Source organism: Streptomyces sp. NPDC048297 (assembly GCF_043201585.1).
GTDB lineage: Bacteria > Actinomycetota > Actinomycetes > Streptomycetales > Streptomycetaceae > Streptomyces.
The window spans coordinates 57,002-140,808 of record NZ_JBICZA010000013.1 but is presented as its reverse complement, the minus strand read 5'-3'; the positions used below and the strand labels follow the sequence as shown (position 1 = coordinate 140,808).

Annotated in this window: 72 protein-coding genes, 2 tRNA genes and 2 pseudogenes (1 of these 76 cut by a window edge); 47 read left to right on the top strand and 29 right to left on the bottom strand. The window is 71.5% G+C overall.

Translation table 11 applies throughout. The annotated features are described in order from the left end of the window. Nucleotides 1-422: 422 nt before the first annotated feature. Complete coding sequence (locus ACGFYV_RS16960; RefSeq protein ID WP_393879148.1) at nt 423-1,643, top strand: MFS transporter; 1,221 nt, start codon at nt 423-425, stop codon at nt 1,641-1,643. A gap of 40 nt (nt 1,644-1,683) precedes the next feature. Here the strand turns inward: ACGFYV_RS16960 and ACGFYV_RS16955 are convergent, their stop codons facing one another. The 5 genes from ACGFYV_RS16955 to ACGFYV_RS16935 all read right to left on the bottom strand — a co-directional run bounded on the left by ACGFYV_RS16955 (nt 1,684) and on the right by ACGFYV_RS16935 (nt 10,758). Further along, nucleotides 1,684-3,513, bottom strand: coding sequence for a glycoside hydrolase family 3 protein (locus ACGFYV_RS16955; RefSeq protein WP_393879147.1), 1,830 nt, complete (start codon nt 3,511-3,513; stop codon nt 1,684-1,686). A gap of 230 nt (nt 3,514-3,743) precedes the next feature. Beyond that, nucleotides 3,744-5,177, bottom strand: coding sequence for a S28 family serine protease (locus ACGFYV_RS16950; protein WP_393879146.1), 1,434 nt, complete (start codon nt 5,175-5,177; stop codon nt 3,744-3,746). Nucleotides 5,178-5,297: 120 nt separating this feature from the next. Then, nucleotides 5,298-5,690, bottom strand: a complete 393-nt coding sequence (locus ACGFYV_RS16945; protein ID WP_393879145.1) for a hypothetical protein — start codon at nt 5,688-5,690, stop codon at nt 5,298-5,300. 157 nt (nt 5,691-5,847) lie between these two features. Continuing rightward, complete coding sequence (locus ACGFYV_RS16940; RefSeq protein ID WP_393879144.1) at nt 5,848-9,588, bottom strand: ABC transporter ATP-binding protein; 3,741 nt, start codon at nt 9,586-9,588, stop codon at nt 5,848-5,850. Nucleotides 9,589-9,834: 246 nt separating this feature from the next. Further along, on the bottom strand, nt 9,835-10,758 hold the full coding sequence (locus tag ACGFYV_RS16935) for a serine hydrolase (RefSeq protein WP_393879143.1): 924 nt from the start codon (nt 10,756-10,758) through the stop codon (nt 9,835-9,837). An 89-nt stretch (nt 10,759-10,847) separates the two neighbouring features. Here ACGFYV_RS16935 and ACGFYV_RS16930 point away from each other — a divergent pair, with 89 nt between their 5' ends. After that, nucleotides 10,848-11,219 carry a hypothetical protein gene (locus tag ACGFYV_RS16930; RefSeq protein ID WP_393879142.1) on the top strand — a complete coding sequence of 124 codons (372 nt, stop codon included), beginning with the start codon at nt 10,848-10,850 and terminating at the stop codon, nt 11,217-11,219. A gap of 61 nt (nt 11,220-11,280) precedes the next feature. On the opposite strand, the pseudogene ACGFYV_RS16925 reads toward ACGFYV_RS16930, so the two are convergent. Together ACGFYV_RS16925 and ACGFYV_RS16920 are read right to left on the bottom strand one after the other, a co-directional pair. After that, nucleotides 11,281-12,327, bottom strand: a pseudogene (locus ACGFYV_RS16925) (RNA-guided endonuclease InsQ/TnpB family protein); the annotation flags it as partial. 60 nt (nt 12,328-12,387) lie between these two features. Further along, the gene (locus tag ACGFYV_RS16920) at nt 12,388-12,603 is read right to left on the bottom strand and encodes a helix-turn-helix domain-containing protein (RefSeq protein WP_393879141.1); all 216 of its coding nucleotides are present in this window, start codon (nt 12,601-12,603) and stop codon (nt 12,388-12,390) included. A 28-nt stretch (nt 12,604-12,631) separates the two neighbouring features. Between ACGFYV_RS16920 and ACGFYV_RS16915 the strand changes: the two genes are divergently transcribed. Next, on the top strand, nt 12,632-12,781 hold the full coding sequence (locus ACGFYV_RS16915) for an Arc family DNA-binding protein (protein ID WP_393879140.1): 150 nt from the start codon (nt 12,632-12,634) through the stop codon (nt 12,779-12,781). 166 nt (nt 12,782-12,947) lie between these two features. Here ACGFYV_RS16915 and ACGFYV_RS16910 read toward each other — a convergent pair whose 3' ends face one another. The 3 genes from ACGFYV_RS16910 to ACGFYV_RS16900 all read right to left on the bottom strand — a co-directional run bounded on the left by ACGFYV_RS16910 (nt 12,948) and on the right by ACGFYV_RS16900 (nt 17,186). Further along, nucleotides 12,948-14,639 carry a thiamine pyrophosphate-binding protein gene (locus tag ACGFYV_RS16910; protein ID WP_393879139.1) on the bottom strand — a complete coding sequence of 564 codons (1,692 nt, stop codon included), beginning with the start codon at nt 14,637-14,639 and terminating at the stop codon, nt 12,948-12,950. A gap of 61 nt (nt 14,640-14,700) precedes the next feature. After that, a complete protein-coding gene (gene speB / locus ACGFYV_RS16905) occupies nt 14,701-15,669 on the bottom strand; it encodes an agmatinase (RefSeq protein ID WP_393879138.1) in 969 nt (322 codons plus the stop codon). Nucleotides 15,670-15,725: 56 nt separating this feature from the next. Next, complete coding sequence (locus tag ACGFYV_RS16900) at nt 15,726-17,186, bottom strand: sodium:solute symporter (protein WP_393879137.1); 1,461 nt, start codon at nt 17,184-17,186, stop codon at nt 15,726-15,728. A 203-nt stretch (nt 17,187-17,389) separates the two neighbouring features. On the opposite strand from ACGFYV_RS16900, the gene ACGFYV_RS16895 reads away from it, so the two are divergent. The 3 genes from ACGFYV_RS16895 to ACGFYV_RS16885 all read left to right on the top strand — a co-directional run bounded on the left by ACGFYV_RS16895 (nt 17,390) and on the right by ACGFYV_RS16885 (nt 20,506). Beyond that, nucleotides 17,390-19,342, top strand: a complete 1,953-nt coding sequence (locus ACGFYV_RS16895) for a helix-turn-helix domain-containing protein (RefSeq protein ID WP_393879136.1) — start codon at nt 17,390-17,392, stop codon at nt 19,340-19,342. Nucleotides 19,343-19,408: 66 nt separating this feature from the next. After that, entirely contained in the window at nt 19,409-20,197 is a 789-nt protein-coding gene (locus tag ACGFYV_RS16890) for a phosphatase (protein WP_393879135.1), read from the top strand. A 75-nt stretch (nt 20,198-20,272) separates the two neighbouring features. After that, nucleotides 20,273-20,506, top strand: a complete 234-nt coding sequence (locus ACGFYV_RS16885) for a hypothetical protein (protein WP_393879134.1) — start codon at nt 20,273-20,275, stop codon at nt 20,504-20,506. 499 nt (nt 20,507-21,005) lie between these two features. On the opposite strand, the gene ACGFYV_RS16880 is transcribed toward ACGFYV_RS16885, so the two are convergent. The 3 genes from ACGFYV_RS16880 to ACGFYV_RS16870 form a co-directional block, all read right to left on the bottom strand. Beyond that, nucleotides 21,006-21,881 carry an acyl-CoA thioesterase gene (locus ACGFYV_RS16880; protein WP_393879133.1) on the bottom strand — a complete coding sequence of 292 codons (876 nt, stop codon included), beginning with the start codon at nt 21,879-21,881 and terminating at the stop codon, nt 21,006-21,008. 31 nt (nt 21,882-21,912) lie between these two features. Then, nucleotides 21,913-23,070, bottom strand: a complete 1,158-nt coding sequence (locus ACGFYV_RS16875; protein WP_393879132.1) for an acyl-CoA dehydrogenase family protein — start codon at nt 23,068-23,070, stop codon at nt 21,913-21,915. 244 nt (nt 23,071-23,314) lie between these two features. Further along, a complete protein-coding gene (locus tag ACGFYV_RS16870; protein ID WP_393879131.1) occupies nt 23,315-23,914 on the bottom strand; it encodes a TetR/AcrR family transcriptional regulator in 600 nt (199 codons plus the stop codon). 108 nt (nt 23,915-24,022) lie between these two features. Between ACGFYV_RS16870 and ACGFYV_RS16865 the strand changes: the two genes are divergently transcribed. From ACGFYV_RS16865 to ACGFYV_RS16845, 5 genes are all read left to right on the top strand, one after another. Next, nucleotides 24,023-25,639 carry a carboxyl transferase domain-containing protein gene (locus ACGFYV_RS16865; RefSeq protein ID WP_393879130.1) on the top strand — a complete coding sequence of 539 codons (1,617 nt, stop codon included), beginning with the start codon at nt 24,023-24,025 and terminating at the stop codon, nt 25,637-25,639. A gap of 11 nt (nt 25,640-25,650) precedes the next feature. After that, nucleotides 25,651-27,675 (top strand): acetyl-CoA carboxylase biotin carboxylase subunit, encoded by a 2,025-nt coding sequence (locus tag ACGFYV_RS16860; protein ID WP_393879129.1) that lies wholly within the window; start codon nt 25,651-25,653, stop codon nt 27,673-27,675. After that, the gene (locus ACGFYV_RS16855) at nt 27,672-28,613 is read left to right on the top strand and encodes a hydroxymethylglutaryl-CoA lyase (RefSeq protein ID WP_393879128.1); all 942 of its coding nucleotides are present in this window, start codon (nt 27,672-27,674) and stop codon (nt 28,611-28,613) included. Before ACGFYV_RS16860 ends, ACGFYV_RS16855 begins: the two co-directional genes overlap by 4 nt. 5 nt (nt 28,614-28,618) lie before the next feature. Beyond that, nucleotides 28,619-29,779 carry an acyl-CoA dehydrogenase family protein gene (locus ACGFYV_RS16850; RefSeq protein ID WP_393879127.1) on the top strand — a complete coding sequence of 387 codons (1,161 nt, stop codon included), beginning with the start codon at nt 28,619-28,621 and terminating at the stop codon, nt 29,777-29,779. Nucleotides 29,780-30,558: 779 nt separating this feature from the next. Then, nucleotides 30,559-30,930, top strand: coding sequence for a hypothetical protein (locus tag ACGFYV_RS16845; RefSeq protein ID WP_393879126.1), 372 nt, complete (start codon nt 30,559-30,561; stop codon nt 30,928-30,930). A gap of 155 nt (nt 30,931-31,085) precedes the next feature. Here ACGFYV_RS16845 and ACGFYV_RS16840 read toward each other — a convergent pair whose 3' ends face one another. Both ACGFYV_RS16840 and ACGFYV_RS16835 read right to left on the bottom strand, forming a co-directional pair. After that, entirely contained in the window at nt 31,086-31,625 is a 540-nt protein-coding gene (locus tag ACGFYV_RS16840; protein ID WP_393879125.1) for a GNAT family N-acetyltransferase, read from the bottom strand. Further along, nucleotides 31,622-32,902, bottom strand: coding sequence for an XRE family transcriptional regulator (locus tag ACGFYV_RS16835; protein ID WP_393879124.1), 1,281 nt, complete (start codon nt 32,900-32,902; stop codon nt 31,622-31,624). The genes ACGFYV_RS16840 and ACGFYV_RS16835 overlap by 4 nt, the downstream gene beginning before the upstream one ends. 227 nt (nt 32,903-33,129) lie before the next feature. On the opposite strand from ACGFYV_RS16835, the gene ACGFYV_RS16830 reads away from it, so the two are divergent. From ACGFYV_RS16830 to ACGFYV_RS16775, 12 genes are all read left to right on the top strand, one after another. Beyond that, nucleotides 33,130-33,579 carry an ATP-binding protein gene (locus ACGFYV_RS16830; RefSeq protein ID WP_393879123.1) on the top strand — a complete coding sequence of 150 codons (450 nt, stop codon included), beginning with the start codon at nt 33,130-33,132 and terminating at the stop codon, nt 33,577-33,579. Between the two features lie 172 nt (nt 33,580-33,751). Further along, nucleotides 33,752-34,768 (top strand): radical SAM protein, encoded by a 1,017-nt coding sequence (locus ACGFYV_RS16825; protein ID WP_393879122.1) that lies wholly within the window; start codon nt 33,752-33,754, stop codon nt 34,766-34,768. Continuing rightward, on the top strand, nt 34,765-35,403 hold the full coding sequence (locus tag ACGFYV_RS16820) for a dTMP kinase (RefSeq protein ID WP_393879121.1): 639 nt from the start codon (nt 34,765-34,767) through the stop codon (nt 35,401-35,403). Before ACGFYV_RS16825 ends, ACGFYV_RS16820 begins: the two co-directional genes overlap by 4 nt. Further along, nucleotides 35,396-35,893: a hypothetical protein gene (locus ACGFYV_RS16815; protein WP_393879120.1), complete on the top strand. Its 498-nt coding sequence runs from the start codon at nt 35,396-35,398 to the stop codon at nt 35,891-35,893. Before ACGFYV_RS16820 ends, ACGFYV_RS16815 begins: the two co-directional genes overlap by 8 nt. After that, nucleotides 35,890-36,738 carry an STM4013/SEN3800 family hydrolase gene (locus tag ACGFYV_RS16810; RefSeq protein WP_393879119.1) on the top strand — a complete coding sequence of 283 codons (849 nt, stop codon included), beginning with the start codon at nt 35,890-35,892 and terminating at the stop codon, nt 36,736-36,738. The genes ACGFYV_RS16815 and ACGFYV_RS16810 overlap by 4 nt, the downstream gene beginning before the upstream one ends. Continuing rightward, nucleotides 36,704-37,150: an NUDIX hydrolase gene (locus tag ACGFYV_RS16805; protein ID WP_393879118.1), complete on the top strand. Its 447-nt coding sequence runs from the start codon at nt 36,704-36,706 to the stop codon at nt 37,148-37,150. Before ACGFYV_RS16810 ends, ACGFYV_RS16805 begins: the two co-directional genes overlap by 35 nt. A gap of 177 nt (nt 37,151-37,327) precedes the next feature. Next, the gene (locus ACGFYV_RS16800; RefSeq protein ID WP_393879117.1) at nt 37,328-38,371 is read left to right on the top strand and encodes an ABC transporter substrate-binding protein; all 1,044 of its coding nucleotides are present in this window, start codon (nt 37,328-37,330) and stop codon (nt 38,369-38,371) included. A 98-nt stretch (nt 38,372-38,469) separates the two neighbouring features. Continuing rightward, the gene (locus ACGFYV_RS16795; RefSeq protein ID WP_393879116.1) at nt 38,470-39,351 is read left to right on the top strand and encodes a siderophore-interacting protein; all 882 of its coding nucleotides are present in this window, start codon (nt 38,470-38,472) and stop codon (nt 39,349-39,351) included. A 147-nt stretch (nt 39,352-39,498) separates the two neighbouring features. Further along, nucleotides 39,499-40,980 (top strand): lysine decarboxylase DesA, encoded by a 1,482-nt coding sequence (gene desA / locus ACGFYV_RS16790; protein WP_393879115.1) that lies wholly within the window; start codon nt 39,499-39,501, stop codon nt 40,978-40,980. Next, nucleotides 40,964-42,307: a lysine N(6)-hydroxylase/L-ornithine N(5)-oxygenase family protein gene (locus tag ACGFYV_RS16785; protein ID WP_393879114.1), complete on the top strand. Its 1,344-nt coding sequence runs from the start codon at nt 40,964-40,966 to the stop codon at nt 42,305-42,307. Before desA ends, ACGFYV_RS16785 begins: the two co-directional genes overlap by 17 nt. Further along, nucleotides 42,304-42,834, top strand: coding sequence for a GNAT family N-acetyltransferase (locus tag ACGFYV_RS16780; RefSeq protein ID WP_393879113.1), 531 nt, complete (start codon nt 42,304-42,306; stop codon nt 42,832-42,834). The genes ACGFYV_RS16785 and ACGFYV_RS16780 overlap by 4 nt, the downstream gene beginning before the upstream one ends. Further along, a complete protein-coding gene (locus tag ACGFYV_RS16775; protein ID WP_393879112.1) occupies nt 42,831-44,600 on the top strand; it encodes an IucA/IucC family protein in 1,770 nt (589 codons plus the stop codon). The genes ACGFYV_RS16780 and ACGFYV_RS16775 overlap by 4 nt, the downstream gene beginning before the upstream one ends. A 56-nt stretch (nt 44,601-44,656) precedes the next feature. Here ACGFYV_RS16775 and ACGFYV_RS16770 read toward each other — a convergent pair whose 3' ends face one another. Further along, on the bottom strand, nt 44,657-46,267 hold the full coding sequence (locus tag ACGFYV_RS16770; RefSeq protein ID WP_393879228.1) for a beta-N-acetylhexosaminidase: 1,611 nt from the start codon (nt 46,265-46,267) through the stop codon (nt 44,657-44,659). Nucleotides 46,268-46,337: 70 nt separating this feature from the next. Between ACGFYV_RS16770 and ACGFYV_RS16765 the strand changes: the two genes are divergently transcribed. Then, on the top strand, nt 46,338-47,231 hold the full coding sequence (locus ACGFYV_RS16765) for a DUF4429 domain-containing protein (protein ID WP_393879111.1): 894 nt from the start codon (nt 46,338-46,340) through the stop codon (nt 47,229-47,231). An 89-nt stretch (nt 47,232-47,320) separates the two neighbouring features. On the opposite strand, the gene ACGFYV_RS16760 is transcribed toward ACGFYV_RS16765, so the two are convergent. Beyond that, nucleotides 47,321-48,889, bottom strand: a complete 1,569-nt coding sequence (locus tag ACGFYV_RS16760) for a fibronectin type III domain-containing protein (protein WP_393879110.1) — start codon at nt 48,887-48,889, stop codon at nt 47,321-47,323. Nucleotides 48,890-49,054: 165 nt separating this feature from the next. Between ACGFYV_RS16760 and ACGFYV_RS16755 the strand changes: the two genes are divergently transcribed. Together ACGFYV_RS16755 and glmS are read left to right on the top strand one after the other, a co-directional pair. Next, the gene (locus ACGFYV_RS16755) at nt 49,055-49,312 is read left to right on the top strand and encodes a hypothetical protein (RefSeq protein ID WP_393879109.1); all 258 of its coding nucleotides are present in this window, start codon (nt 49,055-49,057) and stop codon (nt 49,310-49,312) included. A 26-nt stretch (nt 49,313-49,338) separates the two neighbouring features. Next, complete coding sequence (glmS, locus tag ACGFYV_RS16750) at nt 49,339-51,156, top strand: glutamine--fructose-6-phosphate transaminase (isomerizing) (protein WP_393879108.1); 1,818 nt, start codon at nt 49,339-49,341, stop codon at nt 51,154-51,156. Nucleotides 51,157-51,356: 200 nt separating this feature from the next. On the opposite strand, the gene ACGFYV_RS16745 is transcribed toward glmS, so the two are convergent. Then, the gene (locus tag ACGFYV_RS16745; RefSeq protein ID WP_393879107.1) at nt 51,357-51,917 is read right to left on the bottom strand and encodes a GPR1/FUN34/YaaH family transporter; all 561 of its coding nucleotides are present in this window, start codon (nt 51,915-51,917) and stop codon (nt 51,357-51,359) included. A 144-nt stretch (nt 51,918-52,061) separates the two neighbouring features. Then, complete coding sequence (locus ACGFYV_RS16740; protein ID WP_393879106.1) at nt 52,062-52,589, bottom strand: universal stress protein; 528 nt, start codon at nt 52,587-52,589, stop codon at nt 52,062-52,064. Nucleotides 52,590-52,906: 317 nt separating this feature from the next. Between ACGFYV_RS16740 and ACGFYV_RS16735 the strand changes: the two genes are divergently transcribed. The 4 genes from ACGFYV_RS16735 to ACGFYV_RS16720 all read left to right on the top strand — a co-directional run bounded on the left by ACGFYV_RS16735 (nt 52,907) and on the right by ACGFYV_RS16720 (nt 55,726). Next, nucleotides 52,907-53,164, top strand: a complete 258-nt coding sequence (locus ACGFYV_RS16735) for a hypothetical protein (protein ID WP_393879105.1) — start codon at nt 52,907-52,909, stop codon at nt 53,162-53,164. 379 nt (nt 53,165-53,543) lie between these two features. After that, nucleotides 53,544-54,773 (top strand): helix-turn-helix domain-containing protein, encoded by a 1,230-nt coding sequence (locus ACGFYV_RS16730; protein WP_393879104.1) that lies wholly within the window; start codon nt 53,544-53,546, stop codon nt 54,771-54,773. Nucleotides 54,774-54,879: 106 nt separating this feature from the next. Continuing rightward, complete coding sequence (orn, locus tag ACGFYV_RS16725; protein WP_393879103.1) at nt 54,880-55,482, top strand: oligoribonuclease; 603 nt, start codon at nt 54,880-54,882, stop codon at nt 55,480-55,482. Nucleotides 55,483-55,653: 171 nt separating this feature from the next. Continuing rightward, a tRNA-His gene (locus ACGFYV_RS16720) sits at nt 55,654-55,726 on the top strand. A gap of 103 nt (nt 55,727-55,829) precedes the next feature. On the opposite strand, the gene ACGFYV_RS16715 is transcribed toward ACGFYV_RS16720, so the two are convergent. Next, the gene (locus tag ACGFYV_RS16715) at nt 55,830-56,885 is read right to left on the bottom strand and encodes a LacI family DNA-binding transcriptional regulator (RefSeq protein WP_393879102.1); all 1,056 of its coding nucleotides are present in this window, start codon (nt 56,883-56,885) and stop codon (nt 55,830-55,832) included. A 294-nt stretch (nt 56,886-57,179) separates the two neighbouring features. Between ACGFYV_RS16715 and ACGFYV_RS16710 the strand changes: the two genes are divergently transcribed. The 4 genes from ACGFYV_RS16710 to ACGFYV_RS16695 all read left to right on the top strand — a co-directional run bounded on the left by ACGFYV_RS16710 (nt 57,180) and on the right by ACGFYV_RS16695 (nt 62,055). Beyond that, nucleotides 57,180-58,508, top strand: coding sequence for an ABC transporter substrate-binding protein (locus ACGFYV_RS16710; RefSeq protein WP_393879101.1), 1,329 nt, complete (start codon nt 57,180-57,182; stop codon nt 58,506-58,508). Next, nucleotides 58,505-59,530, top strand: a complete 1,026-nt coding sequence (locus ACGFYV_RS16705) for a carbohydrate ABC transporter permease (RefSeq protein WP_393879100.1) — start codon at nt 58,505-58,507, stop codon at nt 59,528-59,530. Before ACGFYV_RS16710 ends, ACGFYV_RS16705 begins: the two co-directional genes overlap by 4 nt. Then, nucleotides 59,527-60,420 (top strand): carbohydrate ABC transporter permease, encoded by an 894-nt coding sequence (locus ACGFYV_RS16700; RefSeq protein WP_393879099.1) that lies wholly within the window; start codon nt 59,527-59,529, stop codon nt 60,418-60,420. Before ACGFYV_RS16705 ends, ACGFYV_RS16700 begins: the two co-directional genes overlap by 4 nt. A gap of 213 nt (nt 60,421-60,633) precedes the next feature. Beyond that, nucleotides 60,634-62,055: a GH1 family beta-glucosidase gene (locus ACGFYV_RS16695; RefSeq protein ID WP_393879098.1), complete on the top strand. Its 1,422-nt coding sequence runs from the start codon at nt 60,634-60,636 to the stop codon at nt 62,053-62,055. 104 nt (nt 62,056-62,159) lie between these two features. On the opposite strand, the pseudogene ACGFYV_RS16690 reads toward ACGFYV_RS16695, so the two are convergent. Both ACGFYV_RS16690 and ACGFYV_RS16685 read right to left on the bottom strand, forming a co-directional pair. Beyond that, nucleotides 62,160-63,489: pseudogene (locus tag ACGFYV_RS16690) on the bottom strand (sensor histidine kinase); the annotation flags it as partial. Continuing rightward, nucleotides 63,486-64,205 (bottom strand): response regulator transcription factor, encoded by a 720-nt coding sequence (locus ACGFYV_RS16685; protein ID WP_393879097.1) that lies wholly within the window; start codon nt 64,203-64,205, stop codon nt 63,486-63,488. The gene ACGFYV_RS16685 and the pseudogene ACGFYV_RS16690, both read right to left, overlap by 4 nt. Before the next feature lie 99 nt (nt 64,206-64,304). Between ACGFYV_RS16685 and ACGFYV_RS16680 the strand changes: the two genes are divergently transcribed. Next, a complete protein-coding gene (locus tag ACGFYV_RS16680) occupies nt 64,305-64,895 on the top strand; it encodes a hypothetical protein (RefSeq protein WP_393879096.1) in 591 nt (196 codons plus the stop codon). Nucleotides 64,896-64,937: 42 nt separating this feature from the next. Here the strand turns inward: ACGFYV_RS16680 and ACGFYV_RS16675 are convergent, their stop codons facing one another. Together ACGFYV_RS16675 and ACGFYV_RS16670 are read right to left on the bottom strand one after the other, a co-directional pair. After that, nucleotides 64,938-65,807 (bottom strand): spermidine synthase, encoded by an 870-nt coding sequence (locus ACGFYV_RS16675; RefSeq protein ID WP_393879095.1) that lies wholly within the window; start codon nt 65,805-65,807, stop codon nt 64,938-64,940. 124 nt (nt 65,808-65,931) lie between these two features. Continuing rightward, a complete protein-coding gene (locus ACGFYV_RS16670; RefSeq protein WP_393879094.1) occupies nt 65,932-66,339 on the bottom strand; it encodes a hypothetical protein in 408 nt (135 codons plus the stop codon). A 264-nt stretch (nt 66,340-66,603) separates the two neighbouring features. Here ACGFYV_RS16670 and ACGFYV_RS16665 point away from each other — a divergent pair, with 264 nt between their 5' ends. Next, nucleotides 66,604-68,166, top strand: a complete 1,563-nt coding sequence (locus ACGFYV_RS16665; protein ID WP_393879093.1) for a hypothetical protein — start codon at nt 66,604-66,606, stop codon at nt 68,164-68,166. A 124-nt stretch (nt 68,167-68,290) separates the two neighbouring features. Here ACGFYV_RS16665 and ACGFYV_RS16660 read toward each other — a convergent pair whose 3' ends face one another. Next, nucleotides 68,291-68,887 carry a histidine phosphatase family protein gene (locus ACGFYV_RS16660; protein ID WP_393879092.1) on the bottom strand — a complete coding sequence of 199 codons (597 nt, stop codon included), beginning with the start codon at nt 68,885-68,887 and terminating at the stop codon, nt 68,291-68,293. Nucleotides 68,888-69,097: 210 nt separating this feature from the next. On the opposite strand from ACGFYV_RS16660, the gene ACGFYV_RS16655 reads away from it, so the two are divergent. From ACGFYV_RS16655 to ACGFYV_RS16620, 8 genes are all read left to right on the top strand, one after another. Next, nucleotides 69,098-70,051, top strand: a complete 954-nt coding sequence (locus tag ACGFYV_RS16655; protein WP_393879091.1) for a phosphatase PAP2 family protein — start codon at nt 69,098-69,100, stop codon at nt 70,049-70,051. 1 nt (nt 70,052) lies between these two features. Continuing rightward, nucleotides 70,053-71,252: a hypothetical protein gene (locus ACGFYV_RS16650; protein ID WP_393879227.1), complete on the top strand. Its 1,200-nt coding sequence runs from the start codon at nt 70,053-70,055 to the stop codon at nt 71,250-71,252. Nucleotides 71,253-71,406: 154 nt separating this feature from the next. Next, a complete protein-coding gene (locus ACGFYV_RS16645) occupies nt 71,407-73,005 on the top strand; it encodes a hypothetical protein (RefSeq protein ID WP_393879090.1) in 1,599 nt (532 codons plus the stop codon). After that, nucleotides 73,002-74,393: an AAA family ATPase gene (locus tag ACGFYV_RS16640; RefSeq protein ID WP_393879089.1), complete on the top strand. Its 1,392-nt coding sequence runs from the start codon at nt 73,002-73,004 to the stop codon at nt 74,391-74,393. Before ACGFYV_RS16645 ends, ACGFYV_RS16640 begins: the two co-directional genes overlap by 4 nt. Then, entirely contained in the window at nt 74,390-74,566 is a 177-nt protein-coding gene (locus tag ACGFYV_RS16635) for a hypothetical protein (protein ID WP_393879088.1), read from the top strand. Before ACGFYV_RS16640 ends, ACGFYV_RS16635 begins: the two co-directional genes overlap by 4 nt. A 117-nt stretch (nt 74,567-74,683) precedes the next feature. Continuing rightward, nucleotides 74,684-75,052: a hypothetical protein gene (locus tag ACGFYV_RS16630; RefSeq protein WP_393879087.1), complete on the top strand. Its 369-nt coding sequence runs from the start codon at nt 74,684-74,686 to the stop codon at nt 75,050-75,052. A 267-nt stretch (nt 75,053-75,319) separates the two neighbouring features. After that, nucleotides 75,320-75,919, top strand: a complete 600-nt coding sequence (locus tag ACGFYV_RS16625) for a bifunctional DNA primase/polymerase (RefSeq protein WP_393879086.1) — start codon at nt 75,320-75,322, stop codon at nt 75,917-75,919. Further along, nucleotides 75,910-75,983, top strand: a tRNA-Lys gene (locus tag ACGFYV_RS16620). Before ACGFYV_RS16625 ends, ACGFYV_RS16620 begins: the two co-directional genes overlap by 10 nt. A 62-nt stretch (nt 75,984-76,045) precedes the next feature. Here ACGFYV_RS16620 and ACGFYV_RS16615 read toward each other — a convergent pair. Then, nucleotides 76,046-77,260, bottom strand: coding sequence for a M6 family metalloprotease domain-containing protein (locus ACGFYV_RS16615; protein ID WP_393879226.1), 1,215 nt, complete (start codon nt 77,258-77,260; stop codon nt 76,046-76,048). Nucleotides 77,261-77,626: 366 nt separating this feature from the next. Between ACGFYV_RS16615 and ACGFYV_RS16610 the strand changes: the two genes are divergently transcribed. Next, entirely contained in the window at nt 77,627-79,438 is a 1,812-nt protein-coding gene (locus tag ACGFYV_RS16610) for a putative bifunctional diguanylate cyclase/phosphodiesterase (RefSeq protein ID WP_393879085.1), read from the top strand. Nucleotides 79,439-79,474: 36 nt separating this feature from the next. Here the strand turns inward: ACGFYV_RS16610 and ACGFYV_RS16605 are convergent, their stop codons facing one another. The 3 genes from ACGFYV_RS16605 to ACGFYV_RS16595 all read right to left on the bottom strand — a co-directional run bounded on the left by ACGFYV_RS16605 (nt 79,475) and on the right by ACGFYV_RS16595 (nt 82,333). After that, nucleotides 79,475-80,566, bottom strand: a complete 1,092-nt coding sequence (locus tag ACGFYV_RS16605; RefSeq protein WP_393879225.1) for an LLM class flavin-dependent oxidoreductase — start codon at nt 80,564-80,566, stop codon at nt 79,475-79,477. A gap of 179 nt (nt 80,567-80,745) precedes the next feature. Beyond that, complete coding sequence (locus ACGFYV_RS16600; RefSeq protein WP_393879084.1) at nt 80,746-81,477, bottom strand: decarboxylase; 732 nt, start codon at nt 81,475-81,477, stop codon at nt 80,746-80,748. A 52-nt stretch (nt 81,478-81,529) separates the two neighbouring features. After that, nucleotides 81,530-82,333 carry a decarboxylase gene (locus ACGFYV_RS16595; protein ID WP_393879083.1) on the bottom strand — a complete coding sequence of 268 codons (804 nt, stop codon included), beginning with the start codon at nt 82,331-82,333 and terminating at the stop codon, nt 81,530-81,532. Nucleotides 82,334-82,612: 279 nt separating this feature from the next. Here ACGFYV_RS16595 and ACGFYV_RS16590 point away from each other — a divergent pair, with 279 nt between their 5' ends. Then, the gene (locus tag ACGFYV_RS16590; protein ID WP_393879082.1) at nt 82,613-83,569 is read left to right on the top strand and encodes a D-2-hydroxyacid dehydrogenase; all 957 of its coding nucleotides are present in this window, start codon (nt 82,613-82,615) and stop codon (nt 83,567-83,569) included. Between the two features lie 16 nt (nt 83,570-83,585). Further along, a protein-coding gene (locus ACGFYV_RS16585; protein ID WP_393879081.1) for an amidase crosses the window boundary here: on the top strand, nt 83,586-83,807 show its beginning. It continues 1,254 nt past the right edge of the window; only the first 222 of its 1,476 coding nucleotides appear in the window; it begins with the start codon at nt 83,586-83,588; its stop codon lies beyond the right edge, outside the window.

The following is an 83,807-nucleotide window of genomic DNA, read 5'->3' as shown; positions in this document are numbered from 1 at the left end:
CCCGCGCGGTGCAGCCGCATATCGGTACAGACCCGCGCCCCGGCACGGTGCGGTTTCGGGTGCGGCGCCGTCGTGGCTGGGCGCGCCCGCGCGGCGGAGCCGCATATCGATACAGACCCGCGCCCCCTGAGGGGCGCTAGCGCGCCCCGGCACGGTGCGGTTTCGAGTGCGGCGCCGTCGTGGCTGGGCGCGCCCGCGCGGTGCAGCCGCATATCGGTACAGACCCGCGCCCCGGCACGGTGCGGTTTCGGGTGCGGCGCCGTCGTGGCTGGGCGCGCCCGCGCGGCGGGGCCGCATGTCGATACGGACCCGCGGCCCTTGAGGGGCGCTGGCGCTTATTCGCTGGCGGTGTCCCTGTGGGGCCGTTAGCCTCGCCCGGTGATTCAGCAGCTCGCAGTGCCTGGCCGTCCGCGTTCTCTGTCATGAGCCTCATCGATGTGCGGCCGCTGCGCACTTCTGCTCACTTTCGGCGGTTGCTGGTCGGGCGGACCGTGTCGGTGCTCGGTGGGTTCATGACCATGGTGACGGTCATGTACCAGGTGTGGGACATGACCCGCAGCACCGCCTGGACGGGGGCGGTGGGGCTCGCGCAGGCGTTGCCGTTGGTGGTGTTCGGGCTGTTCGCGGGGGCGTGGGCGGATCGGGCGGACCGGCGGCGGACGTATCTGGTGGCCACGGTGGGGCAGGCGGCCTGTTCGCTGTTGCTGGCCGTGCAGGGGTTCACCGGGCACGTGCCGGTGGGTGTGGTGCTCGCGCTGGTCGCCGTGCAGTCGGGCTTCGGCGCGCTCGGTGCCCCGGCGGCGGGGGTGTTCGTGCCGCGGCTGCTGCCCAAGGACCAGGTGGCGGCGGGGCTGGCCCTGAACCAGATCACCGCTCAGTCGATGATGCTGCTCGGGCCCGCGCTGGCCGGCGTGCTGCTCAGCTGGCTGGGGATCGGCGTCTGCTATCTGCTGGACGCGCTCAGCTTCGGGCTCGCGTTCTACGGCGCCTTCGGGCTGCCCGCGCTGCCGCCGGAGGGCGAGCCGTCGCGGGCCGGGCTGCACGGGGTGCTGGACGGGCTGCGCTTCCTGGCCGGGCACCGGGTGGTGCGCGGCGCGCTGGTCACCGACCTCGCGGCGACCGTGCTCTCGTTCCCGGCCAGCCTGTTCCCGCTGGTCAACGCCGAGCGGTTCGGCGGGAACCCGCGCACCCTAGGTCTGTTCCTGTCCGCCCTTGCGGTCGGCGGCATCACGGCCTCCGCGCTGTCGGGGGCGCTGACCCGGCTGGGGCGGCCCGGCACGGTGATGCTGTGCGCCTCCGGCACGTGGGGGGTGGCGCTGCTGCTGTTCGGCCTGGCGTCCGACCCCTGGACCGGTCTCGCCCTGCTGGTGGTGGCCGGGGCGGCCGACGCCCTCGCGGTCGTCTCCCGTTCCACGCTCGTGCAGACCCGTACTCCGGACGCGCTGCTCGGCCGGGTCACGGCGGCCGAGGCGATCGTCGGTCAGGCCGGCCCCAGTCTCGGCAACGTGCGCGGCGGTCTGGTCGCCGGCTGGACCTCCGGCACGGTGTCGCTCGTCACCGGCGGTCTGATGTGTGTCCTGGCGGTGGCGGCCGTGGCCGTGCGCACCCCCGAGCTACGGGAAGCGCCCGCCACGGCGCCGTAGGAGGGAGGCAGGGGTGCGCACCTCTGCCTGACCTGTCGCCTCAGTACGTCAGGCCGTGGCCGATCGGGTACAGCACCTGCGTGGGGTCGTCCGCGCGCTGGACCGGTACCGGCAGCCGGCCGTGCGGGGCGACCCGGCCGGCGATGACCCGGGCGGCGGCGCGCAGTTCGACGTCGGTCCAGGAGTAGGTCGCCAGGCAGGCCTTCACGGACGGGAGTTGGGCCACGTCGTAGGGGTTGCGCACGGCCACGGCGACCACGGGGCGGCCGGTGGCGAGCAGCTGATCCACCAGCGTGCGCTGGGAGTTGCCGGCCGTCACGTTGTACGTCGCCACGACCACCACGTCCGCGTCCTTCGCGGCCGTGACCGCCTTGGCGATGGTCGCGTCGGAGGGTGTGGTGCCGGTGGACAGCGCGTTGGCGGCGAAGCCCAGCTCGGCGAGGGCGGAGGCGAGGACGCCGGTGGGCGGTCCGGTGGTGCCGGACGGGGAGGCGGGGTCGGCGCCGACGACGAGGACCTTGGGCGTGCCGCGGCGGTCGAGCGGGAGGGTGCCGCCCTCGTTGACCAGCAGGGTCGTGGTCCGTTCGGCGATCTCGTCGGCGGTGGCGAGATGGGCCTCGGTGCCCACCAGCCGGTCGACGCCGGCCTGGGTGACGTACGGCTTGTCGAAGAGCCCGAGCCGTGCCTTCATCCGCAGGATGCGCAGGATCGACTCGTCCAGCCGCGCCTCGGTCAGCTCGCCGTCCCGCACGGCCTTGAGCACCGCGTGCCACGCCACGTCGATGGAGGGCGGGTTGAGCAGCTGGTCGACGCCGGCCTTCAGCGCGAGAACGGGCACCCGGTCGTCGCCGTACTTGGTGCGCACCCCCTCCATGCCGAGGGAGTCGGTGATGACGACGCCGTCGTAGCCGAGTTCGCCGCGCAGGATGCCGCTGAGGATCGGGGCGGAGAGGGTGGCCGGGTCACCGGAGTCGTCGAGGGCCGGGAACTGGATGTGCGCGGTCATGATCGAGTCGATGCCCGCCCCGATCGCGGCCCGGAAGGGCACCGCGTCCAGCTTCTCCCACAGCTCCCTGCTGTGCGTGATGACCGGGAAGCCGTAGTGGCTGTCGACGGCGGTGTCGCCGTGGCCCGGGAAGTGCTTGGCGGTCGCCGCGACCCTGGCGCCCTGATAGCCCTTCACCTCGGCCGCGACCAGTTCGGCCACCGCGTCCGGGTCGGCCCCGAAGGACCGTACGCCGATGACCGGGTTGGCCGGGTTGACGTTCACGTCGGCGTCGGGCGAGTAGTCCTGGTTGATGCCCATGGCGCGCAGCTCGGTGCCGGAGATCTTGCCGAGAGTGCGGGCGTCGAGCCAGGAGCCCCCGGCGCCGATCGCCATCGCGCCCGGGAACAGCGTGGCCGGTTTGCCCACCCGGCACACGATGCCGTGCTCCTGGTCGGTGGCGACGAGCAGGGGCAGGCCGCGCGGCTGTTCGAGGGACGCCTTCTGGATGCCGTTGGACAGGTCGGCGATCTGCCGCGGGTTGCGCGTGTTGTGCGCCCAGGTGAAGTAGATGATCCCGCCGACCCGGTACTTCGCGATCAGTTCGGCGGCGGTGCGGACGCCGATCTCGCTGAGGTTGGCATCGATGTCGGCCTGGTCCGGGGCGGTGGCGGAGTGGCCGTAGGCCCGCATCACGAAGAGCTGGCCGACCTTCTCCTCCAGCGTCATCCTGGCGATGAGGGCCCGCAGCCTGCTGTCGGGCACGGAGGCGTGGGCGGTGGTGGATACGGTCAGTGCGGCGGCGACGCCCGCGGTCGCGGCGAGGACGGTCCGTCTGGACGGCCGTGCGGTGTTTCCCGTGCTTCCCGTGCTGGTGTCGTGCACGTGCGCCCCTTCCAGAGGAGAACCGCTGAAGGAAACTTCCAAGGAGCCACCAATATCCGGGAAGTTTCTTTCCGTCAAGGGAATGCGCAGCACGCCACGGTGGGGCCGCCGATCGGCGTACGGGGGGGGCGGGGCGCGCCGGTGACGAGGGCCGACGGGCGACAAGTGACAGGCGGCGGACGGCAGGCGGCGGTGCCGGCCCTCGGCGTGGAGGGCCGGCACCGGGCCGGTCAGGGACGCAGGCCGGGCTCGCGCTCCGTGCCGCGGGCGTCGAGCTTCGCGTCCGTGCGGGCCAGCGGCTTCGCCGCGGACGGGTTCGCGCGGACGGCCGGGGAGGCGACGCCGGCCCATTCGAGGATCCGGGCCGTCGCCAGCGCCTTCTGATCGGCGACGAGGCCGGCCACGTTGGCGCCGTGGTTCATGCCGGGGGCGGTGAACACGTAGGAGTCACGGGCGCCGTTGCCGAGGCGGAAGCGTTCCGCGCCCCAGGGGTCGTTCTGCCCGTACACGAACAGCATGTGGTTCGCGTGCTGCCGCACCCAGGTGTCCACGTCCCGCATCGCGTCCGGCTGGAAGCGCATCGGGATCGAGCGGGGCACGTAGTTGCGCGGCGGCTGGTAGCCGTAGCGGATCAACTGCCGCTCGATGTACGGGAAGTGGATGGTGGGGGCGCCCAGCTGGGTGCCCGCCTGGTAGTAGTACGGCGTGTACGTCCCAAGGCCCTGGTCGGTGTAGAAGGAGAAGCCGGAGATGGTGTCGACCGAGTCCCAGATCGCGTCGTCGGTCGCGTTCGGCGCGTCCGCCGGGATCGTGTCGCAGTCGGACAGGCCGCTGTACTGCCAGAAGCCCCAGACGTAGTCGAGGACGACCGCCTCGTAGGCCCTGTCCAGACTGCCGACGGTGTCGAAGGTGTAGCCGTTGTCGGCCGCGTACTGGGCGTACTTCTTCTCCAGCGGTGCGCGGCGTACGAGCGCCTCGCGCTGGACGGCGTTCAGCCGGTCGCGGCACTCCTTGGTGCCGACGGTGGTGAAGAAGCGGTCGTACGCCGAATCCTCCTTGTTCACCACGTCGTTGGGGGCGACGTAGGCGACGACGCCGTCCATGTCGCGCGGGTAGAAGCGCTCGTAGTAGGTGGCGGTCATGCCGCCCTTGGAGCCGCCGGTGGCGAGCCAGTTGGCCGGGTAGAGCGGCTTCAGGGCCCCGTAGACGCGGTGCTGGTCGCTCGCGGCCTGCCAGATGTCCAGCTTGGACCAGTCGGCCGGGTCGGGGCGGGACGGGGTGAAGAAGCGGTACTCCAGGGAGACCTGGTTGCCGTCCACGATCTGGGTGGGCTCGCGGCGGGACGGGGTCGTGGAGACGTTGTAGCCGCCGGTGTAGAAGACCGTCGGGCGGCTGGTGTCCTTGTGCAGCACGGTGATCCGCTGCTGGAAGGTGCCCTTCGACGGGTGCCGGTGGTCGACGGGCTGGGTGTAGTTCAGGACGAAGTACCGGTAGCCGGGGTACGGCTTCTCCTCGATCAGGCTCATGCCCGGGATCGCGAGGATGCGGTCCTTGATGTCCGCGGGCCCTGACGGTTCGGGCTGGGCGGCGGTGGCCGCGCCCGCTGTGCTCAGCGTGCCTATGAACACCATGAGCGCCAGCAGCCATCTGAGCGCCTTGCGCATGCGCACTCTCCCCTGTGAGACGGATGTCCGCCGGAAGCTATCCGAGCAACTGCCGTCACACCAGAGGGAGTCGAGCGATTCGGAGGATCAGAGGATCAGGGGATCAGGGGCGGGCCGGGGTCAGCACAGGATCCAGCCGGAACTGACCGAGCCGGAGCCCACGGCGCCCTTCACCCACACGCAGCGGTGGCCCGCGTGGACGGTCACCGGGCCCGCGAGCTGCTGGTAGCTGCCCTTGTCGACGACCGGCCGGCTGCCGCGGGCCTGCACGCTGACGGACATGGTGCGCCTGGTGCCGGGGGTCTTGGTGACGGTGACGGCACAGACGTAGCCGTCACTCTTGTAGACGTGGACGACACCGGTGCGGAAGGGCAGGGTCCGCACCTCGTGCCCGGCGCACTCACCGCTGCCCGCCGCCTGGGCGGTGCCGGGTACGGCGAGGGCGAGGGCACCGGACGCGGCCAGCACGGCCGCACCGAGCGTCAGCCGCCGGCGTATCGCACCACTGTCCACTGTCGTCCTCCCCGCACCCCGTCGTGCCCCACCCGTGAACGTACTGATGTACGGACGCACGACCTGTGTCGGATGGTTGCACGACCGTCAGCACGACGCGTGGGGAGGGGTCCCCCGCGTCGCGCCGACCCGTCGTGCCGACCCGGCTCAGCTCAGCTCAGCGGGTCGCGCCCACCGGCTCCTCCGGCTCGGACTGCCCGACGAACGTCCGCCACAGTTCGGCGTACCGGCCGCCGAGGGCGAGGAGTTCGTCGTGGGTGCCGTCCTCGACGACCCGGCCGTGGTCCATGACCACGACCCGGTCCGCGCGGGCGGCCGTGGTCAGCCGGTGGGCCACCACCAGCGTCGTACGGCGGCCCGTCAGCCGGTCGGTGGCCTGGTTGACCTGGGCCTCGGTGGCCAGGTCGAGGGCGGCGGTGGCCTCGTCGAGCAACAGGACGTCGGGGTCGACGAGTTCGGCGCGGGCGAGCGCGATCAGCTGGCGCTGGCCGGCCGAGAGGTTGCGGCCGCGTTCGGCGACCTCGTGGAGGTAGCCGCCGTCGAGCGTCGCGATCATCTCGTGCGCGCCGACCGCCCGCGCCGCCGCCTCCACCTCGGCGTCGGTGGCGTCCGGGCGACCGTAGGCGATGGCGTCGCGGACCGTGCCCGGGAAGAGGTACGCCTCCTGCGGGACGACGCCGAGGCGGTGCCGGTACGACGTCAGGTCCAGGGTGCGCAGGTCCGCGCCGTCGGCCGTGACCCGGCCGCCGGTGGGGTCGTAGAACCGGGCCACCAGCTTGACGAGCGTCGACTTGCCGGCGCCGGTCTCGCCGACGAAGGCGACCGTCTGCCCGGCCGGTATCCGCAGGTCGACACCGGACAGCGCCTCCTCGGCCGTGTCGCCCGCGCCGTACGCGAAGCGCACGTCCTCGAAGGCGATGTCACCGCGCAGGGAGGTCACCTCGCGGGGCTCCTCGGCGGACTCGGTGGAGGTCGGTTCGCGCAGCAGTTCCTGGATGCGGCGCAGCGAGACGGTGGCCTGCTGGTAGCCGTCGAAGACCTGGGAGAGCTGCTGGACCGGGGCGAAGAACAGGTCGATGTAGAGGAGGTACGCCACCAGCGCGCCCGTGGTCAGCGTGGCCGCCTCCACCCGGTGCGCGCCCGAGACGAGGACGGACGCCGCGGCGACCGAGGACAGCAACTGGACGAACGGGAAGTAGACGGATATCAGCCACTGGCCGCGGATCCGCGCCGTGCGGTAGCTCGCGCTGCGCTCGGTGAAGCGCCGCCTGCCGTCCCTCTCGCGCCGGAACGCCTGCACGATCCGCAGCCCGGAGACCGACTCCTGGAGGTCGGCGTTGACCACCGACACCCGCTCACGGGCGAGTTCGTACGCCTTCACGCTCGCCCGGCGGAAGAAGAAGGTGGCGATGATCAGCGGGGGCAGCGTGGCGAAGACGACGAGGGCGAGCTGTACGTCGATCACCAGCAGGACGCCCATGATGCCGAAGAACGTGACGGCCGAGACGAAGGCGGTGACGAGGCCGGTCTGCAGGAAGGTGGACAGCGCGTCGACGTCGGTCGTCATCCGCGTCATGATCCGGCCGGTCAGCTCGCGCTCGTAGTAGTCGAGACCGAGCCGCTGGAGCTGGGCGAAGATCTTCAGCCGCAGCGCGTACAGGACGCGCTCCCCGGTCCGGCCGGTCATCCGGGTCTCGCCGGTCTGCGCGGCCCACTGCACGAGCACGGTGACCAGGCCCAGCAGGGACGCGGCCCACACCGCACCGAGCGCCGCCCTCGTCACGCCCTGGTCGATGCCGTGCCGGATCAGCACCGGCAGCAGCAGGCCCGCGCCCGCGTCTACGGCGACCAGCAGCAGGCTGACGAGCAGGGGCAGGCCGAAGCCGCGCAGCAGGCGGCGCAGGCCGTAGGAGTCCTCGGCGCGGACCGCGTGGGCCTCGTCGACGCCGGGGGTGTCGGTGGCCGGGGGCAGGGCGTCCACCTGGGCGAGCAGCTCGGGCGTCGCCGGGGTGCCGGCCAGCGCCGGATCCTTCGGCTCCCGGTCGCCGGTCCACAGCCGCGAGGTCACCCCGCGCTCCGCGTCGAACTCGGCGTCCAGCTCGTCGCGGACGGAGGTCTCCTCGCGCGGCCCGGCCGGCAGGGCGTGGCCCGGGGAGACCCCGCCCAGTCCGTCCGGGTCGGTGAGCAGCCGGCGGTACAGCGCCGAGCGCTCCTGGAGTTCCGCGTCGGTGCCGATGTCGGCGAGCCGGCCGCCGTCCAGGACGGCGATGCGGTCGGCGAGGTTCAGGGTGGAGCGGCGGTGGGCGATCAGGAGGGTGGTGCGGCCCGCCATGACCTGCGCCAGCGCCTCGTGGATCTCGTGCTCCACGCGGGCGTCCACGGCCGAGGTCGCGTCGTCCAGGACCAGCAGGCGCGGGTCGGTGAGCAGGGCGCGGGCGAGGGCGATGCGCTGGCGCTGGCCGCCGGAGAGGGTCAGGCCCTGCTCGCCGACCTTGGTGTCGTAGCCCGCAGGCAGCTCGGTGATGAAACGGTCCGCCTGGGCGGCGCGGGCGGCGGCCTCGATCTCCTCCTGGGTGGCGTCGGGGCGACCGTAGGCGATGTTGGCGCGGACGGTGTCCGAGAAGAGGAACGAGTCCTCGGGGACCAGTCCGATCGCGGCCCGCAGCGAGTCGAGGGTCAGCTCGCGCACGTCGTGGCCGCCGATCAGGACGGCGCCGTGCGTGACGTCGTAGAAGCGCGGCAGGAGGAGGGAGAGGGTGGACTTGCCGGAACCGGAGGAGCCGACGACGGCGAGGGTCTCGCCGGGCCGGATCTCGAAGCTGAGCCCTTCCAGGACCGGACGGGCCGGGCCGGTGCCGCTCTCGTACGCGAAGGACACGTCGTCGAACTCGACGGTCGCGGGCGCGTCGGCCGGGAGGGTCTTGGTGCCCTCCTGGAAGGTCGGCTCGATGTCGATGAGCTCAAGGACGCGCTCGCTGCTCGCGCGGGCCTGCTGGGCGACCGTGAGGACCACGGCGAGCATGCGGACGGGGCCGACCAGCTGGGCGAGGTAGGTGGAGAAGGCGACGAAGGTGCCGAGGGTGATGTGCCCGCGCACGGCGAGCCAGCCGCCGAGCGCCAGCATGGCGACCTGGCCGACGGCCGGGACCGCCTGCAGGGCCGGGGTGTACCTGCTGTTCAGGCGGATGGTCCGCAGCCGGCCCGCGAACAGCTTGCGGCCGACCGCGCGCAGCTTCCCGGTCTCCTGCTCCTCCTGCCCGAAGCCCTTGACCACGCGGACACCGCTGACGGCGCCGTCGACCACGCCGGCGACGGCGGCGGCCTGGGCCTGGGCGTACCAGGTGGCGGGGTGCAGCTTCGAGCGGCTGCGCTTGGCGATCCACCACAGCGCGGGCGCGACGGCGAGGGCGACGAGGGTCAGCGGCGGTGACAGCCACGCCATGATCACCAGGGACATCAGGAAGAGCAGCAGGTTCCCGATGGTCATCGGGAGCATGAAGAGCAGGCCCTGGATCAGCTGGAGGTCGCTGGTGGCCCGGCCGACGACCTGCCCGGTGGACAGCTCGTCCTGGCGGCGGCCGTCGAGGCGGGTGATCGTCGCGTACATCTCGGTCCGCAGGTCGTGCTGGACGTCGAGGGCGAGCCGGCCGCCGTAGTAGCGGCGGATGTAGGTGAACGCGTAGACGAGGACGGCGGCGCCTATGAGGCCGCCGGCCCAGGGGCCCATGGAGCGGGTGCGGTCGCCGATGACGTCGTCGATGATCACCTTGGTGATCAGCGGGACGAGCGCCAGCACCGCCATGCCGGCCAGGGACGAGCCGAGTGCGAGGACGACGTCCTTCGGATACCGCCAGGCGTAGCCCGCCAGCCGTCGTGCCCATCCCCGTTGCGCTGCCACTCGGGTGCCTTCCTGTCGACATGGTCTACCGGAAGACACAAACGCCGGGAGGGGCGGATTTCATCCCCCTGCAACAATCCGGGCGACATTACGGGCGATATTACGGACGGCAACCGGGCGGCAGACCGGGCGACGACCAGGGGGCGAGGGGAGTGCCCCTCGCCCCCTGGTCCCGGGCTGGTCCCGGCTGATCCCGGGCTGGTCCTGGCCGGCCCTGCCTTGATCCCCGGCCGGCCCCCGGTGTTCTCATCCCTGCGGCGGAACCGCGACGGTGGCCTCGCTGGGCCTGCTGGTCGGGGTGTAGAGGGCGGTGGCGGAGGTCGTGGGCACCAGGTCCTTGTGGATGGCCTTGGCGACGTTCTGGATGGTGGTGACGCCGTAGCTCATGGTGCTGTTGTCCTGCGTGAGCACGCTGATCATGTAGTCGTGGCCGGCGCCCTTGAAGGTGCCCAGGCTGTGCACGCGCCAGCCGTGGGTGGAGCGCTGCAGCCAGCCGTTCTTGACGTGCACGGAGACGGAGGACGGCGCGCCGGCCGGGGTGCCCCAGCGCTGCGAGCTGATGACCTGGCCCATGAGCTTGAGGATGTAGGCGCGGGAGTTGTCGCTGAGCACGCTGTTCTTGGCGGTGACGAGCTTGAGGAGCTTCTGCTCGTCGGTGACGTTCTCCTGGGTCAGGCCCCAGTAGCCGTTCGCGCCGGGGACGGTCTTCGTCATCTGGGCGGCGGACAGGAAGCCCTTGATCTTCGTCAGGCCCAGCTGCTTCCACAGGGAGGTGGTCGCGTTGTTGTCCGACTTGGTGATCATCGCCTTGGTGAGCGAGGCCTCCCGGTCGGTCAGGTACCGGTTGTGCTTCTTCGCGTCCCACAGCAGCGTGGCGAGGACGGTGACCTTGACGGTGCTGGCCGAGTCGTAGGAACTGGTGGCACGCAGGGTGCAGGTGGTGTTGGTCGAAGGGTCGTACAGGCCGATGGCGACGGTGCCCTTGCGGGTGGCGAGCGCCGCGGTGATGTCCTTCTTCAGCTTGGTGGCCAGGCCCGCCTTCGCGGACGTACAGCTCACGGCGGGCGTCGCCGCGGCGGCCGGGGTGGCGGCGGTGACGGCCGGTATGAGCACCGCGGCGCCGAGGGCGGCCGCGAGCACGCCGGCGCGGCTGGATGTACGGGGAGTCATGCCGGTGTTGACTCGCGGGCCTGACCGAAAGTTGTACGCGTGTTCCCGGAGCGGGGTTCGGGAGGGTGACCGGGGGCAGATATCGGCTCATGCCTGAGACGGGGGAAAGCGGCTACACGCGGTCGGGCCGGCTGTTCGCGGCGCTGGCGGTGCTGCACCTGCTGGTGTCGTCCGACCGGACGCTGCCGGGTCCGGACGACTTCAAGGAGAAGGACAGCGTCTCGGACCGGATCAACGTCATGAAACGGGACTTTTCCTACGACGAGTTGACCTCCGTGCGCAAGAAGGGCGGGCAGGCCTGGAAGCTCGCGTCGGAGATATTCCGCTCCGTGCCCGGCTTCCTGGACCCGGGCGCACTGCCGACGAACACCTTCAGCCCGGCACAGCTCGCGGAGCACCGGGCGGGCTACGACGCCCAGCTGGCCGAGTACCGGAAGGACTTCGCGGATCTGCTGCCGTGACCGTGTGGCCCGGCTACTCCAACGGCTCGGTGTGGTTCTGGGGGCGACGAGGGCTTCAGCTTCAGCGGGGACTACTGGGATTGACATCCTCCCCCTCTTCGGCGAGGGGGATTCCAACCCAGGTGGGCTGAGGTTCACGGGCGCTCGAACGGCCAGCGGCCGTCGTCACCCCTCCGGCACCGGCTGAGCGCCGGGGGCGGGGAATCCCGCCCTGACCTGACGCGACGTTGGCTGCTGCGTTGGTGTCCGCGTTGCAGGTGAAGCCGCAGGATACGCACTCGAACTCGGCTTGGCTCTTGCGCGAGTTCTTGTCGATCCATCCGCAGGCGCTGCATCGCAGGCTGGTGTAGGGAGCAGGGACGTCCTCCACCCGGCCAGGCGCCTTGTGCTCGGTGCGCTGCCGGAGCAGGCCCCAGCCCTGGGCGAGAATGACGCGGTTCAGTCCAGCCTTCTGGCGAACGTTCTTGCCGGGCTGCCCGGTGGTGCCCCTCGCCGAGCGGGTCATGTTCTTGATGTTCAGCTTCTCGAACCGGATCACGCGGTAGGACCGAGCGAGCATCGTGCTGGTCTTCTCACACCAGTCTTTGCACCGGTTCATCTCCCGGGCCTTGAGCCGGGCAACCTTGGCGTACTCGGCGGCCTTCTGTGCGCTGCCCTTGGATGCACGGGCTGCGCGCCGCTGGTGCTTTCGGACCTTTGCCCGTTCCTTGACCGTCAGCTGCGGGCAGTTCAGCTTCCGGCCGTCGGACAGGGCTGCGGTGGTGGCCACACCCCGGTCGATACCGATGACCTCACCCGTTGCGGGAGCAGTGAGCGGCTCGGGAATGACGGCGAACGCGATGTGCCACCGGCCATTACGGAAGGTGACCCGGAACGTCTTCGCGCTGGGCAGGTCCGGGCGGGTAAGGCGGAAACGGACCCACCCACAGGCGGGTACTTTGACCTGGGCCCACCGACGGTTGAGCTTCTGCACCACCACGGAACGGCCCATGACCTGCTTGCCCTTGCCATTCAGCTTCGGCGAGCCGTCCGCGTTGTACTCGGGTACGCGATCAGTGCCGATGACGCGGAAGCCTTCGTGCTTGTACTTCTTACGCCAGGTCGGTTCACCGAATCCCGAGGTGAAGCGGGCGTTCTTGGCCTTGGCGAAGTCCTTGAGCGCCTGCTGCTACACATCCGCGTTCCCGGCCCCGAGCCAGTCGCTCTCTTGCCGGGCCTCAGTGAGCTGACGGCGCTGCTCGGCGAAACCGGGAGCCGACGTGCGGCCGGGCTTCCAGTGCGTGTGCTGCTCGACCGCCAGGTTCCACACGTACCTCGCGTGAGCACAGTGCAGCAACATCTGCTGCCCCTGCTCGCACGTCGGGTACATACGGAAACGTGACATGCCGCCATGGTAGCGGCACAATAACGGCATGATCAAGTTCACGCTACGCATTCCCGACCACATGCACGAACGGCTGACCACTCAAGCGGAGACCGACCGACGGTCCCTCAACTCCGAGATCCTGCACCTGCTTGAGGTCGCTCTCACCACTGTGGAAGGTGGCGACGAATCGCCCTGATGACGATTTGCCTTCCCCTTTCCTGACACAGCAGGTGCCCTGGCGCGAAAGAAAGGCGGAGGGCCCCCTGACCACCACGGTCAGGGGACGTTCGGCATCGCATGTCGTGTGACGGGCTACGGACCACATACCGTCTATATGAGGCGGCAGGCAGCCGAACGAGTGATCAGCTACTACCCAGGTGCGTGGGCGCGAACATCCGCAGCAGGGCCGGGAGGACGACCACCGAGGGGCCCGGGGCGGCCAGGGCCTTCGCCAGGTCCGCTTCCAGGGTCTCGGGGGTCGCGCGGATCCCGGGGACGCCGAAGGACTCGGCGAGGGCGGCGTAGTCCGGGCGGGCCAGTTCGGTGGCCGTCGCCTGGCCGAAGGCGTCCGTCATGTACTCGCGCAGGATGCCGTAGCCGCCGTCGTCGACGATCAGCCAGGTGACGGGCAGGCCGTACTGCTTCGCCGTGGCCAGTTCCGCGATCGAGTACAGGGCGCCGCCGTCGCCGGACACCGCCAGGACCGGGCGGGCCGGGTCGGCCGCCGCCGCGCCGAGGGCCGCCGGGAAGCCGTAGCCGAGGCCGCCGGCGCCCTGGGCGGAGTGCATGGTGTTGGTGCCCTGCGGGTCGAAGGCCGACCAGGCCCAGTACGCCAGGATCGTCATGTCCCAGAAGGACGGGGAGCCGGCGGGCAGGGCCCGCCGCACGGACGCCAGCACGTCCTGTTCCAGGGTGAGTTCCTGGGCGGCGATGCGGGCGCCGACCTTCGCGAGGAGTTCGCGCACCCGGTCCGGCGCAGTCGCGTCCCTGCGCTCCTGAACCGTCTCCAGCAGGGCCTGGAGGGCGAGGCGGGCGTCCGCGTGGATGCCGAGGGCGGGGTGGTTGGACTCCAGCTTGCCGAGGTCGGCCTCGATCTGGACGACGCGGCCGCGCGGCTTGAACGTGTGGTAGTTCGAGGAGAGTTCGCCGAGGCCGGAGCCGACGACCAGGAGGACGTCCGCGTCCTCCAGGAAGTCCGTGGTGTGGCGGTCCTCCAGCCAGGACTGGAGGGACAGGGGGTGCTCCCAGGGGAAGGCACCCTTGCCGCCGAAGGTCGTCACCACGGGCGCGTCGAGCTTCTCGGCGAGCGCCAGCAGTTTCCCGGCGGCGTCGGAGCGTACGACCCCGCCGCCCGCGATGATCGCCGGGCGGGCGGCGCCGGACAGCAAGTGCGCCGCCACCGCGGTCAGTTCGGGGCGCGGGACCAGGTCGTCCGGGGTCGCGTCGACCGCCGTCACCATCGGCAGGGAGGTCTCGGCGAGCAGCACGTCCTGCGGGATCTCCACCCACACCGGGCCGTGCGGAGCCGTCAGCGCGGACTTCCAGGCCGCCGCGAGGGCGGAGGGGATCTGTGACGGGGTGCGGACGGTGTGGACCGACTTCACCACGCCCCGGAACGAGGCCGACTGGTCGGGAAGTTCGTGGAGGTAGCCGTGACGGCCGCCGCCCAGGCCCGCGGTCGGGATCTGGCTGCTGATCGCCAGCACGGGGGCCGAGGCCGACGCGGCCTCCTGGAGCGCCGCCAGGGAGGTGAGGGCTCCCGGGCCCGTCGAGAGCAGCAGCGGGGCCGCCTCGCCGGTGATCCGGCCGTACGCGTCCGCCGCGAAGCCCGCGTTGTTCTCCACCCGCAGGCCCACGTAGGTGAGGTCCGAGCGGCGCAGGGCGTCGAACATGCCCAGCGCGTGCTGGCCGGGCAGACCGAACACGGTGGTCGCGCCCAGTCCGGCCAGGGTCTCCACGACCAGGTCTCCGCCGTTGCGGCCGGCGGGGGGATTCAGCGCGGCCTCCGTCTGCGCGGGCGTCGGGCGGAGTACCTGGTCGTGGTCGTGAGTCACTGCTCTCGGTCCCCTAGGGAGAGTCGGGTGCCGGATGGCGGAGGGGGTGGGGCGGGGTGGGTCAGGCGTTGCGGGCCGCGGCGATCTGGCGGCTCATGATGGTGGTCAGTTCGTAGGCCGTGTGGGAGGCCGCCACCGAGGTGATCTCCGCGTGGTCGTACGCGGGGGCGACCTCGACGACGTCCGCCGAGACCAGGTTGCAGGAGGCCAGGCCGCGCAGGATCTCCAGCAGCTCGCGGGAGGTCATGCCGCCCGCCTCCGGGGTGCCGGTGCCGGGCGCGTGGGCCGGGTCGAGGCAGTCGATGTCGATGGAGATGTACAGCGGGCGGTCGCCGATGCGCTGGCGCAGTTGGTCGGCGACCTCGTCGGCGCCGCGGCGGTAGACGTCCGCGGAGGTGACGATGCCGAAGCCCATCTTCTCGTCGTCGGTGAGGTCCTGCTTGCCGTACAGGGGCCCGCGGGTACCGACGTGGGAGAGCGCCTCGGTGTCGAGGATGCCCTCCTCCACGGCGCGGCGGAACGGGGTGCCGTGGGTGTACTCGGCGCCGAAGTAGGTGTCCCAGGTGTCCAGGTGGGCGTCGAAGTGGAGCAGGGCGACGGGGCCGTGCTTCTTCGCGACCGAGCGCAGCAGCGGGAGCGCGATGGTGTGGTCGCCGCCCAGGGTCATCAGGCGGGCGCCGGTGCCGAGGAGTTCGTCGGCGGCCGCCTCGATGGTCTCCACGGCCTCGTTGATGTTGAACGGGTTCACGGCGATGTCGCCGCCGTCCGCGACCTGGGCGAGCGCGAAGGGGGAGGCGTCCTGCGCCGGGTTGTAGGGGCGCAGCAGCCGGGACGCCTCGCGGATGGCGTTGCCGCCGAAGCGGGCGCCCGGCCGGTACGAGACGCCGGAGTCGAACGGCACTCCGACGACGGCGACGTCGGTGGTGCCGACCTCGTCGAGCCGGGGCAGCCGGGCGAAGGTCGCGGGGCCGGCGTACCGCGGGACGCGGGAGGAGTCGACGGGGCCGCGGGGCGTCTCGTTGCCGCTCATACTTGCATGCCTTCTTTCTTACGCTCTGCCGCGTACGTACTGATTTCCGCTCGACTCTACTGGTGAGCCGGGACCTGTTCGGACACGAGTTCGGGGGACCGTCCCGCGAGGCGCTCGCGCCAGTTGGCGAGGACGGCCGCGTCGGTGGGCCTGGTGGCCAGGGAGACGACCAGGTAGGCGACGAGGGAGGCGAGCAGGCCGTAGTAGACGGGCTCGTTGGCGAGGATGCCGAAGGTCGCCATCAGGCCGATCACGGCGACGCCGCCGACGATCACGGAGGCCAGCGCGCCCTGCACGGTGCCGCGCTTCCACAGCAGGCCGCCGAGGATCGGGACGAGCAGGCCGCCGACGAGGAGGTTGTAGGCGACGGTCAGGGCCTCGACGACGTTGTTCAGCGCGATCGCGGTGGCGATCACCGCGACGCCCATCACCAGGATGAAGGCGCGGTTGCCCTTGACCTCGTCGTGCTCCTCGCCGTCACGGCGCACCGCGCCCCGCAGCCGGGACCAGATGTCGTTGTTGGCGACGGTGGCGCAGGCGATCAGGGCGCCGGAGGAGGTCGACATCACGGCGGCGAGGGCGGCGGCCAGCACCAGACCGCGCACACCGATGGGCAGTTCGTCCTTGACGATGGTGGCGAACGCGTCGTCGGCGCTGCCCAGGTTGGGGTAGAGCACCTTGGCCGCCGTGCCGATGACGGCGCCGGCGAGGGCGTACACCAGGCAGTAGGTGCCGGCGACGGTACCGCCGTGCCGGGCGACCTTGTCGCTGCGGGCGGTGAACACGCGCTGCCAGATGTCCTGGCCGATGAGCATGCCGAAGGTGTAGATCAGCACGTAGGTGAAGATCGTCTCGCCGCCGATGCCCAGCGGGTCGAAGTACGAGGTCGGCAGCTTGGCCTTCATACCGGAGAAGCCGCCCGCCTTGACCACGGCGATGGGCAGGAGCAGCAGGAGCACGCCGATCGTCTTGACGACGAACTGCACCATGTCGGTGAGCGTGATGGACCACATGCCGCCGAGCGTGGAGTACGCGACGACGATCGAGCCGCCGAGGATGATCGCGATCGTGCGGTTCATGTCGAACAGGACGTCGAAGATCGTGGCGTAGGCGATGGTCGAGGTGACCGCCAGCATGAGGGTGTACGCCCACATGACCACACCGGAGATGACGCCCGACTTGCCGCCGTAGCGCAGGTCCAGCATCTCGGAGACGGTGTAGACCTTCAGGCGCGCGATGCGGGCCGAGAAGAAGATCGACAGGGCGAGGATGCCGAGGCCGATGGTGAAGACCATCCAGGCGCCGGACAGGCCGTACTTGTAGCCGAGGCCGACACCGCCGATGGTGGACGCGCCACCGAGGACGATCGCGGCCATCGTGCCGGAGTACATGGCGGGTCCGAGGCGGCGTCCCGCCACCAGGAACTCGCTCTTGGACTTGGCGCGGCGCATGCCCCACCAGCCCATGGCCAGCATCCCGACGAGATACAGGACGATCACGGTGTAGTCGACGGCCATGTGGGGCCCTCCTTCGCGCACGGGTCGGTGGCGTGTCGTGCAGGTGAATGGGGAGTGGGGAGTGGGGACGTCGGCAGCGGATCGCGGGGACATCCGCCCGTACCCGCGGCTACCGGACTCACTTGACATTAGGTGGCCGGAAAGCGACTGCGAAGTGTACGTTCCATCCATATGGACGGGGTGGAGTGGAGGGAGTGCACATCATGTCGGATTCGATCACCCCAGCCGTCCCACCGACCCCACCCGTACCGCTGTCGGCGCTGCTGGCCCGTGAGGATCTGGCGCTGCGGCAGATCGCGGGGCCGTCGGGCCCGGACATCGTGATCCACTGGGCGCACACCACGGAGATGTCCGATCCCTACCCGTACCTGCTGGGCGGCGAGCTGCTGCTGACCGCCGGGGTGCACGTGCCGGGGGCGACGGGCCCCGCCGGGGCCGCCGGCCGCCCGAGCGGGCCCGAGGGGGGCCTGGGCAAGTACTTCGACGACTACGTCGCCCGGATCGTGGCCGCCGGCGGTGCCGCCCTCGGCTTCGGCCTGGCCCCGCTGCACGACACGGTCCCGCCCGCCCTGGTCGCCGCCTGCGAGGCGCACGCCCTGCCCCTCCTGGAGGTCCCGCCCCGGACGACCTTCTCCGGTGTGGCCCGCGCGGTCTGGCAGCTGATGGCCCAGGCCCGCCTGGCCGAGCTGCGCCGGGTCACGGAGGCCCAGCAGAGCCTGGCCTCCGCCGCCTCCCGCCCCGACCCCGTGCCCTCGGTGCTGCGCCAGCTCGCCCAGCGCCTGGGCGGGCGCGCGGTCCTCTACGGCCCCGACGGTACCGAGATCGCGGCGGCGGGCCGGGAGACGACCGAGGGGGTCCGCCGGACCCTGGCCGAACTCGCCACCGTGGTCCGGCCACCGCGACACGCCCCACCACCCCCGGACCGATCCCCGGACGACAGCCCCGGAGCCACCCCGCGCCCGGCCACCACATCCGTACCCGCGTCCCGCCCGACCACCGCGCCCGTGTCCCGTCCGACCACCGCATCCGCATCCGCGCCCGCGCCCGCGCCCCGCCCAGCCGCCACCTCCGCATCCAGCCCCGGCCCCGCCTCCGCATCTCTCCCCGGCTCTGCCACCACCTCCACACCCGCGTCCGCATCCCACCCCGCATCCGCGTCCGCCTCCCGCCCCGGCCCTGCCACCGCGTCCGCACCCGCACCCGCTTCCCGCCCCACCACCGGTTCCGCACCCGCGTCCGTCTCCCGCCCCGCCACCACCTCCCCGTCCAGCCCCGGCCCCGCCTCCGCCGGACGCCCCACCACCGCCTCCGCACCCCGCCCCGCGTCCGCCTCCCGGCCCGCGCCCACCTCCGCCACCGACACGCACGGCGACACGCATCTCGCCGCTTACGCCCTCGGTGCCGGGGAGGGGTTCGTGCTCGGGGTGGCGACGGCGCAGCGTGAGCCCGGGGATCACACGATCGCGTCCGTCGCGTCCGTGCTGCTCTCGCTGCTCACCGGCGAGCACCAGAGCGGCACCGGTGCGAACCGGTCCTCCGCGCTGGTGCGGCTGCTGCTCGGCGCGGTACCCGAGGAGGTCGCGCCGCTGCTGGGAGGCGAGGAGGAACGGTGGTTCGTGGTGCACGCACGGCCGGAGGGCCACTCGCCGGACGCGGTGGCCGCCTCCGCGCTGGGCGCGGCGCTGGGGTCACCGCTGGTCGACCTCGGCCCTGACGTCGTACGCGTGCTGGTGCCGGCCGGGCGGGAGCCCGCGGCGCAGCCCGGCTGGACGCTCGGGGTCAGCGCGCCGACGGGCCCGCAGGAGTGGGCGTCCGCCGACGCGCAGGCGGCGCGTGCGCTGACCCGCGCGCGGGCCACCCGCACCGCGCTGGTCCGGCGCGGCGCCCGGCCGGGCCTCGACGACCTGGTGCCCCGGGCGGACGCCGAGGCGCACGCGCGCGCGTTGCTCGCGCCGCTCGCCGCCGGTCCCGCCCTCGCCGACACCCTGCGCACCTGGCTGTCGCTGCACGGCAGTTGGGACCGTACGGCGGTGGCGCTGGGCGTGCACCGCAACACCGTGCGGCAGCGCATCGCCCGCTGCGCGGCCCTGCTGGACGCCGACCTGGACGACCCCGACGTACGCATGGAGCTGTGGTTCGCCCTGCGCGGACGGTGAGTGAGCCGTGTCCCAGCGTGCGATATCCCAGGGACGCGCACAGCACGCTCCCCCACAATGGGAGGCATGCCGATACCCGGGACACCCAGCCGCGCGCAGCTCGTCGACCACCTGGTGAGGACCCGTATCGCGGGGGACGTCGCCACACCCCGCGAGAACAACCTCTCCCACTACCGCAAGCTGGCCAACGGCGACCGCCACTACTGGTTCGGTCTCGAACTGGGCGAGCGCTGGTCGGACGAGCAGGACGTGCTCGCGGTCATGGCCGAACGGGTGGGTGTCGACGACGATCCCGAGTACCGCTTCGGGCAGGACAGCATCGACCCCGAGCTGACCGTGGCCGCGCTGGAGCGGCTCGCCACGCGGCTGCGCAAGGCGGCGGACGCCCAGCAGCGGGTGCTGTTCGCGACCGGTCACCCGGGCGGCCTGCTGGACGTGCACCGGGCCACGGCCGCCGCGCTGCGCGCCGCCGGCTGCGAGATCGTCGTCATCCCGGACGGACTGCGGACGGACGAGGGGTACGTCATGCAGTTCGCGGACGTCGCCGTCCTCGAACACGGGGCGACGCTGTGGCACACCCACTCCGGGGAGCCGATGCGGGCCGTCCTCACGGGACTTGAGCGCGAGGGGCGCCCGCTGCCGGATCTGGTGGTGGCCGACCACGGCTGGGCCGGCTACGCCGCACAGCACGGCGTCGACTCCGTCGGGTACGCCGACTGCAACGACCCGGCGCTGTTCCTCGCCGAGTCCGAGGGCACCCTCCAGGTCGCGGTGCCGCTCGACGACCACGTCGCGAGCCCCCGCTGCTACGACCCGATGACGGCGTACCTGCTCACGGAGGCCGGCCTGGCCTGATCTGACCCGGCGACGAGTGCGGTGTGCGGCCCCGCCCAGGGAGCCGCACACCGTTCTCAGGTTGTGGTGCGATCAGTGGCCGCCGCCACCGCCGCCACCACCGTGACCGCCGCCACCGCCGCCGCCGTGGCCACCGCCACCGCCGCCGCCGTAGCCACCGCCACCGTGACCGCCGCCACCGTAGCCGCCACCACCGTGACCGCCGCCACCGTAGCCGCCACCACCGTGACCGCCACCACCGTGACCGCCACCGCCGTGGCCGCCACCACCGCCGCCGCCGCCGTGGTCGCCATAGCTCGTGCTGTATGAGCCGTAGTCATGGGACGGGGCCGCCGAGGCGGTACCTGCTGCGCCGATCGCGGCGCCGCCGGCCAGCAGGAGGCCGCTGGCAGACAGCGCGATAAGGCGCCTCGTGCGCTGTGATCGCATGGGATTACCTTCCATCTCCATCGTCTTTCGCAGCTCCGGGAGGGGTGCGAGGTGGATGGCCGTCGCCGCGACCATAGGTGGACGAGATGCGGCGCGGTCGTGAGGTGCCACCGCAGTTCCTTGAGGGCACGACACTCGTCACCGACGCCTACAGGCCACCCGTTCGCTGGTGCGCCACCGGGTGCTGTGGCTGAGGTCCGGGCGTCCGGAACCTCGTCGGCCGAGCCGTTCGTGCGCTGCGGCTTTCACTCATAGAGCCTAGTACCCCATGCGTCACTCGCAACTTCGGGCGACCATCGGCTTGGCGGAGCAGCGCACGCGAGGGCCGTCCCGAACGGATCGGGGCGGCCCTCGCGTCTGTGTCCGGTCGATCGCGCTCTCACCGGGGAACGCGGACCACGCCCTCCTGGATGACGGAGACGGCGAGCCGCCCGTCCTGGGTGTAGATGCGGGCCTGGCCCAGGCCCCGGCCGCCGTGCGCGGACGGCGACTCCTGGTCGTAGAGCAGCCACTCGTCGGCGCGGAAGGGCCGGTGGAACCACATCGCGTGGTCCAGGGACGCCCCGTGGACGTCGCCGACGGCCCAGCCGCCGCGCCCGTGCGCGAGCAGCACGGAGTCGAGGAGGGTCATGTCGGAGACGTAGGTGGCGAGGACGACGTGCAGCAGCGGTTCGTCGACGGCTCCGTCGAGCTTGCCGTTGGTGCGGAACCACACCTGGCTGTGCGGTTCGCGCGGCTCGCCGAACTGTCCGTACGGCGGCTCCTCCACGTACCGCAGGTCGATCGCCTCGCGGGCCTCCAGGAGCCTGTCGACGACACCGGGGTCCAGGTGGCCGTAGCGGCGCAGCCGCTCCGGGGAGGTGGGCAGGGTCTCCGGGTCCGGGGCGGGCGGCATGGGCGCCTGGTGTTCGAGGCCCCCTTCGTCCACCTGGAAGGACGCCGAGAGGTGGAAGATCGGCTTGCCGTGCTGGACGGCGACCACCCGGCGGGTGGTGAAGGAACGGCCGTCCCGGATGCGGTCGACCTCGTAGACGATGGGCGCCCCGGGGTCGCCCGGCCGCAGGAAGTACGCGTGCAGGGAGTGGGCGGGCCGGTCGGCGGGGGCCGTCCGGCCGGCGGCGACCATCGCCTGCGCGGCGACCTGCCCGCCGAAGACACGGGGGACGACGGCGGAGCGGGACTGGCCGCGGAAGATGTTCTCCTCGATCTGCTCCAGGTCGAGCAGATCGAGGAGGTCCTGGAGTGCCTGGCTCATGGCGTCAGTTGTACCGGCCGGTGAGTCCGGGTCACAGCCCCATGTCCTTGGCGATGATCGTCTTCATGATCTCGCTGGTGCCGCCGTAGATGCGGTTGACGCGGTTGTCCGCGTACAGGCGGGCGATCGGGTACTCGTTCATGAAGCCGTAGCCACCGTGCAGCTGGAGGCAGCGGTCGATGACGCGGTGGGCGACCTCGGTGCAGAAAAGCTTGGCGGAGGCGGCCTCGGCGGGCGTCAGCTCACCGGCGTCGAGAGCCTCGGTCGCGCGATCCGCGACGGCCTCGGCGGCGTCGACCTCGGCCTGGCAGGCGGCCAGCTCGAACTTGGTGTTCTGGAAGGCCGCGACCGGCTTGCCGAAGACGACGCGCTGCTGGACGTACTCCTTGGCGAACCGGACGGCGGCCTTGGCCTGCGCGTAGGCGCCGAAGGCTATGCCCCAGCGCTCGGAGGCCAGGTTGTGGCCGAGGTAGGAGAAGCCCTTGTTCTCCTCACCGAGGAGGTCCTCGACGGGCACCTTGACGTCGACGAACGCCAGCTCGGCGGTGTCGGAGGTCTTCAGGCCGAGCTTGTCGAGCTTGCGGCCGACGGAGTAGCCCTCGGCCTTCGTGTCCACGACGAACAGGGAGATGCCGTGGCGGCGGTCCTCGGCGCTGGGCGCGGCGGTGCGGGCGCAGACGATCATGCGGTCGGCGTGCACACCGCCGGTGATGAAGGTCTTGGCGCCGTTGAGGACGTAGTGGGTGCCGTCCTCGGAGAGCCTGGCGGTGGTCTTCATGCCCGCGAGGTCGGAGCCGGTGCCCGGCTCGGTCATCGCGATGGCCCACATCTCCTCACCGGAGACGAACTTCGGCAGGTAGCGCTTCTTCTGCTCCTCGGTGGCGAGCAGCTTGATGTAGGGCAGGCCGAGCAGCACGTGCACGCCGGAGCCGCCGAAGGAGACGCCCGCGCGGGCCGTCTCCTCGTACAGGACGGCCTCGAACTTGTAGGAGTCGATGCCGGCGCCGCCGTACTCCTCGTCCACGCGGATGCCGAAGACGCCCAGTTCGGCGAGCTTGTAGTAGAAGTCGCGCGGGGCCTGGCCGGCGGCGAACCACTCGTCGTAGACGGGGACGACCTCGGCCTCGATGAAGGCCCGGAGGGTCTCCCGGAACGCCTCGTGATCTTCGGTGAACAGCGTGCGGCGCATGGGTACCTCCACGGACCTCGGGGCGTGTCTAAGCGCTTGCTCAGATTCGAAGATACCGATGAGTACGGGAGGCGTCCAGAGACGCAGGTCACTCCGGAAAGGCGATAGCCGGAAGGAGAGGGTAGAGGGAAAGGGGGGCGGGCGTCACGCCCTCGCCGCAGCGGACGTCATGCCTTCGCCGCAGCGGACGTCATGCCTTCACCGCAGCGGACGTCATGCCCTCGCCGCAGCGGGCGTCACGCCCTCACCGCTCCCCCGCCGCCGAGAAGGCACCCCGGGCCATCCGGTGCAGCAGGGCCGCCGTGGTCCCGCGGCCGGGCAGCGTGCCGGCGCGGCCCAGGTGCGGGGTGGAGTTGAGCAGGCCGAAGACCGAGTGGACGGCCGAGCGGGCCGCCGGCTCCGTGAGCCCCGGGTACGCCTCGCGCACCACCTCGACCCACAGCTCGACGTACTGCCGCTGGAGCTGGCGCACCAGCTTGCGGTCGCTGTCGCGCAGCCGGTCCAGCTCGCGGTCGTGGAGGGTGATCAGGGGGCGGTCGTCCAGGGCGAAGTCGATGTGACCCTCGATGAGGGAGTCCAGGACGGCCGAGGCGCCACTGCCGCCGTCGGACTCCGCGAGGCGGCGCTTGGCGCCGGTCAGCAGCTGTCCGCTGATACCGACCAGCAGCTCGGCCAGCATCGCGTCCTTGCCCGGGAAGTGCCGGTACAGGCCGGGGCCGCTGATGCCCACGGCGGCCCCTATCTCGTCGACGCCGACGCCGTGGAAGCCGCGCTCGGCGAAGAGCCGGGCAGCCTCCTTGAGGATCTGCTCACGGCGGGTGGGGGCGTCGGTTCTGGTGGCCATGCGAGTAATTCTAGACAGGGACGTTAGCGGTCGTTAACCTGTGGGAGATGGTTAACGCTCATTAACAGTACGACCACTGGGTGAACCACTGGGTGAGGGGACCGCAGGATGCAGGAGGCACCGGAGCTGACGAGCGCGGCCGAGCCCGCGTCGGAGGCCTGGCGGGCCAATGAACAAGCCCACCTCGCCCTCGTCGGGGAGCTGCGCGCCAAGCTGGCCGCCGCCGCGCTCGGCGGCGGCGAGAAGGCCCGCGCCCGGCACACCGCGCGCGGGAAGCTGCTGCCCAGGGACAGGGTGGACACCCTGCTCGACCCCGGGTCGCCGTTCCTGGAGCTGGCCCCGCTCGCGGCCGACGGGATGTACGAGGGCCAGGCGCCGGCCGCCGGCGTGATCGCCGGGATCGGCCGGGTCAGCGGGCGCGAGTGCGTGATCGTCGCCAACGACGCGACCGTCAAGGGCGGCACGTACTACCCGATGACCGTGAAGAAGCACCTGCGCGCGCAGGAGGTGGCCCTCGACAACCGGCTGCCGTGCGTCTACCTCGTGGACTCGGGCGGCGCCTTCCTGCCGATGCAGGACGAGGTCTTCCCCGACCGGGACCACTTCGGGCGGATCTTCTACAACCAGGCCCGTATGTCGGGCGCGGGGATCCCGCAGATCGCGGCCGTCCTCGGCTCGTGCACGGCGGGCGGCGCGTACGTCCCGGCGATGAGCGACGAGGCCGTGATCGTCCGCGGCCAGGGCACGATCTTCCTCGGCGGCCCGCCGCTGGTGAAGGCGGCCACCGGCGAGGTCGTCACCGCGGAGGAGCTGGGCGGCGGCGAGGTCCACTCCCGGATCTCCGGTGTCACCGACCACCTCGCCGAGGACGACGCGCACGCCCTGCGGATCGTGCGGAACATCGTCGCCACGCTCCCGGCCCGGCCGTCCCTGCCCTGGGAGGTCCGCCCCGCGGTGGAGCCGAAGGTCGACCCCTACGGGCTCTACGGCGCGGTCCCGGTCGACTCCCGTACCCCCTACGACGTGCGCGAGATCATCGCGCGCGTGGTGGACGGGTCGCGGTTCGCCGAGTTCAAGAGCGAGTTCGGGCAGACCCTGGTCACCGGCTTCGCCCGGATCCACGGCCACCCGGTCGGCATCGTCGCCAACAACGGCATCCTGTTCTCCGAGTCCGCCCAGAAGGGCGCCCACTTCATCGAGCTGTGCGACCAGCGCGGCATCCCGCTGGTGTTCCTGCAGAACATCTCGGGCTTCATGGTGGGCAAGGACTACGAGGCGGGCGGCATCGCCAAGCACGGCGCCAAGATGGTGACGGCGGTCGCCTGCACGCGCGTGCCGAAGCTGACGGTGGTGGTCGGCGGGTCGTACGGCGCGGGCAACTACTCGATGTGCGGCCGGGCGTACTCGCCGCGCTTCCTGTGGATGTGGCCCAACGCCAAGATCTCGGTCATGGGCGGCGAGCAGGCCGCCTCCGTCCTCGCGACCGTCAAGCGGGACCAGTTGGAGGCACGCGGCGAGGACTGGCCGGCCGAGGACGAGGAGTCCTTCAAGGCGCCGATCCGCGCGCAGTACGAGCACCAGGGCAACGCCTACTACGCGACCGCCCGCCTCTGGGACGACGGCGTGATCGACCCGCTGGAGACCCGTCAGGTGCTGGGACTCGCCCTGACGGCCTGCGCCAACGCGCCCCTGGGAAACCCCCAGTTCGGCGTCTTCCGGATGTGAGGAGGGGAACCGTGTTCGACACAGTGCTGGTCGCCAACCGGGGCGAGATCGCCGTACGCGTCATCCGTACGCTCCGCTCGCTGGGCGTGCGCTCGGTGGCGGTCTTCTCCGACGCCGACGCGGACGCGCGGCACGTCCGGGAGGCCGACACGGCGGTACGGATCGGCCCGGCCCCCGCGGCCGAGAGCTATCTGTCGGTGGAGCGGCTGCTGGAGGCCGCCGCCCGCACCGGCGCCCAGGCCGTCCACCCCGGCTACGGCTTCCTCGCCGAGAACGCGGGCTTCGCGCGCGCGTGCGAGGAGGCGGGGCTGGTGTTCATCGGCCCGTCGGCGGACGCGATCGCCCTCATGGGTGACAAGATCCGCGCCAAGGAGACGGTGCAGGCGGCCGGGGTGCCGGTCGTGCCGGGTTCCAGCGGCAGCGGGCTCACCGACGCCCAACTCACCGAGGCGGCACGGGAGATCGGGACCCCGGTCCTGCTCAAGCCCTCCGCCGGAGGCGGCGGCAAGGGCATGCGCCTGGTGCGGGACGTCTCCGTCCTGGAGGAGGAGATCGCGGCAGCCCGCCGCGAGGCCCGCGCCTCCTTCGGCGACGACACGCTGCTGGTGGAGCGGTGGATCGACCGGCCCCGGCACATCGAGATCCAGGTGCTGGCCGACGGCCACGGGGGCGTCGTCCACCTCGGCGAGCGCGAGTGCTCGCTGCAGCGGCGGCACCAGAAGGTCATCGAGGAGGCGCCGTCGGTCCTGCTGGACGCGCGGACGCGTGCGGCGATGGGCGAGGCGGCCGTACAGGCGGCCCGCTCGTGCGGGTACCGGGGCGCGGGCACGGTGGAGTTCATCGTGCCGGGCGGTGACCCGTCGGCGTACTACTTCATGGAGATGAACACCCGCCTCCAGGTGGAGCACCCGGTCACCGAGCTGATCACGGGCCTCGACCTGGTGGAGTGGCAACTGCGGGTCGCGGCCGGGGAGAAGCTGGGCTTCGCGCAGCAGGACGTGACGCTGACCGGGCACGCGGTCGAGGCCCGGATCTGCGCGGAGGACCCCGCACGCGGGTTCCTGCCGTCGGGCGGCACCGTGCTGCTGCTGGACGAGCCCCAGGGCGACGGTGTCCGCACCGACTCCGGGCTCAGCGCGGGCACCGAGGTCGGCAGCCTGTACGACCCGATGCTGTCCAAGGTCATCGCCTACGGCCCCGACCGCGCGACGGCGCTGCGCAGGCTCCGGGCCGCCCTCGCCGGGACCGTCACGCTGGGCGTGCAGACCAACGCGGGCTTCCTGCGCCGGCTGCTGGCCCATCCGGCGGTCGTGTCGGGCGAGATGGACACCGGGCTGGTGGAGCGGGTGGTGGACGAACTGGTCCCCACCGACGTCCCGGAGGCGGTGTACGAGGCGGCGGCGGCCGTACGACTGGACGCGCTGCGCCCGCCGGCCGGGCCGGGGTGGGTGGATCCCTTCTCGGTGCCGAACGGCTGGCGGCTGAGCGGCCGGCCGAAACCGGTGGCCTTCCCCCTCCAGGTGCCGGGACTCGACCCCGTCACCCGTGCGAGCCGGGGCGAGGCCACGGTCACCGGCGACCGGGTGTCCGTCACCCTGGACGGCGTCCGGCACTCCTTCCGCCGGTCCGGTGACTGGCTCGGACGCGACGGCGACGCCTGGCAGGTGCGCGACCACGACCCGGTGGCCGCCTCCCTCACCGGCGCGCGGCACGCGGGCGCCGACTCGCTGACCGCGCCCATGCCCGGCACGGTGACCGTGGTGAAGGTCGCCGTCGGCGACGACGTCACCGCGGGCCAGAGCCTGTTGGTGGTCGAGGCGATGAAGATGGAGCACGTCGTCTCCGCCCCGCACGCCGGCGTCGTCGCCGAACTCGACGTCACCCCGGGTACGACGGTCGCCATGGACCAGGTGCTCGCCGTGATCGCACCGCACGACGAGGAGACCGGCGGCCCGCAGGCCGACGGCGCGCCGCACGCCGAGAAAGCGGACGAGAAGGCGGACGAGAAGGCGGACGAAGGGGTGGTGGCGCAGTGAGCACCGAGGGACTGCCCATGGTCGTACCGGCCCAGGATCTGCCCTCCCGGGTGCGCATCCACGAGGTCGGGGCACGCGACGGGCTGCAGAACGAGAAGCGGACCGTGCCGACCGAGGTGAAGGCGGAGTTCATCCGCCGCCTGGCCGCCTCGGGCCTGACCACCATCGAGGCGACCAGCTTCGTGCGCCCCGACTGGGTGCCCCAGCTCGCCGACGCCGAGCAGTTGTACCCGCTGATCGGCGACCTCGACGTCGAACTCCCCGTGCTGGTGCCCAACCGGCGCGGCCTGGACCGCGCCCTCGCGCTCGGCGCCGGCCGGATCGCGGTGTTCGCCAGCGCCACCGAGTCCTTCGCGAAGGCCAACCTCAACCGCACGGTGGACGAGTCGCTCGCCGTGTTCGCACCGGTGGTGCGGCAGGCGAAGGACGCGGGCGCGCACGTGCGCGGCTACGTCTCGATGTGCTTCGGCGACCCCTGGGAGGGAGCGGTCCCGCTCCACCAGGTGGCCCGCGTCTGCACGGCCCTGCGGGACATGGGCTGCGACGAGCTGAGCCTCGGCGACACCATCGGGGTGGCCACCCCCGGCCATGTCCTCGAACTGCTCGCCCTGCTGAACGAGGAGGGTGTGCCGACGAACGAGATCGGCGTCCACTTCCACGACACCTACGGCCAGGCGCTCGCCAACACCTACGCGGCCCTGGAACACGGCGTGACGACGATCGACGCGTCCGCGGGCGGCCTCGGCGGCTGCCCGTACGCCAAGTCCGCCACCGGCAACCTCGCCACCGAAGACCTCGTATGGATGCTGCACGGCCTCGGCATCGAGACAGGGGTCGACCTCGGCCGTCTGACCGCCACGAGCGTGTGGATGGCCGCCCATCTGGACCGGCCCAGCCCGTCCCGCACCGTCCGAGCCCTGTCCCACAAGGAGCAGTGATCACGATGGACCACCGCCTCTCCCCCGAGCTGGAGGAACTCCGCCGTACGGTGGAGGAGTTCGCGCACGACGTCGTGGCGCCGAAGATCGGCGACTTCTACGAGCGGCACGAGTTCCCGTACGAGATCGTCCGCGAGATGGGCCGCATGGGCCTGTTCGGGCTGCCGTTCCCCGAGGAGTACGGCGGCATGGGCGGCGACTACCTGGCCCTCGGCCTCGCGCTGGAGGAACTGGCCCGGGTGGACTCGTCCGTGGCCATCACCCTGGAGGCGGGCGTCTCGCTCGGCGCCATGCCGATCCACCTCTTCGGCACCCAGGAGCAGAAGCGGGAGTGGCTCCCCCGCCTGTGCTCCGGCGAGATCCTGGGCGCGTTCGGCCTGACGGAGCCGGACGGCGGCAGCGACGCCGGCGCCACGCGCACCACGGCCCGCCTCGACCCCGACACCGACGAGTGGGTGATCAACGGCACGAAGTGCTTCATCACCAACTCGGGCACGGACATCACGGGCCTGGTGACGGTCACCGCGGTGACGGGCCGCAAGCCGGACGGCAAGCCGCTGATCTCCGCCATCATCGTCCCGTCGGGCACACCCGGTTTCACGGTGGCGGCGCCGTACTCGAAGGTGGGCTGGAACGCGTCGGACACGCGGGAGCTGTCCTTCCAGGACGTCCGTGTCCCCGCCGCCAACCTGCTCGGCGAGGAGGGCCGCGGCTACGCCCAGTTCCTGCGCATCCTCGACGAGGGCCGCATCGCCATCGCGGCCCTGGCGACCGGCCTGGCCCAGGGCTGCGTCGACGAGTCCGTGAAGTACGCCAGGGAACGCCACGCCTTCGGCAAGCCCATCGGTGCCAACCAGGCCATCCAGTTCAAGCTCGCCGACATGGAGATGAAGGCCCACACCTCCCGCCTCGCCTGGCGCGACGCCGCCTCCCGCCTGGTCTCCGGCGACCCCTTCAAGAAGGAGGCGGCCCTGGCCAAGCTCTACTCCTCCACCATCGCCGTCGACAACGCCCGCGACGCCACCCAGATCCACGGCGGCTACGGCTTCATGAACGAGTACCCGGTGGCCCGCATGTGGCGCGACTCCAAGATCCTCGAAATCGGCGAGGGCACGAGCGAGGTCCAGCGCATGCTGATCGCCCGCGAACTGGGCGTGGCCGGCTGAGGGCCTGACGGACTGAAGGCCTGACGGGCTGACGGGCTGACGGGCTGACGGGCTGACGGAGCCCCACCCGTGCGGGACCAGGGTGCCCAGGAAACGGTCTGACCGAACCGTTGCCTGGGCGCCCTGGCCAGTTCGTCGTTCCGACATCGCCGGCCGCTTCCCCGTGAAACCGAACTCGCCGGCGGAGACCGACGCCTGCAACCCCGCGTGCGACCGCTCACAGGGGCAGCTTCATGGATTGGGAGACGCACGCGCGGCGCTTGGCCGCCGATGTCGTCCGTCCGGAGTCCCGCTGGTACAAGCCCCTCGCCACGACACCCCGGTATCTGTTCGTCCCTCACTGGTGGGCGCGCGACGGTTCGGGGTGGGAACTGCGCGACGGGCCCGCGGACGCCGAAGTATGGATGCGGGCCGCGTACGCGGACAGGACGCTTGTCACAAGCGTGGGACCGCACCATGCCGACGACGCCGGGCCCGGCACGGTGGTCGACTCGGGACTGCCCACGTCATCCAGCACGCTGCTGCCGACGTCCCCGGCGAGTACGACCGGATCATCTTCACGGTGTCCGTGCGCCCCGTACCGGCATCCTGGCTGACCGCCCTCCGGCCCGGCGGACGCCTCGTGACCACCCTCAGCGAAACCGGGCTGACCATCACCGCCGACAAGACCGGTGACGGCGGCGCGGCGGGACGCGTGGAGTGGGTCCGGGCCGCCTTCATGGCCACCCGGACCGGCGTCGACCACCCGGCCGGTCTCGCCGACCGATTCGAGGAGATCCATGACCGGGGGGGGCGAAGAGGTGACGACGGGGCGGTACCCCGTCCTCGACGTCCGGGAGGCGTCGGACGTCTGGTCGATGCTCAGCCTCACCGTGCCGGGTGTCGAACACCGCTACGAGACGGGCCCCGACCGGCGTCGAACGGCGTGGATGGTCCACTCCGACGGCTCCTGGGCCCGCGCCGTGGGCCGCTGGACCGATCCGCCCACCGTGCACCAGGGAGGCCCCCGGCGGCTCTGGACCGAGCTGGAGCGCACCCGCAACCGGCTGAACACCGAGGGCGGACTGCCCGTCTACGGAGCCCGGGTCCGGATCGCCCCGGACGGCGCCCTCACCCTCTCCCGCGGATCCTGGTCCGTGACCGTCGCCTGAGGGCGAAGGCGTCTGTGGCGGACCCTCAGCCGGTCGCCACCGCAATCGCCGAGGCCTGTGCCTCCTGCAAGGACTCGAAGGAGGTACGCGTCCGTCTACGACGCCTACGGCAACGCCATCATCACCGCCGACACGCCCCGCTCGTGGGGCACCGGTCAATGGATGGTGCGGATCATCACCGCGAGGACCGGCGAGGCGGCTGACGGCTGGCTCTGACCGATGTCCTCGTATCCCCATGACCGGTAGAGCGCGTGGACCTTACCGTCACCGGCAGACTTGTTGACCATGAGCGTCACGTACGGCTCGTCGCGTGCGGCGAGGAGGGCGTCATGGATGCGCCGCGCGGTCCCGGTGCCTCGCCACGCGGGCCGTACCCCGATCTCCTTGAGGGCCACGGCCGGACGCTCGGTGTACTCATCCGCCGGCGGCGGGGTGGTCCGTTGCCAGTACCGATCACCGTGTTCGATGGTGTTGCCGTAGGCGTAGCCGATCGGATGACCGTCCGCGTACGCAAGAACGGCCACGAACCCCGGTTCGGCGCCGTGCCGGTCCAGTCGCTCACCGAACGCGGTCACGGCGTAGTTCGGCAGGTGGAGCAGTGGGGCGCGCACGTCGGCATAGACGTCGACCAAATCGCCGCGGACAGTCTCGAGCGCGGTGAAAGTGCGGAGTTCAATGGTGGGTGCCGAGGTCATGCGGTGATCCTCCATGCGGCGACGTGCTCGGTCCAGGTCTGCACGGTGGGGCTGCCGGGCGCGGTGGCGCGCAGAGCGGCCCCGAACTCCTGAAGCATGCGCGATACGCGGGCGTGTTGAGTAGCCGCGTCAGCGGGGACCCTCATCGCGGTGGCCGTGGCGGCGTCAACCTCACCCTGCGCGAGTTGGGCATGTGCGAGCCTGGTCGTGGCGATGGCCCGGGAGCGGACCATGTGCGGCCGCAATTCGGAAAGGCAGCGGTGAGCATGGAACTCCGCTGTCTGGTAGTCACCGAGCGACAAGTTTGCCGACAGGGCCAGGGAATCCAACTCGGCCTGGTCGTAGAACGCGAGCATCCACACCGGCCGGAAGGCCCCGGGGTCTGCACGGAACATGGCGTCTTGCGCCTGGTCGAACGCGCGGTGGGTTCCGGTCCGGTCCTGTGCCAGACCCTGGATGGCCGTCTGCCGGGCCAGCCCTAGGCTCGCGAACATGGGGTCTCGGCGCGTGATGTGCAGGTTGCGGGCAACATCGTTCGCGGCGAGCGCATCAGCGGGGCGGCCCATGTGCCGGTACATGGTTCCCGTGTGGCTCCAGATGCGGAACTTGATCGCCTGATCGCCGGACATCTCGGCAAGTGCCTGCGCCTCCCGCATGTGAGCTTTGGCGTCGCCATACCGGCGGCCGTCGATGGCCGCCCACATCGCTGAGGAGCGGAACGCCGCAGCGGCTGCGTACAGGTTGCCGCGTACGCGCTGCGTGGCGGTGCCTGCATTCTGGAGATTCAGTGCCTTGTCGGCGAGCGCCGCGGCTTGCCGCTCAAGGCTGAGTTGCCCGCCATGACGGTGGTCGCTGGCAATGATGTCGGCGAAGCGCTTCTTCAGCCGGTCGACGTCGCTCATGCCGATGCGTCGGGGTGTGGCGGTACCGGGAGCGGCGGCTGCGGTCGCGGCCGCGGCGATACCGCCGACAAGCGTGCGGCGCTTCATGGTGTCGGTGCCCTCCTGCGGTGGGGCTGATGTGGACGAAGTCCCCCGTGGCTCGAACCCTAAAGCCGTGGCAGGCAGCCCTGTGATCTCTTCAAGGGCCTTACGAGTAGCCGACTTCGGCCACTTGACCCGGCCTGCCTTCCAGTCCCGGACCGACGATCCGTCCAGGCCGCCGGTACGCCCGGTAAGACACCCAAGGGTCGTGTTCACGGCGTCCGCAAGGCTGTTGGAGCTGTGCCCGTGCTCTTTCATCCACGCCTCAAGAACGGTGTTGCGCGTGGTGTGCATGCACGCACCGTAGCGTTGCGACCCCGAGCTGTCAGGCAATCAGGGGGTCAAATCGCCCTAGGCCAGCTCATCGGACGGTGCCCGATCCCCCTAACCAGTCTGCCCGGCACAGGAGTTGTCTGGTTACCAGCCGCCCACTCGCCACGGGCTGCTGTTGACGGCCTGGCCCGCTCCTGAAGAGCCCGAGGGGCGAGCTGGGCGCCGAGACAACGACGAAGGCTTCGCCAATGACGACTTCCGGCACACCAGTTCAGGCCGCACCCATCGGCCGCCCCGGCTACAGCCGGACCTTCCCGTGCAATCCGGAGACGGCCGTGATAGGCCGCAAGCTGGTCCGCGAAGCCCTCAGTGCCTGGCACCTGGACGACCTCACCGAACCCGCCGAACTGATCATCTCGGAGCTGGTCGCGAACGCCTCCAGACATACCCCGTGCCACTCGATCCGCCTGATTGTCCAGCGGCCGGACATGGCACGGGTACGCATCGGAGTGGTGGACCGGGCGCCCTCGCGCCTGCCAGTACTCAACCCCGCTGACGCTACCGACGAGTCGGGCCGCGGCCTGCTCCTGATCGACGCACTCTCGGACTGCTGGGGCTACACCCTGCTCGGCAGCCACCCCGCGCGCGGTCCCTGGGGCAAAGAGACCTGGGCAGAGCTGAAACCAGCGGCCCTGTGATCCTCGACGGCTCGGACGAGGCACCGAATGCTCGGATCGGATGGCGACAGATCACCGCCCAGGTCTGCTACGTCCTCGCGATCACCGCCTTTGTCGTCTCGCTGCTCTGCTACTGCGGCTGATGACCGCCGTAAGCAGAGCTACGACGTACACACCACGAAAGGAGCAGGTCTTGACCGTTCCGCTCCCCAAAACCGACGTGGACTGGACCGCGCTGCGGAACTTCGCCGCCCTACGCGGACAGCTCAGGGTGTCACTGACTCCCATCTGCAACGTGAAGTGCTGGTTCTGCCACAACGAGGGCGACGTCCCGCCACCCTTCACGCATCTGAACCGCGACGCCCGGCCCCGCGCCCGTGCATTGAGCGCCGACGACTACGTAGACGTGCTGCGTGAGTTGATCGGCGCCGGTTTGAGGCGGGTGTACTTCACCGGCGGCGAACCACTGATGTCGAAACTGGCGCGACCGGTCCTCACCCGGCTTCCCGTCCGCAGCCCGGACGTGTCCTACACACTGATCACGAACGGCATGCTGGTGCGCGCCCATCAGCACTGGCTCGCCACGACCGGCCTGGACAAGGTGAAGGTCTCCCTCCACTACTTCTCGGACGACTCCTTCCGGGCCATCACACAGACCCGCTCCAGCGTCGCGGCCGTCCTGGACGGCGTCGAGGCAGCCCGCGAGATGTTCGAGCGGGTGGAGCTGAACACGCTGATCCAGCGCGAGAACGAACACGAACTGCGCGACATTCTCACCTTCGCCCTGGACCGCAGACTGCCCGTGCAGTTCATCGAGCTGGTCGGCACCGACTTCAACGTCGGCCGGAAGCCCTCGGCAGTCGGAGCCCAGGGCATCATCGACCACCTCCGCACCCTGACCAGTGACGAGGAGGTGGAGGTCTCCGGCGTCGGCCAGGGCAGGAGGATCTTCCGTATCGACGGAATCGAGATCGACGTCATCCACCGTGAACTGGGCCGCCACCACGTCGGCCAGTGCGGCACCTGCCCCTTGCGGGCCAAGTGCGTGGAAGGCTTCTGGTCCCTGCGCATGGACCACGCCGGCGGTATCCAGCCTTGTCTGCTGCGGGACGACTTACGCATGGACATCCGATCTCTGCTGGATGCTCCGGACCGGGTCCCCGCAGCCGTGGCCCAGCACGTGGCGGCCTTCACGGAAGGCACTCTGTGAATCTCCTGCGCGCTCCCTACGCACCCCTGGCAGACAGCGGACACCGAGGCCCGTTCGTGGTCCTGGAAGGCGTCTCAGGGATCGGAAAGTCGACGCTTGCCCGCCTCCTGGCGAAGCGTCTGGACTCCACCGTGATCCACACTCTCGCCGACCCGCACACTGCCTGGTCCGAGACAGCCAACCGGGAACTTCGGCCGCTGCCGCAGCTCGCCTTCTACCTCTCCGGCCTCCTGCACGTCTCCGACGCCGTACGGCAGGCCCTCGCCATGGGGCCGGTCATCGCGGACCGGTACACCTCGTCGGTCATTGCCTGCCACACCGCTGTCAATGGCGTCGGCCTGGACCAGGTGCGACGACTGATCGCCCCGTTCCGGCCCTATCTCGTCATCCCGGACGCCACGTTCTACCTGGTCAGCTCCGACCCCACGCTGAAGCAACGGATGGAGGCCAAAACGGATGTGAAACAGGACGACACCGACCTGTTCGACGTCCCCGGCCGCCTTGACCGGCTCCGGGCGAACTTCATGGCCGTCGCCGCCGACGACCCCACCGCGCTCCTGCTCCCCACTGACGACCACAGTCCGGACGACTTGGCCGACATCATCGTCAAGCACCTGGAGGACGGACGTGCTTAAGCCCGTCGACACCGATGCCATCATCCGGGACGGCCGCGTCGCCGGCATCTTCCCGGGCGAGATCCACAAGGGCGTGGCTTGGTGGGTCGGCGCATGCTTCGTCGTGATCTGCCGGGCCCGGCAGATCGCCGTGGCCCACGATGACCACCCCACCACGGCCGAGTTCCACCGGCGTTTCTGCCGCGGGGCCATCAACGCAGTGCACTGGGCCTGTCAGGTCTCAGACCTCGGCGCAACTGACGAAACCCAGCTCCTGCATGCCATGAAGGAACTCGGGAGCGTCCCCGGTGCCCGGCTGAGCACGGCCGACAGCGGCGAGCGACGCACCGTCACGATCCGCCTCTACGCCGCGGACGGCCGACCGGTCACGGAGGACACCGGTTTGGCAAGGCTGCGGGAGATGATCGCCTCCGACCGGGTACCCATTCCCGTGAACGACCAGGCCAAGGGCCGCATCACGGAATGCCGCAACCTTGTGGAGGCCTTGTGATCGACGCAGCCAAGGTCATCGGTACCGAGACCAGCATTCTGTTCATCACCCTGGACTCCCTGCGCTACGACGTCGCCCGTGCGGCCCTGCACGCCGGTCAGACCCCTAACCTGGCCAAGATGTTGCCAGGTGGGGTGTGGGAGGAGCGCCGGACTCCGGGCACCTTCACCCTCCCCGCGCACATCGCGTTCTTCTCCGGCTTCCTGCCCAAACTCTCGCATCCCGTACAGCCGCCGCGGCTTTGGGAGTGCCGCCCGCCGGCATTCAAGGCCATCGACACGGGCACGTTCGTCTTTGACGCGCCGAACCTCCTCACCGGCCTTGCGCAGCATGGCTACCGCACCGCGTGCGTCGGCGGCGTGACCTACTTCTCTCGCGAAACCCCGCTCGGGTCGGTGTTGCCTGACATGTTCCACGAGGATCACTGGCGGCCCGAGTTCTGCTCCGCCGAAGCGGACTCCACTCGCCATCAGGTCGACCATGCCCTGGCAGTCGCGAACAGGCATCGTGACCGACCGCTGTTCCTGTTCGTCAACGTCTCGGCCACTCACGTGCCCCACGGGCACTACGTGGGCCACAGCGAGGACTCCTGGCAGTCGCAGGCCGCGGCCCTGGCGTACGCGGACGAACACCTCGGACGGCTCATCCGCACACTGACCAGCGCGCGACCGTGGCTGGTCATCATGTGCGCCGACCACGGCGACGCCTTCGGCGAGGACGGCTACCGGGGACGTGGCATCGCTCACCCCGCCGTGCTGAACGTGCCGTTCGCCGTCATGCTGAGGGGACCCGCGGCTACTCTCGCGGAGCATGACCCACGCCCACGGCAGCGACTCAGAACCTGACGCCTCCGTGATCGTCGCCCGCGACGGTCACGGACGGATCGCCGTCCTGAGCGCGGACTTCCCCCGGCACGGGGGCGAGTACCTGTTCCTCCCCGGAGGCAAGGCCGAGTCCGGTGAGACGCCGGAGCAGTGCGCCCGCCGCGAACTCCTCGAAGAAGCCGGCGTCACCGCCCGGTCCTGGCGGCACCTCGGCTCGTACGCCATGACCCTCGGCTCCACCGCCGAAGTGCACCTCTTCGAGGCCGAACAGCTCACCTGCGGCCCGCAGCAACTCATGCCCTGGGAAGCGGACTTCACGCTCATGTGGTGGTCGATGGAGGACACGCTCGAAGCAGTCGGCGAGGGCCGCTTCCTCTTGCAGGGCGGTCCCCTGGCATTGCTTCTCGCGAGCAGGAGATCTGCCGCGTCCTAGCGTCGCGCCGAGCCCGCTGTCCCGTCGATGACCGATGGCGAACGGTGGTTCGGCCGCGTGATCGCCGGCGAGGAGCAGACCGGGAGACCCACCCCCTGGACTTCTAGTTAGGTTAGGCTAACCTGGCTTCGAACTTGTCCGGCGGGTGATCCGCCCTGGTCGAAAGCAGTCATACCCATGCCCCATGCCCGTGCCACCCACCTCACCCGCCGCGGACTGCTCGCCGCGGGCGGCGCCCTCGGACTCGGTGCCGCGCTCGCCGCCTGCGGGGACGACAAGGGCGAAGGCGGTGGCTCCACGGCCGCCAGGAACGGCCGTTCCGGGCCCTGGAGTTTCAAGGACGACCGCGGCACGACCGTGAAGCTGGACAAGGTCCCGGCGGACATCGTCGCGTTCACGGGTGTCGGTGCGGCGCTGTACGACTACGGCATCCAGGTCAAGGGCGTGTTCGGCCCGACCACGACCGCCGGCGGCAAGGCCGACGTCCAGGCCGGCGACATGGACGTCAGCAAGGTGACCGTCCTCGGCAACGCCTGGGGCCAGTTCAGCGTCGAGAAGTACGCGGCCCTCGCGCCGGACATGCTCATCACGACGATGTTCGACGCCGCCGGCACGCTCTGGTACGTCCCGGAGGAGTCGAAGAAGAAGATCGCCCAGCTGGCGCCGAGCGTCGGCATCTCCGTGTACGACCGTCAGCTCACCCGGCCGCTCCAGCGGATGTGGGAACTGGCCGAGTCGCTCGGCGCGGACATGAAGGCCGCGAAGGCGACGGACGCGAAGAAGCGGTTCGAGGAGGCGGCGTCCCGGCTGCGTGCCGCCGCCAAGGCCAAGCCCGGCATCAAGGTGATGGCCGGCTCCGCGAGCGACCAGCTCTTCTACGTCTCCGGTACGGACCTCTCCATCGACCTGGAGTACTTCAAGGCCCTCGGCGTGAACTTCGTGGAGCCGCCGGAGAGCGCGAAGAGGCAGGGCGGCGGCTGGTACGAGTCGCTGAGCTGGGAGAACGTCGACAAGTACGAGGCCGACATCATCATGATGGACGACCGGTCCTCCACCATCCAGCCCGCCGACATCACGAAGGCGACGTGGAAGAAGCTGCCCGCGGTGAAGGCGGGGCAGGTCATCGCGCGCTCGCCCGAACCGATCCTGTCGTACGAGAAGTGCGTGCCGTTGCTCAGCGGGTTGGCACAGGCACTGGAGAAGGCGAAGAAGGTCAGCTGAGGCCTCGCGCCCGTGCCCCGGTCGCCCCTCATTCGTGCCCGTGCCTCGGTCGCCCCTTATCCGAACATCTGAACACCGACGCTCATTCAGGAGCCTTGATGACGACGGCCCTTGTCGCCCCGTTCCGTTTCTTCTCTCTTCAGGTTGTACGGACCCGGCGGCTGGGGCCGTCGCTGGTTCGGGTCACCTTCGGCGGTGACGAACTGCGTGACTTCCACTCCGACGGGTGCGATCAGTCCCTGTCGTTGTTCCTGCCGCATCCGGGGCAGAGCGAGCCTGTCGTACCGCTGGAGCTGGACGAGGGGTGGTCGCAGGCATGGCGGGAGCTTCCGGAGGAGGTCAGGGCCGTGATGCGCTCGTACACGCTGCGTGCGCTGCGGCGCGATCCCGACGAGATCGACATCGACTTCGTGCTGCACACCCCCGCCGGGCCCGCCTCGACCTGGGCCGCGCGTGCCGTCCCCGGTGACCGTGCGCGGGTGCTCGGACCGGCCGTCGCGGACAACCGGTCCATCCGGTTCCGGCCGCCTGCGGACGCCGATCTCGTCGTCATGTGGGGTGACGACAGTGCCGTGCCGGCCGCCACCGCCGCCCTGGAATCGCTGCCGGCCGGCACCCGGGCCCGCGTCTGGCTGGAGGTGCCGGACGCCGGGGACATCCAGGACGTGGCGACCGACGCGGACGCGGAGATCACGTGGATCGTGCGGAACGACGGGGCCGCCCCCGCCGTCCCCACCACCCCTGCGGACGCCCTCGCCTCCACGGCCGCCCCCGCCTCCACCGCCGTCGACGCCGTACGCGCCTCCGGGCTGCCCGCCGCCGAGCGGCCGTACGTCTGGATCGCCGGGGAGTCGGGGCAGGTGAAGGCGCTGCGCCGGTATTTCGTGGGCGAGTGCGGGATCGACCGGCGGCGTGTCACCTTCGTCGGCTACTGGCGGCGGGGGATGACGGAGGAGCAGGTGCGGGCCGCCGGCGAGTAGCGGCCCGAACTCCCCCGTGAGGAGCGGGTTTCGCGGGAGGGGCGCGGTTCCTTGCGTCAAACTTAGGTTAGGCTAACTTAAGTTTGATCGCGGAACCTCGCCCCTTCTTCCGTTCCCGCACGGACAGTCCCCTCGGAGGACCCCCACATGCGCTCGCACCTGCTCAATGGCCTCACCGCGGAGCACTACCGCCACTCCGTGACCGAAGGAGTCGAGCGGGTGGCGGCCAAACTCGCCACCACCGACCGTCCGTTCACCGGCGTCCAGGTCGACGACCTCACCCCGCGCGTCGACGCGATCGACCTCGACCGGCCGCTCGGCGACACCGCCGCGGCCCTGGACGAGCTGGAGGAGGTCTACCTCCGTGACGCCGTCTACTTCCACCACCCCCGCTACCTCGCCCACCTCAACTGTCCGGTGGTCATCCCGGCGGTGCTCGGCGAGGCCGTCCTGTGCGCGGTCAACTCCTCGCTGGACACCTGGGACCAGTCGGCCGGCGGCACCCTCATCGAGCGCAGGCTGATCGACTGGACCGCCGAGCGCATCGGCCTCGGCCCCGCCGCCGACGGCGTGTTCACCTCCGGCGGCTCCCAGTCCAACCTCCAGGCGCTGCTGCTGGCCCGGGAGGAGGCCAAGCCGGGACGGGCCGGGCGGAGAACGGGCGACGCCCTCGGCGAACTGCGCGTCTTCGCCTCCGAGGCCAGCCACTTCAGCGTCAAGAAGTCGGCCGGGCTGCTCGGGCTCGGCCAGGACGCGGTCGTCTCCGTCCCCGTCGACCGCGACAAGCGCATGCAGACGGTCGCCCTCGCCCACGAGCTGGAGCGCTGCCGGCGCGAGGGGCAGGTCCCGATGGCGGTCGTCGCCACCGCCGGCACCACCGACTTCGGGTCCGTCGACCCGCTCGCGGAGATCGCCGGGCTGTGCGCGCAGTACGGCGTCTGGATGCACGTCGACGCGGCGTACGGCTGCGGGCTGCTCGCCTCCCTGAAGTACCGCGACCGCCTCGCCGGCATCGAGCGCGCCGACTCGGTGACCGTCGACTACCACAAGTCCTTCTTCCAGCCGGTGAGTTCGTCCGCCGTGCTGGTCCGGGACGCGGCCACCCTGCGCCACGCCACCTACCACGCGGACTACCTCAACCCGCGCCGCATGGTGCGCGAGCGCATCCCCAACCAGGTCGACAAGTCCCTGCAGACCACGCGCCGCTTCGACGCCCTCAAGCTGTGGATGACGCTGCGCGTCATGGGCGCCGACGGGATCGGGGAACTCTTCGACGAGGTGTGCGACCTGGCCCGGGAGGGATGGCGGATGCTCGCCGCCGACCCCCGCTTCGACGTCCTCGTGGAGCCCTCGCTCTCCACCCTCGTCTTCCGCTGCGTCCCGGCGGCCGTCACCGACCGGGCCGTCACCGACCCGGCCGAGATCGACCGCGCCAACCTGTACGCCCGCAAGGCGCTGTTCGCCTCCGGTGACGCCGTGGTCGCGGGCACCACGGTCGCCGGCCGCCACTACCTCAAGTTCACCCTGCTCAACCCCGAGACGACCCCGGCCGACATCGCCGCCGTCCTCGACCTGATCGCCGGCCACGCCGAGCAGTACCTGGGAGACTCCCTTGACCGCGCTTCCTGACGCCAGCCACCACGTCCACGACCTCGTGGGGATCGGGCTCGGCCCCTTCAACCTCGGCCTCGCCTGCCTCACCGAGCCCATCGCCGAACTGGACGCCGTCTTCCTGGAGTCCAAGCCCGACTTCGAGTGGCACGCCGGGATGTTCCTGGACGGCGCCCACCTCCAGACCCCGTTCATGTCGGACCTGGTCACCCTGGCCGACCCGACCTCGCCGTACTCCTTCCTGAACTACCTGAAGGAGAAGGGCCGTCTGTACCCGTTCTACATCCGCGAGAACTTCTATCCCCTGCGGGTCGAGTACGACGACTACTGCCGCTGGGCGGCCGGCCGGCTGAGCAGCGTGCGCTTCGGGACGACGGTCACCGAGGTGACGTACGACGACGAGGACGAGGTGTACGTCGTCCGCACAAGCACAAGCACCAGCACCAGCACCAGCGGCAACAGCACCAACACCGGCACCGGCACCGGCACGACGTTCCGCGCCCGGCACCTGGTCCTCGGCACCGGCACGGTCCCCCATGTCCCCCCGGCCTGCCAGGAGTTGGGCGGCGGCTTCCTGCACACCTCGCAGTACATGCACCACAAGACGGAGTTGCAGAGGAAGAAGTCGATCACGATCGTCGGCAGCGGCCAGAGCGCGGCGGAGATCTACCACGAACTCCTCGCCGAGATCGACGTCCACGGCTACCAGCTCAACTGGGTCACCCGCTCACCGCGGTTCTTCCCGCTGGAGTACACCAAGCTGACCCTGGAGATGACGTCCCCGGACTACATCGACTACTTCCGCGCGCTGCCCGAGGACACCCGACACCGGCTGGAGAAGCAGCAGAAGGGCCTGTTCAAGGGCATCAACTCGGACCTGATCGACGCGATCTTCGACCTGCTCTACCAGAAGGACGTCGAGAGCGGCGACCGCCCGGTCCCGACCCGGCTGCTCACCAACTCCTCGCTCACCCAGGCCACTTACGACGACGGCGCCTACACCCTCGCCTTCCACCAGGACGAGCAGGGCAAGGACTTCGAGATCCGCACCGAGGGCCTGGTGCTCGCCACCGGCTACCACTACGAGCCGCCGGCCTTCCTCGCCCCGGTCCGCGACCACCTCCGCTTCGACGGCCACGGCCGCTTCGACATCGCCCGCAACTACTCCATCGACACCACGGGCCGGGGCGTCTTCCTCCAGAACGCCGGCGTCCACACCCACAGCATCACCAGCCCCGACCTGGGCATGGGCGCGTACCGCAACAGCTACATCATCCGTGAGCTGCTCGGCGCCGAGTACTACCCGGTCGAGAAGACCATCGCCTTCCAGGAGTTCGCCGCATGACCTTCGCCTTCCGCGCCGTCGACCCCTCGCAGGACGCCGCGCTCCTGCACGCCTGGGTCACCCACCCCAAAGCCGCCTTCTGGATGATGCGGGACGCCGGTCCGCGGGACGTCGAGCGCGCCTACGCGCAGATCGCGGCCGACGAGCACCACCACGCGCTCCTCGGACTGCGGGACGGGGCGCCCGCCTTCCTGATGGAGAGGTACGACCCCGCGCACCGTGAGCTGGTCGGCCTGTACGAGCCCGAGCCGGGAGACGTCGGCATGCACTTCCTGGTGCCGCCGGCCGAGACGCCCGTGCACGGCTTCACCCGGTCCGTCATCACCGCCGTCATGGCGCACCTGTTCGAGGACCCGGCGGTGCGGCGCGTCGTCGTCGAACCGGACGTGCGCAACACGGCCGTGCACGCGCTGAACGAGGCCGTCGGGTTCGTGCCCGTGCGGGAGATCGACAAGCCGGAGAAAAGGGCGTTGCTGAGCGTGTGCACCCGGGAGCGGTTCCTGGCCGCGACGGGGGTGTCCGCATGAGCCTCACCGACTCCGTGGCCCATCTCTCCCCTGAACGCTGGGCGTTGGCCAACCGGCTGCTCATACGCAAGGCGCTCGCCGAGTTCGCGCACGAGCGCCTGATCACACCGCAGGAGGACGGGGAACGGTACGTCGTCCGCAGCGACGACGGCCTCACCGCGTACCGCTTCCTTGCCGTCCGCCGCGCCCTCGACCACTGGCAGGTCGACCCCGGTTCCCTCACCCGGCACCGCGACGGCACCGAACTCCCGCTGTCCGCCCTGGACTTCTTCATCGAGCTGCGGGCGACCCTGGGCCTGAGCGACGACGTCCTGCCCGTCTACCTGGAGGAGATCTCCTCCACCCTCTCCGGCACCTGCTACAAGCTCACCAAGCCCCGCGTCACCTCCGCGGAGCTGGCGGACGGCGGCTTCCAGGCGATCGAGACCGGGATGACCGAGGGCCACCCGTGCTTCGTCGCGAACAACGGGCGGCTCGGCTTCGGCGTCCACGAATACCTGTCGTACGCCCCGGAGACCGCGAGCCCGGTCCGGCTGGTGTGGCTGGCCGCGCACCGCTCGCGGGCCGCGTTCACGGCGGGCGCCGGCATCGAGTACGAGGACTTCGTCCGACGGGAGCTGGGCGCGGGGACCGTGGAGCGGTTCCACGGGATCCTGGCGGCCCAGGGCCTCGACCCCGCGGACTACCTGTTCATCCCGGTCCACCCCTGGCAGTGGTGGAACAAGCTCACCGTCACCTTCGCCGCCGAGGTGGCCCGCCGGCACCTGGTCTGCCTCGGCGAGGGCGACGACGAGTACCTGGCCCAGCAGTCCATCCGGACCTTCTTCAACGCCTCGCACCCCGAGAAGCACTATGTGAAGACGGCCCTGTCCGTGCTCAACATGGGCTTCATGCGCGGCCTCTCCGCCGCCTACATGGAGGCCACGCCGGCGATCAACGACTGGCTGGCGCGGCTGATCGAGAACGACCCCGTGCTGAAGTCGACGGGTCTGACCGTCATCCGGGAGCGGGCGGCCGTCGGCTACCGGCACCAGGAGTACGAGCGGGCCACCGACCGCTACTCGCCGTACCGCAAGATGCTGGCCGCGCTGTGGCGGGAGAGCCCGGTGTCCTCGCTGCGGGACGGCGAGTCGCTCGCGACGATGGCCTCCCTCCTCCACACGGACCACGAGGGCGCGTCCTTCGCCGCCGCGCTGATCCGGCGCAGCGGACTGTCCCCCAAGGGCTGGCTGCGGGCCTACCTCCAGGCCTACTACACCCCCCTCCTGCACAGCTTCTACGCCTACGACCTGGTGTTCATGCCGCACGGCGAGAACGTGATCCTGGTCCTGGAGGACGGGGTGGTGCGGCGCGCGATCTACAAGGACATCGCCGAGGAGATCGCGGTGATGGACCCGGACGCGGCACTGCCGCCCGAGGTGCGGCGCATCCGCGTCGAGGTCCCCGACGACATGAAGCTCCTGTCCCTCTTCACGGACGTCTTCGACTGCTTCTTCCGCTTCCTGTGCGCCGGACTGGCCGCCGAGGACGTCCTGTCCGAGGACGACTTCTGGCGGACGGTCGCCGAGGTCACCCGCGACTACCAGGAGGCGAACCCCGAACTCGCCGACAAGTTCCGGCAGTACGACCTCTTCGCCCCCGAGTTCGCGCTGTCCTGCCTCAACCGCCTCCAGCTGCACGACAACCGGCAGATGGTCGACCTCGCGGATCCCGCGGGCGCCCTCCAGCTGGCCGGAACCCTGAGGAACCCCATCGCCGGGTTCTGACCGGGCCCGACGGGCACCCCGCGGTACGGTCCCGCGGGGTGCCCGTCGTCCTGCGCTCAGTTCGCGGGCCAGGGCACCTGGGGGGACCGGTGATAGCGGATGCCGAGGGCGTCCCAGCGGGGGCCCTGGGCGGCGAGGCGGATTCTGTAGGCGTTCCAGTCGTGGGTGGACTGCGGGGACCAGCCGAGTTCGGCGGCGCCGGGGAGGCGGGGGAAGGCCATGTACTCGATGTCGGCGGGGCTGGTGAGGGTCTCGGACCACAGGGGGGCCTCGACTCCCTTGACGGCGGAGGCGGGGGCGCCGGGGAGGTAGGCGGCCGGGTCCCAGTCGTAGGACCGCCGCACCTCCACCAGGCCTGCCCAGTCCAGGCCGAGCGGGGTGTCCTTGGTGTACTTCATGTCCAGGTAGACACGGTCGGCCGGGGAGAGGATCAGCCCGGTGCCGTTCCGGGCGGCCCTGGCGACCTGGGCCTTCTCGTCGGCGCCGGTGCCGTCCAGGCCCCAGTACTGGGCGAGGGCGCCCTTTGCGGGGGTGGCGCCGGTCAGCTGGTGCCAGCCGATGACCGTCTTGCCGTACGCGGCGACGATCGGCTGGACGCGGTTCATGAAGGTCACGTAGTCGGCGTGCGTGGTGGAGTGCGCCTCGTCGCCGCCTATGTGGAGGTAGCGGCCGGGGGTGAGGGCGGCCAGTTCGCGGATCACGTCGTCCACGAAGTCGTAGGTGACCTGCTGGGACACGCACAGCGAGCTGAAGCCGACGTCCGTGCCGGTGTACAGCGGGGGTGCCTCGCCGTCGCAGTTGAGCCGGGCGTAGGAGGCGAGGGCCGCGTTGGTGTGGCCCGGCATGTCGATCTCGGGGACGACCTCGAGGTAGCGGGAGGCGGCGTAGCGGACGATCTCGCGGTAGTCGGCCTTGGTGTAGTGGCCGCCCGCGCCGCCGCCGACCTCGGTGGAGCCGCCGTAGGCCGCCAGGCGCGGCCAGGAGTCGACGGCGATGCGCCAGCCCTGGTCGTCGCTGAGGTGCAGATGCAGGGTGTTGATCTTGTACAGGGCCAGCTGGTCGATGTAGCGCTTGACCTGGGCGACGGTGAAGAAGTGCCGGGCGACGTCGAGCATGGCGCCGCGGTAGCCGTAGCGGGGGCGGTCCTCGATGGTGCCGCCCGCGATCTGCCAGGGGCCGGCCTGCACGGTCTTCTTCTCGACGGCCGCGGGGAGCAGTTGGCGCAGGGTCTGCACGCCGTGGAAGAGGCCGGCGGGGGCGCTCGCGGTGACGGTGACGCCGTCGGGCCCGCTGTGCAGGCGGTAGCCCTCGGCGCCGTACGCGCCCTCGGCCAGCCGGAGCCGGATGCCGCCCGTGCCCTGTTCGGTCAGGGGCAGGGGGTAGCCGGTGGAGGGCCGCAGGACGCCTGCGAGGTACTCGCCGATCCGCCGTGCGGCGTCCGGGCCGTCGACGCCGAGCCGGGTCGAACGGGTGATGCGGTACGGGGATCCGCCGGGCGTGACCGAGGCGGGCGCCGGGACCACACGGTCCAGCGGCGTCGGTGGCGTCGGCGGGGTCGCCCGGGATGCGGGGCCTGCGGCCAGCGTGGCCGCTCCGGCCGCCGCGACCAGCAGGAACGAGCCGAGTATTCGGGTCAGTCGGGGAGTCGTGCCGCGGTGCCGTCTCACATGCGCTCCCTTCAGGACTGCGGGATTGGTCAAGACCACTCTCCCTCAGTCGCGGTGAAACAATCCCCGCATGGCGGAAATCATCCAGAAGGACGGCACCTGGGCCTTCGACGGGGACTGCCTGCGCCTGACTCCGGGACGCGACAGGAACGTCAGCCCGATGCGCCGCGCCCTGGGTGAACTGGAGGTCCCGCTGAGCGCGTTGGCGGGTGTCTCCTTCGAACAGGGCAGGAGGTCGGGCCGGTTGCGGCTGCGGCTGCGCGACGGCGCCGACCCTCTGGCGGGGGCCACCGCCGGGCGGCTCGCCGAGTCGGACGACCCCTGCCGGCTGACCGTGGACAGCGACCGGTACGGCGTGGCCGAGTACGTCGCGGAGGAGGTCCGGGCCGCCCTGCTGCTGGAGGGTGTTCCCGCGGGGCCGGTCACCGGGTATCTGCTGCCGGGGCCGGGCCTGCCGGTGTCCGCGGCGGCCGGGGACGGCACGGCGGCCTTCGACGGGGAGCGGGTGCGGCTGGAGTGGAACTGGAGGACGGAGGACGCCAAGGCCGCCACCGGGCCCCGGTCGATTCCCCTGGCCGAGATCACCGCCGTGCGGTGGCAGCCGGCGGCCGGGCTGGAGAACGGGTACCTGCGCTTCCGCGTGCGCGGCGCGCCCGTCACCGCGCCGCCCACGTTCGACCCGAACGCCGTCGAGCTGTGGGGCTTCCGGAAGGACCCGCTGATGGCGCTGGTCGCGGCGGCCGTGCAGGTACGGCTGCCGCACCCGTCGGCGGCTCCCGCCGGAGCCCTCGCCCCGGCCGGAGGTCCCGCCCCCGCGGAGGCACCCGCGGAGGCTCCCGCCGTCGAGGACGACCACGACACCCTGCTGCGGCGTCCGCGGGAACTGGGCGAGCCGCACCGCTCGGGGGTGCTGGCCGAAGAGGAGTTCACCGTGGCCAAGCGGGCGGTCCTGGGCCGGATGTAGCGGGCGGTCCTCAGCGGGCGTAGCGGGCGGCCATCGGCCCGATGTGGCGGGCGGTCCTCAGCCGGATGTGAGGACCGCCGCGCTCATGCTCACTTCGCCGTGCGGGACACCGTGAAGTGGTCGATGCGGTCACCGGTCTCGGCGATGCCCGACACCTTCAGGGTCGTCTGACGGCCCCGCGGCGCGGGGGTGACGTCCACGCGCAGGAAGGAGTAGTTGAGGTAGCGCACCCGCGACCAGGCGACGGTCTCGTTCTGCCGGGCGCCGTCCTTGAGGCAGATGAACGAGGACACGGAGTCGACCTCGTTCTCGTGGCCCTCGTAGGAGTCCGGCGCGCTGAAGGCGTAGAGGCTGCGGCCCGCCGCGCCCGCGGTGACGTACACCACGCCCTCGGTCTCGGGGTAGGCCGTGCCGCCGATCGGCAGCTTCTTGGTGACCTCGTTGCCCTTGATGACGTCCGTGCGCTCGTACTGGTGGTTGTGGCCGTTGATGACCAGGTCCACCGTGTACTTGTCGAACAGCGGCACCCACTCCTGGCGCACGCCCCCCTCCGAGGCGTGCGCGGTGGAGGTGCAGTACGCGCAGTGGTGGAAGAACACGACGATGAAGTCGATGTCCTTCGAGGCGCGGAACTTCTTCAGCTGGCCCTCGAACCACGTGGTCTGCGTCCCGCCCGAGATACCCAGGTTCGCCGGGATCTCGAAGGAGATGTCGTTGGGGTCGAGCGAGATGATCGCGGTGTTGCCGTGGACGAAGGAGTAGACGCCCGGCAGGTGCTTCGGGTCCGGGCCGTTGTCCGGGAGGGTCCAGCGGGCCTCTTCGCCGCCGTAGCCGTTGGGCGAGTACCAGGCCTCCATGTCGTGGTTGCCGTACGAGACCATCCACGGGACCTGCTTGGCGACGGACTCGGTCTGGTAGAGGAACTGGTCCCAGGTGCGCGAGTCGAAGCCGGTGTCCGAGGCCTTGCCCTGGCCGGCCGGGTCGCCGTAGGCGATGTCACCGGCGTGCAGGTGGAAGGACGGGTTCTGGCCGAGGATCAGGCTGTCGTTGGCCAGGGCGTGGTAGCTGACGCCCTGGTCGCCGAAGGCCGTGAAGGTGAACGGCGCCTTGCTCGCGGGGGCGGTGGTGAAGGTGCCCACGGTGCCGGCGAGGTGCGGCCGGGCCGGGTCGAAGCCCTGGTGGCCGACGCCGTAGTAGTACGTCCTGCCGGGCCGCAGGTGGGTGAGGCGGACGTGCAGGTAGTACTGCGTGTGGTCGCCGCTCGCGCCGACGCCGGCCGGCGTGTACAGGGTGCGGACCTCGGCCTCGATCCTGCGCGAGAGGTCCCAGGGGTGCGCGCCGATCCGGATGAAGGGCTTGTTCACCGCGACCGGGACCTGCCAGGAGACGGTCATCTCGGTGCGCGGGTCACTGCCGTAGGCGAGGTGCCGGCCGAAGGGCGCGACGAGGGCGCCGTCGACCTTCTCGGCCGCCCCGACGGTGCGCGGGGTCGGGACGGCGGCCTGGGCGGTGGCGCCCGGCACGAACGCGCCGCCCGCGACGGCGCCCAGCGTGACGGCGCCGCCCCTGATCATGTTGCGCCGCGAGAACCTGGCGCGCAGGTACTCGTGCTGCTCGGCCATGCTCATGCGCTCGGCCAGCCTGTCGGGTACTCCCATACGAGGAATGTCCATGACGCCTGAAACTCGCCTGTTCGGGCAACGCGGCGCGGGACACGGGATGACCGTTCCGCGAACAGCGGCCCACAAGACGTTTCCCCGGGATCTGCCCGGAATCGGGCACGATTCTTGCGAAACTCGCGCCGGTACCTCAGGATCTACCGGGTGCACGAGGAACTTGTCGATCACCTGACGCGGTCCACGCCCCTGAACCGGGGCGAGGCCCTGCGGGTGGTCCAGGACGTGCTCGCCTACTTCGACGAGACGACCCAGGACTTCGTCCGTCGCCGCCACCGCGAGCTGCAGACCCAGGGCCTGCAGAACACGGAGATCTTCGAACGGATCGAGGCGGACCTGAAATACCGGGCGGTGGCGCCGCCGGAGCTGACGCTCAGGCAGCTGCGCCGCATGGTCTACGGCTGAGACGCCAGGCTGAGAGATACCTGCATATGTGCGGAATTGTCGGATACATCGGGAAGCGTGACGTGGCCCCGCTGCTGCTGGAAGGCCTGCAGCGGCTGGAGTACCGCGGCTACGACTCCGCGGGCATCGTCGTCTCCTCCCCGAAGTCGGCAGGCCTGAAGATGGTCAAGGCCAAGGGCCGGGTGCGCGACCTGGAGGCGAAGGTCCCGGCGCGCTTCAAGGGCACGACCGGCATCGCCCACACCCGCTGGGCCACCCACGGCGCCCCGTCCGACGTGAACGCCCACCCGCACATGTCGGCCGACCAGAAGGTCGCCGTCGTGCACAACGGCATCATCGACAACGCCTCCGAACTGCGCCGCAAGCTGGAGGCGGACGGCGTCGAGTTCCTCTCCGAGACCGACACCGAGGTCCTCGTCCACCTGATCGCCCGCTCGGAGGCCGAGAAGCTGGAGGACCGGGTCCGCGAGACCCTGCGCCTGGTCGAGGGCACGTACGGCATCGCCGTCATGCACGCCGACTTCCCCGACCGCATCGTGGCGGCCCGCAACGGCTCCCCGGTCGTGCTCGGCATCGGCGAGAAGGAGATGTTCGTCGCCTCGGACATCGCCGCGCTGGTCGCCCACACCCGGCAGATAGTCACGCTGGACGACGGCGAGATGGCCACCCTCAAGGCCGACGACTTCCGCACCTACACCACCGAGGGCACGCGCACGACCGCCGAGCCCACCACCGTGGAGTGGGAGGCCGCCTCGTACGACATGGGCGGCCACGACACCTACATGCACAAGGAGATCTTCGAGCAGGCCGACGCCGTGGACCGCGTGCTGCGCGGCCGCATCGACGACCGCTTCTCCACCGTGCACCTCGGCGGCCTGAACCTGGACGCCCGCGAGGCGCGCAAGATCCGCCGCGTGAAGATCCTCGGCTGCGGCACCTCGTACCACGCGGGCATGATCGGCGCCCAGATGATCGAGGAGCTGGCCCGCATCCCCGCCGACGCCGAGCCCGCCTCCGAGTTCCGCTACCGCAACGCGGTCGTCGACCCCGACACCCTGTACGTCGCGGTCTCCCAGTCCGGTGAGACGTACGACGTCCTCGCCGCCGTCCAGGAGCTGAAGCGCAAGGGCGCCCGCGTCCTCGGCGTCGTCAACGTGGTCGGCTCGGCGATCGCCCGCGAGGCGGACGGCGGCATCTACGTGCACGCTGGCCCCGAGGTCTGCGTCGTCTCCACCAAGTGCTTCACCAACACCACGGTGGCCTTCGCGCTGCTCGCCCTGCACCTCGGCCGCACCCGCGACCTCTCGGTCCGCGACGGCAAGCGGATCATCGAGGGCCTGCGCAAGCTGCCCGAGCAGATCTCCGAGATCCTCAAGCAGGAGGACGAGGTCAAGGAACTCGCCGAGGAGTACGCCGCCGCCCGCTCGATGCTCTTCATCGGCCGCGTCCGGGGCTACCCGGTCGCCCGCGAGGCCTCCCTGAAGCTCAAGGAGGTCTCCTACATCCACGCCGAGGCCTACCCTGCCTCCGAGCTGAAGCACGGCCCGCTGGCCCTGATCGAGCCCGCCCTCCCCACGGTCGCGATCGTCCCCGACGACGACCTCCTGGAGAAGAACCGCGCCGCCCTGGAGGAGATCAAGGCCCGCAGCGGCAAGATCCTCGCCGTGGCCCACCAGCACCAGGAGAAGGCCGACCAGACGATCGTCGTCCCCAAGAACGAGGACGAACTGGACCCCATCCTGATGGGCATCCCCCTCCAGCTCCTCGCCTACCACACGGCCAAATCCCTGGGCCGCGACATCGACAAGCCGCGAAACCTGGCCAAGTCCGTGACGGTGGAATAGGCACCCGAAAGCTTCAGACACCGGCGGGACAGCGCCCCGAAAGGGGCGCGTCAGCGCCTCTGAGGGGCGCGGGGCTGTATCGATTTGCGGCTCCGCCGCGTGGGCGCGAGCAACCCCCACGCACCCGCACAGGCAGAACAACAGAGCGGATCCCCACGTGTGCCACCTGACACGCGGGGATCCGCCCTGTGCTGCTGAACTCAGCCGGCGGCCGTCACCCCCCGGCCCGCAGCACGCCGGGGCATCGCCGTCGGCCAGTGCGCCACCGCGGCCGTCGCCGCGTACCACGCCACCGCACCGGATGCCGCGGCGACCCAGCCGCCGACCTTCGCGAGGGACGAACTGTCGGCGAAGCTCGCGACGGCGAGCACCAGCATCGCGAGGAAGAGCAGCCCGTACATGAGCTGACCGAGGCTGTCACCGCCCGCGAGGGTCAACGTCAGGGCCACGAGGGCGAACAGCAGCAGGAAGAGACCGGCCGCGTGGGCCGATCCGTGGTCCGCGACGGCCCAGGTGAACCACAGGGCGCCGAGGACCGTGAAGCCCGTGCCGGAGGCGGTGTCGCCGCCTCGGAAGGCCAGCAGGCCGATCAGGAACAGAGCAACTCCGCCCACGTAGTGGGCCACTGACATGGCGTCGGACGACGCCACACCGTCGATCACACCGGTCGTACCGAGTCCGAACGCCAACAGGGTGATTCCCAGGGCGAGTCGGCCTACGACGGTGGTGGTTCCGCTTCCCGCAGAGACGTCACTGTCCACGGCGGGCTCCCTTCATGCTGTTCAGTTGCGCGGTGACCGATATATGCCCTTCACAAGGGCACAAACACCTCTGACGCGCGAGTAGTTTCGGTCTGCACAAAGGAAGTTGACGCGGAGTGGAGACGCTCCGGGCCGCCGGTGACCTCAGGGGATGACGATCACGGGCCGCTTGGCCCGCTTGGCGAGCCGTCCGGCCACGGAGCCGAAGATCCGGCCGACGATCCCGTGCGTCGAGCCGACCACGATCGCGTCGGCCTCGTACTCCCGGCCGACCTCCTCGAGTTCGTGGCAGATGTCACCGCCGCGCTCGACGAGGATCCACGGCACCTCGGAGAGGTAGTCCGCACAGGCCAGTTCGAGGCCGAGCACCTCGGTGCGGTGGTCCGGCACGTCGACGAAGACGGGCGGCTCGCAGCCGGCCCACACGGTGGTGGGCAGCCGGTTGGCCACATGGACGATGATCAGACCGGAGCCGGAGCGGTTGGCCACGCCGATCGCGTAGGCGAGGGCGCGCTCACTGGAGGTGGAGCCGTCGAAGCCGACCACCACCCCGTGCCGGAAGGCCGGATCGCAGGAGGAGCGTGTCTCTTCCGCCGCCAGGGGCTCTGCCGCCGTCGGTTCGGCGACCGGCCGCTTGCGGTCCGCGGGTTCGAAGAATTCGTGACCGGCCATGGCTGTCTCGGCGTCGTGATCCTTTATGGGAGGGGGGTGATGTCGTGCGACGAAGGCGTGTGTCCGGGAAACGTCTTCCCAACCCCATACCCCCAAGGGTACGGCTGCACGCCTCCTTGCGCCCAGATCTCGCGCACTCTCCGTGATCGGCACCCAGGGGTGTCCCCGGGGGTTCCCCGGAGCATGCACGAGCGGCGCCCGTAACGCAATGGTTGCTGCCCCGTACAGGCGGTTTGCGCGATCCGCCACGCCACGGCCAGTGACCGACCGGTCCGCCAGGCGTTGATCACGACGACCGCCGCCCCAGGGAGCACGTGATGCCCGGACCCCGTTCCGCCTCCGAACCGCAGCCCGCCCCGGACACCACGAGTGACGTGATCCGCTGGGCGGCGTTCAGCTGCGCCCTCGTCCCCGTGGTCCTCCTCTGGTACGGCACCTCGCCGGCCGGAGCAGCCGGCACCGCACTCTCCCTCGCCGCCGTCACCGGCGCCTGCCGCTTCCTGCTGCGGCGTTCGGAACGTTGCGCCGCGCAAAGAGGTGGACATCACACCCAGGGATGGACACCGGTCGACTGACCGGTTTCCGTACCCTCGAACGGTTCTTTTCAGCCAACTTCTCGATATCGCCACGGAGGGGTGGCGAGCACCCCCCAACCCCCGTTCCACCTGCACGAACAGGGTCTGGAAGACCCCACGCACCCTACGCTGTTCGGCCACCGCCACAAGGCGCACTTCCGCGCACGGCCCGTGAGTGCAACCCTTCGTGATCGAATGCTTCACGCCAAGTTGTCATGTCGACAATCCACGGCGTGCGGAACTGGCCACCGGCAGACCGCGCAAGCCAGTAGATTCGATCTTGATTTTCTTCATGGCGGGGGACTCGTGCAGGACCGAGGGGAAACGTGCAGGAGCGACACAACCGAGGAGCCGCGACCACCGAGGGGGGCTTAGCAGGATGAGCCACGACTCCACTGCCGCGCCGGAGACCGCGGCCCGGAAACTCGCCGGGCGACGCCGCAAGGAGATCGTCGCGGTGCTGCTGTTCAGCGGCGGCCCCATCTTCGAGAGTTCCATACCGCTGTCCGTGTTCGGCATCGACCGCCAGGACGCCGGGGTACCGCGCTACCGACTGCTGGTGTGCGCCGGCGAGGAGGGCCCGCTGCGGACCACCGGAGGCCTGGAACTCACCGCGCCACACGGCCTGGAGGCGATCTCCCGCGCGGGCACGGTCGTCGTGCCGGCCTGGCGCTCGATCACCTCGCCGCCACCGGAGGAAGCGCTCGACGCGCTGCGCAGAGCGCACGAGGAAGGCGCCCGCATCGTCGGGCTGTGCACCGGGGCCTTCGTGCTCGCGGCGGCGGGCCTGCTGGACGGCCGCCCGGCGACCACGCACTGGATGTACGCGCCGACGCTGGCCAAGCGCTATCCGTCGGTCCACGTGGATCCGCGCGAACTGTTCGTCGACGACGGTGACGTACTGACCTCGGCCGGAACGGCCGCGGGGATCGACCTGTGTCTGCACATCGTGCGCACGGACCACGGCAACGAGGCGGCCGGCGCGCTGGCCCGCCGCCTGGTGGTCCCGCCGCGCCGCAGCGGCGGCCAGGAGCGCTACCTCGACCGGTCTTTACCCGAGGAGATCGGCGCCGACCCGCTCGCCGAGGTCGTCGCCTGGGCGCTGGAACACCTCCACGAGCAGTTCGACGTGGAGACCCTGGCGGCACGCGCCTACATGAGCCGCCGTACCTTCGACCGCCGCTTCCGCTCGCTCACCGGCAGCGCGCCGCTGCAGTGGCTGATCACCCAGCGGGTGCTGCAGGCGCAGCGGCTGCTGGAGACCTCGGACTACTCCGTGGACGAGGTCGCGGGCCGCTGCGGCTTCCGTTCGCCGGTCGCGCTGCGCGGGCACTTCCGCCGCCAGCTCGGCTCGTCCCCCGCCGCCTACCGGGCCGCGTACCGCGCCCGCCGGCCGGGGGCCGACAGACCGGGTGAGCAGGAGGCCGCGCTCTCCCAGCACGGCCAGGCGGGAACACCGTCCGCCGCCCTGTCCGGCCACGGACCGGTGGGACCGGTGTCGGCCGCCATGGCGCACCCGGACCGGGAGGGCGGCGTGCCGATGCAGCTGAGCCGCCGCCAGGCCGCCGGCGCGGTCAGCCTGCTCCCTGGACCGCGGCACGGCACCTGAGCGACATCTCCCCGCGCCCCCGCCAGGGGCGCGGGGAACCGCGCGACCGGGCGACCGGGCGGCACGGGGGGACCGAAAAACTCCGGGCCGCTTTAGGGTAGGTCGCATGAACGATCGCATGGTGTGGATCGACTGCGAGATGACCGGCCTCTCGCTGTCCGACGACGCTCTCATCGAGGTTGCCGCCCTCGTCACCGACTCCGAGCTGAACGTACTCGGCGAGGGGGTGGACATCGTCATCCGTCCACCGGACTCCGCGCTGGAGACGATGCCCGAGGTGGTGCGTCAGATGCACACCGCGTCCGGGCTGCTGGACGAGCTGGCCGGCGGCACCACGCTCGCCGCCGCCGAGGAGCAGGTCCTCGCCTACGTCCGCGAGCACGTGAAGGAGCCCGGCAAGGCCCCGCTGTGCGGCAACTCCGTCGGCACCGACCGCGGTTTCCTGCTGCGGGACATGCCGACCCTGGAGGACTACCTCCACTACCGGATCGTCGACGTGTCCTCGATCAAGGAGCTGGCCCGCCGCTGGTACCCGCGCGCCTACTTCAACAGCCCGGAGAAGAACGGCAACCACCGGGCCCTCGCCGACATCCGCGAGTCGATCGCCGAGCTGCGCTACTACCGCGAGGCCGTCTTCGTGCCGCAGCCGGGCCCGGACAGCGACACCGCGAAGGCGATCGCCGCCAAGTACGTCCTGCCCGCCTCGTAGAGCCGGCCCGTAGAGCTTGCCTGGAGAACTTGCCTGTAGAGCACACCCCGCAGGGCCGCCCGTAGGACCGCGCGAAAAGCCGCACGAAAACACGTGCGCGAGCACCCCCTCGGACCCTGTAGACTTCTTCTCGGCCGGTCGGGGAAACGATACGTTCCACCGCCGGTCGTGGTGGGTGTAGCTCAGCTGGCAGAGCACCTGGTTGTGGTCCAGGATGTCGCGGGTTCAAGTCCCGTCACTCACCCTGAGTGATCAGCCGGTGACTCCGTCGAAGGACGGGTCACCGGCTGATTCGTTTTCCACCGACACCGGCATCACGGCGACACCGGATCACGACAGCGCCGGCATCACGACGACGCCCGCGCCACCAGCTCCGTGGGCAGCACCACATGCCGTCGCACCGGCCCCCGGCTCGCCGCCGGGCGGCGGTCGGCGATCTCCGTGAGCAGCAGGTCGATCATCGCGCGGCCCATCTCCTCGATCGGCTGGCGCACGCTGGTCAGCGGCGGGTCCATGTGCCGGGCTATGGCCGAGTCGTCGTAGCCGATCAGGGCCACGTCCTCGGGGATTCGGCGGCCCGCCTCGCGCAGCACCTGACGGGCGCCCGCCGCCGTCACGTCGGAGCCGGCGAAGACCGCGTCCAGGCCGGGGCACCGCGTGAGCAGCGCGGTCATCGCGCGCCGGCCGCCCTCCTCGCTGAAGTCACCGGGTTCGACGAGGTGTTCGTCCGCCTCCAGGCCCGCCTCGCGCAGGGCGTCGCGGTAGCCGTCGACGCGGCGCTGGGCGCCGTAGACGTCGAGGCGGCCGGTGATGTGCGCGATCCGGCGCCGGCCGCCCGCGATCAGGTGCTCGACGGCCGAGCGGGCGCCGCCGTAGTTGTCGGAGTCCACCGAGGTGAGGGTCTCCCCGGCCGACCGGGGGCCGCTGATCACGGCCGGGATCTCCAGCTGGGCCAGCATGTCGGGCAGCGGGTCGTCGGCGTGGACGGAGACCAGGAGCACCCCGTCGACGCGGTGGGCCGCCAGGTACTGGGCGAGGCGCCGGCGCTCCCGGTCGCTGCCCGCGAAGATCAGCAGCAACTGCATCTCGGTGTCGGACAGTTCGGCGCCGACGCCGCGCAGCATGTCGGAGAAGTACGGCTCCGCGAAGAAGCGGGTCTCCGGCTCGGGGACGACGAGGGCGATGGCGTCGGTGCGGTTGGCCGCGAGGGCGCGGGCCGCGGTGTTGGGGACGTAGCCGAGTTCCGCGACGGCCGCCTCGACGGCGGCGCGGGTCGCGGCGCTGACCCGGGGCGAGCCGTTGATCACCCGCGAGACCGTGCCGCGGCCGACCCCGGCACGGGCGGCGACCTCCTCGAGCGTGGGCCGCCCCGCGCTCCGGCCCCGCACTCCATGGCCTGCCATGGGCTCCGCCTTTCTCCGCACATCCGGTCGGCCTGGAATGTAACAGTGCCGCCGGCCGGTACCGCCGATCGCGGTTCGCTAACGGCCCGGTAACGCGCGCCCGCTGGCCCTGTCCGCTCCCTTGACACCCCGCCCGGGACCGACGACTCTTCAACTCATCACGTGTGGGAGCGCTCCCACACTACCTGACACCTACATATCCCGCACGTTCCCCGCCCGAGCCGCAGCGAGTACGAACGGGCCCAACCATGCAGTTGGCCGGGGGGTCGGCACGTCAGGCAACAGGAGGACTCAATGCGTACGAGCATCCACCGGTCCCGCAGGCTGGGGGCCCTCGTGGCCGTCGCCGCGATGGCCACGGGGCTGCTGGCGGGCTGCGCCAAGGACTCGGACGGCGGCTCGTCCCAGGCGGGCGGCGGCGACGGCGGCGGCAAGGGCAAGATCACGCTGACCGTCGGGACCTTCGGCGTCTTCGGCTACAAGCAGGCCGGCCTCTACGACGAGTACATGAAGCTCCACAAGAACATCAGCATCAAGGAGAACGTCACCACGCGGACCGACGTGTACTGGCCGAAGGTGCTCACGCGCCTGCAGGCCGGCTCCGGCACCGACGACATCCAGGCGATCGAGGTCGGCAACATCACCGAGGCCGTCCAGACGCAGGGCGACAAGTTCGTCGACCTCGGCAAGGACGTCGACAAGAGCCAGTGGCTGGGCTGGAAGAACGCCCAGGCCACCACCAAGGACGGCAAGCTCATCGGGCTCGGCACCGACATCGGTCCGATGGCGATCTGCTACCGCAAGGACCTGTTCCAGAAGGCCGGCCTGCCGACCGACCGGACCAAGCTCGCCGAGCAGTGGAAGGGCGACTGGAACAAGTACGTCGACGTCGGCAAGCAGTACATGAAGAAGGCGCCGGCGGGCACGAAGTTCGTGGACTCGGCCGCGTCCGTCTACAACGCGGCCCTCGGCGGAGGCAAGGAGCGCTACTACGACAAGGACGACAACGTCATCTGGGACAAGTCCTCGGGTGTGAAGGACGCCTGGAACGCCGCGATGGCCGTCGCCACCAGCGACATGTCGGCGAAGCTCAAGCAGTTCGACCCGACCTGGGACCAGGGCTACGCGAAGGGCACCTTCGCCACCGTCGCCTGCCCTGCCTGGATGATCGGCTACATCGAGCAGAAGTCCGGTGACTCCGGCAAGGGCAAGTGGGACGTGGCGGCGGCGCCGACCGCGGCCAACTGGGGCGGCTCCTTCCTCGGCGTGCCGACGGCGAGCAAGCACCAGAAGGAGGCGATCGAGCTGGCCAAGTGGCTGACCGCGCCCGAACAGCAGGCCAAGGTCTTCGCCAAGCAGGCGAGCTTCCCGTCGACCCCGTCGGCGTACGCGGGCCTGAAGCCGGCCACGGACACCACCGCCTACTTCTCGAACGCGCCGATCACGCAGATCTTCGCCGACTCGGCGACGACCATCCCGGTCCAGTACTTCGGCACCAAGGACCAGCCGATCAACACGGCGATCACCGACGTCGGCATCCTCCAGGTCGAGCAGAAGGGCAAGACGCCCGCGCAGGGCTGGGACGCGGCCACCAAGGAGATCAAGGACGTGCTCGGCCAGTGACCAGCCCCAAGCAGGCTCTCGCGCACTCCGCGTCGAGCGCCGATGCCGCGTCCGGCTCCTCGCCGGGCGCGGCCCGGGGCGCTCACGGTCGCGGTGCGCCGGCGGGCGCCGACTCCTGGCGCAGCCGGCTGTACCGCTGGGACATGAAGGCGTCGCCGTACGCGTTCGTCGCCCCCTTCTTCGTCCTCTTCGGGGCGTTCACGCTCGTCCCGCTGCTCTACACGGCCTGGTACTCGCTGCACAACGTGCAGCTGTCCGCGCTGGACACCCAGACCTGGGCGGGCCTGGACAACTACAAGAACCTGTTGTCCTCGGACTTCTTCTGGAACGCCCTGGAGAACACGTTCACCATCGGACTGATCTCCACGGTTCCGCAGCTGCTGGCCGCGCTCGGCCTCGCCCACCTGCTGAACTACCGGCTGCGCGGCTCGACCGTGTGGCGGGCCGTGATGCTCACCCCGTACGCCACCTCGGTCGCGGCGGCGACCCTGGTCTTCACGCTGCTGTACTCGTGGGACGGCGGCATGGTCAACTGGATCCTCCACTTCTTCGGCGTGGGTCCGGTCAACTGGCGTGAGTCCGACTGGGGTTCGCAGTTCGCCGTGTCGTCCATCGTGATCTGGCGGTGGACCGGCTACAACGCGCTGATCTATCTGGCCGCGATGCAGGCCATCCCGTCGGACCTGTACGAGTCCGCGGCGATCGACGGCGCGAACCGCTGGCAGCAGTTCCGGCATGTGACGGTCCCGCAGCTGCGCCCGACGATCCTGTTCACGATCGTCGTCTCCACCATCGGCGCGACCCAGCTCTTCGGCGAACCCCTGCTGTTCGGCGGGGTCAGCGGGTCCAAGGGCGGCTCCGAGCACCAGTACCAGACGCTCGGTCTGTACATGTACGACCAGGGCTGGATCATCGGCAACCTCGGCAAGGCCTCCGCGATCGCCTGGTCGATGTTCCTGATCCTGCTGATCGTGGCCGCGGTCAATCTGCTGCTCACCCGACGGCTGAGGAAGTCCCGATGACCACCAGTGAACTGACCCTTCCGCGGGCCTCGAAGCCCAGGGCCCGGCGCCGCCGGATCATGGGCGCGGGCAGGCAGCTGCACGCGGGCCCGGTGACGTACGTCGTGCTGACCGTGTTCGCGCTGGTCTCGCTGGCCCCGCTGGTGTGGACGGCGATCGCGGCCTCGCGCACCGACGGGCGGCTCGCCCAGGCCCCGCCGCCGCTGTGGTTCGGCGGCAACCTGTTCACGAACCTGCGGACGGCCTGGGATCAGGCGGGGCTCGGCACCGCGATGTTCAACTCGGTGCTCGTGGCGGGCACGATCACGGTGAGCACCGTGCTGTTCTCCACGCTGGCCGGCTTCGCCTTCGCCAAGCTGCGGTTCCGGTTCTCCGGCCTGCTGTTGCTGCTGACCATCGGCACGATGATGATCCCGCCGCAGCTCGCCGTCGTACCGCTGTATCTGTGGATGTCCGACCTCGGCTGGTCCAACCAGCTGCAGACGGTGGTCCTGCCGAGTCTGGTCACCGCCTTCGGCACGTTCTTCATGCGGCAGTACCTGGTGCAGGCGCTGCCCTCGGAGCTGATCGAGGCGGCCCGGGTGGACGGGGCGAGCAGCCTGCGGATCGTGTGGCACGTGGTCTTCCCGGCGGCCCGGCCCGCGATGGCCGTGCTCGGCCTGCTGACCTTCGTGTTCGCCTGGAACGACTTCCTGTGGCCGATCATCGCCCTGAACCAGCAGAACCCGACCGTGCAGGTGGCCCTGAACTCGCTCGGCACCGGTTACGTCCCGGACCAGGCCGTGATCATGGCGGGGGCGCTGCTCGGCACGCTGCCGCTGCTGATCGCCTTCCTGCTGTTCGGCAAGCAGATCGTGGGCGGGATCATGCAGGGCGCGATCAAGGGCTGACCGTCCGACCGTCCTGCGTCCCGCCGGGGGCCGGGCACCGCTGTCCCGGCCCGCCCGGCCCGCCCGGCTCGTCTCGCCCGCCCGGCCCGTCCGGACCGTCTCGCCCGCCCGGCCCGTCCGGACCGTCTCCCCCGCCCGGCCCGTCCGGACCGTCTCGCCCGCCCGGCCCGTCCAGCCCGCCCGGCCCTTACGACCTTCCTTGGGAGCGCTTCCATGACTGACTCCGTCACCCCCGTGACCTTTCCCCCGGCCTTCCTCTGGGGTTCCGCGACCTCCGCGTACCAGATCGAGGGTGCGGTGCGGGAGGACGGCCGCACCCCCTCGATCTGGGACACGTACAGCCATACGCCGGGCAGGACGGCCGGCGGCGACACGGGCGACATCGCGGTCGACCACTACCACCGCTACCGCGACGACGTGGCGATGATGGCGGAGCTGGGCCTCACCGCGTACCGCTTCTCCGTCTCCTGGCCGCGGGTGCAGCCGACGGGCCGGGGCCCGGCGGTCCAGGTGGGCCTGGACTTCTACCGCCGCCTCGTCGACGAGCTGCTCGCGCACGGCATCAAGCCGGCCGTCACCCTCTACCACTGGGACCTGCCGCAGGAACTGGAGGACGCGGGCGGCTGGCCGGAGCGCGACACGGCGCTGCGTTTCGCGGAGTACGCGCAGCTGGTCGGCGAGGCCCTCGGCGACCGCGTGGAACACTGGATCACCCTCAACGAGCCCTGGTGCAGCGCCTTCCTGGGCTACGGCTCCGGGGTGCACGCGCCCGGCCGCACCGACCCGGCGACCGCCCTCCGGGCCGCCCACCACCTCAACCTGGCGCACGGACTGGGCACTTCGGCCCTGCGTGCCGCGATGCCGTCCCGCAACCAGGTGGCGGTCAGCCTCAACTCAGCGGTGGTACGGCCCCTTTCGCAGTCCCCCCTGGACCTGGCGGCGGCCCGCCGGATCGACGACCTGGCCAACGGGATCTTCCACGGCCCGATGCTGAACGGGGCGTACCCGACGTCCCTGTTCGAGGCGACGCGCTCGGTGACCGACTGGTCGTTCGTCCTGGACGGCGACGAGCGCACGATCAACGCTCCGCTGGACGCGCTGGGCCTGAACTACTACACCCCGGCGCTGGTCTCGGCCGCGTCCGGCGCGGCCGACGGCCCCCGGGCGGACGGCCACGGCGCGAGCTCCCACTCCCCCTGGCCCGGCGCCGACGACGTCCTCTTCCACCAGACTCCGGGCGACCGCACGGAGATGGGCTGGTCGATCGATCCGTCGGGCCTGTACGACCTGCTCATGCGCTACGCGGACGAGGCACCGGGCCTGCCGCTGTACGTGACGGAGAACGGCGCGGCCTTCGACGACAAGCCCGACGCCGACGGCCGCGTCCACGACCCCGAGCGCATCGCCTACCTGCACGGCCATCTGTCGGCGGTGCACCGGGCCATCGCCGACGGCGCCGACGTGCGCGGCTACTACCTCTGGTCCCTCATGGACAACTTCGAGTGGGCCTACGGCTACGGCAAGCGCTTCGGCGCGGTGTACGTGGACTACGGCACGCTGGAGCGAACACCGAAGTCGAGCGCCCGGTGGTACGGCGAAGCGGCCAGGTCGGGGGCGCTGCCGCCGCTGGCGTAGTCCCGGCGGAGGCCGGGGCGGCGGGGTGGTGACGCCACGCGCCCCGGCCGGAGGTGGGGGGAAGTCCGGCCGGGGCGCTCCCCGTTCGCGAGAGTGGCTCAGTTGAAGACTCCGAACGCCTTCGAGAAGGCGAACGGGGTCTGGGGGATGGAGCTGCAGGTGGGGTCGGCGGAGGGCTTGGGGCCGCCGGCGCACTGCTTGTCGCGGGTGGCGGACCACATGGAGAGCCCGCCGAGACCCTTGGACTTGGCGAAGTCCGCGAGCTGGGTGGCGTCGTCGACCGTGAAGACCTCGGAGGAGACGTCGTTGACGCCGATCATCCAGCACGATCACCGCGTCCTCGCCGTTGTGCACGTCGACCGCGAAGGCGGTGCCCTCGGCGGTGTGCCGGAACACGTTGCCGAGCAGCGCGTCCAGCGATGCGGCCAGGTCCGCGCGGGCCACGGGTATGCGCACCGGGCGCTCCACCCCGGCCACCCGCCACTTGCGGCCCTCGTCCTCGGCGAGCGCCGACCAGAACTCCATGCGTTCGCGGACCACTTCGGCCGCGTCGCATCCTGCGCCGAATCCGGGCGCGGCGGTCTGCGGCTTGGCCTCCCGGGCCGTACGGATGATGGTGTCGACCTCCCGCTCCAGCTGGGCGACGGCGGTCCGGGTCTGCTCGGCGGCGGGTCCGGCGCCCAGCGAGGCCGCGTTGAGTCGGAGCACGGTGAGCGGGGTGCGCAGCCGGTGCGACAGATCGGCGGCCAGTTCCCGTTCGTTGGCGAGGAGTTGGACGACCTGGTCGGCCATGGAGTTGAAGGCGACGGCGGCGAGCCGGAGTTCGGTCGGGCCGTCCTCGGGGACCCGGGCGCCGAGCTTGCCCTCGCCCAGCTCGCGCGCCCCCTCCACCAGCCGCCGCGCGGGTCGCACCATGCGCACGCCGAGCCGGTCGGCGACGGCCACCGAGCCGACGGTCAGCGCGAGTCCGACGGCGGCCAGGACCGCCCAGGCGGTGCCGACGCCGTTGCTCACCTCGGACTCGGGCACGTACACCTCGACCACCGCGATGGAACCGGAGCCGAGGGCGACCGGCTGGAGGAGGGTGAAGCCGCCGGTGACGGAGGTGGTGGAGGCGCGGCCGAGGCGGCGGACGGCCTCGATGTCGCGGTGGGTGGCGCGGGGCCGGCCGAGGTCGAGCGCGGCCCGGCCGCCGTCGGCGGGCAGGTGGACGGCCATCCCGGCGTCCGTGCCGGCGGAGGCCACCACCCGCTCCAGCTCGTCCCGGTCGGTCGTGATGGACAGCGCGGGGGCGACGGCGGCGGCTTCCCGCTCGGCGCCCGCGAAGGCGCGGTCGCGGGCCATCTCCTTGACGACCAGGCCGAGCGGGACGGCGAAGGCGACCACGACCATCGTGGTGACCGCCAGGCAGACCTTGACCAGAGCCCATCTCATCGGGGTGGCTCCCCTCCCCCGCCGGCGGGCGCGGGCGGCTCCAGCTTCACGCCGACGCCCCTGAGGGTGTGCAGATAGCGCGGCCGGGCCGCGGTCTCCCCCAGTTTGCGGCGCAGCCAGGACAGATGGACGTCGATGGTCTGGTCGTCGCCGTAGGACTGCTGCCAGACCTCGGCGAGCAGTTCCCTGCGCGGGACGACGACACCGGGGCGGCCGGCGAGGAAGGCGAGCAGGTCGAACTCGCGGCGGGTCAGGTCGAGGCGGGCCCCGTCCAGCTCGGCCTGGCGGCGCAGCGGGTCGACGGTCAGACCGCCCACGCGGAGCACGGGGGACGGCGGGGTCCCCGGTCCGGGGGTGCGGGCCCGGCGCAGGACCGCCGCGATGCGGGCGGACAGGTGCTCGACCGAGAACGGCTTGGTCAGGTAGTCGTCCGCCCCGGCGTTGAGCAGCCGGACGATCTCCGTCTCGTCGTCGCGGGCGGTGGCGATGATGACGGGCACGTCGGTGATGCCACGCAGCATCTTCAGGGCCTCGGAGCCGTCCAGGTCCGGCAGTCCGAGGTCCAGGACGACCACGTCGAAGCGGATGTGGGCGACCTCGCGCAGCGCCTCCAGTGCCGTACCGACGCTGCGCACCGTGTGCGAGGCGTCGGTCAGATGCCGGATGAGCGCCGAGCGTACGAACTGGTCGTCCTCGACCACGAGCACACTTGCCATGCGCCGCACCGTACGCCATGCGGCGAACACCGGTCCCGGGCCTGTGGACAACTCGGGGCATGTGCGTACGGCGTTGCCCCTGAGGCAGTATGACCCGCGATGCGCAGAGGACTCGTACACGTACTGGCGTGGCTGCTCTCGACGGGAGCGGCGGTCACGCTGTCGTGGTGGGGTGTGCACACGGTGATGACGCGCACGGTGTACGACCCGCCGCGCGCGCTGCCGATCGCGGCGGCGGACAGGACCGCGCGGGGCGGGCAGGCGCCGACGCGGTCGGCCGCGGGCCCGTCCGCCTCACCGAGGACTCCGTCGCCGACGAGCCCGTCGGCCTCCGCCACGTCCCGCACCCCTTCCCGCACCTCCTCGGGGGCCACCAGCCCGTCCCCGGCCGCTTCCCCCACCGGCTCGGGCTCCGGCTCCGGCTCTGGCTCTGGCTCTGGCTCCGGCTCTGGCTCTGGCTCTGGCTCTGGCGTGATCAAGTCCTACGACACCGACGGCGGCCGGGCCGTCTTCGACCTGGGTGCCACCGACGCGACCCTCGTCTCGGCGGCTCCGGGGGCCGGTTGGTCGATGCAGGTGTGGAAGACGGACACGTGGATCCGGGTGGAGTTCGCCAGAAGCACGGACCGGGTCTCGGTGTTCTGCACCTGGCACGACGGGCCTCCGCACGTGGAGGTGAACACGTACTGACCGGGCGCCTGCCGAGAAGGGCGGGCTTCCCGGTGCGGCGGCTCAGCGGAAGACCGAGGGCGGCGGGGCCGGGGAGGCCACCGCGGCCGAGTCCGTGACGGGGGTGGCGCCACCCGCGAAGTCGCTGAGCGCCCTGCCGTGTTCGACGCGGCCGGGATGCGGGTCCGAGGCGGCGCGGCGGGTGAGTTCGGCGAGGGGCAGCGGGGCGTCGGAGGCGACCAGGATGGCGTTGCCGAAGCGCTTGCCGCGCAGGACGGCCGCGTCGGCGATCAGGGCGAGTTCGGCGAACCGGGCGGCGGCGGTGGCGATCTGGCCGCGCAGATGCGCGAGCGGCGGCCCGTCGGCGAGGTTGGCGACGTAGATGCCGGTGGGCTTCAGGGCCCGGCGCACCTCGTCCAGGAACTCGGTGGAGGTGAGGTGGGCGGGGGTGCGGGCGCCGCTGAAGACATCGGCGACGACCAGGTCGGCCCAGCCGTCCGGGGCCTTCGCGAGCCCCTCCCGCGCGTCGGCCGCACGCACCCGCATCCGGGCGTTCGGGTCCAACGGGAGCGCGCGGCGGACGAGTTGGACGAGGGCCGCGTCGCGCTCGACGACCTGCTGGGTGGAGCGGGGCCGGGTGGCGCCGACGTACCGGGCCAGGGTGAGCGCGCCGCCGCCGAGGTGCACGGCCTGCACCGGCTTGCCGGGCGGGGCGGCGAGGTCGATGACATGGCCGATGCGGCGCTGGTACTCGAAGGAGAGGTGCGCGGGGTCGTCCAGGTCGACGTGCGACTGGGGAGCGCCGTCGATCAGGAGCGTCCAGGCACGGGAGCGGTCCGGGTCGGGTATGAGCTGCGCGAGCCCGCCGTCGACCGCTTCCTCGACGGCTTCGACGGCGGCCGACCTGCGCCGGTTGTTCCTGGACCTGCCCACCGGCCCATTCTCGCAGGTGGCGAGGACACCCGCCGTACGATGCCAGCCGCGCGACCGGCGGACGGCGGCAAGGCTCGTACGACAGCAGCGGGATTCGCCCAGCGGGTCGGCTCAGCGGGTCGGCTCAGCGGCAGCTGTCGGCGGCCTCGATCAGCCGGGCGGCCTCGCCGAGGGCCCGGCGCAGCACCACCGGGTCGGTGGCGAGGTCGGCGTCACCGGGCGGCAGGAGCCAGTCCGAGCCCTCCACCGGCGGCTGCGGGTTCAGCCTCAGCCCCCGCCCTTCGGTCTGGGTGCAGGTGCTGCCCGGGACGTCCCAGCCGTCGGCGGTGCCGGCCGGGACGAGGAAGCCGAGGGTGCCGCCGCCGTCGTCGTGCAGCACCGGTCCGACCGCCTCGCCGGCCCCGCGGCGCAGGATGTCGACCGCCTCCAGGCCCTGCCTGGCCGGCACCGTCACCAGGTCGCATGCCGCGTCCTTCGCCGTCAGCGACGACGATGGCGCGGCACAAGGATCGTTGCTCTGGCTGGTCTCCATGCCGGCCTCCACCACGTGCCCTGTTGCAGTCCATGACGTACAACGCGCGACCGCGTCAACAGCTACGGCGCAAGTGCGCCGCAAAGGATGGCAGTTCATGGCAGATCGTGCGTGAGATATCCGGTTTGTGGCTAAACACAGCGTGGCGGGTCCGACACAGCAGGTACGTTCTTGCCCGTCGGACCCAGGGTGTCACACGGACAACTCAGCCCGATTCCACCCCGGTTCCGGCATGGTTCGACGGTTCGCACGAGAGGACCGGCCATGACGTCGTCAACCGAGACCGCGTCACAGCCCGACCGGCCACCACGGCCGAATCTCGCCTTCCGGCAGCTGCGCGGCCGGCGCTCACCGGCCGAGTTCGCCGCGCTGGTACGGCGTGCCGCACGCGAGATCGGTGAGCGGGTGAGCTGTGACGCGCGCTATGTCGGCAGGGTCGAGGCGGGTGAGATCCGCTGCCCGAACTACGCGTACGAGCGGGTGTTCCTGCACATGTTCCCCGGTCGCACGCTCGCCGACCTCGGCTTCGCGCCGCGCTCGTCCGTACGCGGACGCGGGGCGCGCACAGCCGTGGACGCGCCCCTGGCGCCCGCCGCCGATGAGTCGCGGGGTGCGGACGAGCCGTATGACACACCGGACCGTCCCTACGACCCGCAGGACCCGCAGGACCCGTACGACCCGCACGACCCGCAGGACCCGTACGACCCGCAGGACTCGCGTGACCGGCAGAACTCGCAGGCCCCGCAGGACCCGTACGGCCCGGACGAACCGCACACGAACGACCACCTGAACCACGAGGAGAGCGACGTGCTGCGTCGCGCATTCATGACCGGCGGCGGGGTCACGATGGCCGCCGCCGCACTGGGCCCGCTGATGCTCACCACGGACGCCGCGGCGGCGGCCCGGCCGGCGCGGCGCGCCGGAACGCCGGAGGCCGCCGCGCTGGAGGAGGCCGTGCGCCGTATCCGGCTGCTCGACGACCGGCACGGCGCGGACGGCCTGTACCGGCGCGCGGCGGCGCCGCTGCGCGCCGCCTTCGCGCTTCTGGACGCGGGCGCGACGCGGCAGACGACCGCCGAGCGCCTGCACTCGGGCGCCGGTGAACTGGCCATCTCCGTGGGCTGGCTGGCCCATGACTCCGGGCGTTTCGACGATGCGCGCTCGCACTACGCGGAGGCGCTGGCGACCGCCCGGATGACCGGCGACGCCGCTGTCGAGGCGCACGCCTTCTGCAACACGGCGTTCCTCGCACGCGACGCGGGCCGGCCACGGGAAGCGGTGCGGGCGGCGCAGGCCGCGCAGCGGGTCGCGCACGCGCTGGGCTCGGCCCGGCTGATGTCGCTGCTCGCGCTGCGCGAGGCGGGCGGCTGGGCGGGGCTCGCCGACCGCACCGGGTGCGAACAGGCGCTGGCCCGCGCGCAGGCCCTCTTCGAGAGGGGGACGTCGCAGGCCGATCCCGAGTGGATGAGCTTCTACGGGGAGGCCGAACTGGAGGGGCTGGAGGCGCAGTGCTGGTCGATGCTGGGCGACTGGCGCCGGGCCGCGCGGCACGCCGGGCGCGCCGCGCGTCTCCAGGACCCGCACTTCTCCCGGAACATCGCGCTCTACACCGCGGAACTCGCCGACGACCTCGCGCGCGACGGTCGTCCCGACGAGGCGGCTGCCGCCGGTCTGGTCGTCATCGAGCTGCTCACCCAGGTGCAGTCCTCCCGTATCCAGACGATGCTGTCCGGGACGGCCCGGGTGCTGTTGCCGCACCGGCGGGCGTCGGGGGTGTCGGACTTCCTCGAACGTCATGCGTCGCTGCCGAGGGCCGCGCGGGCCTAGCCGTGGCCTAGCCGGCCGGGGGACCGTGGGTCGGTGGGCCCGGTGGTCAGGAGGACAGGTGGGACCCGGTGGTCACGAGGCTCGGTGGGACCCGGCGGTCAGGAGGACAGGCGGGACCCGGCGGTCAGGAGGACAGGTGGCCCACGTCGTTCCAGGATTCGATGGCCGGCATGCCGTAGGCCCAGCTCAGGATGGACAGGGAGGTCGGGTTGAGGCGGATGCGGGCGGCGAAGTCGAGGGGCAGGCCCAGCCAGCGTGCGCCGATGGAGCGCAGGATGTGGCCGTGGGCGAAGACGAGGACGTCGCGGTCGGCGGAGCGGGCCCAGCTGACGACCTCGTCGGCGCGGGCGGTGACCTCGGCGAGGGTCTCGCCCTCGGGGACGCCGTCGCGCCAGATGAGCCAACCGGGCCGGTCGGCGTGTATCTCGGCGGGGGTCATGCCCTCGTAGGTGCCGTAGTCCCACTCCATGAGCGTGTCCCAGGACTGCGCCCGCTCACCGAACCCGGCCAGTTCGCACGTCTCACGCGCGCGTGCCAGCGGGCTGGTCCGCACCTCCACCCCGGGCAGCCCGTCGAGCGGGGCCTGGTGCAGGCGCTCGCCGAGCAGCTTGGCCCCGCGCCTGCCCTCCTCCAGGAGCGGTATGTCGGTCCTGCCGGTGTGCTTGCCGGACAGTGACCACTGCGTCTGTCCGTGGCGGGCCAGCAGGATGCGCGGTGCCATGAGGGGCCTTTCCTGGAGAGAGGTGTCGGGGCGCCGGGAACGGGGCAGGCGCCGTGCGTCCATCATCGCCCACCCCCGACCGGGGCAACCCGCCGGGCGATCTCGGCGTCTTTGAGGGCCGGAGCGCCCGTACGGGCGGAAGACGGGCACCGTAAAGTGTCACGGTCGCCCGCGGGGCGCACCACGCAGCAGAAGGGGGAGGGCGATCGGATGCCGCAGACCGAGACACCGGGCACCGAGGTGACCCCGCGAACCCGGCTGCGCTGGTGGACCGAGCTGCCCCTGATCCTGCTGGTCTACGGCTGCTACACGGCCGGCCGCCTCCTCGCGCGCGGTGACGTCTCCACCGCCGTCGACCACGGCCTGGCGATCCTCCGCTTCGAGCGGGCCTTCCACCTGAACGCCGAGCACCCCCTCAACCGCCTGTTCACGCGCGAGCCCTGGCTCGGTGTGCCGGCCGACTTCTGGTACGCCTCGCTGCACTACGTGGTCACGCCCATCATCCTCGTCTGGCTGTTCCGGACCCGTGCCGAGCACTACCGGGCGGCCCGCACCTGGCTGATGTCGTCCACGTTCATCGGTCTGATCGGCTTCACGCTGCTGCCCACCTGCCCGCCCCGGCTGCTCTCCCCGGGTTACGGCTTTGTGGACACGATGGCCCACTACAGCTCGTACGGCTGGTGGGGCGGCGAGGCCAGCGCCCCGCGCGGCATGGGCGCGATGACCAACCAGTACGCGGCGATGCCGAGCCTGCACGTCGGCTGGGCCCTGTGGTGCGGGGTCATGCTGTGGCGCCACGGCGGCACCCGCCTCACGAAGGTCCTCGGCGTCGCGTACCCGCTGCTGACGGCGATCGTCGTCATGGGCACCGCCAACCACTACTTCCTGGACGCGGCCGCGGGCGTGGCCGTGATGGGCGTCGGGCTGCTGATCGCGCCGCGCGTGACACGGGCGACGGACCTGCTGCGGGCCCGCCTGGTCACGCGCGCCACCTCGGCCGCACCGGGCTCGGACGGCGCTGTCTCCCCGATTGTCAGTGGCGAATGCCAGACTTCCGTGGGTGAGTACATTCCCAGGCAGCGCGAGTCGCGGCACGACGCCGCAGCCGAGCCGGACGTCTCCCCCAGCGACGCGGGCGAGGACGCTCCGGCACCGGCTCGCTGAGCTGCGCGGCCAAGACGTACCGGCCAAGGCGCTGGACGCGCGTGCCCTCGCGGCGCTCGCGGCGAACCCGGGGTGCCGCAGGCGGGCGATCCTGGACGGCGCCGGGGTGGACAAGGCGGCGCTGGCGAGTGCGCTGGGTTCCCCGTCCGGTTTCGGCCAGTCCCAGTTCGCGCTGACCCGGGGCAACGCGTTCGAGGCGAAGGTGAAGGCGGACGGCGGCGCGGAGCTGCTGCGGCTGGTGCACGCCCGGCTGGACCCGGGCGCCGAGCCGCCCTCCGGGGCCGCCCTGCCCGACCTGAGCGCACCGGGCCCCGAGGGGCGCACGGCGCGTACGGCGCTGGCCCTGCGCGAGGCCGTGCGCGCGGGCGGCTGGACGCTGCTGGACCACCCGATGCTGGCGCTCGACGTGGCCGGCTCGTCGGCGTTCCTGGAGCCGGACGCGGTGGTGGTGCACCCGGACGGCGGCTGGACGGTCGTGGAGATCAAGTCGTTCCCGATGCTGGACGGCTCGGCGGACCCGGCGAAGGTGGGCGCGGCTGCCCGGCAGGCGGCGGTGTACGTGCTGGCCCTGGAGGACGTCGCCCGGCGCCTCGACCCGCCGCCGCGGGTGCGGCACCGGGTGCTGCTGGTGTGCCCGAAGGACTTCTCCAACCTGCCCACGGCCTGTGCCGTCGACGTGCGCAAGCAGCGCGCGGTCACCGCCCGGCAGCTGGCCCGGCTCACCCGCGTCGAGGAGATCGCCGACGCCCTGCCCGAGGGCACCTGCTTCGCGCCCGACCGGCCCGCCGAGGAGCTGACGGCGGCCGTCGAGGCGGTCCCCGCGGTCTACGCGCCGGAGTGCCTGTCCGCCTGTGAACTGGCCTTCCACTGCCGGGAACGCTCCCGCGCGGCCGGCGCCGTGACCCGCCTCGGCCGCCCGCTGCGGGCCGAGCTGGGCGGCCTGACCACGGTCGAGGACGTCCTCGCCGCGGCCCGGGGCGAGACCGGCGACCCGGACGACCCGACGGTCGCCGCACTGCGCCGCGCGGCGACCCTGCGCGGCGAGGCACTGGCGCACGCGGTCCTGCCCGCGCAGTCCCGCCGGGACGGCTGCTCGGACAGCTCCCGCCCGGACGACTCCGACGGCTCCGACGGCTCTGCCGGCCCGGACGGCACCCGGCACACCGGCACGCTCACGGCGGAGGTGACCCCGTGCCCGTGACCGCGGCCCCCACCCGGACAAGCGCCCCGACGACCACGCCGACAGCCACCCCGACGACCACCCTGGCAGCCACCCCGACAACAACCACCCCGGCAGCCCCCCGTACGGCTACGCGCACCCGCCCCGCGTCCGCCGGCACCGCGCAGGAGGCCCCGTGTCCCTGATCGCCACGCTCGCCCGGCTCGAAGCCGTCAGCACCGGCCGCGCGCAGCCCGCCGCGACCGTCCGGCACCGCCGGCTCTCCGGGCGCCCGCTGGTGTTCGTGCCGCTCACGACGGCGGGCGAGGCCGGTGCGCCGCTGGGCGCGCTGGTGGGCACCGACCGGGACGCCCCGCGCCTGCTGGTCGTACCGCAGCCCCGCGACCGCGACCTGCGGTTCGCGTTCCTCGCCGACCTGGCCGACGTCGTCCTGCCGTACATCGACTCCTACGCGCAGGACGTCGAGGCGGCCGAGCGCACCGAGACCGATCCGGAGACCGGCAAGCGGGTCAAGGTCGAGGTCGAGCTGTGCGCGGACGCGCCCCAGCTGATCGTGCCGAGCCGGGCGGGCCTGGACCATGTGCGGCTGCTCGGCCGCTCGACGCGGTTCCGGCGCACCGCCGAGCAGGACCCCGAGGCTCCCCACCCCGCGCCGCCCCGGGTGCCGCTGCTGGGCCGCTGGCTGACCCACTACGGGGAGCGCGCCCGGGTCCCCGGCTCGTCCCTGCTCCTGGCCCTCACCGAGGTGCTGTCCCGGCACTGGGCGACCGGCCAGTCCAGCCTGGAGGACCAGCACCTGGGCGCGCTGCTGGCCTGGATCGATCCTCCCGCCGGCAGCACGGGCGCCGAGGCCGCCCAGCGGGCCGAACTCGCCCGTGACGCCGGCGGCCAGTTGCTGTGCCCGCCGGCCGGCCCGGCCACCGACCCGGCGTTCGACAACAAGCTGCTGGCCCCGGCGATCGAGCGCTACGACCGCGCGCGTGGCGCCCTGGCCGCCGCCGAGGACGCCCTGGAGGCGGAAGACCGGCTGGCCGCGCTCACCGCCGCCGAGCGGGAGATCCGCGCCCTGGTCGAGAGCCGCACCCGGCCCACCTGGGACGCGGTGTGGCGGGGCCTTGACCTGCTGCGGGCGCTTCCCGAGGGCGCGCACGTCGAGGAGCGCTGGACCCGGGACCGCTGGTCGTTCACCGGTCACCGGGACCGGGTCGTGGCCGGCGAGCCCCCGCAGCCGCGCCGCGACGACGCGGTGACGGCGGCGAACAAGCTGGCCACGCGCGAGCGTGAGCAGGCCCGCCTGGAGGCGCAGGAGGCGCTGGACGACCCGCTGGTGATGGCGGGACGGCGGCTGTCCGGGGAGGCGTTCGCGGGCGAGGTGACCGAGGTCGTCATGGCGTACAGCGAGGGCAGGCGGCCGAGCCCCCGCCCGCTGGTGACGGTCCGCACCGAGGACCGGCCGCAGCCGGCGGAGCGGGCGAAGGTGTACCGCTCGCTGGGCGGCAGACCGCAGGCCGCGGAGTTCGTCGGCCACGAGGGCTCACCGGACGATGTCGTCCTCGTCCTGCGGATCATGGACAAGATGGGCCGGGGCAAGGAGCCGGAGCCCGGTTCGGTGCCGGAGAAGGGCGACGTGGTGTGCTTCACCCTCTTCGAGCACGAGCAGCGCGGCGGCGCGAAGCTGCCCGACCCGGAGGAGACCCCGTGGACGCACGGCGGCCCGCCGGGCGAGGCCGCGCCGGAGGCCCCCGACACCGTGACCGAGGAGGATGTCCTGTGACGACGGTCGACTTCGACCCCGCAGCCGCTGCCACTCGTGCCACGGACGCGATCCTCCACGACACCCTGCACGGCACCGAGCGGGGCGTGGTGGTCGACTCCCCGCCCGGCGCCGGCAAGTCCACCCTGGTGGTCCGCGCGGCACTCGAAATGGCCGAGGCGGGCCGCCCGCTGATGGTCGTCGCGCAGACGAACGCCCAGGTGGACGACCTGGTCCTGCGGCTCGCCGAGAAGAACCCCGAGCTGCCGGTGGGCCGACTGCACAGCAGCGACTCCGACGCGTACGACAAGGCGCTGGACGACCTGCCGCAGGTGCGCACGGCGGCCAGGGCGGCGGATCTCCAGGGGCTGCCCGTCGTGCTCTCCACCGCCGCGAAGTGGGCGCACGTCTCGGTGGACGAGCCGTGGCGGCACGCGATCGTGGACGAGGCGTACCAGATGCGCTCGGACTCCCTGCTGGCCGTGGCCGGCCTGTTCGAGCGGGCGCTGTTCGTGGGCGACCCGGGCCAGCTGGACCCGTTCGCGATCGTGGGCAGCGAGCAGTGGGCGGGCCTGTCGTACGACCCCTCCGCCTCGGCCGTCACGACGCTGCTGGCGCACAACCCGGGCCTTCCCCAGCACCGCCTCCCGGTCTCCTGGCGTCTCCCGGCCTCGGCGGCGCCGCTGGTCTCGGACGCGTTCTACCCATACACCCCGTTCCGCAGCGGCACCGGCCACGGCGACCGCCGGCTGGCCTTCGCCGTCCCGTCGGACGGTACGGGTCCGGACCGGGTGATCGACGAGGCGGCGGAGTCCGGCTGGGGCCTGCTGGAACTGCCCGCCCGGCACACCCCGCGCACGGACCCCGAGGCGGTACGGGCGGTGGCCGCGGTCGTACGCCGCCTGCTGGACCGTGGCGGCGCCACCGTCTCCGAAGTCCCCCCGTCCCGGCTTCGCCCGACAGGGGAGACCGGGGGGACCGGGGAGACCCCCGCCCCTCGTCCCGCCCCCCTCACCGCCGACCGCGTCGCCGTCGGCACGGCCCACCGCGACCAGGCTGCCGCGGTCCGCGCGGCGCTCGCGGACCTCGGCGTCACCGACGTCACGGTCGACACCGCGAACCGCCTGCAGGGCCGCGAGTACGACGTCACGGTCGTCCTGCACCCGCTCTCCGGCCGCCCCGACGCCACCGCGTTCCACCTGGAGACCGGCCGCCTGTGCGTGCTGGCCTCCCGCCACCGCCACGCCTGCATCGTGGTGTGCCGCGCGGGCGTCGGCGACCTGCTGGACGACTACCCGTCCACGGAACCGGTCCAGCTGGGCACCCTGGTGAAGTTTCCGGATGGCTGGGAGGCGAACCACGCCGTCCTCGCCCACCTCGCCGAACACCGGGTGACCTGGCGGCCGTGACCAACGCCCCCGCCGCGGCCCACGGACGCCGACTGCCACACCCCACCCGCCGGACGGCGTCCGGCACGCCACCGGAGGCGGCCGATGAACACAGCCCCGACGGCTGGGAGGCGAACCACGCCGTCCTCGCCCACCTCGCCGAACACCGGGTGACCTGGCGGCCGTGGCTGTGAGGTTCCCCTCGGTCCGAGGTCCTCTTGCGCGTGCGCGAGACAATGGACGGTGGCCCACCTGAGAGGGGTCCGCCGGGCCCCATGAGGAACCGGACCGTACGAGGAGGAGATGAAGACATGGCGGAGCCCACGCCGCGTCAGAGCCAACCGCGGCTTCGCCCCGCGCCCCTGATCTTCGAGCCCGCCGCGGCGGCCGGCGATCCGGAGCACTTCTTCGACCTGGAGTCGATCGACGACCCCCGGATGCTGCTGTCGCGTGCCACGGAGCTGACCCAGGCGTTCCGCGCGGCGGCCGACCGTGCCGTGGAGTTCCAGGCCATGGCGGCGGCCCAGCTCGCCGACCCGCGCCGGTTCGACCGGCTGACCCCGGCGGACATCGCCGAGCGGGCGGAGTGGACCGAGGACTATGCGAAGCGGATGGTCGAGTTCGGGCGGGACCTGATGCGCGGGGTGGACACGGAGGGCCGCAGGCCCGACCCGGTCTAGGACGGACCCGGTCCAGGACGGTCCAGGACCGGTCCGGGACCTGATCCCGAAGAGGTCCCACAGCCCCGCAAGCCCTGCAGCCCCGCAAGCCCTGCAGCCCCGAAGCCCCACGCTCCCTCAGCCGCCAAAGCGCCGCAGGCCCTCGCACCCGGCATATGCCAGGCGGGCAAGATACTCCTGCCCGCCCACCCCTGTCCCGGTTTTCCGCAACTCAGCGGAGTCGCACCCGCACCACCGGTAGATGTTGACGGCATGAGCGTAGATGGCATGAGCGCAGACGGCATGAGCAGCCCACCGAACGTCACGTCCGCCACCGCCGACGGAGCCTCCTGGCTCGCCTCTGCCGGAACGTATCCGCGCAGCACGCTCGCCCTGTGGGAGGAGCGGCCCGGCGCCCCGGTCGTCCTGCCCTGCGGCACCGTCTTCGACATCGTGAGCGCCCCGGCCGTCTTCGGGCGCCGGATGCTGGACCGCTTATGGGACGACGGGCCGGGCTCGGGGCCCGTCGCGATGTACCGGGGCCGGATGCTGCTGTTCACCGCCCCGGGCACCGCCCAGCGGCTGCCCTCGCTGCTGGCCTGGGAGGAGTGGGGAGGCGCCCACACCACCCGCACCCAGGCCGTACCGCCGCTGCTGTGTCACGGCACCGGTGACGCGGTGACCGTCCCGGCGCTCGCCGCCGGCGACTGTCCCGCGCCCGGCGATTCCCGCTGGCTGGTCGCCCCCGACACCCGCCACCCCTGGCTGCCCGGCCCCGAGGTGATGCTCTGGGCGGCCGTGCGGGCGGCCCGTGCCGCGGTGCGGATATCGATTTTTCCTCCCGCCGATCAGGATGCTAAGGTCTACGACGTCAGCAGGCGCCGCTAGCTCAGTTGGTTAGAGCAGCTGACTCTTAATCAGCGGGTCCGGGGTTCGAGTCCCTGGCGGCGCACGCGAATGAAAGCGGTGGGCCGGTTTCGACAGAAACCGGCCCACCGCTTTTCGTCTGCCCGGTCAGCCGCTCACCCCCGGCGTGATCTTCACCGTCCACGCCCCGGACGCCGTCCGGCCCTCCACCTCCACCTTCACGCCCTCGCCCGGCACCGTGAAGCTCTCCCCCAGCGCGACCGGGGCGTCGGCCAGGGGCGGGTAGACGGAGTCCTCCCAGCAGGCCTCGGAGTGCGGATGGGCGTCCACCACCTCGACGGGACCGCCGCCGGACTCGACGCCGCCGCGGACCCGGTAGACGAGGATGCCCTGCCGGCAGGCGGTCCGGTCGTTCCCGGCCGCGACCCGCGCCTCGAAGGCCAGCACACTGTCCGGGCCGGTGCGGACGACCGCCAGTTTCGTGCCGTGCCCGAGGCCGAAGGAGGATTCGCCGGCGCCGCCCTGCGCGGGGATCCCCGGTCCGGCGGCGAGCGGCTCCAGCGTCAGCCGGGTCGGCCCCTCTCCCTGGACGCACTGCACCTGGCGCGGATCCAGCCAGCCCAGCCGCCACTTGTGCCAGGCGAACAGGTCCGGTGCCAGCCCGAACTGGCTGCCCATCAGATCCCAGTCGCCGACATAGGTGTCCCAGTCGCCCTTGCCGCCGGCCGGGCGGTGGTAGAGGTCGGGGAGGTCGAAGACATGGCCGGTCTCATGGGCGAGAACCAGCCGGTCGGGCGGATGTTTCTCGAAGACCGTGACGACCCGGCGCACGTCCGTGCCGTCCACGTGCTCGGGGGTGTCGAGGTTGACGACCTTCGTCGCGTCGGAGTCCACCCCGGGCGCGTCCGGATCGGCGACGAAGTAGACGACGGAGTAGCGCGAGAAGTCGACCTCCTTGTCGGCGACGGCGAACGCGTCGTTCAGGTAGTTGGTGCGGTCGGCGACGTTCCAGTCCCGCTTCATGGCGTACGAGGACGACGGGTGCGGCATGCGCAGCCAGTGGTTCAGCGGGTGCGGGCGCAGGGTGAACCTGCCGTAGGAGGACTGCGTGTAGAAGCGGCTGGTGGCCGGGAAGTGATCGGCGGTCAGCTCGGCCGGGGTGGTGCGCGGGGTGGCGTCCGGGAACGACAGGAAGATCATGACGGCGTCGAGCGTGCCGAGGGGGCGGGTGTAGGCGGGGTTCCAGCTGTCGACGCCCTCCGAGTGGTGGGCATCGGTGCGGTGCAGCGCGCACGGAGTCGTCGAGAAGGGCTCGGCGACCGACGGGCCGGAGAGGATCGAGGTGGCGGCGAGCGCCGACATCGTGGTGGCCACGGCGGCGGTGCTGCGCAGCTTGAGCACGGGAAGGACCTCCGGATGCGGTTCGCGGGACACCACATCCAGACTGTGACTATTTGAGGAGGTTTGCACTGTTTCGCCGGACCAGAAGGGTGAGTACGGCCGTCCGTGTGCCGGCGCGCATCGGCGGACGACACCCCGGGCCACTCACGGAACGTCACAACTGGTCGGAGGCCCTACGAACCCGTCCACGTGTGGGCAGAAACGATCTGTCATAACCACGGGCCGGTCGGGGACACTGGTGAGTGGCTGGAAGGGCCAAGAACCAGCCTCTATGATCGGCACACTTTCCGGCACGGACAGAGATCGAGTGCACTGCGGGAGCGAGCGGTGAGCGGAACGTCCGAAGGGCCGACGCCCGCGGCAGACCTCGACCGGTCAGCCGTCACAGACAGTGATCAATCCACCTATCGCCGTGTCTTCACGGCCGCCCCGCTCGCCATGGCCGTCGTGGACCGCGAGGGGCTGGTCGTCAGCGCCAACCCGGCCTTCGGGGAACTGCTCGGCATCGGCGTCGAGGCGCTGACCGGCCGGGTCGCCGCCGACCTGGTCGACCTGGCCTCGGACGCCCGTACCTGGCACGCCTACCGGGAGGTGCTGCGGGGCCGGCAGGCGAAGCTGCGCTGCGCCCGCCGGCTCAAGCACCCCGACGGGAACTCCCTGTGGGCGCAGGTCACCGTCGCCCCGTTGGCGGAGGGCGAACCGGGGGTCCTGCTGTCGGTCGCCGACATCAGCGCCCGGCGTGAACTCCAGGCGCGGCTGCGGCACTTGCAGATGCACGACCCGGTGACCCGGCTGCCCAACCGCACCCTGTTCTTCGAACGCCTGTCGGCCGCACTGGAGGCCGACGCGTACGAGCGCAGCGGCACCGGACGGATCGGCCTGTGCTATCTGGACCTCGACGGATTCAAGGCCGTCAACGACACCCTCGGCCACCGCGTCGGCGACCGGCTGCTGGCCGCCGTCGCCGAGCGTCTCACCCGGGTGGCCGACGAGGCGGGGTACGCCCGTGCCGTCACTCCTTTGGTGGCCCGCCTCGGCGGTGACGAGTTCGCGCTGCTCGTGGAGGACTCCACCGGCACCGAACAGGTCGCCGATCTCGCCCAGTCCGCGCTGCGGGCCCTGGAGCCGCCCTTCGACCTGGCCGGGCAGCGGCTGTCGCTGACCGCGTCCATCGGGGTGGTGGAGCGGCACGCGGCCGGTACCACCGCCACCGGTCTGATGCAGGCGGCTGATACGACGCTGTACTGGGCGAAGGCGGACGGCAAGGCCCGCTGGACCCTGTTCGACCCGGAACGCAACGCGCATCTGATGACCCGCCAGGCCCTCTCCTCCACCCTGCGCCCCGCGATCGAGCGCGGTGAGTTCGCCCTGGAGTACCAGCCGTTGGTGGGCATGGAGGACGGCCGGCTGAGCGGGGTCGAGGCGTTGATCCGCTGGAATCATCCTCAGTTCGGCACGCTGACGCCGAATCGGTTCATCGGACTGGCGGAGGAGGACGGTTCGATCGTCCAGCTCGGCCGCTGGGCGCTGGTGACCGCCTGCCGGCAGGCCCGCCGCTGGCAGCTGGACCACCCCGGCGAGCCGCCGATCTTCGTCAGCGTGAACGTGGCCGTACGGCAGGTGTGGGACTCCGACCTGGTGGCGGACGTGGCGGAGACCCTGGCCGAGACCGGGCTCGCCCCGCACCTGCTGCAACTGGAGCTGACCGAGTCGGCCGTGATGGGCTCGGCGGGCCGCCCGCTGCAGGCCCTTCAGGCGCTCAGCGACATGGGTGTGCGGATCGCCATCGACGACTTCGGCACCGGCTACTCGAACCTGGCGTATCTGAGCCGGCTGCCGGTGAAGGTCCTGAAGCTGGACGGTTCCTTCGTGCGCGGCTTCCAGTACGAGGAGACGGCGGCGGCCACGGGCGCGCCGCCCAATCCGGCCGACGAGGTGATCGTGGAGGCGATGATCCAGCTGGCCCACCGGCTCGGCCTCACGGTCACCGCCGAGTGCGTGGAGACCTCGGCGCAGGCCTCGCGGCTGCGCCGCATCGGCTGCGACACCGGGCAGGGCTGGCTGTACTCCCGTCCGGTGCCGCCGGATCGTATCTCCGAGCTGCTGGGCGTACGGACCTACGCGGCCGGTAAACCGTAGGCGTGCGGCCCTCCGGCAAACCGTAGGCGTGGGAACCTACGCGGCCGGCAGGCCGTAGGCGTCCGCGATCAGGGTGTAGGAGTGCAGCCGGACCTCGCCGCGGTGGGCGTGCGAGGTGAGCATCAGTTCGTCGGCGCCGGTGCGCTTGTGCAGTTCGTCCAGGCCGGAGCGGACCTCGTCGGCCGTGCCGTGCACGACGTTCGCGGACCAGGAGGCCACGAACTCCTCCTCCATCGGGCTGAACTCGTGGCTCTCCACCTCCGCCGGGTCGGGGAAGAGACCGGGGCGGCCCATGCGCAGCCGCAGCATGTTCAGCGCGGCGGCCCGCACCTGCCGGCGGGCCTCGCGCTCGTCGTCGGTGGCGAGGGCGGAGACACCGATGAGGGCGTACGGCTCGGCCAGCACCTCGGAGGGCCGGAAGCTGTGCCGGTACAGGTCGAGGGCCGGGACGGTGTTCTGCGCGGAGAAGTGGTGCGCGAAGGCGAAGGGCAGGCCGAGCATCCCGGCGAGGCGGGCGCTGAAGCCGGAGGAGCCGAGCAGCCAGATCGGCGGCCGGTGCGTGGACTGGACCCCGCCCGGGGTGGTGCCCTGCACCGGGCCCGGGATCGCGTGGATGCGGGCGTAGGGGTGGCCGTCGGGGAAGTCGTCGTCCAGGAAGCGGGTCAGTTCGGCCAGCTGCTGCGGGAAGTCGTCGGCGCCCTCGTTCAGGGTGTCGGTGCGGCGCAGCGCGGCGGCGGTGGCCCCGTCCGTGCCGGGCGCGCGGCCGAGGCCCAGGTCGATCCGCCCCGGTGCCATCGCCTCCAGCGTGCCGAACTGCTCGGCGATCACCAGCGGAGCGTGGTTGGGCAGCATGACGCCGCCCGAGCCGAGCCGGATGCGGTCGGTGTGGGCGGCGAGGTGGGCGAGGATCACGGCCGGTGAGGAGGAGGCGACCCCGGGCATCGAGTGGTGTTCGGCCACCCAGTACCGGTGGAAGCCGCGCCCCTCGGCGAGCCGCGCCAGCTCCACGCCGGTGCGCAGTGCGTCGGTGGCGGTGCCGCCCGCCCCCACGGTCACCAGATCCAGTACGGAGAGGGGGACGGGCGCGGTCCCGTGCGTCGTACCCCGGATCTCGTCTGCCGCCACGATCTGTGCCTCCTGTTTCCGCGCGGAATATGCGGATGTCCTGCCGATGCCCTGCTGAATGTCCTCATGGCGCTAACAGGAGGCAGTCCCCGGTTATTCCCCGCGCAGGGCCGGTTCCGCCTTCCCCCGCGCCCTCCGCATCCGCATCCGTATCCGTATCCGTATCCGCACCAGCGGCTCCCTCACATCTGCACCAGCGGTTCCCTGGTGAACAACGTCCCCAGCGAGGGTGCGTTCACGCGCCGGTCGGCGAGCCGCAGGCCCTCCCACACCGAGACCTGGTTCGCGGTGAGGACCGGCTTGGACAGCGCCTTCTCCAGCAGCCGCAGATACGCGACCGTGTGCAGCGCGGTGTCCGGCAGCAGCACGGCCTGTGCTTCGGCCGCGTCCGCCGCCCTGGCGAGCGTCAGCACCTCCTCCTCGCCCCACGTGCCCACCTCGGCGGCCGTGACGATGCCGGACGACCGCTGCGCCACCACCTCAAGGCCCCCGACCCGCAGAAAGTCCGCGAACAGCCCGGCCACGTCCTGCGGGTAGGTCGCCCCGACGGCGACCCGCCGCACGCCCAGCTCCCGGGCCGCGTGCACGAAGGCGAAGGACGTGGAGGAGGCGGGCATCCCCGCCAGCCGGGCCAGCGCCCGCACCTGCTCCTGCGCGCCCTCCCAGCCGTACACGAAGCTGCCGCTGGTGCACGCCCACACCACCGTCTCGGCCCCGGACAGCCGCAGCTGCTCCATGCCCGCGGCCAGCCGCCCGGTGGAGCCCATCTCGCGCAGCGCGTCCACCCGGTGCGCGTCCTCGCCGATGTCGGTGTGGACCAGGTCCACCCGGATGTCGCTGCCCAGGAGCTGCTCGATGCGCGGGTAGTCGTCCTCGCCGGAGTGGCCCGGGTAGAGGAATCCGAGTGCTGTCATGGCGGCCCTTCTCCGTGTGCTCTCGGTGTTCGTTCTCTCGGTGTTCGTTCTCTCAGTGTTCCTGTGTCTCTTCCGGTTCCTGCGTCTGTTCGGGCAGGGCCGGCCAGTCACGCGCCGACGCGTCGAGCAGCGCTTGGTACGGCCCCACAGCCTGGGTACCCAGGTGGCGCAGGGCGGCCCACATCGTGACCTGGTTGGCCGAGAGGACGGGGATGCGCAGCTCGGCCTCCAGCTGGGGGATGACGTCGTAGGTGGGCAGGTTGGTGCAGGAGATGAACAGCGCGTCGGCGCTCCCGGGCCGCACCGCGCGCCGGGCCATCCGGACCACGTCCCGGTACGGCACCTTCCAGATGTGCCGGGTCAGCCCCATGTAGGCGCGGCCGGTGACCCGTACGCCGGCCTGGGCGACGTACTTCTCCAGCGCCCGGGTCACGGAGACGGTGTACGGCGTGACCAGCGCGACCCGCCCGCACCCCAGCTCGGTCAGGGCCTCAAGGAGCGCCCCCGAGGTGGTGACCGCGGGCAGGGTGCCGCCGGCCGCCCGGCTCATGTGCGCGCACATCGCCCGCTCGCCGGCGATCCCGCCGACGAAGCTGCCGGACGCGCAGGCGTAGGCGAGGGCCTCGGGGGCGACGGCGCCGAGCGCGCGCACGGCCTCGCCCAGCGTCTGGTGCTCGCTGACCAGGCGGGCCAGGTCCAGGCTCACCTCGACCGGCACGAACGGGGTCCGGGTCAGATGCAGCGACACGTCGTCGGGCACCCAGCGCCACAGCTCGCGGTCGAGCGCGAAGTCAAAAGGGGCGACGACACCGACACCGCGCTGGGGGCGCGGTCCGCCGAGAAAGGAGACGTCCATGGCAGGCACCGGCCTCTTGCTGAAAGGGAACGGGGAAGGACGGGGAGGGACGGGGAGCGTTCTGGAAGGTCGGGGGAAAGGATCGAGGGAAGATCGGGGGAAGGGATCGAGGGAGGTCGGGGGCAGATCGGGGGAGGTCAGGGGAAGATCGGAGAGGAAGCGGGCAACGCATCGTGGGTACGCCCGTGTTGACGAAGGTAGGTTCGGGTGCGAGCGTGGTCAATCCGCGCATGTCAGACACCCTGCCCGCGCCCCGGATCCGGGAGGAACGGCCTGCCGATGCCCATCCCGACCCGCCCCACCCTGCTCGTGCTGGACGCCGACCCGCCGCCCCGGCTCGGCCGCCTCACCGGGCGCGCCCGGATCCTGCACACCGACGCGGCAGGCCTTCCCGAGCGGCTGCCGGAGGCGGACGTGCTGCTCGTGTGGGACTTCACCTCGCACGCCGTCCGCGAGGCCTGGCCGGGCGACGGCCCGCGCCCCCGCTGGGTGCACACGGCGAGCGCCGGCGTGGATCATCTGATGGGACCGGAGCTGGCCGCGTCCGACACGGTGGTGACCAACGCGCGCGGGATCTTCGACCAGCCGATCGCCGAGTACGTGGCCGCGCTGGTGCTGGCCGTGGCCAAGGATCTGCCGCGCACCCTGGAGTTCCAGCGGGAGCGCGTCTGGCGGCACCGGGAGACACGGAAGGTGGCGGGCACGCGCGCGTGCGTGGTCGGGTCCGGGCCGATCGGCCGGGCGATCGCGCGCACCCTGAAGGCCCTGGGCGTGACGACGGCACTGGTGGGACGGGTGCCGCGCACCGGTATCCACGGCCCGGCCGACCTGGACCGGCTGATCTCCCGCGCGGACTGGGTGATCGCCGCCGCGCCGCTGACCGAGCAGACGCACGGCATGTTCGACGCCCACCGGTTCGGCGTGATGCAGCCCTCGACGGTCTTCGTGAACGTCGGCCGCGGTCAGCTGGTCGACGAGGCCGCCCTCGCCGAGGCGCTGCGACGGCGCTGGATCGCGGGCGCGGCCCTGGACGTGTTCACCGCCGAACCCCTGCCCGCGGACAGCCCGTTGTGGGGTCTTCCGGGGCTGGTCGTCTCCCCGCACATGAGTGGCGACACGGTCGGCTGGCGGGACGAACTGGGCAAGCAGTTCGTGGAGTTGTACGAGCGCTGGGCAGCGGGAAGATCTCTGGTGAACGTGGTCGACAAGAAGCGTGGATACGTGCCGGGCCATTGACCCACCAGGAGGGTGCATGCAGCTCACCGACCTGACCGCCGTACAACTCCTCGACGGCTACCGCAAGGGCGAGTTCAGCCCTGTGGAGGCCACCGCCCAGGTGCTGGAGCGGGCGCGCCGGGTGCAGCCGGAGGTCAACGCGTTCACACGGTTCCTGGAGGAGGACGCGACGGCGCGGGCGCGGGAGTCGGAGGAACGGTGGCGGCGCGGCGAGCCGGCCGGGCTGCTGGACGGCGTG

Excerpts from the sequence above, each read along its gene's own strand:
- ACGFYV_RS16795 (WP_393879116.1), top strand. The coding sequence starts at position 38,470 with ATGACGACGGCCCTTGTCGCCCCGTTCCGTTTCTTCTCTCTTCAGGTT.
- ACGFYV_RS16935 (WP_393879143.1), bottom strand. The coding sequence starts at position 10,758 with ATGACTCCCCGTACATCCAGCCGCGCCGGCGTGCTCGCGGCCGCCCTC.
- ACGFYV_RS16950 (WP_393879146.1), bottom strand. The coding sequence starts at position 5,177 with ATGCGCAAGGCGCTCAGATGGCTGCTGGCGCTCATGGTGTTCATAGGC.
- ACGFYV_RS16920 (WP_393879141.1), bottom strand. The coding sequence starts at position 12,603 with ATGTCACGTTTCCGTATGTACCCGACGTGCGAGCAGGGGCAGCAGATG.
- ACGFYV_RS16780 (WP_393879113.1), top strand. The coding sequence starts at position 42,304 with ATGACCTTCGCCTTCCGCGCCGTCGACCCCTCGCAGGACGCCGCGCTC.
- ACGFYV_RS16590 (WP_393879082.1), top strand. The coding sequence starts at position 82,613 with ATGCCCATCCCGACCCGCCCCACCCTGCTCGTGCTGGACGCCGACCCG.
- ACGFYV_RS16850 (WP_393879127.1), top strand. The coding sequence starts at position 28,619 with ATGGACCACCGCCTCTCCCCCGAGCTGGAGGAACTCCGCCGTACGGTG.
- ACGFYV_RS16670 (WP_393879094.1), bottom strand. The coding sequence starts at position 66,339 with ATGGAGACCAGCCAGAGCAACGATCCTTGTGCCGCGCCATCGTCGTCG.
- ACGFYV_RS16895 (WP_393879136.1), top strand. The coding sequence starts at position 17,390 with ATGTCGGATTCGATCACCCCAGCCGTCCCACCGACCCCACCCGTACCG.
- ACGFYV_RS16800 (WP_393879117.1), top strand. The coding sequence starts at position 37,328 with ATGCCCCATGCCCGTGCCACCCACCTCACCCGCCGCGGACTGCTCGCC.
- ACGFYV_RS16900 (WP_393879137.1), bottom strand. The coding sequence starts at position 17,186 with ATGGCCGTCGACTACACCGTGATCGTCCTGTATCTCGTCGGGATGCTG.
- ACGFYV_RS16735 (WP_393879105.1), top strand. The coding sequence starts at position 52,907 with ATGCCCGGACCCCGTTCCGCCTCCGAACCGCAGCCCGCCCCGGACACC.
- ACGFYV_RS16655 (WP_393879091.1), top strand. The coding sequence starts at position 69,098 with ATGCCGCAGACCGAGACACCGGGCACCGAGGTGACCCCGCGAACCCGG.
- ACGFYV_RS16845 (WP_393879126.1), top strand. The coding sequence starts at position 30,559 with ATGACCGGGGGGGGCGAAGAGGTGACGACGGGGCGGTACCCCGTCCTC.
- ACGFYV_RS16865 (WP_393879130.1), top strand. The coding sequence starts at position 24,023 with ATGCAGGAGGCACCGGAGCTGACGAGCGCGGCCGAGCCCGCGTCGGAG.
- ACGFYV_RS16775 (WP_393879112.1), top strand. The coding sequence starts at position 42,831 with ATGAGCCTCACCGACTCCGTGGCCCATCTCTCCCCTGAACGCTGGGCG.
- orn (WP_393879103.1), top strand. The coding sequence starts at position 54,880 with ATGAACGATCGCATGGTGTGGATCGACTGCGAGATGACCGGCCTCTCG.
- ACGFYV_RS16915 (WP_393879140.1), top strand. The coding sequence starts at position 12,632 with ATGATCAAGTTCACGCTACGCATTCCCGACCACATGCACGAACGGCTG.
- ACGFYV_RS16595 (WP_393879083.1), bottom strand. The coding sequence starts at position 82,333 with ATGGACGTCTCCTTTCTCGGCGGACCGCGCCCCCAGCGCGGTGTCGGT.
- ACGFYV_RS16890 (WP_393879135.1), top strand. The coding sequence starts at position 19,409 with ATGCCGATACCCGGGACACCCAGCCGCGCGCAGCTCGTCGACCACCTG.
- ACGFYV_RS16870 (WP_393879131.1), bottom strand. The coding sequence starts at position 23,914 with ATGGCCACCAGAACCGACGCCCCCACCCGCCGTGAGCAGATCCTCAAG.
- ACGFYV_RS16685 (WP_393879097.1), bottom strand. The coding sequence starts at position 64,205 with ATGGCAAGTGTGCTCGTGGTCGAGGACGACCAGTTCGTACGCTCGGCG.
- ACGFYV_RS16665 (WP_393879093.1), top strand. The coding sequence starts at position 66,604 with ATGACGTCGTCAACCGAGACCGCGTCACAGCCCGACCGGCCACCACGG.
- ACGFYV_RS16625 (WP_393879086.1), top strand. The coding sequence starts at position 75,320 with ATGAGCGCAGACGGCATGAGCAGCCCACCGAACGTCACGTCCGCCACC.
- ACGFYV_RS16930 (WP_393879142.1), top strand. The coding sequence starts at position 10,848 with ATGCCTGAGACGGGGGAAAGCGGCTACACGCGGTCGGGCCGGCTGTTC.
- ACGFYV_RS16880 (WP_393879133.1), bottom strand. The coding sequence starts at position 21,881 with ATGAGCCAGGCACTCCAGGACCTCCTCGATCTGCTCGACCTGGAGCAG.
- ACGFYV_RS16680 (WP_393879096.1), top strand. The coding sequence starts at position 64,305 with ATGCGCAGAGGACTCGTACACGTACTGGCGTGGCTGCTCTCGACGGGA.
- ACGFYV_RS16875 (WP_393879132.1), bottom strand. The coding sequence starts at position 23,070 with ATGCGCCGCACGCTGTTCACCGAAGATCACGAGGCGTTCCGGGAGACC.
- ACGFYV_RS16695 (WP_393879098.1), top strand. The coding sequence starts at position 60,634 with ATGACTGACTCCGTCACCCCCGTGACCTTTCCCCCGGCCTTCCTCTGG.
- ACGFYV_RS16710 (WP_393879101.1), top strand. The coding sequence starts at position 57,180 with ATGCGTACGAGCATCCACCGGTCCCGCAGGCTGGGGGCCCTCGTGGCC.
- ACGFYV_RS16700 (WP_393879099.1), top strand. The coding sequence starts at position 59,527 with ATGACCACCAGTGAACTGACCCTTCCGCGGGCCTCGAAGCCCAGGGCC.
- ACGFYV_RS16960 (WP_393879148.1), top strand. The coding sequence starts at position 423 with ATGAGCCTCATCGATGTGCGGCCGCTGCGCACTTCTGCTCACTTTCGG.
- glmS (WP_393879108.1), top strand. The coding sequence starts at position 49,339 with ATGTGCGGAATTGTCGGATACATCGGGAAGCGTGACGTGGCCCCGCTG.
- ACGFYV_RS16615 (WP_393879226.1), bottom strand. The coding sequence starts at position 77,260 with ATGTCGGCGCTCGCCGCCACCTCGATCCTCTCCGGCCCGTCGGTCGCC.
- speB (WP_393879138.1), bottom strand. The coding sequence starts at position 15,669 with ATGAGCGGCAACGAGACGCCCCGCGGCCCCGTCGACTCCTCCCGCGTC.
- ACGFYV_RS16630 (WP_393879087.1), top strand. The coding sequence starts at position 74,684 with ATGGCGGAGCCCACGCCGCGTCAGAGCCAACCGCGGCTTCGCCCCGCG.
- ACGFYV_RS16835 (WP_393879124.1), bottom strand. The coding sequence starts at position 32,902 with ATGCACACCACGCGCAACACCGTTCTTGAGGCGTGGATGAAAGAGCAC.
- ACGFYV_RS16600 (WP_393879084.1), bottom strand. The coding sequence starts at position 81,477 with ATGACAGCACTCGGATTCCTCTACCCGGGCCACTCCGGCGAGGACGAC.
- ACGFYV_RS16730 (WP_393879104.1), top strand. The coding sequence starts at position 53,544 with ATGAGCCACGACTCCACTGCCGCGCCGGAGACCGCGGCCCGGAAACTC.
- ACGFYV_RS16765 (WP_393879111.1), top strand. The coding sequence starts at position 46,338 with ATGGCGGAAATCATCCAGAAGGACGGCACCTGGGCCTTCGACGGGGAC.
- ACGFYV_RS16840 (WP_393879125.1), bottom strand. The coding sequence starts at position 31,625 with ATGACCTCGGCACCCACCATTGAACTCCGCACTTTCACCGCGCTCGAG.
- ACGFYV_RS16830 (WP_393879123.1), top strand. The coding sequence starts at position 33,130 with ATGACGACTTCCGGCACACCAGTTCAGGCCGCACCCATCGGCCGCCCC.
- ACGFYV_RS16760 (WP_393879110.1), bottom strand. The coding sequence starts at position 48,889 with ATGGGAGTACCCGACAGGCTGGCCGAGCGCATGAGCATGGCCGAGCAG.
- ACGFYV_RS16740 (WP_393879106.1), bottom strand. The coding sequence starts at position 52,589 with ATGGCCGGTCACGAATTCTTCGAACCCGCGGACCGCAAGCGGCCGGTC.
- ACGFYV_RS16715 (WP_393879102.1), bottom strand. The coding sequence starts at position 56,885 with ATGGCAGGCCATGGAGTGCGGGGCCGGAGCGCGGGGCGGCCCACGCTC.
- desA (WP_393879115.1), top strand. The coding sequence starts at position 39,499 with ATGCGCTCGCACCTGCTCAATGGCCTCACCGCGGAGCACTACCGCCAC.
- ACGFYV_RS16805 (WP_393879118.1), top strand. The coding sequence starts at position 36,704 with ATGACCCACGCCCACGGCAGCGACTCAGAACCTGACGCCTCCGTGATC.
- ACGFYV_RS16660 (WP_393879092.1), bottom strand. The coding sequence starts at position 68,887 with ATGGCACCGCGCATCCTGCTGGCCCGCCACGGACAGACGCAGTGGTCA.